This is a genomic window from Streptomyces durocortorensis (assembly GCF_031760065.1).
In the GTDB taxonomy this organism is placed as follows: domain Bacteria; phylum Actinomycetota; class Actinomycetes; order Streptomycetales; family Streptomycetaceae; genus Streptomyces.
The window spans coordinates 799,179-914,521 of the sequence record NZ_CP134500.1; the positions used below are offsets into that span (position 1 = coordinate 799,179).

At 72.5% G+C, this 115,343-nt stretch carries 98 protein-coding genes and 1 riboswitch (2 of these 99 cut by a window edge); of the genes, 23 read left to right on the forward strand and 75 right to left on the reverse strand.

Going from position 1 to position 115,343, the window contains the following annotated elements:
* The 5 genes from RI138_RS03380 to RI138_RS03400 all read right to left on the reverse strand — a co-directional run.
* Positions 1–31 carry the beginning of a hypothetical protein gene (locus tag RI138_RS03380; protein WP_311118710.1) on the reverse strand. The gene continues 998 nt to the left of window position 1, outside the view, so the window shows 31 of its 1,029 coding nt (coding positions 1–31); its start codon is at positions 29–31; its stop codon lies beyond the left edge, outside the window.
* Positions 32–107: 76 nt separating this feature from the next.
* Entirely contained in the window at positions 108–1,637 is a 1,530-nt protein-coding gene (locus RI138_RS03385) for a hypothetical protein (protein WP_311118711.1), read from the reverse strand.
* Between the two features lie 44 nt (positions 1,638–1,681).
* Positions 1,682–5,407 carry a hydantoinase B/oxoprolinase family protein gene (locus RI138_RS03390; RefSeq protein ID WP_311118712.1) on the reverse strand — a complete coding sequence of 1,242 codons (3,726 nt, stop codon included), beginning with the start codon at positions 5,405–5,407 and terminating at the stop codon, positions 1,682–1,684.
* A gap of 90 nt (positions 5,408–5,497) precedes the next feature.
* Positions 5,498–6,916 carry a HEAT repeat domain-containing protein gene (locus RI138_RS03395; RefSeq protein WP_311118713.1) on the reverse strand — a complete coding sequence of 473 codons (1,419 nt, stop codon included), beginning with the start codon at positions 6,914–6,916 and terminating at the stop codon, positions 5,498–5,500.
* Between the two features lie 289 nt (positions 6,917–7,205).
* Entirely contained in the window at positions 7,206–7,598 is a 393-nt protein-coding gene (locus RI138_RS03400; RefSeq protein ID WP_096632421.1) for an ankyrin repeat domain-containing protein, read from the reverse strand.
* A gap of 326 nt (positions 7,599–7,924) precedes the next feature.
* On the opposite strand from RI138_RS03400, the gene RI138_RS03405 reads away from it, so the two are divergent.
* Together RI138_RS03405 and RI138_RS03410 are read left to right on the forward strand one after the other, a co-directional pair.
* Complete coding sequence (locus RI138_RS03405) at positions 7,925–8,119, forward strand: hypothetical protein (protein WP_006123109.1); 195 nt, start codon at positions 7,925–7,927, stop codon at positions 8,117–8,119.
* Positions 8,120–8,156: 37 nt separating this feature from the next.
* Entirely contained in the window at positions 8,157–9,794 is a 1,638-nt protein-coding gene (locus RI138_RS03410; protein WP_311118714.1) for a hypothetical protein, read from the forward strand.
* Positions 9,795–9,942: 148 nt separating this feature from the next.
* On the opposite strand, the gene RI138_RS03415 is transcribed toward RI138_RS03410, so the two are convergent.
* The gene (locus RI138_RS03415; protein ID WP_096632418.1) at positions 9,943–11,442 is read right to left on the reverse strand and encodes an SCO1417 family MocR-like transcription factor; all 1,500 of its coding nucleotides are present in this window, start codon (positions 11,440–11,442) and stop codon (positions 9,943–9,945) included.
* Between the two features lie 102 nt (positions 11,443–11,544).
* Between RI138_RS03415 and yczE the strand changes: the two genes are divergently transcribed.
* The 4 genes from yczE to RI138_RS03435 all read left to right on the forward strand — a co-directional run bounded on the left by yczE (position 11,545) and on the right by RI138_RS03435 (position 15,031).
* Positions 11,545–12,210, forward strand: coding sequence for a membrane protein YczE (yczE, locus tag RI138_RS03420; RefSeq protein ID WP_311118715.1), 666 nt, complete (start codon positions 11,545–11,547; stop codon positions 12,208–12,210).
* A complete protein-coding gene (locus RI138_RS03425) occupies positions 12,207–12,971 on the forward strand; it encodes a glycerophosphodiester phosphodiesterase family protein (RefSeq protein WP_311118716.1) in 765 nt (254 codons plus the stop codon). Before yczE ends, RI138_RS03425 begins: the two co-directional genes overlap by 4 nt.
* A gap of 46 nt (positions 12,972–13,017) precedes the next feature.
* Complete coding sequence (locus tag RI138_RS03430) at positions 13,018–14,391, forward strand: MFS transporter (protein WP_311118717.1); 1,374 nt, start codon at positions 13,018–13,020, stop codon at positions 14,389–14,391.
* A 265-nt stretch (positions 14,392–14,656) separates the two neighbouring features.
* Entirely contained in the window at positions 14,657–15,031 is a 375-nt protein-coding gene (locus RI138_RS03435) for an RNA polymerase-binding protein RbpA (protein ID WP_003959706.1), read from the forward strand.
* Between the two features lie 155 nt (positions 15,032–15,186).
* On the opposite strand, the gene fxsA is transcribed toward RI138_RS03435, so the two are convergent.
* From fxsA to RI138_RS03455, 4 genes are all read right to left on the reverse strand, one after another.
* Entirely contained in the window at positions 15,187–15,795 is a 609-nt protein-coding gene (gene fxsA, locus RI138_RS03440; protein ID WP_311118718.1) for an FxsA family membrane protein, read from the reverse strand.
* A gap of 81 nt (positions 15,796–15,876) precedes the next feature.
* A complete protein-coding gene (locus RI138_RS03445; protein WP_311118719.1) occupies positions 15,877–16,644 on the reverse strand; it encodes a polyprenol monophosphomannose synthase in 768 nt (255 codons plus the stop codon).
* Positions 16,645–17,127: 483 nt separating this feature from the next.
* Positions 17,128–18,777 carry an amidohydrolase gene (locus RI138_RS03450; RefSeq protein ID WP_311118720.1) on the reverse strand — a complete coding sequence of 550 codons (1,650 nt, stop codon included), beginning with the start codon at positions 18,775–18,777 and terminating at the stop codon, positions 17,128–17,130.
* A 69-nt stretch (positions 18,778–18,846) separates the two neighbouring features.
* On the reverse strand, positions 18,847–19,287 hold the full coding sequence (locus tag RI138_RS03455; protein WP_096632408.1) for an Lrp/AsnC family transcriptional regulator: 441 nt from the start codon (positions 19,285–19,287) through the stop codon (positions 18,847–18,849).
* Between the two features lie 202 nt (positions 19,288–19,489).
* Here RI138_RS03455 and RI138_RS03460 point away from each other — a divergent pair, with 202 nt between their 5' ends.
* Both RI138_RS03460 and RI138_RS03465 read left to right on the forward strand, forming a co-directional pair.
* Positions 19,490–19,903, forward strand: a complete 414-nt coding sequence (locus RI138_RS03460; RefSeq protein ID WP_096632406.1) for a hypothetical protein — start codon at positions 19,490–19,492, stop codon at positions 19,901–19,903.
* 200 nt (positions 19,904–20,103) lie between these two features.
* Positions 20,104–20,556 carry a hypothetical protein gene (locus RI138_RS03465; RefSeq protein WP_311118721.1) on the forward strand — a complete coding sequence of 151 codons (453 nt, stop codon included), beginning with the start codon at positions 20,104–20,106 and terminating at the stop codon, positions 20,554–20,556.
* Here the strand turns inward: RI138_RS03465 and RI138_RS03470 are convergent.
* A complete protein-coding gene (locus RI138_RS03470) occupies positions 20,519–21,691 on the reverse strand; it encodes an acyl-CoA dehydrogenase family protein (protein ID WP_096632405.1) in 1,173 nt (390 codons plus the stop codon). The genes RI138_RS03465 and RI138_RS03470 overlap by 38 nt on opposite strands.
* 392 nt (positions 21,692–22,083) lie before the next feature.
* Here RI138_RS03470 and RI138_RS03475 point away from each other — a divergent pair, with 392 nt between their 5' ends.
* Complete coding sequence (locus tag RI138_RS03475) at positions 22,084–23,355, forward strand: glycoside hydrolase family 18 protein (RefSeq protein WP_311118722.1); 1,272 nt, start codon at positions 22,084–22,086, stop codon at positions 23,353–23,355.
* Positions 23,356–23,539: 184 nt separating this feature from the next.
* On the opposite strand, the gene RI138_RS03480 is transcribed toward RI138_RS03475, so the two are convergent.
* Positions 23,540–23,695: an SCO1431 family membrane protein gene (locus RI138_RS03480; RefSeq protein ID WP_107471004.1), complete on the reverse strand. Its 156-nt coding sequence runs from the start codon at positions 23,693–23,695 to the stop codon at positions 23,540–23,542.
* Between the two features lie 228 nt (positions 23,696–23,923).
* Complete coding sequence (locus RI138_RS03485) at positions 23,924–24,076, reverse strand: hypothetical protein (protein WP_398862272.1); 153 nt, start codon at positions 24,074–24,076, stop codon at positions 23,924–23,926.
* A gap of 120 nt (positions 24,077–24,196) precedes the next feature.
* On the opposite strand from RI138_RS03485, the gene RI138_RS03490 reads away from it, so the two are divergent.
* The 3 genes from RI138_RS03490 (at position 24,197) to RI138_RS03500 (ending at position 27,318) form a co-directional block, all read left to right on the forward strand.
* Entirely contained in the window at positions 24,197–24,796 is a 600-nt protein-coding gene (locus RI138_RS03490; protein ID WP_096632986.1) for a DinB family protein, read from the forward strand.
* 361 nt (positions 24,797–25,157) lie between these two features.
* A complete protein-coding gene (locus RI138_RS03495) occupies positions 25,158–25,652 on the forward strand; it encodes a hypothetical protein (RefSeq protein ID WP_311122798.1) in 495 nt (164 codons plus the stop codon).
* 109 nt (positions 25,653–25,761) lie between these two features.
* A complete protein-coding gene (locus RI138_RS03500; protein WP_311118723.1) occupies positions 25,762–27,318 on the forward strand; it encodes a PepSY-associated TM helix domain-containing protein in 1,557 nt (518 codons plus the stop codon).
* Between the two features lie 125 nt (positions 27,319–27,443).
* Here the strand turns inward: RI138_RS03500 and RI138_RS03505 are convergent, their stop codons facing one another.
* From RI138_RS03505 to RI138_RS03570, 14 genes are all read right to left on the reverse strand, one after another.
* Positions 27,444–28,166: a hypothetical protein gene (locus RI138_RS03505; protein WP_311118724.1), complete on the reverse strand. Its 723-nt coding sequence runs from the start codon at positions 28,164–28,166 to the stop codon at positions 27,444–27,446.
* Entirely contained in the window at positions 28,163–29,317 is a 1,155-nt protein-coding gene (locus RI138_RS03510; RefSeq protein WP_311118725.1) for a type VII secretion protein EccE, read from the reverse strand. The genes RI138_RS03505 and RI138_RS03510 overlap by 4 nt, the downstream gene beginning before the upstream one ends.
* The gene (eccB, locus tag RI138_RS03515; protein WP_311118726.1) at positions 29,314–30,810 is read right to left on the reverse strand and encodes a type VII secretion protein EccB; all 1,497 of its coding nucleotides are present in this window, start codon (positions 30,808–30,810) and stop codon (positions 29,314–29,316) included. The genes RI138_RS03510 and eccB overlap by 4 nt, the downstream gene beginning before the upstream one ends.
* Positions 30,811–30,831: 21 nt before the next feature.
* Positions 30,832–32,217: a S8 family serine peptidase gene (locus tag RI138_RS03520; protein ID WP_311118727.1), complete on the reverse strand. Its 1,386-nt coding sequence runs from the start codon at positions 32,215–32,217 to the stop codon at positions 30,832–30,834.
* A complete protein-coding gene (eccD, locus tag RI138_RS03525; protein ID WP_311118728.1) occupies positions 32,214–33,743 on the reverse strand; it encodes a type VII secretion integral membrane protein EccD in 1,530 nt (509 codons plus the stop codon). The genes RI138_RS03520 and eccD overlap by 4 nt, the downstream gene beginning before the upstream one ends.
* A 74-nt stretch (positions 33,744–33,817) precedes the next feature.
* Positions 33,818–37,837: a type VII secretion protein EccCa gene (gene eccCa, locus RI138_RS03530; protein WP_311118729.1), complete on the reverse strand. Its 4,020-nt coding sequence runs from the start codon at positions 37,835–37,837 to the stop codon at positions 33,818–33,820.
* Positions 37,838–37,840: 3 nt separating this feature from the next.
* Entirely contained in the window at positions 37,841–40,261 is a 2,421-nt protein-coding gene (locus RI138_RS03535) for a TPR repeat region-containing protein (protein WP_311118730.1), read from the reverse strand.
* A 57-nt stretch (positions 40,262–40,318) separates the two neighbouring features.
* On the reverse strand, positions 40,319–40,669 hold the full coding sequence (locus RI138_RS03540; RefSeq protein WP_096633056.1) for a hypothetical protein: 351 nt from the start codon (positions 40,667–40,669) through the stop codon (positions 40,319–40,321).
* 66 nt (positions 40,670–40,735) lie between these two features.
* Positions 40,736–42,088, reverse strand: a complete 1,353-nt coding sequence (locus RI138_RS03545; protein WP_311118731.1) for a hypothetical protein — start codon at positions 42,086–42,088, stop codon at positions 40,736–40,738.
* Positions 42,089–42,091: 3 nt separating this feature from the next.
* Complete coding sequence (locus RI138_RS03550; RefSeq protein WP_096631442.1) at positions 42,092–42,439, reverse strand: hypothetical protein; 348 nt, start codon at positions 42,437–42,439, stop codon at positions 42,092–42,094.
* A gap of 47 nt (positions 42,440–42,486) precedes the next feature.
* Positions 42,487–42,783 (reverse strand): hypothetical protein, encoded by a 297-nt coding sequence (locus tag RI138_RS03555; protein ID WP_096631441.1) that lies wholly within the window; start codon positions 42,781–42,783, stop codon positions 42,487–42,489.
* A gap of 43 nt (positions 42,784–42,826) precedes the next feature.
* The gene (locus RI138_RS03560; RefSeq protein WP_096631439.1) at positions 42,827–43,165 is read right to left on the reverse strand and encodes an aliphatic sulfonate ABC transporter substrate-binding protein; all 339 of its coding nucleotides are present in this window, start codon (positions 43,163–43,165) and stop codon (positions 42,827–42,829) included.
* Positions 43,166–43,239: 74 nt separating this feature from the next.
* Positions 43,240–46,062, reverse strand: a complete 2,823-nt coding sequence (locus RI138_RS03565) for an AfsR/SARP family transcriptional regulator (protein WP_311118732.1) — start codon at positions 46,060–46,062, stop codon at positions 43,240–43,242.
* A gap of 151 nt (positions 46,063–46,213) precedes the next feature.
* Entirely contained in the window at positions 46,214–47,578 is a 1,365-nt protein-coding gene (locus tag RI138_RS03570; protein WP_311118733.1) for a peptidase C39 family protein, read from the reverse strand.
* Between the two features lie 209 nt (positions 47,579–47,787).
* Between RI138_RS03570 and RI138_RS03575 the strand changes: the two genes are divergently transcribed.
* Positions 47,788–48,417, forward strand: coding sequence for a uridine kinase family protein (locus RI138_RS03575; RefSeq protein WP_311118734.1), 630 nt, complete (start codon positions 47,788–47,790; stop codon positions 48,415–48,417).
* Positions 48,418–48,776: 359 nt separating this feature from the next.
* Positions 48,777–50,681: an AAA family ATPase gene (locus tag RI138_RS03580; RefSeq protein ID WP_311122799.1), complete on the forward strand. Its 1,905-nt coding sequence runs from the start codon at positions 48,777–48,779 to the stop codon at positions 50,679–50,681.
* Between the two features lie 143 nt (positions 50,682–50,824).
* Here the strand turns inward: RI138_RS03580 and RI138_RS03585 are convergent, their stop codons facing one another.
* From RI138_RS03585 to ribD, 8 genes are all read right to left on the reverse strand, one after another.
* A complete protein-coding gene (locus RI138_RS03585) occupies positions 50,825–51,280 on the reverse strand; it encodes a PH domain-containing protein (protein WP_096631432.1) in 456 nt (151 codons plus the stop codon).
* A gap of 37 nt (positions 51,281–51,317) precedes the next feature.
* The gene (hisG, locus tag RI138_RS03590) at positions 51,318–52,166 is read right to left on the reverse strand and encodes an ATP phosphoribosyltransferase (RefSeq protein ID WP_096631430.1); all 849 of its coding nucleotides are present in this window, start codon (positions 52,164–52,166) and stop codon (positions 51,318–51,320) included.
* 65 nt (positions 52,167–52,231) lie between these two features.
* The gene (locus RI138_RS03595; protein WP_018490177.1) at positions 52,232–52,504 is read right to left on the reverse strand and encodes a phosphoribosyl-ATP diphosphatase; all 273 of its coding nucleotides are present in this window, start codon (positions 52,502–52,504) and stop codon (positions 52,232–52,234) included.
* 34 nt (positions 52,505–52,538) lie between these two features.
* Positions 52,539–53,024, reverse strand: coding sequence for a 6,7-dimethyl-8-ribityllumazine synthase (gene ribH, locus RI138_RS03600; protein ID WP_096631428.1), 486 nt, complete (start codon positions 53,022–53,024; stop codon positions 52,539–52,541).
* Positions 53,025–53,058: 34 nt separating this feature from the next.
* Complete coding sequence (locus RI138_RS03605) at positions 53,059–54,363, reverse strand: bifunctional 3,4-dihydroxy-2-butanone-4-phosphate synthase/GTP cyclohydrolase II (RefSeq protein WP_311118735.1); 1,305 nt, start codon at positions 54,361–54,363, stop codon at positions 53,059–53,061.
* Positions 54,360–55,004 carry a nicotinamide mononucleotide transporter family protein gene (locus RI138_RS03610; RefSeq protein WP_096631424.1) on the reverse strand — a complete coding sequence of 215 codons (645 nt, stop codon included), beginning with the start codon at positions 55,002–55,004 and terminating at the stop codon, positions 54,360–54,362. The genes RI138_RS03605 and RI138_RS03610 overlap by 4 nt, the downstream gene beginning before the upstream one ends.
* Entirely contained in the window at positions 55,001–55,609 is a 609-nt protein-coding gene (locus tag RI138_RS03615; protein WP_311118736.1) for a riboflavin synthase, read from the reverse strand. The genes RI138_RS03610 and RI138_RS03615 overlap by 4 nt, the downstream gene beginning before the upstream one ends.
* Positions 55,610–56,710: a bifunctional diaminohydroxyphosphoribosylaminopyrimidine deaminase/5-amino-6-(5-phosphoribosylamino)uracil reductase RibD gene (gene ribD, locus RI138_RS03620; protein WP_311118737.1), complete on the reverse strand. Its 1,101-nt coding sequence runs from the start codon at positions 56,708–56,710 to the stop codon at positions 55,610–55,612.
* 172 nt (positions 56,711–56,882) lie between these two features.
* Positions 56,883–57,013, reverse strand: a riboswitch (FMN riboswitch).
* 289 nt (positions 57,014–57,302) lie between these two features.
* Here ribD and RI138_RS03625 point away from each other — a divergent pair.
* A complete protein-coding gene (locus RI138_RS03625; protein ID WP_311118738.1) occupies positions 57,303–59,660 on the forward strand; it encodes a chitinase C-terminal domain-containing protein in 2,358 nt (785 codons plus the stop codon).
* Between the two features lie 180 nt (positions 59,661–59,840).
* Here the strand turns inward: RI138_RS03625 and RI138_RS03630 are convergent, their stop codons facing one another.
* Positions 59,841–61,034: an ROK family transcriptional regulator gene (locus RI138_RS03630; RefSeq protein ID WP_311118739.1), complete on the reverse strand. Its 1,194-nt coding sequence runs from the start codon at positions 61,032–61,034 to the stop codon at positions 59,841–59,843.
* A 158-nt stretch (positions 61,035–61,192) separates the two neighbouring features.
* On the opposite strand from RI138_RS03630, the gene RI138_RS03635 reads away from it, so the two are divergent.
* Both RI138_RS03635 and RI138_RS03640 read left to right on the forward strand, forming a co-directional pair.
* On the forward strand, positions 61,193–62,425 hold the full coding sequence (locus RI138_RS03635; RefSeq protein WP_096631416.1) for an MFS transporter: 1,233 nt from the start codon (positions 61,193–61,195) through the stop codon (positions 62,423–62,425).
* Positions 62,426–62,550: 125 nt separating this feature from the next.
* Positions 62,551–63,942: a uracil-xanthine permease family protein gene (locus RI138_RS03640; protein WP_096631414.1), complete on the forward strand. Its 1,392-nt coding sequence runs from the start codon at positions 62,551–62,553 to the stop codon at positions 63,940–63,942.
* A gap of 12 nt (positions 63,943–63,954) precedes the next feature.
* Here the strand turns inward: RI138_RS03640 and RI138_RS03645 are convergent, their stop codons facing one another.
* Positions 63,955–65,166 (reverse strand): glycoside hydrolase family 6 protein, encoded by a 1,212-nt coding sequence (locus tag RI138_RS03645; RefSeq protein WP_311118740.1) that lies wholly within the window; start codon positions 65,164–65,166, stop codon positions 63,955–63,957.
* Positions 65,167–65,263: 97 nt separating this feature from the next.
* Here RI138_RS03645 and RI138_RS03650 point away from each other — a divergent pair, with 97 nt between their 5' ends.
* A complete protein-coding gene (locus RI138_RS03650; protein ID WP_096631411.1) occupies positions 65,264–65,974 on the forward strand; it encodes a DUF5995 family protein in 711 nt (236 codons plus the stop codon).
* A 43-nt stretch (positions 65,975–66,017) separates the two neighbouring features.
* On the opposite strand, the gene RI138_RS03655 is transcribed toward RI138_RS03650, so the two are convergent.
* The 5 genes from RI138_RS03655 to RI138_RS03675 all read right to left on the reverse strand — a co-directional run bounded on the left by RI138_RS03655 (position 66,018) and on the right by RI138_RS03675 (position 72,434).
* On the reverse strand, positions 66,018–67,712 hold the full coding sequence (locus tag RI138_RS03655) for a flavin monoamine oxidase family protein (protein WP_311118741.1): 1,695 nt from the start codon (positions 67,710–67,712) through the stop codon (positions 66,018–66,020).
* Between the two features lie 53 nt (positions 67,713–67,765).
* Complete coding sequence (locus RI138_RS03660; protein ID WP_096631407.1) at positions 67,766–68,563, reverse strand: carbon-nitrogen hydrolase family protein; 798 nt, start codon at positions 68,561–68,563, stop codon at positions 67,766–67,768.
* A 192-nt stretch (positions 68,564–68,755) separates the two neighbouring features.
* Positions 68,756–69,214 (reverse strand): Lrp/AsnC family transcriptional regulator, encoded by a 459-nt coding sequence (locus RI138_RS03665; RefSeq protein WP_084744881.1) that lies wholly within the window; start codon positions 69,212–69,214, stop codon positions 68,756–68,758.
* A 115-nt stretch (positions 69,215–69,329) separates the two neighbouring features.
* The gene (locus tag RI138_RS03670; protein ID WP_096631404.1) at positions 69,330–70,787 is read right to left on the reverse strand and encodes an aldehyde dehydrogenase family protein; all 1,458 of its coding nucleotides are present in this window, start codon (positions 70,785–70,787) and stop codon (positions 69,330–69,332) included.
* A 180-nt stretch (positions 70,788–70,967) separates the two neighbouring features.
* On the reverse strand, positions 70,968–72,434 hold the full coding sequence (locus RI138_RS03675) for a GuaB1 family IMP dehydrogenase-related protein (RefSeq protein ID WP_096631402.1): 1,467 nt from the start codon (positions 72,432–72,434) through the stop codon (positions 70,968–70,970).
* A 309-nt stretch (positions 72,435–72,743) separates the two neighbouring features.
* Between RI138_RS03675 and RI138_RS03680 the strand changes: the two genes are divergently transcribed.
* Entirely contained in the window at positions 72,744–73,826 is a 1,083-nt protein-coding gene (locus RI138_RS03680; RefSeq protein ID WP_096631400.1) for a terpene synthase family protein, read from the forward strand.
* A gap of 74 nt (positions 73,827–73,900) precedes the next feature.
* Here the strand turns inward: RI138_RS03680 and RI138_RS03685 are convergent, their stop codons facing one another.
* From RI138_RS03685 to fmt, 4 genes are all read right to left on the reverse strand, one after another.
* A complete protein-coding gene (locus RI138_RS03685; protein WP_096631444.1) occupies positions 73,901–74,896 on the reverse strand; it encodes a sugar-binding transcriptional regulator in 996 nt (331 codons plus the stop codon).
* Positions 74,897–75,029: 133 nt separating this feature from the next.
* Positions 75,030–75,713, reverse strand: a complete 684-nt coding sequence (gene rpe, locus RI138_RS03690) for a ribulose-phosphate 3-epimerase (RefSeq protein ID WP_096631398.1) — start codon at positions 75,711–75,713, stop codon at positions 75,030–75,032.
* 148 nt (positions 75,714–75,861) lie between these two features.
* Positions 75,862–77,295 (reverse strand): RsmB/NOP family class I SAM-dependent RNA methyltransferase, encoded by a 1,434-nt coding sequence (locus RI138_RS03695; RefSeq protein ID WP_311118742.1) that lies wholly within the window; start codon positions 77,293–77,295, stop codon positions 75,862–75,864.
* An 81-nt stretch (positions 77,296–77,376) separates the two neighbouring features.
* Positions 77,377–78,309 carry a methionyl-tRNA formyltransferase gene (gene fmt / locus RI138_RS03700; protein WP_311118743.1) on the reverse strand — a complete coding sequence of 311 codons (933 nt, stop codon included), beginning with the start codon at positions 78,307–78,309 and terminating at the stop codon, positions 77,377–77,379.
* A 445-nt stretch (positions 78,310–78,754) separates the two neighbouring features.
* On the opposite strand from fmt, the gene RI138_RS03705 reads away from it, so the two are divergent.
* Entirely contained in the window at positions 78,755–79,330 is a 576-nt protein-coding gene (locus RI138_RS03705) for a hypothetical protein (RefSeq protein WP_311118744.1), read from the forward strand.
* Positions 79,331–79,454: 124 nt separating this feature from the next.
* On the opposite strand, the gene RI138_RS03710 is transcribed toward RI138_RS03705, so the two are convergent.
* The 14 genes from RI138_RS03710 to pyrR all read right to left on the reverse strand — a co-directional run bounded on the left by RI138_RS03710 (position 79,455) and on the right by pyrR (position 96,124).
* On the reverse strand, positions 79,455–81,620 hold the full coding sequence (locus RI138_RS03710) for a primosomal protein N' (protein WP_311118745.1): 2,166 nt from the start codon (positions 81,618–81,620) through the stop codon (positions 79,455–79,457).
* Between the two features lie 169 nt (positions 81,621–81,789).
* The gene (gene metK / locus RI138_RS03715; protein ID WP_096630919.1) at positions 81,790–82,998 is read right to left on the reverse strand and encodes a methionine adenosyltransferase; all 1,209 of its coding nucleotides are present in this window, start codon (positions 82,996–82,998) and stop codon (positions 81,790–81,792) included.
* Between the two features lie 232 nt (positions 82,999–83,230).
* Positions 83,231–84,442, reverse strand: a complete 1,212-nt coding sequence (gene coaBC, locus RI138_RS03720; protein WP_311118746.1) for a bifunctional phosphopantothenoylcysteine decarboxylase/phosphopantothenate--cysteine ligase CoaBC — start codon at positions 84,440–84,442, stop codon at positions 83,231–83,233.
* Positions 84,443–84,585: 143 nt separating this feature from the next.
* A complete protein-coding gene (gene rpoZ / locus RI138_RS03725) occupies positions 84,586–84,858 on the reverse strand; it encodes a DNA-directed RNA polymerase subunit omega (RefSeq protein WP_003970369.1) in 273 nt (90 codons plus the stop codon).
* Between the two features lie 44 nt (positions 84,859–84,902).
* Complete coding sequence (gmk, locus tag RI138_RS03730; RefSeq protein WP_311118747.1) at positions 84,903–85,496, reverse strand: guanylate kinase; 594 nt, start codon at positions 85,494–85,496, stop codon at positions 84,903–84,905.
* A 38-nt stretch (positions 85,497–85,534) separates the two neighbouring features.
* Entirely contained in the window at positions 85,535–85,858 is a 324-nt protein-coding gene (locus tag RI138_RS03735; protein ID WP_311118748.1) for an integration host factor, read from the reverse strand.
* Positions 85,859–86,113: 255 nt separating this feature from the next.
* A complete protein-coding gene (gene pyrF, locus RI138_RS03740) occupies positions 86,114–86,953 on the reverse strand; it encodes an orotidine-5'-phosphate decarboxylase (protein WP_311118749.1) in 840 nt (279 codons plus the stop codon).
* Positions 86,950–88,062 (reverse strand): quinone-dependent dihydroorotate dehydrogenase, encoded by a 1,113-nt coding sequence (locus tag RI138_RS03745; protein WP_096630913.1) that lies wholly within the window; start codon positions 88,060–88,062, stop codon positions 86,950–86,952. Before RI138_RS03745 ends, pyrF begins: the two co-directional genes overlap by 4 nt.
* Before the next feature lie 84 nt (positions 88,063–88,146).
* Positions 88,147–91,455 carry a carbamoyl-phosphate synthase large subunit gene (carB, locus tag RI138_RS03750; RefSeq protein ID WP_311118750.1) on the reverse strand — a complete coding sequence of 1,103 codons (3,309 nt, stop codon included), beginning with the start codon at positions 91,453–91,455 and terminating at the stop codon, positions 88,147–88,149.
* Complete coding sequence (gene carA / locus RI138_RS03755; protein WP_096630910.1) at positions 91,448–92,587, reverse strand: glutamine-hydrolyzing carbamoyl-phosphate synthase small subunit; 1,140 nt, start codon at positions 92,585–92,587, stop codon at positions 91,448–91,450. The genes carB and carA overlap by 8 nt, the downstream gene beginning before the upstream one ends.
* Positions 92,584–93,165, reverse strand: a complete 582-nt coding sequence (locus RI138_RS03760) for a PH-like domain-containing protein (RefSeq protein WP_311118751.1) — start codon at positions 93,163–93,165, stop codon at positions 92,584–92,586. Before RI138_RS03760 ends, carA begins: the two co-directional genes overlap by 4 nt.
* Positions 93,162–94,448, reverse strand: a complete 1,287-nt coding sequence (locus RI138_RS03765; RefSeq protein WP_311118752.1) for a dihydroorotase — start codon at positions 94,446–94,448, stop codon at positions 93,162–93,164. Before RI138_RS03765 ends, RI138_RS03760 begins: the two co-directional genes overlap by 4 nt.
* Before the next feature lie 2 nt (positions 94,449–94,450).
* Entirely contained in the window at positions 94,451–95,437 is a 987-nt protein-coding gene (locus RI138_RS03770) for an aspartate carbamoyltransferase catalytic subunit (protein WP_047175695.1), read from the reverse strand.
* Between the two features lie 102 nt (positions 95,438–95,539).
* On the reverse strand, positions 95,540–96,124 hold the full coding sequence (gene pyrR, locus RI138_RS03775; RefSeq protein WP_096630906.1) for a bifunctional pyr operon transcriptional regulator/uracil phosphoribosyltransferase PyrR: 585 nt from the start codon (positions 96,122–96,124) through the stop codon (positions 95,540–95,542).
* A 221-nt stretch (positions 96,125–96,345) separates the two neighbouring features.
* Between pyrR and bldD the strand changes: the two genes are divergently transcribed.
* Complete coding sequence (gene bldD, locus RI138_RS03780) at positions 96,346–96,846, forward strand: transcriptional regulator BldD (RefSeq protein ID WP_003970358.1); 501 nt, start codon at positions 96,346–96,348, stop codon at positions 96,844–96,846.
* 232 nt (positions 96,847–97,078) lie between these two features.
* On the opposite strand, the gene nusB is transcribed toward bldD, so the two are convergent.
* The 13 genes from nusB to RI138_RS03845 all read right to left on the reverse strand — a co-directional run bounded on the left by nusB (position 97,079) and on the right by RI138_RS03845 (position 110,607).
* Positions 97,079–97,510, reverse strand: coding sequence for a transcription antitermination factor NusB (nusB, locus tag RI138_RS03785; RefSeq protein ID WP_032768166.1), 432 nt, complete (start codon positions 97,508–97,510; stop codon positions 97,079–97,081).
* A gap of 2 nt (positions 97,511–97,512) precedes the next feature.
* Positions 97,513–98,079, reverse strand: a complete 567-nt coding sequence (gene efp / locus RI138_RS03790) for an elongation factor P (protein ID WP_311118753.1) — start codon at positions 98,077–98,079, stop codon at positions 97,513–97,515.
* Between the two features lie 50 nt (positions 98,080–98,129).
* Positions 98,130–99,236, reverse strand: a complete 1,107-nt coding sequence (locus RI138_RS03795) for a M24 family metallopeptidase (RefSeq protein WP_311118754.1) — start codon at positions 99,234–99,236, stop codon at positions 98,130–98,132.
* Between the two features lie 208 nt (positions 99,237–99,444).
* Positions 99,445–100,404, reverse strand: a complete 960-nt coding sequence (locus RI138_RS03800) for a Pro-rich N-terminal domain-containing protein (RefSeq protein WP_311118755.1) — start codon at positions 100,402–100,404, stop codon at positions 99,445–99,447.
* 143 nt (positions 100,405–100,547) lie between these two features.
* Positions 100,548–100,988 (reverse strand): type II 3-dehydroquinate dehydratase, encoded by a 441-nt coding sequence (gene aroQ, locus RI138_RS03805; protein WP_096630900.1) that lies wholly within the window; start codon positions 100,986–100,988, stop codon positions 100,548–100,550.
* Positions 100,985–102,622: a 3-dehydroquinate synthase gene (gene aroB / locus RI138_RS03810; RefSeq protein ID WP_311118756.1), complete on the reverse strand. Its 1,638-nt coding sequence runs from the start codon at positions 102,620–102,622 to the stop codon at positions 100,985–100,987. Before aroB ends, aroQ begins: the two co-directional genes overlap by 4 nt.
* Complete coding sequence (gene aroC, locus RI138_RS03815; protein ID WP_096630897.1) at positions 102,619–103,803, reverse strand: chorismate synthase; 1,185 nt, start codon at positions 103,801–103,803, stop codon at positions 102,619–102,621. Before aroC ends, aroB begins: the two co-directional genes overlap by 4 nt.
* A gap of 144 nt (positions 103,804–103,947) precedes the next feature.
* Positions 103,948–104,775 carry a shikimate dehydrogenase gene (locus tag RI138_RS03820; protein ID WP_311118757.1) on the reverse strand — a complete coding sequence of 276 codons (828 nt, stop codon included), beginning with the start codon at positions 104,773–104,775 and terminating at the stop codon, positions 103,948–103,950.
* The gene (mltG, locus tag RI138_RS03825) at positions 104,772–106,544 is read right to left on the reverse strand and encodes an endolytic transglycosylase MltG (RefSeq protein WP_311118758.1); all 1,773 of its coding nucleotides are present in this window, start codon (positions 106,542–106,544) and stop codon (positions 104,772–104,774) included. The genes RI138_RS03820 and mltG overlap by 4 nt, the downstream gene beginning before the upstream one ends.
* 101 nt (positions 106,545–106,645) lie before the next feature.
* A complete protein-coding gene (gene ruvX / locus RI138_RS03830; protein WP_179500277.1) occupies positions 106,646–107,119 on the reverse strand; it encodes a Holliday junction resolvase RuvX in 474 nt (157 codons plus the stop codon).
* Between the two features lie 8 nt (positions 107,120–107,127).
* Positions 107,128–109,797 (reverse strand): alanine--tRNA ligase, encoded by a 2,670-nt coding sequence (gene alaS, locus RI138_RS03835; protein WP_096630890.1) that lies wholly within the window; start codon positions 109,795–109,797, stop codon positions 107,128–107,130.
* Entirely contained in the window at positions 109,797–110,138 is a 342-nt protein-coding gene (locus RI138_RS03840) for a DUF6167 family protein (protein WP_311118759.1), read from the reverse strand. Before RI138_RS03840 ends, alaS begins: the two co-directional genes overlap by 1 nt.
* Positions 110,139–110,145: 7 nt before the next feature.
* Positions 110,146–110,607, reverse strand: coding sequence for a DUF948 domain-containing protein (locus RI138_RS03845; RefSeq protein WP_096630887.1), 462 nt, complete (start codon positions 110,605–110,607; stop codon positions 110,146–110,148).
* 228 nt (positions 110,608–110,835) lie between these two features.
* On the opposite strand from RI138_RS03845, the gene RI138_RS03850 reads away from it, so the two are divergent.
* A complete protein-coding gene (locus RI138_RS03850; RefSeq protein ID WP_311118760.1) occupies positions 110,836–113,040 on the forward strand; it encodes an ATP-binding protein in 2,205 nt (734 codons plus the stop codon).
* 17 nt (positions 113,041–113,057) lie between these two features.
* On the opposite strand, the gene rpsD is transcribed toward RI138_RS03850, so the two are convergent.
* Positions 113,058–113,672 (reverse strand): 30S ribosomal protein S4, encoded by a 615-nt coding sequence (gene rpsD / locus RI138_RS03855; protein ID WP_003970343.1) that lies wholly within the window; start codon positions 113,670–113,672, stop codon positions 113,058–113,060.
* A 191-nt stretch (positions 113,673–113,863) separates the two neighbouring features.
* Between rpsD and RI138_RS03860 the strand changes: the two genes are divergently transcribed.
* Positions 113,864–114,565, forward strand: coding sequence for a DUF2470 domain-containing protein (locus tag RI138_RS03860; RefSeq protein WP_311118761.1), 702 nt, complete (start codon positions 113,864–113,866; stop codon positions 114,563–114,565).
* 28 nt (positions 114,566–114,593) lie between these two features.
* On the opposite strand, the gene RI138_RS03865 is transcribed toward RI138_RS03860, so the two are convergent.
* Positions 114,594–115,343, reverse strand: partial view of a replication-associated recombination protein A gene (locus RI138_RS03865; RefSeq protein ID WP_096630882.1) — the 3' portion only. Its footprint extends 630 nt past the window's final position; the window shows 750 of its 1,380 coding nt (coding positions 631–1,380); its start codon lies beyond the right edge, outside the window — the gene reads right to left on this strand; the stop codon is at positions 114,594–114,596.

A 115,343-nucleotide genomic window follows, 5' to 3' on the forward strand; every position in this document is an offset into this window, starting at 1 on the left:
CCTCGGGGTGCTCGGCCTCGTGGTCGCTCACGGCTGGGGCTCCTCGGTACGGAAAGGGTGCGGGTGCGGGGACGGTGGAGAAAGGTGCGGGCAAGGTACCGGGCCGGTCATGACGCCTCCTTGCGGTCGGCGGCCATCCCGACCGCGTCCAGCAGGGCGGTGCCGACTATCAGGTCGGCGCCGCCGAACTCCGGGTCGTCCAGCTCGGTGCCGTCGTCGACGGCGAACAGCAGGCGCCGCTCGCCCTGGCGGTAGGCGGTGCCGACCGGGGGGCTGGCGGCGTGGACGGCAAGGAGGGCGACCAGGTAGGGCAGGTCGGCGTCGCCGCCGCGGCGGGCTTCCGCGAGCAGTCCGGAGAGGCGGCGCGGGGCGTCGTGCTCCAGGTCGAGGAGGGTCATCGCGCGGGCGAGCTGCTCCTCGCTGAAGCGGCTGTCGTCCGGGGTGGCGATCAGATCGGGCTCGGGCATCTCCGCGCCCAGGTGCTCGCGCTCCAGCGGCGGGGTGAGGAGCATCTCGACCAGGTCACCGACCCGGACGGAGGCGGGGGTGCGCAGTCCGGTGCCGTGGGCGAAGAAGGCGTCGGTGGCCCGGGTGGACTGCTCGACGGGGAGCGGGAGGAGCGGGGCGAGGAGCTGACCGTACAGATCGAGGCCCGCGTGGGCGGTGGGGGGCGCGAACGCCTGGCGGTCCTGTTCCGCGCGGAACAGGGGGCCCGCCTCCAGAAGGCGGGACTGGAGCTGGGTGTGGCGGCGAATGCAGTCCTTGACGATGTCGACGAGCTCGGCGGCCCGGCGCTTGTGCTCGGGGTCCTCGGCCTCGTCGCGCGCCTTGCGGATGTTGGTGAGGATCGCGTTCTCGTGGCGATAGCGGTCGGCCACGTGGTCCAGGGCCTCGGCGATCATGTCCGGGACGGTGTGGAGCCAGTCGACGGCGCGGACGTTGCGCCGGGTGGCCTCCAGGGTGCGGCGCAGGGTCTCGGCGTACTGCACGGTGCGGTAGCGGGCCTGTTCGGCGGCGAGTTGGGCATCGGCGAGGCGGCCCCGGCTGATCAGGACCTCCAGCTTGACCTCGGCGGCGATCTGGGCGCTGGTGACATCGGTGTCCAACGCGCCGACCAGGACGTTCACCGCTTCGTCGGTGGCGCGGAGGTAGACCGTGCCGCCGTAACCCGGGACCTCCTCGATCAGCTTGAAGTCGTAGTCCCTGCGGACGTAGACGCCGTCGGGGCCGAAGGTGCCGTAGACCGCGCGGAAACCGCGGTCGACGCTGCCGACGTTGATCAGGTTCTCCAGAACCCAGCGGGCGACCCGTTCGTGCTCGGCGACGGGCCGGTCCGGTGCCTGGGCGCCGACGCGGGGCAGCAGCCTGGCCACTATCTGGTCGTGGTCGGCCCCGGTGTCGAAGTCCATGTTGAGCGTGACGTGGTCGATCGCGGCGAGGGCGACCTCCGCCATGGCGTAGACCGTGTACTCACCGGCCAGATTCGCCTTGCGCACGTCGAGGTCGTGCAGCGGCGCCGTGCATGCGAGCGCGCGCAGCCGCCGCGAGAGCCCCTCGTCGGCGGCCGGGCCCGGGGCGGGCCGCGGCCCCGCGCTGAGCTGCGGCGCAGCGGTGTCCGTGTTGGCAGGCGATGTCACGTGGGACAGATTAGGTCCTCGCACTGACAACGGTCGAAACGGCGCTAATGCGACCGGCTCCGGGCAGCGGTCCGGCCCGCCGCGGGCCCGTATCCGCCGCCGCCCGGTGTGCGCACCACGAGCACGTCTCCGGCCTCCAGTTCGGCGGTGTCGCAGCCCTCCAGCGGGACCCTCCCGCCGCTCGCCCGCTCGATGTGCTGGCTGCCGAGCGCCCCGGGTTCCCCGCCGCCCGCTCCGTACGGCGGGACCCGGCGGTGTCCGGAGAGCAGCGCCACGGTGACGGGCTCCAGAAAGCGGATGCGGCGCTCGACCCCGTGTCCGCCGTGCCACCGCCCCGCTCCCCCGCTGTCCTCCCGGACCGCGAAGGACTCCAGGCGGACCGGCAGCCGCCACTCCAGGATCTCGGGGTCGGTGAGCCGGGAGTTGGTCATATGCGTCTGTACGGCATCGGCGCCGTCGAAGCCGTCGCCCGCTCCGGAGCCGCTGGCCACCGTCTCGTAGTACTGGACGTGATCGTTGCCGAAGGTGAGGTTGTTCATGGTGCCGGAGCCCTCGGCCTGTCCGCCGATCGCTCCGTAGAGGGCTCCGGTGACGGCCTGGGAGGTCTCCACGTTGCCCGCCACGGTCGCCGCCGGGTAGGCGGGGTCGAGCATCGAGCCGGGCGGAATGGTCACCTCCAGGGGCTTGAGGCAGCCGCTGTTGAGCGGGATGTCCTCGCCGACGAGGGTGCGGAAGACGTAGAGGACGGCGGCCATCACGACCGAGCGGGGGGCGTTGGCGTTGCCGGGCTGCTGGGGCGAGGTCCCGGTGAAGTCGAGGCGGGCGCCGCGCGCGTCCCGGTCCACGCTCAGCCGTACCTGGATCACGGCCCCGCTGTCCGTCTCGTAGCGGCAGGCTCCGTCGTGCAGCCGGGCGACGATACGGCGTACGGACTCCTCCGCGTTGTCCTGGACGTGGCCCATGTAGGCGTCCACGACGTCCGCCCCGAACTGGTCGGTCATGCGCCGCAGCTCGGCGATGCCCTTCTCGTTGGCGGCGATCTGGGCGCGCAGGTCGGCGAGGTTGGTGTCCGGGTTGCGGGAGGGGTGCGGGGCGGAGGTGAGCAGTTCGCGGGTCTCGGCCTCGCGCAGACGGCCGTCGCGGACGAGGAGCCAGTTGTCGAAGAGCACGCCCTCCTCGTGGATCGTCCGGCTGAAGGCGGGCATGGAGCCGGGGGTGATGCCGCCGATCTCGGCGTGGTGGCCGCGCGAGGCGACCAGGAAGCGCAGCCTGCGACCGTGGTCCCCGTCGGGAGCCCGCTGCCCGTCTCCCTCGTCGAACACGGGCGTCACCACGGTGACATCGGGCAGGTGGGTGCCCCCGTGGTACGGGTCGTTGACGGCGTAGACGTCGCCGGGCCGCAGGGTGCCCTCGTTGCGCCGCAGGACCTCCTTGATGGACTCGCCCATCGAGCCGAGGTGCACCGGGATGTGCGGCGCGTTGGCGATCAGGTTGCCCTCGGCGTCGAACAGGGCGCAGGAGAAGTCGAGACGCTCCTTGATGTTGACGGAGTGGGCGGTGTTCTGCAGGCGGACGCCCATCTGCTCGGCAATCGACATGAAGAGGTTGTTGAAGACCTCCAGCATCACCGGGTCGACCCGAGTACCGACGGCGGTGCGTTCGGGGCGGGGGCGGCTCCGGGTGAGGACGAGGTGTCCGGTGGCGCGTGCTTCGGCCTGCCAGCCGGGGTCGACGACCGTGGTGGCGTCGTCCTCGGCGACGACGGCGGGGCCGCTGACGGTGTCGGCGGTGCGCAGGTCCGTGCGGCGGTACAGGGGCGTCTGCCGCCACTCACCACCGGCGTACATGGGCACGGTGTCTGCCGGGCGCGGCGAGGCGTCGCGGGGACCGGTGCCGGCCGGAAGCGCCGGTGTGTCGCGCGGCCCGGGGTCCGTGGCGGCTCCGGGCCCTGGCTCGTCCGCGGACCCGGAGCCGGCGGCCGCCCCCGCCGCCCCCGTCGCCTCCACTGACACCGTCTCCACCACCACCGGCTTGTCCATCGTGAAGCCGAACCGGGCGCGGTGGGCCGCGCCGAACTCCTCCGCCATGGCCGCCGTCGTGCCCAGGGCCACGTCGAGCGCCGCGTCCGTGCCCGCGTACCGCAGCAGCACCCGGGCCCGCGTGGTGATCGCGGAGTCCGGCACTCCGTCGGCGCGCAGCGCCTCGCGGGTGCGGTCGGCCAGCTCCGCGCAGAGCCGTTCCACGTGCTCCCAAGCGGCTTCGTCGAGCTCCTCCTCCACCGATTGTTCGCGCATCGCGGTGGCGTCGGCCAGGCCGATGCCGTACGCGGAGAGGACCCCGGCGAACGGGGGGACGAGGACGGTGTCGATGCCCAGGGCGTCGGCGACCGCGCACACGTGCTGGCCGCCCGCGCCGCCGAAGCCGGTCAGCGCGTAGCGGGTGATGTCGTGGCCGCGCTGTACGGAGATCTTCTTGACGGCGTTGGCCATGTTGAGCACGGCGATCTCCAGGAAGCCCGCCGCCACCTCCGCCTCGTCCGGTCGCCGTCCTGTGGCGCGCCCCACCTCGTCGGCCAGCGCCCCGAATCGTTCACGCACCAGGTCGGCGTCGAGCGGAAGGCCGCCGTCCGGACCGAAGACCGCGGGGAAGTGACCGGGCTGGACACGGCCGAGCATCACGTTGGCGTCGGTCACGGTGAGCGGGCCGCCCCGGCGGTAGCAGGCGGGGCCGGGATCGGCTCCGGCCGAGTCGGGGCCGACGCGGTAGCGGCTGCCGTCGAAGTGGAGTACGGAGCCGCCGCCCGCCGCGACGGTGTGGATGCTCATCATCGGGGCGCGCATCCGGACCCCGGCCACCTCGGTGCCCAGCTCCCGTTCGAACGCGCCGGCGTAGTGGGACACGTCGGTGGAGGTGCCGCCCATGTCGAACCCGATGACCCGGTCGTACCCGGCCCGCTGCGACGTACGGACCATGCCGACGACGCCGCCGGCGGGTCCGGAGAGGACGGCGTCCTTGCCGCGGAACCGGGCGGCCTCGCGCAGACCGCCGTTGGACTGGAGGAACATCAGCCGGATGCCGTCGAGTCGGGCGGCGACCTCGTCGACGTACCGGCGCAGGACGGGTGAGAGGTAGGCGTCCACCACGGTGGTGTCGCCACGCGGGACGAGCCTGATGAGGGGGCTGACCTCGTGGGAGGTGCTCACCTGCGTGAACCCGGCCTCGCGGGCGGCCTCGGCGAGGGCCTGTTCGTGGGCGGGGTGGCGGTAGCCGTGCATCAGGACGACGGCGGCGCTGCGCAGGCCGTCGGCGTACGCGGTGCGCAACCGCTGTCGTACGGGGCCGAGTTCGAGGGGCCGCACGGTGTGCCCCTCGGCGTCGATGCGTTCCGGGACCTCGATCACCCGCTCGTGGACGGCCTCCGGCAGGACGATGTGCCGGTCGAAGAGCCGGGGGCGGTTCTGGTACGCGATCCGCAGCGCGTCCCGGAAGCCTTCGGTGATCAGCAGGACGGTCGGCTCGCCGCGCCGCTCCAGCAGGGCGTTGGTGGCGACGGTGGTGCCCATCCGGACGGCGGCGACCCGGTCGGCGGGCACCGGTTCACCGGGCTCCAGGCCGAGCAGGAGGCGGATTCCGGCGACGGCCGCGTCGTCGTAGCGTTCCGGGTCGTGGGAGAGGAGCTTGCGGGTGACCAGGCGGCCGTCGGGGCGGCGGCCCACCACATCGGTGAACGTGCCGCCCCGGTCGATCCAGAACTCCCAGCGTCCGGTCATGGCGCCATTCTGTGCCCGTGGGCGGGAGACCGCAGGCACAGAAGGCGCCCGCCGGTCCCCACGCCCGCGGGCGCCGGTGCGTTCCCGGTGTCAGACCGCTGGTGCGTCCGGCCCGATGCGGCTGCGTACCGCCGTCTGGACCTCGGCCTCCTCGGCCGGGTCGGCGGCGAGGCGGCGCAGCCGTTCGGCGACGCGGATGTCTCCGGTCTCGGCGTGGAGGGCGGCCACCTCGCGGGTGGTCTCCTCGCAGTCCCAGAGGCACTCCACAGCGAACCCGGTCGCGAAGGACGGGTCGGTGGCGGCCAGGGCGCGGGCGGCCCGGCCCCGCAGGTGCGAGGAGGACGTCTCGCGGTAGACGTGGCGCAGCACGGGGGCGGCGCAGGCGATGCCGAGGCGTCCGGCGCCGTCGACGAGGGTCCAGAGCCTGGGGGCGTCGGGGCCGTCGCCTCGTACGGCCTCCCGCAGGGCGCCGAGGACTTGGGGAGCGTCCTGGGCGGTGCCGCGGCAGGCGAGGACTCCGGCGGCACTGGAGCCGAGGGCGTCGGGCCTGCGGGCCCAGCGCCGGGCGCGCTCCACGGCGGCGTCGCAGGTCATCCGCTCGAAGGCGGCGATGGCCGCGTCGGCGACGGTCCGGGCGGGGCTGATCGCGGCGGCCTCGATGAGGTCGAGGACGGTGGGGTCGCCCGCCTCCGCGAGGTAGTGCAGGGCGGCGCAGCGGGCGCCTTCGGGGCCGCTGTCGGCGGCTTCGACGATCAGGTGCAGGTCGTCGGGTCCGGCGACGGCGGAGAGACAGCGGGCTGCGGGGACGTGCAGTTCGCTGCCGCGTTCCAGGGCCTGCTGGGCCCAGTCGAAGACGGCCTGGACGCTCCAGCCGGGGCGGGGACCCCCGGGACGCATCTGCCGCTGCCATCGGTCGAAGGAGCCCTGTTCGGTGGCGGCCCGGACCCGGGCGCCGACCTCGTCGCGGGGGTCGTCGGCCCACAGCCGCCAGGGCCGCGGCTCGAAGGAGTCCCGTACGGCGACGGCGAGGTCGGCGGCGCCCTGCTCGGTGGCCGGGAAGCGGCCGAGGACCGGAGCCGCGAGGGAGCGCAGGCCCGCGTCGTCGTCGCGCAGGGCGAGCTCGTCCAGGGCCCAGGCCCAGTTGGCTCCGGTCGCGGCGTAGCGGCGGAGCAGGGCCAGGGCGTCGTCGCGTCCGTAGGAGGCGAGGTGGCCGAGGACGGAGAGCGCGAGCCCGGTGCGGGAGTCGTCGGTGTCGGCGTGGTCGTCGGGATCGGCGAGGTGCCGCTCGATCTCCTCGATGCCGCCGTCGAGGTCGAGGTAGAGACGGGCGTAGTAGAGGGAGCGGTTCTCCACCTGCCAGTCGTGACGGGGGTCGCTCACGACGCAGTGGTTGAGAGCCGCGAGGGCCTCGGGGCGCGGTGCGGCGAGCGCGTGGAGCGTGCCGTCGCCGCGGCCCCTCTGCAACAGGCCGAGCAGGGTGCCGCTCGGCGCTATGAACGGATCGAACATGGAAGAAAGCCTCACATCAAGCTGTCGACGCAACCGGGACTGTGCAGGGCCCCGTGCCTCCCGGCACGAGGGGGTGTCCGGGGGACACCGCTACGCCGCGCAGCAACATGATCGGCCGACCGCCGTCTTCCGCCTGGTGTAGAGCATCTTCCTCTGCCTCTCGTCGGTGGCCCTGAGCGGGCCCGCGACGTCATGATGACCCAGCCATTTCGCCACCGCGACCACATTTACGACGGACCGGTCAGCGGACCTCTCGGCGGACACGCCCGCAGGCGGGGCCGCCGGCGCCTCAGCGGGCACCGAAGCGTTCCACCAGCTCGGACTTGCCGAACATCCGGGCCGTCTCCAGCGCGGACGGGGTCCCGGCTGCGGGGTCGGCGCCCGCGGTGAGCAGGGCGTCGATGACGGTGGGCTCGCCCTTGAAGACCGCTCCGGCCAGCGGGGTCTGGCCGCGGTCGTTGGCCCGGTCCGGGTCGGCGCCGCGGGCGACGAGGGCGGTGACCGCCCCGGCGTGCCCGTGGTAGGCGGCGAGCATCAGCAGCGTGTCGCCCCGGTCGTTGGTGAGGTTGGCGGGGACGCCTGCGTCGACGTACGCGAGGAGCGCCTCGGTCTCGCCGGTGCGGGCGAGGTCGAAGACCTTGGTCGCCAGCTCGACCACCTCGGGATCGGGGGTTTCGCTCATCGGACGGGACCGCCTTCCTTGACTGCTGCGGCGGCTTTCACCGCCGCGTTGACCTGGTGGGGAGTACGACAGGGCCGTACGAGTGAATCGACAGGGTACTGCTCCCGGGGCGACATGACCCGGCCCGGATGCGGCAAGGGATCACCGCGGATGTCTCCTGCCCGGCACGGACCCGGCGATACCGCTCTGCGGGGACCGACTTCTGTGGGCCAGTCAAGTGAAAGCGCAGGATATTCACTCGATTGCACCTTTTGTCGTATAGATACTTCCCGTGATCCTGGAAGGACTCATGGTGACTGTCCCCCTCAACCAGGAGAGAACCGCTCATGATCCTTTCCATCTCGGGCGTGGTACTGCTCGCCATCATCGTCTTCCTGTTCTTCAAGAAGGACGGGCTCAAGGCATCCCACGCCATCGTCTGCGCCCTGTTCGGCTTCTACCTGGCCGGCACCGCCATCGCCCCGAGCATCACCGCGGGCGGGGCGAGCCTCGCCGGGCTGCTGGGCGGGATCAAGTTCTGACGCTCCGCAACCGCTCCCACCCCTTCAGGAGACCGACGTGGCCCGGCGACCACTCCCCCGCATTCTGAGCAGCGGCAGCGCTTCGATCACTCGCAGCAGAGAGATCGCGCGCACGGCCGCCGACAACGCCACCGACGTGCTCCACCCGCTGATCACGGTCGTCCGCGGTCTGCGGCTGCTGGCCGTGTCCGGGCGGCAGAAGTGGGCCGCGACCCCCAAGGAACGGCGTGGTCCCAAGCTGTTCCTCGCCGCGGCCTGCGTGCTCGTGGTGGCGCTCATCCCGTACGGGCCGATCCTGGCTCTCATCGCGGTGATGGGCGCCGCCGCCTGGAAGGGGCGGGAGCGGGTCCCCGTGAAGACCGGCCCGGACGAGGCGGAGACCGCCCGCCTGCGCGCCCTGTACGAGGCGCTCGTGCCGTACTTCTCGGTGCCGGAGGACCCCAGTCCGCTGTTCGCCCACGGCGGCGACTGGGAGAAGGCCTTCGAGGGCTACGCCTTCGACGAGGACGGGCGGATCACCCGCCTCCAGGTCTCCTACCCCGCGTACTTCACCGACGGCGAGGCCGCCGCCCGGACCCGGATCGAGCAGGTGCTCCACGCCAAGTCGGGCCGGGGCCGCGAGTACCGCTTCAGCTGGGACGAGGAGGCCAACCGCCTCGTCATGACCGTGCTGGACGCACTCCCCACCTCGATCGTCGCCCAGCGCTTCGTCACCGCACCCGGCGAGACGGTCCTCGGGTTCACCGACCCGGACGCGGTCTCGCGTACGGTCCCGGTGCGCGACGGCGACATGACGGTGGACGCCTCCCCCGTTGTCTGGCGGACCGGCGGCCGTTCCACCGAACCGCATCTGCTGGCCGTCGGGCAGCCCGGCGGCGGCACCACGACCCTGGTCCGCTCGATCGCCCTCCAGGCCCTCCAGCACGGCGACGTCCTGCTCGTCGACGGCAGCGGGACCGGTGAGTACGGCGCGCTGGCCGGGCGCACCGGTGTGCTCGCCGTGGAGTCCGGGCTCAGCGGGGCGCTGGCCACGTTGGAGTGGGCGGCGCACGAGACGGAACGGCGTCTGATCACCGCCAACCTGGCCCGCCAGACCGGCCACCCGGCGCCGGACGACATCCGGCGACCGCTGTGGATCCTGCTGGACCGCCCCAGCGTCCTCGGCCATCTCGCGGCGGCCGACGGCAGGCCTGACCCGCAGGACCTGCTCCGGATCCCACTGCGCCACGGGCGGGCGGTCCAGGTCGTCGTCGTCCTGGCCGAGCAGTTCGACGCGCTGGACGGCCTCACCGAGACCGTACGGACGCACACCCGCGCCCGGGCGGTCCTCGGCCCGGCCTCCCCCGAGCAGATCGCCGCCGTCCTGGGTGCCGGGCCGAACACCACACCGCCGCCCGAGGTCCCCGCGGGCCGCGGCTACGCCCGCCTGGGCACCGGCCCGGTCCTGCGGCTCCAGGTCCCGGCGACGCCCGACCCGTACGACGACGCCACCAGCGACGCGCACCGGCAGGCGGTCCTCGACCTGCTGCCCGACCGGCCCGTCCCGATGGAGGCCGCGCCCGCCGACGAGGGTCCGGCGACGGAGCAGGTGCCCGTGGCGGTGGAGGCGGCCGTCGCCGAGGCCAGGCCGTCCGAACCGCTCGCGAAGGCACGGTCGGCGGGCGCCGAGAGCTGAACCGAACGCACCTGACGGGGGCTTGCCGGCCGGGCCGGATCAGGCCCGGCACCAGGGCGCGCGAGCCCGGCCTCACCTGCGAGACACCCCCAGGGCGGGGAGCGGATCACCAGGTCCGCTCCCCGCCCTCGGTCGTGCCGCCCGTTCCTCAGGCCACGAAGCTGCGCGGGGCATCGGCGCCCACGCCCGCACCGGAACGGACCAGCTCCACGGCCGCCGCCAGCCGCACGGCCGCCTCGTCGGCCACCGGCCCGGCCACCGTGAACGGCAGGCGTACGTAACCCTCGAAGGCACCGTCGACCCCGAACCGGGGGCCCGAGGGCACCCGGACGCCGACCCGTTCGCCCGCCACGGCCAGCCGCGACCCGGAGAGGCCGCCGGTGCGCACCCACAGGGTCAGGCCGCCGCGCGGCACCGTGAACTCCCAGTCCGGCAGCTCCCGGCGGACCGCGGCGACCAGCGCGTCGCGGTTCTCCCGCGCCTGGCTCCGCCGGACGTCGACGGCCTGCTCCCAGCCGCCCGTGCCCATGAGCCAGTTGATCGCGAGCTGTTCCAGGACCGGGGTGCCCATGTCGGCGTAGGCGCGGGCCGCGACCAGGCTGCGGATGACGTCGGGAGCGGCCCGCACCCAGCCGATCCGCATCCCGGCCCAGAACGCCTTGCTGGCCGAGCCGACGGTGAGCACCGTGCTGCCCGCCGGGTCGAAGGCGCAGACCCGGCGGGGCATGTCCAGGTCCGGGTCCAGGAGGAGTTCGTTCATCGTCTCGTCGACGACCAGGACCGTGCCGGCGGACCGGGCGGCGTCCACCAGCTCCCGGCGCTGCTGCTCGTCGGCGAGCGCCCCGGTCGGGTTGTGGAAGTCGGCCACCACATAGGCGAGCCGGGGGGCCGCGTCGCGCAGCACCTGGCGCCAGCGGTTCATGTCCCAGCCCGCAAGGCCGTCCCCCATCGCGACGGGGACGAGGCGGGCGCCGGCCTCGCGCATCAGCTGGAGGATGTTGGCGTACGAGGGGGACTCGACCGCGATCCGTTCGCCCCGGCCCGCGAAGAGGTGGCAGATGGCGTCGATGGCGCCCATCGCGCCGGTGGTGACCATGATCTGTTCCGGCATGGTCGGGATGCCGAGCGCGGTGTAGCGGTCGGCGATCATCTGCCGCAGCGCGGGCAGCCCGGCCGGATAGTCGCCGTGCGTATGGGCGTACGGCGGAAGCTCCTCCAGCGCCCCCTGGACCGCGCGGGTCAGCCAGGGCTCGGGGGCGGGCAGGGCCGCACAGCCCAGGTCGATCATCGAGCCGAGCGACTCCGGGGGCAGCGGTTCGAGGCCGCGGGCGGGCAGCGGGTTGCCGGCCGGGACGGCGGTCCAGCTGCCCGCGCCGCGCCGCGACTCCAGGAACCCTTCGGCGCGCAGGGCCTCGTAGGCGGCGGCGACGGTGGTACGGCTGACGGAGAGGGCGAGGGCCAGCTCGCGTTCGGCGGGCAGCCGGGCGGCGACCGGGACCCGGCCCTCCAGCACGAGGAGCCGTACGCCGTCGGCGAGCGCACGGTAGGCGGGCGGTTTCCGTCCGCCCGGCCCGGTGGGCCGGGGCTGCTGGGACTGGAGCTGCCGGGCGAGCTGAGCCGCCCCCACGGTCGAAGTCCACTGCGCCATCGAAATCAGTCCACCTTCCTCGAATTGGCCATAGTTGGTGGCCTGCCCCCTGCCACAGAGTGCCATGAAGCAGTCCACCATCACCACATCAGGGGGCAGAACATGGCCAGGACCACCGGCCGGAGCACGGCCCGGCTCACCCGGCGGCTGGTCCAGCTGTACGTCGGGCTGGCGCTGTACGGGACGAGTTCGGCGCTCCTGGTGCGGGCCGGGCTCGGCCTGGAGCCGTGGGGCGTACTCCATCAGGGACTCGCGGAGCTGACCGGCGGATCGATCGGCGTGGTCTCGATCGTCGTCGGCGCGGTCGTCCTGCTGCTGTGGATCCCGCTGCGCCAGCGCCCGGGGCTCGGCACGGTATCCAACGTGTTCGTCGTCGGCCTGGCCATGGACGGGACGCTCGCCCTGGTCGGCGAGCTCGACGGTCTCGCTCTCCGCGTCCCCGTGATGGTCCTGGGGGTGGTGCTGAACGGGGCGGCGACCGGGCTCTACATCAGCGCCCGGTTCGGTCCGGGGCCTCGCGACGGGCTGATGACCGGGCTGCACCAGGTCACCGGCCGCTCCATCCGGCTGGTCCGTACGGCGATCGAGGTGGCCGTCGTGGTGACCGGCTTCGCGCTGGGCGGCTCGCTGGGAGCGGGCACGGTGCTGTACGCCCTGACGATCGGCCCGTCGGCCCAGTTCTTCCTGCGGATGTTCGCCCTCCCCGCACCCGCCGGTTCCAGCCCCGTTGCCGCCCCGGCACCCGGGCAGGCCATACTGCCGCAGTGAACCCGAGCCGCCACCCCTATCTGGACCACCCGGCGCCGATCGCCTTCGCCCATCGCGGCGGGGCGGCGGACGGTGTGGAGAACACCGCGACCGCCTTCCGCAGGGCGGCCGCCGCGGGCTACCGCTACTTCGAAACCGATGTGCACACCACGGCGGACGGCCGGCTGGTCGCCTTCCACGACGCGACGCTCGACCGGGTCACCGACGCGCGGGGGCGGATCTCCGCACTGCCCTGGAGCGAGGTACGCCGGGCCCGGGTCGGGGGCAGCGAACCGCTCCCGCTCTTCGAGGAGCTGCTGGAGGAGTTCCCCCAGGCCCGCTGGAACGTGGACCTCAAGGCGGAATCCGCGCTGGAGCCGCTCCTCGGCCTGATCCGCCGGACCGACGCCTGGGACCGGGTCTGCGTCGGCTCGTTCTCGGAGGCCCGGGTGGCCCGCGCGCACCGCCTGGCGGGCCCGCGCCTGGCCACCTCGTACGGGGTGCGCGGCGTCCTGGGGCTGCGCCTGCGCTCACTGGGCCTTCCGGCGGCGCTGCGCGCGGGCGCGGTCTGCGCCCAGGTCCCGGAGCGGCAGAGCGGCATCCCGGTGGTCGACGCCCGTTTCGTGCGTACGGCGCACGCGCTCGGGCTTCAGGTGCACGTGTGGACGGTGAACGAGCCGGAGCGGATGGCGGCGCTCCTGGACCTCGGCGTGGATGGCATCATGACCGATCACATCGAGACGCTGCGTACGGTGCTGAGCGAGCGGGGGGTCTGGTCCTGACGCCCGGTCCGTCCGCGTCCACAGGGGACGATCGAGGGAGCGCGGGTTGAGCACCGGGACCACAGGACGGGCAGATCCGGCCGGGCAGCCGCCGCGCGACGGGTCCGCGACGGCCCGCAGGCGCGAACAGCACGGCTGGTACTTCTACGACTTCGCCTGTTCCGTCTACTCCACCAGCGTGGTGACCGTCTTCCTCGGTCCGTACCTGACGTCGATCGCCAAAGCCGCGGCCGATCCCGACGGTTACGTGCACCCTCTGGGCATACCCGTGCGCGCGGGCTCGCTGTTCGCGTACTCCGTCTCGGCCTCCATCGTGGTGGCCGTGCTCCTGATGCCGATCGTGGGCGCGGCCGCGGACCGTACGGGGCGCAAGAAGCCGTTGCTGGCGGCGGCCGCCTATACAGGGGCCGCGGCGACGGCCGGGATGTTCTTCCTGGACGGCCACCGCTATCTGCTGGGCGCGTTCCTGCTGATCGTGGCGAACGCGTCGATCTCCGTGTCGATGGTCCTGTACAACGCCTACCTGCCGCAGATCGCCGAGCCCGAGGAGCGCGACGCGGTCTCCTCGCGCGGCTGGGCCTTCGGCTACACCTCGGGCGCCCTGGTCCTCGTGCTGAACCTGATCCTGTACACCGGCCACGAGTCCTTCGGGCTCGCGGAGTCGGACGCGGTGCGGATCTGTCTCGCCTCGGCCGGTGTGTGGTGGGGCGCGTTCACACTCGTACCGCTGCGGCGGCTGCGGGACCGCCGGGTCCCGCCGGGCGGCGAGGGGGCGGTCGGCTCCGGCTGGAAGCAGCTGAGGGCGACCCTGCGCGACATGCGGCGCCACCCGTTGACGCTGTCCTTCCTGCTCGCCTATCTCGTCTACAACGACGGCATCCAGACGGTGATCTCGCAGGCCTCCCTGTACGGCTCCGAGGAACTGGGCCTCGACCAGACGACGCTGATCATCGCCGTCCTGCTGGTGCAGATCCTGGCGGTGGCCGGGGCGCTCGGGATGGGACGACTCGCCCGGACGTACGGCGCCAAGCGGACGATTCTGGGGTCCCTGGCCATCTGGACGGCGATCCTGGTCTGTGCCTATCTCCTGCCCGCCGACGCGCCCGTCTTCTTCTTCGTTCTCGCGGCGGCCATCGGCCTGGTGCTGGGCGGCAGCCAGGCGCTCTCACGGTCGCTGTTCTCGCATCTGGTGCCGCGCGGCAAGGAGGCCGAGTACTTCTCCGCGTACGAGATGAGCGACCGGGGACTGAGCTGGCTGGGCCCCCTGGTGTTCGGTCTGGCGTACCAGCTGACGGGCAGCTACCGGGAGGCGATCATCTCGCTGATCGTGTTCTTCGCCCTCGGTGCGGTGCTGCTCGCGCGGGTCCCGGTGAGGCGTGCGGTGGAGGCCGCGGGCAATCCCGTACCGGAACGGATTTAGACGTTGAAGTCAAAGGCCGGTAGTGTACGCCTTTGGCCTGCCCGGAGGACCGTTACTGCGAGTGAAAGCAGCTCGACCGGTGGGTGACAACATCCACCAGAGGTGACAAACCGGGCATGGGCGGGTACTCAACCCAGATAAAGCAGCGGCACGACGGGCGACGCATGACCGGCAACGGGAATCTTTACCGCCGACCGGACGTTGACCGGATGACGACGACAGCGACATTTTGTCCTGTGGGCGACAAGCCCGGGAGGCACGATTCATGAGTGAGCGAGCTCTCCGCGGCACGCGACTTGTGGTTACCAGCTACGAGACGGACCGCGGCATCGATCTGGCCCCGCGCCAGGCGGTGGAGTACGCATGCCAGAACGGACATCGATTCGAGATGCCGTTCTCGGTGGAGGCGGAAATTCCGCCGGAGTGGGAGTGCAAGGCGTGCGGCGCCCAGGCACTCCTGGTGGACGGGGACGGCCCCGAAGAGAAGAAGGGCAAGCCTGCGCGTACGCACTGGGACATGCTCATGGAGCGGCGCACCCGCGAGGAGCTGGAGGAGGTGCTGGCCGAGAGGCTGGCGGTTCTGCGCTCCGGAGCCATGAACATCGCCGTGCACCCGCGGGACAGCAGGAAGTCTGCCTGACCGCGTAACACCGCACAGCACAGAGCAGTACAGCGACACAGCAGTGAAGCACCAAGAGCCGCGGGCCGTGACACAGATCGTGTGTCACGGCCCGCGGCTCTTGTGCGTGGACTGTGCGGCCCGCGGCTCTTGTGCGCGCCGTCGGCCGGAGCGCCTCAGGGCGTGAGCGGCGGGCGGGGGTCCTGGGGGTCCTCGTCGGGGCGGGAAGGGGCCTGGGCGCCGTCCTCGCGGACGACCTCGCCCGGGACGACCTTGCCGTCCGGCCGGTACATCCTCGCCTGCTGGAAGGCGTCCGAGAGGCTGCCCGGCTGGGCGGCCCGCATCCGGCGTTCCAGGGAGCGTTCCGCGTACCGCCCGATCATGGTGCGCACCGGCGGCACGAGCAGAAGCAGTCCGGCCGCGTCCGAGATCAGGCCGGGGATGAGGAGCAGCAGCCCGCCCAGCATCAGCAGGCCGTTGCCCTTGGTGCCCTTGCCGCCCGCTGAGGCGATCGGCGGGGCGTCGGTCGCGCCGGGCTGTCCCGGCATCTGCTGGAGGGTCTCGGTGAGATTCTTGAAGGCCCGCCGGCCTGCGGCCTTGATGACGGCGGCGCCGAGCACGGCCCCGGCCACCAGGATCAGCAGGACGGTGAGGCCGCCCGCGGCCGATGCGACCACGGTGAGCAGCCAGATCTCCAGCACCAGCCAGGCGGCGAGGGCCAGCGGCAGGAATCTGCGGGCGCGCGAGCGCCGGGGACGGGTCGGGGGCGGAGTGCCGGTCGTCATGTCCCCAGTGTGCCCGTAGCGGCGGGGAAACGGGACAAGGGGGTGATCATGAACCGTGCCCGGCCCGCCGACGAGAGCCGGTCAGGGGTTCTTGCGGCCCAGAATCCTGTCCGCACGGGAGGTGATGCCCCAGCCGGTGACCCGCCACAGCGCCTCGACGAGGATGTCCTTGCTCATCTTGGAGTCGCCGACCTCGCGGTCCACGAAGGTGATGGGGACCTCGACCACGTGGTAGCCAGCCTCGATGGAGCGGCGGGCCAGATCCACCTGGAAGCAGTAGCCCTGGGAGGCGACCTGGTCGAGACCGAGGCCCTGGAGGGTCTCGGTGCGGAAGGCCCGGTAGCCGCCGGTGACGTCGCGGACCGAGAGGCCCAGGGCGAGACGGGAGTAGAGGCTGCCGCCCCGGGAGATCACCTCACGGCTCTTGGGCCAGTTCACCACCCGGCCGCCGGGCACCCAGCGCGATCCGAGGACCAGGTCGGCGCCCTTGAGCGCGGTGAGCAGCCGGGGCAGCTCCTCGGGCTGGTGGGAGCCGTCGGCGTCCATCTCGACGAGCACGCCGTAGCCGTGCTCGGAGCCCCAGGCGAAGCCCGCGAGGTAGGCGGCGCCGAGCCCTTCCTTGCCCTTGCGGTGCAGGACGTGCACCTGGTCGTCGGTCGCGGCGATCTCGTCGGCCGCCTTGCCGGTGCCGTCGGGGCTGTTGTCGTCGGCCACCAGGACGTCGGCATCCGGGACGGCGGTGCGCACCCGGTCGACGATCGGCCTGATGTTCTCGACCTCGTTGTAGGTCGGGATGATCACCAGAACCTTGCCGAGCGGGCCGAACTGCCTCTGACCGCCGTCGTTCACTACTGCCCCTTAGAGTCCGTACACAGAGGGACACCATATCCAGCACATCGCCCCGTGGGACTCGCACCCACCGGCGGTCGGCGGATCGGGGCCCGGCGTCCTTCGGGCCGGCCTGGGACCCGCTGGCTGCGGGTCGACCGAATGCCGTTGTCTACTGAACGTCCGGGCCCCACCCGGGTCCCACCCTCCGTCCGGCTGAAACCTTCCCTCGCCCCCGAGGCGCGGGCGCTGAACCTGGCTGTCGGCGGTGGTGCGCCGGTGCGGCACACCACCTCATGACCCAGCGGCGTTCGACGACTGCGTGAAGTCCAACCGGCCGGACATCCTGTGGTGGACCCGGCCGAACCTACCGGCCCCTGGGCGCTTTCTGTCAACAGCCGTTCGACCTGCGACTTCTGACCAAACTGCCTGGTCAGTGCCGAGGGCGCCGCGGCGGCGGAGCGGACCGGCGGCCATCGATCGGCGGTACGAAATGTCCCGACGTCACTCGTTCGGTCGCACGTAGACCGTTTGTCCGAGGACCACCGTGCGCAGACAGACCGGGAGCTGCGCCCCGGGCGTGAGATCCGGCAGGCCCGGCGTGCCGGACCGGGGGTCGGTGGACCACCGGGCGACCCGGTCGTCGGGGGCCTGGACCAGCAGGTCGGCGGCGCGCCAGACGGCGTAGTCGGCCGGCGCCCCGGGCACCAGGAGCCCCGCGTCGTCCCGGCCCACGGCACGCCAGCCGCCCCGGGTGTGGGCGGTGAATCCGGCGCGGACCGAGATGCGGTGCTCCGGGGTGCGGTGGTGGGCGGCGGCCCGGACGGTCCCCCAGGGGTCCAGCGGGGTGACCGGGCTGTCGGAGCCGAAGGCGAGTGGCACTCCCGCGCGCAGCAGCGCGGCATACGGGTTGAGGGTGGCGGCCCGCTCCGCACCCAGGCGCTCGGCGTACATGCCCTCCGGTCCGCCCCAGGCGGCGTCGAAGGCGGGCTGGACGGAGGCGGTGAGGCCGAGCTCGGCGAAGGCGGCGACGGTTTCGGGGGTGAGCATCTCGGCGTGCTCGACCCGGTGGCGGGCGGCCCGGACGCGGGCGAGGCCCAGCGTTTCGGCGGCGGCCCCGACCCCGGCGACGACGGCGGAGAGCGCGGCGTCACCGATGGCGTGGAAGCCCGCCTGGAGGCCCGCCTCCGTGCAGGCGGTGACATGGGCGGCGATCCGGGCCGCGTCCAGGTGGCCGGTGCCGGTGGTGTGCGGGTGGTCGGCGTACGGCTCGCGCAGGCAGGCGGTGTGCGAGCCGAGCGAGCCGTCGACGAAGAGGTCACCCGCCGCACCGATCGCCCCGAGCTCCCGGATGCGCCGGGCGCCCTTCTCGTCGGCGATCTCCTCGGCCCAGAGGCCGAGGACCCGCGGTCCCGGCCGCTCGGCGGCGAGTGCGAGGAGGGAGGTGAAGTCCTCCTCGTCGGAGATGTCGGGCCCGGCGCACTCGTGCACGGTGCCGATACCGAGGGAGGCCGCGTGGTCGAGAGCGGCGCGCTGGGCGGCGGCCCGCTGCCGCGGGGTGACCGCGCCGTGGGCGGCGGCCCGTACCGCGTGGTGGGCGTCGCCGGTGAGCGGCGCGTCCGGGTGATAGCCGGTCATCGCGGTGACGCCGGGGACCAGGTCGAGGAGGGCGGTGGTGACGACGGCGGAGTGCACGTCGATCCGCGGCAGGTACAGCGCCCGCCCGCCCGCCGCCTCGTCCAGCTCGGCGCGCGAGGGGTGACGCCGCTCCGGCCAGCGCGCGGCGTCCCAGCCGTGGCCGAGCAGGACGTCTCCGGCGGCGCGGCCGTTCGCGAACGCGCGGACGAGGCCGAGGGCCTCGGAGAGCGTACGGGCGCCGGAGAGGTCGAGCCCCGTCAGCGCGAGGCCGGTCGCGGTGGTGTGCACATGGGCGTCGGTGAACGCCGGGGTGACCAGGGCCCCTTCGAGGTCGACCACCTCGTCCACGCCGCTCGCGAAGGCGTCGGCGGCCCCTTCGGATCCCACCCAGGCGACATGTCCGCGTTCGACGACCATCGCGGTGGCGAAGGGGTCGGCGGGGCTGTGGACGTCGCCGCCGCGCAGCAGCACGGTGCGGTGTTCGGGGGCGCTCTGGGGGGCGGTGCTCTCGCTCATGGGACCAGTCTCGCGCCTGCGGGCCGCCGCCCTGTCCGCGGCCCCCTCGGAGCGCGCGAACGGGGGCTCTCAGATGCTCGGGGGCCGGGCCTCGTAAGGGGTGGAAAGGACGACGGTGGTCCGGGTGGACACGCCGGCGAGCGAGCGGATGCGGGTGAGCAGGTGCTCCAGCTCCAGCGGGGTCGCCACGCGCACCTTGAGGATGTAGTTCTCGTCCCCGGCGACGCTGTGACAGGCCTCCAGCTCCGGCACCCCGGCGAGCCGTTCGGCGATGTCGTCGGGGGCGCTCGGGTCGAACGGCTTCACCGAGATGAACGCGGTGAGGGGCAGCCCGACGGCCTCGGGGTCGACGACCGCGGCATAGCCGCGGATCACCCCGCGCTGCTCCAGCCGGCGGACGCGCTGATGAACCGCCGAGGTGGACAGGCCCGTGGCCTTGCCCAGGTCGGTGTAGCTCATCCGCCCGTCCTTGACGAGCAACTCCACAATCTGACGGTCCAGCTCCTCCATGCGGATCAACCTATGGCCCCGGGCGCCTGTCGGCACAGTCGCGCGGGGTCACGGATCGGCACCTGCGGGCAGCATGTGACGAATGCCACAGGTTTACGGGTCGGTAGCGGGCCGCCTCGCGGTTATCGGCCACGTACGGCGGGAAGTGCTTGCTGTGGTCGAGGCCGTGCGCCTTGTCGGCCCACCCGAGGGGGGAATTCCCATGCAGAGCCTGAAGCTCACCGGACGTACCGAACCGGAGCCTGTCGATCCGGAGCCTGTCGATCAGGACGAGGACGGTACCGCCGACGTGTACGACATGTTCGAGATGGTCCGGGTGGTCTGCCCGGACTGCGCCCAGCCGATCGCGCTGCTGGCCGACGAGGATGTTCTGCCGGAGCACGCCCGCTGCCCCACGCCGTGGAACCCGTTCGTCCTGACCGTCTGCGCCGGGACCGGCCGCGGTGCGGCGGAGGCCCGCCCCGCGGACGAGACGCTGGAGCTCCAGGAGCAGGAGACGGGGCTGCTGCTGACGCTCCCCCAGGGACTGGACTGGCGGATGCAGCCCTTCTCGCACGCCGGAGGACCCGGCTCCCGCCCGCTGCGCGTGCCGCGGATGCGGCGCGAGGCCGCCTGATCCGGGCGCCCGGGCCCGTCCGCCTCGCGTCGCGGGCCCGGGCGCCCGCCCCGTACGGCGGGCCGCCGCGCCCGGCACGTACGTCTTCGCACGTCACAGACCTCGTACGCCTGCCGGAGCATGTCTCCCGGGCCCCCGGCGAACGGGCTCTCGAATCGGCCGGGCAGTGACTCCGGCGCGCCCCGGCGCGTTGGCCGCGTATGACCACGCTGCATTCAACAGCCGGAACGGGTCGTCGGCGCCTCGCCGCACCCGCCGCCGAAGAATCGGTTCCGCAGCCGGGTGCGCACGCCCCGCAGCCGGGCGCCGCGACCGACCGGCAGCCGGTGCCGCACCCCACTCCGCACTCCGCACCCCCGCCCGCACCCGCACCCGCACCCGCACCTCAGCCTGTGGCGCGGCCGGTGACCGGCGACCGCACCTACGCCGGCGCCCCCGACCGGCCGCTGCCCCGTTCGACCGGGACCTCGGGCATGAGCTCGCCCGCCGATCCACCGATCTACAGCGCACTGCTGCGGCACTGGGAGAGCACCGGCCGGACCCTGCCGGGCCGCCGCGACCCGGAGTGGAACCAGGCCGCGGCGCCGCCCGTCCGGTCCGACCGGCCGCTGCGGTTCAGCGGGTCTCAGGACCCGCGAGGTGGCGCGCGATGACCATGCGCTGGATCTGATTGGTGCCCTCCACGATCTGGAGCACCTTCGCCTCGCGCATCAGCCGCTCGACCGGGAAGTCGAGCGTGTAGCCGTATCCGCCGAGGACCTGGACGGCGTCGGTGGTGACCCGCATGGCCGCGTCCGTGCAGAACAGCTTCGCCATGGCCGCCTGCCGCGAGAAGGGCTGCCCCGCGTCGCGCAGCCGTGCCGCCTCCAGGTAGAGCGCCCGGCCCGCCTCGATCTGGGTGGCCATGTCGGCGAGCATGAACCGCAGCCCCTGGAAGTCCGCGATGGGGCGGCCGAACTGCCGCCGGTCGGTGGCGTACCGGACAGCCTCGTCCAGGGCGGCCTGGGCAACCCCGATCGCGCAGGCCGCGATGCCGAGGCGGCCGGAGTCGAGTGCGGACAGGGCGATGGCGAAGCCCTGGCCCTCCTCGCCGATGCGGCGGTCGTCGCCGACCCGTACGCCGTCGAAGTTGAGCTGGGCGGTGGGCGAGCCCTTCATGCCCATCTTCTTCTCGGGGAGGGCCGCGTTCAGGCCTTCCGCGTCGCCGGGGACGAGGAAGGCCGTGATGCCACGGGGGCCGTCGACGCCGGTCCGGGCCAGCACGGTACAGAAGTCGGCGACGCCGCCGTGCGTGATCCAGGCCTTGGTCCCGGTGATGACCCAGTCGTTCCCGTCCCGTACCGCCCTGGTGCGCAGGGATGCGGCGTCGGAGCCGGAGGCGGGCTCGGAGAGGCAGTACGCCCCGAGCAGGCCGCCGGAGAGCATGGCCGGGAGGTGCGCGGCGCGCTGCTCGTCGGTGCCGTATCCGGCGAGCGCGTGGCAGGAGAGGGAGTGGACGCTGACGCCGAGGCCCACCGTGAGCCGGGCGGCGGCCAGCTCCTCCAGGACCTGGAGGTAGACCTCGTAGGGCTGGTCGCCGCCGCCGAGGGCGGAGTCGTACGGAAGTCCGAGGAGTCCGGCCTCGGAGAGGAGGGTGAAGACCTCGCGCGGGAAGACGCCCGCTTCCTCTTCCTCGGCCGCCCGGGGAGCGATCTCCTTCGAAACGATGTCGCGGACGAGCGCGACGAGCTGCCGGGACTCCTCGGTGGGCAGACGGCGTTCCACCGGCTGCGGGGCACGGTCGGACATGACGGCGCTCTCCTCCCTGTCGGGCGTTGCGGCGGTCGCGCACTCGGGGTGGGAGAGGCGCCGCCGGGTGATCTCCCGGACGGACCCGGGAAAAGCAGACTGCTCAGCCGATCCTGCCCTCCCGGGTCACGGGGGGCGCGGGACAGCGGCTGTGGCGGGTTGAGTATGCCCGATCGGGTGCTTTCCGTCACGGGGTAACGGCCGGTCAACAGCTGGTCGGAGGGCTGGAGCGGCCGTTCGGTGATCGCCGGGTCGGCCCGGACCATTGACCCGACTGGTCTAGTCCTTCTACGGTTCCACCGAACGCATTGCCGCGTTCATGCCAACGGGCACCGTCGCCCGGAGTTCGACCCGCACCCCCACGCACCAGCCCTCCCCCACGAGGAGCCACAATGATCGGACCGAACCGTTCCCGCGCCCGGCTCCGGGCTCTCGCCGCGGCCGCCTGCACGGCGGCCCTCGGCGCCACCCTGCTCGGCACCGCGGGCATGTCCCCGGCCGGCGCCGCCCCCGCCGCACAGCCGGCCGCGGCCCCCGCCGCCGAGGCCGCCCCCACGGCGGCGGGCGACAAGGTGATCGGATACTTCACCAACTGGGGTGTCTACGACCGCGATTACCACGTCAAGGACATCGAGACGTCGGGTTCGGCCGACAGGCTCACCCACATCAACTACGCCTTCGGCAATGTCACCGGCGGCAAGTGCGTGATCGGCGACTCCTACGCCGACTACGAGAAGGCCTACACGGCCGAGGAGTCGGTCGACGGGGTCGCCGACACCTGGGACCAGGAACTGCGCGGCAACTTCAACCAGTTGCGCAAGCTCAAGGAGCGCCACCCCGGCCTGAAGGTCCTCTGGTCGTTCGGCGGCTGGAGCTGGTCGGGCGGGTTCGGTGAGGCCGCGCGGAACCCGGCCGCGTTCGCGGAATCCTGCTACGACCTGGTGGAGGACCCGCGGTGGGCCGATGTCTTCGACGGCATCGACATCGACTGGGAGTACCCCAACGCCTGCGGCCTCACCTGCGACACCAGCGGCCGCGACGCGTACGGCGAACTGCTGGGCGAGCTCCGCAAGGCCTTCGGGGACAACAACCTGATCACCTCGGCCATCACCGCGGACGGCTCCGACGGCGGCAAGATCGACGCGGTGGACTACGCGGGGGCGGCCAGGCACCTCGACTGGTACCTGCCGATGACGTACGACTTCTTCGGCGCGTTCGCGGCCCAGGGGCCGACGGCCCCGCACTCCCCGCTCACCTCCTACCCGGGCATCCCGACGGAGGGCTTCAACTCCGACGCCGCGATCTCCAAGCTGAAGGCCCTCGGCATCCCGTCCGAGAAGCTGCTGCTGGGCATCGGCTTCTACGGCCGGGGCTGGTCCGGCGTCACGCGGTCCGAGCCGGGCGGCAGCGCGACGGGGGCGGCGCCGGGCACGTACGAGGCGGGCATCGAGGACTACAAGGTCCTCAAGAGCACCTGCCCCGCCACGGGCACGGTCGCCGGTACGGCCTACGCCCACTGCGGCAGCAACTGGTGGAGCTACGACACCCCGGAGACCATCGGCACCAAGATGAACTACAAGGACGAGCAGGGCCTGGGAGGCACCTTCTTCTGGGAGCTGAGCGGTGACACGGCGAACGGCGAGCTGATCAAGGCCATCGACTAGCCGTCACGGGCTGCGGAGCGGAGCGGGCGGGGTGCCGGGCGGGCGCCCCGCCCGTTTCCGTACGCGCCCCGCCCTCTCCCGTACGCGCCTCACCGTTTCCGTACGCGCCTCACTGTCTCCGTACCTGCCCCGCCCGTTTGCGTACGTGCTGCCAGGCTTCCCGTGCGCACCCCCGCTCCAGGCGCTACAGCAGGCCGAGCTGGGTGACGAGCATCGCGAAGACGACCACGAACGCCCAGCCCGCGAGGTGCTCCAGCAGCTTCGAGCCGTCGTCGGGGCCACCGGTGCGGGCGCGACGGGCGTGGTGAACGGTGGCTGCTGCTGCGGTGGTCGCGGTCATGGCGTCTCGCTGTTCGTCCGGCTTCGACTGGGGGTCCCCGTAATCCGGTTCAGACTGCCAGGGGGCCGGGCTGACCGGAACGAGATCCCGGTCACGGCAGGGCGGCCGCCGACGGCGGGGGATCTTCCCGCTCCCCCGGTACGAAGCGGAATATCGATCTCCGGGACGGTCGCGGGGAGGGCTCGGGAGCGGGGTTCGCTGTGGGCGACGCCACACCGCTCCCGGGGCTCAAGGGGCGTCCGCGCCCCAGACGAAGGCCTCGGTGCTCGGGCCGTGCTCGGAGAACCGGCCCGCTGGGGAGGGGTCCGCGAGGAGCCGCCGGAGGTCCGCCTCGAAGGCGTCGAGGCGGCCGGGGCCCCGGAATCCTGCCGCGGCCGGCACCGCCGCCTCGCCGCCGCGCGTGCCGTGCGGAAGGACGCCGCGACCTGCCCGCTCTCGGGGGGGGGCGCAGACGGCGAAATGCCGGTGAGCACCGCTCCGATGATCGCCAGACTGGGTCCCATGAATGAATCAGACCCCAAGGACATTCTCCGCTTCTATCTGCAGAACGCCCGTGACGCCCTCCTGTGGAAGCTCGACGGGCTCCCGGAATACGACATCCGCCGCCCCCTCACACCGACCGGCACCAATCTGCTGGGGCTCGTCAAGCACGTGGCGAGCGTGGAGCTGGGCTACCTCGGCGACACCTTCGGACGGCCGTCCGGCGAGGCGCTGCCCTGGGTGGCGGAGGGCGCGGAGGCGAACGCGGACATGTGGGCGACCGCCGACGAGCCGCGCGAGGAGATCGTGGGCCTCTACCGCCGGGCGTGGGCGCACGCGGACGCGACGATCGACGCGCTGCCGCTGGACACGGTCGGCACGGTGCCGTGGTGGCCGAAGGGCCGGGACGACGTGACGTTGCACCATGCCGCGGTGCGCGTGATCGCCGATACGCACCGGCACGCCGGGCACGCGGACATCCTCCGGGAGCTCATGGACGGCGCCGTGGGGATGAACCAGGGCAACGACAGCATGCCGCCGGGCGGCACGGCGTACTGGACGGGGCACCGGGACCGGCTGGAGCGTGCGGCCCGGGACGCCGGGGAGAAGTACGGGGGCTGAGCCACCGGCCCGGGGCGGGGGCGGGGACGGGTGATCCTCCGGCTCCGGGTGGGGACTGAAGCGGGCGGGAGGAGGAGCGGGGTGGATCGGGCTCGCGGCCGGAGTGGCCGGACATGCATACCCAGCGCCTGAATTCGCGCGGGAGTGCTTTGGCCATGCGGCCGACTACCGCCCATGGGAAGGAGACCGTAGCGCGGGACCCGGGGTCGGGCTCCTCGACTGCGCTGGCTACCTTGTGTCCATGCGTGCACGGGGCGGCTGGCCGACGCGAGCGGCCAGGGGCCTGCTCTGCGCTTCGGCCTGCCTGCTGCTCGGCGCCGTCAGCCATGTCGCGGCGGGCGGGCAGCTTCCCGGCACGGGAGTGCTCACTCTCCTGTTCCTCGCCCTGACCGTGCAGGGGGCCCTGCTCTTCGGGGGGCGGCGGCGCCGCTTCGACGTCGTGACACTGGTGCTGGGCGGAACGCAGTTCGGCCTGCACAACGCGTTCCACTTCCTCGCCGCACCGCAGCCGGTCACCCACGGACACCACTTGGCCGGGGCGTCCGGCGGCCACGCCATGCACGCGGACTCCGGGCATGCCATGGACGGGGGCTCCGGGCATGTCATGGACACCGGGATGACCCTGGCGCACGCGGCGGCCACGCTCGGAACCGCCCTCTGCGTGATCCACGGGGAGCGGGTGCTGCGACGCCTCGCGGCTCTGCTCGCCCCTCTCCTCGCCCTCCGGCCCGCTCCACCGCTCCCCTGCCTCCCCCGGCTGCGCCGGGTGCCGCCGGTGGTCACGCGGATCCGGTTCGGGGCGCTCCTCGCCCGCTCCCGGCACCGGCGCGGCCCGCCGTCGGCGGCCCTGGCCTGACAGCCGCCCCACTCAGCCGCGGACGCCGGATACGACCGGCGTCCATGAGGCATGCCTGCGGGGCTGTCCGGTCGCGCGTCCGCCATCGCCCGCCCTTCGAGGAGCATCCATGTCTCGCAGAACCGACGAACTACCGCAGAACGACCATGATCCCACCGACGCCGCCCCGGACGGGCGGGCGACGGACGAACCGACGACGGACGGACCGCCCGCGGCGGGGCCTTCGCCCGACGCACCGGCACCCGGCGGGCCGGACCGCCCCGCGAAAACCGAGTCCGGGCAGCCCCGGTCCGCCCGCTCCTGGGAAGCCGTACGCCACCTCCTGGTGCGCCTGCACTTCTACGCCGGTGTGCTCGTCGCACCTTTCCTGCTGGTGGCCGCGCTGACCGGGCTGGCCTACACCTTCACGCCCCAGCTCGACCAGCTCGTCTACGGCGATCAGCTGCGGGTCGAGAAGGTCGGGGACGAGCCGCTCCCGCTGGCGGAGCAGATAGCCGCCGCGCGGGCCGCGTACCCCGAGGGCACCACGGCGTCGGTGATCACCCCGCCGGACCCCGAGGACACCACCCGGGTGGTGCTCTCCGTCCCGGAGCTGGACGACAAGCAGCGCACGGTGTTCGTGGACCCGTACACCGCCGAGGTCCGGGGCGAGCTGACGACCTGGTCCGGGTCGACGCCGCTGACCACGTGGCTCGACGACCTCCACCGCAATCTCCACCTCGGCGACACGGGGCGCCTGTACTCCGAAGTCGCCGCGAGCTGGCTGTGGGTGGCCGTCGCGGGCGGCCTGGTGCTGTGGCTCGGGCGCAGCCGCGGGCGGCGCGCGAGGTCGGCCCGGGGCGTGCTGCTTCCGGACCGTGCGGCCCGGGGGGTGCGCCGGACCCGCAGCCGGCACGCGGCCGCCGGGGTGTGGCTGGCGCTCGGGCTGCTGTTCCTCAGCGCCACCGGCCTCACCTGGTCGAACTACGCCGGTGAGCGGTTCGGACGACTCCTGGACGCGGCGAACGGCAACGCCCCGGCCCTCGACACCGCGCTCCCGGGTGCCGAGGCCCCCGCCGAGGACCACTCGGAGCACGCCGAGCACGGCGGTTCCGGCCAAGCGAAGGCCGACGCCTACCCGGCCGACTTCGAGGCGGCCCTCGCGGCGGCCCGGGACGCGGGCCTCGGCGGCACCGTGGTGATCACTCCTCCGGCGGACGCGGCGAGCGCGTGGGTCGTGGCGCAGAACGACAACGTCTGGCCGGTGCACTACGACCGGGTCGCCGTGGACACGAGCAGCGGCGAGATCACCTCGCGCACCCGCTGGGCAGACCACCCGGTCCTGAACAAGCTCAGCAAGCTCGGAGTCCAGGGGCACATGGGCGTGCTGTTCGGCGTGGTCAACCAGATCGTGCTGGCCGCCGTCGCGATCGGCCTGACCGCGGTGATCGTCTGGGGCTACCGCATGTGGTGGCAGCGGCGTCCCACCCGGGCCGACCGTCCGGCGCTCGCCGGGAAGGCCCCGGAGCGCGGGGCGTGGCGGCGGCTTCCGCTGCCGGTCCTGATCCTGGGCATCCCGGCCGTGGCCGCCCTGGGCTGGGCGCTCCCGGTCCTGGGAGTGACCCTGGCCGGGTTCCTCGTGGTCGACGTGGTGGCGGGGGCGCTGCGCCGGCGGCGTAGCGCCTGAGGCCCTGGCGGGGGCCGTCCGGCCGGCGGGGCCGCCGGACGGCCCCTGGGGGGGATGTCCGGGCGCCCCCTGGACAGTCCCAGGAGGGACGCCTGGACGTCCAGGCGGGGTGTAGCTCCGGACGTCTAACCGGGGCGCAGTAGCGACGTCTCAGCCGGGGCGATGTCCGGCCGCAGCACATCCGCCCCGCCCGGCCGGAACAGTGCGATCTCGCCGTGGGCCAGGGACGCCGCCAGCCGTCCGGCCTCCGGCCCGAGGACCGGGGTGACGGCGTCGGCGTAGGAGGCGCCCAACACCAGTACCGCGTCCGGCTGTTGCCAGTGAGCGGAGCGGGCGGGCGCCCTCCTGACGACGTGCACGACGGTCGTCCAGGCCCCTTGGCCCACCGCTCTCCCCGGCGGCTTGGGCAGATCCGTCACCAGGGCCTGGGGCCCCGTGCCGGAGCCGGGAGCCGCGCCGGGGCGCGGGGGCCAGGCGCCCGCGTCGTCGGTGACCGTCAGCCGCGTCCCGCAGGCCGCCCCGAGCGGCGTCCACAGCGACGGGCCCCGGGTCAGCGCCGTCACCGCGGCCCCGGTGGCGACGAGTCGGCAGGCCAGCAGCCGGCCGAACAGCGACTCGCCGAGCACACCGATCCGGGTGCCGGCCGGCCCGTACGGTGCGAGCGTGACCGGCGCGCCCGTCCGGCCGGTGCCGAGGTGGATACCGGTGGGCACCGGGAACAGCGCGAAGTCCGCGCTCCGGCCCGCGGACCCGGCCGACCCGCCCGGACCGGGGCTGACCGGAAGGGCCGTCAGGTCCGGGCGGACGGGGGTGGCCGGGCGTGCCCGGGTCGTCCGTCGGAGGTTCATCGGGCTCCCGTCGTCAGGGGGCGGCGGCGGTCGACCTCCGGGGCGAAGCCGGTGGCGGCCTCCAGCGGCCGGGCGGGGCGGGCCAGCGGCAGTGTCGCCACCAGCCCCGCGGGTTGTGCTCCGGTGAGCGGAAGCGCCGCGCCGCCGGAGACGAGCCGGTCGCGGCCCTCGGCGGCGCGCTGGGCCGCGCCGCTCACCAGCCGTACGGCGGCCCGGGTCTCGGTGCCCCGGGCTGTCCGGGCGACCGTCACGGCGGCCACGGTGCGGTCCATTCCGGTGCCCGTCAGCGCGGCGAGCAGCCGGTTCCAGTCCTCGGGGCCCTCCAGCCGGGCGGCGAGCGCGCAGTGGGTGCGGTGCGCGCCCGCCCAGCTGTCCGGCAGGGCCCGCCCCTCGCCATCCGCGTCACCGGCCTCCCGCAGCAACTCCCGTACCTGCTCGGCGTCCAGCGGCCGGGCGGGGACGCCGAGCCTCTCCAGCCGGGCGGCCAGCCGTGCCGTCGCGGCGGCCAGTGCCGTTCGGGCGCCGGCCGCGCCGCCGCCCCGGGCCTCGGCCACCTCGGGGGCGTCCCAGGGCTCGTAGCGCACGACGAGGTACGACCGCACCGCCACGGGCCTTGCAAGGGCCGGAAGCTGGCGGTAGGCCATGGTCGGCTCGAAGCGCTGGTGGAAGTCCCAGCTCGGCAGGCCGAACTGCTCCACCAGCAGCTGGACGGCCGCCGGGCGGGCGGCGTCCCGCGTCATCCAGTCCTCCAGGAAGCCGACGGCGGCCGACGGCAGGACGCCGGTGGGCAGGCCGAGGACGGCGGCATGGCCCCTGCCGTCGGCGAGGACGCCAACGGCCCGGCCGTTGCGGTCGCCGACCTCGGCCACCTCCAGCGGCGGCAGCAGCGTCGCGGCCAGGCCGAGTGCGGCGTCCGGCGTCCGGCGCCCGTCCCCGGCGAGCGCTCCGCGCCACAGCCGGTCCAGCAGCCGTGCGTCCAGCCACTGGCCACGGCGGCGCAGCAGGGCGAGGACGCCTGCCGCCGTCCCCGCCCCGGCGAGCGTCCAGCCGGTGGGGCCGCCGAACGCGACGCCGGTGAGGAGGGCGGCCACGGCCGCCTGGAGTGTGACGGCGCGCGCCCGTCCGAACGCTCCGGTGATCGGCTTCCTCATGCGTCGTCCCCCTGTTCGCCCTTGCCCTGCTCCTCGTTGCGGCCCTTCTTCGCGTCTTGGTCGGCGGCTTCCTCCGCCGGGGCCTTCGACGCGCCGCCCTCGCCCCGGTGCTCGACGGCCGCCGCGCGCGGATCGAGCACCGGCCCGCGCGGCAGCAGGTCGACGAACGGGGCGGGCAGGGCGGGCGCCTCGTCCGGGGTGAACCGCAGCCGTTCGACCGCCTCCGCCGTGGCGAAGGGATAGGCGGTTCCCGCGTCGGTGACCAGGGTGTACGTACCGCCCGCGCCGGCCGACGCGGTGGACCGGACGACCGCGCCCCGGCCCGGCCGGACGTAGACGCCGCTCACCGCACCGAGCCCGGTGCCGTCGGCGGGGGAAACGGCGGCGAGGCCCTTCGGCTCGGGGAGCGTGGCGGGCAGATGGACGACGGCCTCCCAGGCGGCGTTGCCGGGGGCGGAGCCGGCGGGCGTGCTCACGCACAGCGGGCGGCCCCGGTCCAGCCGGTCGGCCTTGGGCAGCCGTTCGGGCCAGGCCGGGTCGCCGGGCGCGGCGGCCGTGGAGCGGGGGGCCTTCACCGCCTGCACCGGGGTGAGCGTGTGCTCGGTCACGTCGGTGGCGCGCAGCAGTGCGTAGACGAGTTCGGAGACGGCGACCAGGCCGTCCGTACGCACGGTGTAGAACTGCGGGTTGACGCCGTCGAGGTCGCTGTGGACGACATCCCCGACCGCCGCGTCCACCGGGAGCCGGGCCGTCGTCGCACCGCCGTTCGCGGTCTTCGGCAGGATGATCGCCGGGGCCTCGGGGACGGTGGCCAGGAGGGCGTCGGGCAGGGGCACCCGCGCCGTGCGCTGGAGGCCCAGCGTGGCCGCGACGCCTTCGGAGAGCCGGTAGCGGCGGCCCTCGGCGAGCAGCCACAGCCCGCCGCCGGGCGCCTCCACGAGCACGGTGGCGGAGCGGGCGGCGGACAGGTCGCGGGCCGGGGCCGCCTGCGCGACGGAGACGTACACGTGGGTCCGCGCCTCGCCCTCGGTGTCGGTGGCGGGAACCGTGCACACCGTCCAGGGGTCCTTGGCGAGGTCCCCCCGCTCCGGCAGCGCGTCGGGCGCGGCGGGGATGCCGACGGGCAGCCCCCGGGGTGCCTTGTCCAGGGCCGCCCGCCGGACCTCGGTGACCTTGCCGCCGCCCACGAGCAGAGCCGACGTGAGGTTCAGGGCGGGGTGCACGGTCCCTTCGCTGACGACGTACCGGTCGCCGCTGCCGCTGACGACCACGGCCCCGTTCTGCGGCAGCGACGGGCCCCGGCCGCCGCCGAGCCACCCGGCGATACCGAATCCGGCCATGATGAGGATGCCCACGGCGACTCCCCCGGCCAGCGAACGGTTGAGCCGCCGCCGGGGGTCGCGCAGCGCCTCGTCGGCCCCCCGGAAGAGGCCGGTCGCCTGACGTTTGTTCTCGTAGGCGTGGGCTTCGGCGAATTCACGTGTCGTGGCCATGGCGGTCCTTACGGAGATCCTTCACGATCGAGGGTGTGCGGGGGTGCGTACGGTCGTCCGGCCCGGGCCCGGCTCGGGTCGTCGCACCGGCGGAACGAGCTGCTCCGTGGTGCTCGGGGGCGGCGGCACCCGGCCCGCACGCCCCGATGGACCGGCGCTCCCCTCCCTCGCCGGGCCCGCCCGCCAGCCGCGTGCGGCGGCCCGGCGCAGCACGGGCGCGCCCAGCAGGGCGAGGACGACGGCGAACAGGAGCCCGCCGCTCCAGGCCAGGGCGGTGACCGAACGGGACGTCAGCCCGGGCTCGTTCGCGGGAAGCGCCTGCACCGGGATGGCCCCGTTCAGCGCCGGGTCCCGGCCCGCGTCGCCGGTGCCCAGGTGGGTCAGCGCGGCGAACGGGTCGACGAGCCCCGCCCCCGTACGCGGGTCCCCGCCGCCGACGCCGACCGGGGCGGCCGACGCGGTGAGCCGGTCCGCCGTCTCCCGTGCCGTGAGGCCGGGGAAGCGGGCGCGGACGAGTGCGGCGGCCCCGGCGACCTGCGGGGCGGCGAAGCTCGTACCGCTGACCTGCTGGTATCCCGATCCGCCGGAGGCCGGGACGATCTCGTTCTCGCCGTAGGCCGCGATGTCGACCCAGCTTCCCTGGTTGGACTGCTCCATGGGTTCACCCGCCGCGTCCACCGCGCCGACCGCGAGCACACCGTCGTAGGCGGCCGGGTACATGGGCGCGTCGGTGGTCCCCTCGTTGCCCGCCGCGGCGACCACGACGACGTCGGCGGCCACCGCTCTCGCGATGGCCCTGCGGACCGGGGCGCGGTCCACGGGCAGGGCGAAGGACAGGTTGAGCACGCGGGCTCCGGCGGCCACGGCCTCGTCGATCCCGGCGGCCAGCGTGTTCGCCGTCGTCCGGTCCACGCCGTCCACCATCCGTACGGGGTGGATGCGGGCGCCCGGCGCCACCCCGCTGATCCGGGGTTCGCCGGCCCGGGAGGCGGCGATGATCCCGGCGACCCCGGTGCCGTGGCCCTCGCAGTCCAGGTGCGGGGCGCGCGGGACCTGGCGGCGGAACTCCTCGGCCGAGCGCACGGTGACCAGCTCCGCGCCCGCGCCGACGGCACCCGCCAGCTCGGGATGGCGGCCGTCGACCCCGGAGTCGACGACGGCGACCGTGACTCCGGTGCCGTCGGCGAGGTCCCAGGCCTGGGCGAGGCCCAGCCGGTCGGCGAGGGTGCGGCCCGTGGGGGTGTCCGGCAGCGGGGCGCCCGCCTTCGGGGGCCGGGAGCACGACGTGTCCACGGGCTTCGGCGCGGCCACGGCCTGCCCGTCGAGGCCCCACGGGCCGGGGACGGCCAGGAGCAGCAGGGCGAGCGCCCCGAGTGCCCTGGCGGCCCCGGCCGTGCGCAGCCTCATGCGCGCAGCTCCAGGAGCGCCGTGTAGACGTTCCACACGGCGAGTACAAGAGGCACGACGGCGAGCAGCAGGAGCGTCTCGATGCTGTCCAGTGCGCGGGCGAGCCGGGGGTTGAGGCCGCGACGGCCGCTGAACACGGCTACGGCACAGGCGACCACGGCGACGACGAAGCACAGCGGGAGCAGGACGGCCAGCAGGGGCACCGGGCCGCCCGCGAACCGCAGCACCACGCAGACCACCGCGCCGCACAGAACGGCCAGGCCTGCCGCGACGGCGGCGCCGACCTGGGCGGTGGCCCGGAAGAGGCGGGACCGCAGCAGGGCCAGGAGCCCGAGCGTCCCGGCGAGGGCCGAGGGCCACAGCCCGCCGGAGGCCAGCAGGACCAGTGCACCGCCCCCGGTGACGAGGCAGGCCCCGGCCAGCAGCCCCGACAGCAGGCGACGGGCGGCCGCAACCCGCTTCGCCAGCGCCTCGTGCTCCGGCGGCTCGGGCAGGTCCTCCAGCTCCTCCGCCGTGGCGGCGAGCCGGGGGCCCGGCAGGTGGGCCAGGCGCAGCGCCAGCGGGGGCAGCAGCGGGGTCACGGCGAGGGCGAGCGCGGCGGTGACCGAGGCGGCCCGCACCGGGCCGGTGGACCAGACGAGGGCTATGAGGGCTCCGGGCGCGGCCAGCACCCCCGCCGTGACGAGTGCGGCGAACGTGCCGTCTCCGCCGCCCACCAGCAGCGGGCAGCCCGCGCCGAGCACCGCCACGACGGCGCAGACGAGCAGCAGATGGCCCGCGCCGAAGCCGCCGCCCAGCAGGACGACGGCGCCCACGGCCGCGAACGGCGCGGCCAGCACCGCCGCGTAGGTACCGGCCGTGACATCCGCGAAAGCACGCGAGACGAGTGCGGCGAGGCCCAGCGTGAGGGCGGCCGCGACCAGGGCGAGCACGCCCGCGAGCACGCCCGGTGTCACGGCGAGCGCGGCGGCTCCGCCGAGAGCCGCCGCCGTACCGAAGGCCGCCGCCCCACGGCGTACGCCGGTGGCGGACCACGGCGCCCGGGCGCCGCCCTCCGCGATGACCTCGACGACGTCGTCGTACAGGGGGCCCGTGGTGTCCTCGGTGCCGTGCGCGAGGAAGAGCAGGTCGCCCTCGTGGACGTTCTGCGCGGACAGCGGGCGTGCGGCGTCGAGGCGGGTGCCGTCGTCCCGCCGCAGGACCCAGCCGCCGTGCTCCACGCCGCCGTCGGGGCCGATCTCCTCGCCCGCGTGACGTACGAGCGAGGGCATCAGCCGGGCCAGGGGGACGCCGAAGGGCACGGCGAGGTCGGCGCGACCGCGCGGCCCGGCGAGGGCGACCCGGCAGAAGCCGCCCGCGCCCCGCTCGGGCGCCCCGCCCTCGGCCCCGCCGACGGCGTGCGCGGGCGCGGTACCCGGCTGCGCGGGCGCGACAGACGCGGGCCCGGAAGCCGCAGGTCCCGGATGTACGGGCCCCGAGCGTGCGGGCCCGGTGCCGGGCGGGCCGGGGACGGGCGTCGGTGCCACTGCCGGTGACGGTGACGGGCGTCGCGGGGCAGCGGTGTGCTGGGGGCCGCCCGCGCCGGGGTTGGTTGCTGTGTTCATCGTTGCGTGTCCCCTTCGGGGGAGGACGGGAGCGGGGCGGTGAGGTTCGGGGTGTCCAGCCGGGTGAGCTGGACGGGGGTAGTGCCGAGCCTGCGGTGCAGCAACAGGCCCCGGCCCTTCTTGCGTTTGGCCGAACGGTGGCCCCAGATGGCCGGTTCGTCCTTGGGGATGCTCATCAGCACTCCGGGCACGTTGAGTTCACGGGCGCGGCTGATCACGGGGTCGCCGCTGCCCCGGGCGCCCCCGCCCGCCTGCCGTGCGGCGTACAGGTGCAGCCCGACGGCGCGGGCCTGGGGCAGGAAGTCCACCAGGGGGCGCAGGGGGTTGCCCGCGGAGGTGGCCACGAGGTCGTAGTCGTCGACGATCAGATAGATCTCCGGGCCCGTCCACCAGGAGCGGGAGCGCAGTTCCTCGGGCGTCACCCCGGGACCGGGCAGCCGCTTCCGGAAGCCCTCGACGAGCCCGGTGACGATGTCCACGGACATCTCGTGCGTCGTGGAGTACCCGAGCAGGCTCGGCCCGTCGAACTCACTCAGCATCGTCATCCGGTAGTCGAACACGACGAGCTTGGCCTGCTCCGGGGTCCAGGTGTCGACGACCTGCCGGGCCACCGAGCGCAGCAGGCCGGTCTTCCCGGTCTCGCTGTCGCCGATCGCGATGAGGCCGTTGTCCTCACCGGGCCGGAAGACGACGGGCTCCAGCCGCGTGCCCTCGACGCCGATGACCACCCCCGCGGCCGACGATCCCGTTGCGGCCGGGCGCCCGGTGTAGGGGTAGGAGTCGGGCAGCATACGCACCCGGGGCGCGGGCGGGCCGTTCCACGCCTGGGCGACGCGGCGCACCAGGTCGGCGACGCCTTCGGCCAGTTCCTCGTCTCCGTGGCGGCCGTCCAGCCGGGGGACGGCGGCCAGGAAGTGCAGCTTGTCGGTGGTCAGCCCGCGGCCCGGGCGGTCGGCGGGGACGGCGCGCTGGAGCTTGCGGTCGACCTCCGAGTCCAGCGCGTCGCCCAGCTTCAGCTCGACCTTGGTGCCGATGAGGTCCCGCATGCCGAGGCGCAGGTCCATCCAGCGGTTGCCGGTCACCACGAGGTGGATGCCGAAGGTCAGCATCCGTCCGGCGACGCCCATCAGCGTCGTCTCCAGGTCGGGGAAGTGCTGCCGGAGCACCTGCCAGCCGTCGATGACGAGGAAGACGTCACCGAACGCGTCGTCGGCCCGGCCCTCGGCGCGCAGTCTGCGGTAGTCGGCCATGGCGTCCACGCCCAGTTCCCGGAAGCGCAGTTCGCGCTGTTCGAGGACCTCCAGCACCTCCGCGACCGTTCGGTTGACCGCCTCGGGGTCCAGTCGGCTCGCGACTCCGCCGATGTGCGGCAGGCCGCCGAGGGCAAAGAGGGTGCCGGAGAAGTCCAGGCAGAAGAACTGCGCCTCGACGGGGGTGTGGCGCAGGGCGAGCGAGGCGATGAGGCTGCGCACGACCGTGGACTTGCCGCTGCGGGGTCCGCCGACGACGGCGACGTGCCCGCCCGCGCCCGACAGGTCCAGCGCGTACGGTTCTCGGCGCTGGTGGTAGGGCTTGTCGACGGTGCCGATGACGGCCTCCATGACCGGCCTGCCGGGTGCCGTGCCCAGTCCCCGGCCCTCGCGGACGGCCAGGTCCGGGCAGAGGGCGTCCAGACTGTCGGGCTCGTCCAGCGGCGGCTGCCACACCTGGTGGGCCTGGGGGCCGCGGCCCACCATCTGCTCGGTCATCACCGCGAGCACGGTCGTCGACAGATCCTCCTCCTGCCCGAACTCGTCGTCCGCCAGGACCGGTTCGGGGGCGGCGGGCTCCCGCAGCTCCGCGGGCACGGGCAGATGTCCGGCGGGGAAGGGCCGGACGTCCACCGGGCCGCCCAGGACGAGCGGGCTGCCCTCGCCCGCCGTGCGGTAGGCGCCGGAGACGTAGGCGGCCCGGAACCGCTTGAGGCTCGTCATGTCGGTCCGCAGATAGCCGTGGCCCGGGGCGCTCGGCAGGTGGTGGGCGTCGGTGACGCCGATCGCGGCGCGGCTCTCCTGCTCGGAGAAGGTACGCAGACCGATCCGGTACGACAGATGCGCCTCCAGGCCGCGCAGCCGCCCCTCGTCCAACCGCTGCGAGGCGAGCAGGAGATGGAGTCCGAGCGACCGGCCGAGCCGGCCGATCTGCACGAACAGTTCGGCGAAATCCGGTTTCTGGGCGAGGAGTTCGGAGAACTCGTCGACGACGATGAACAGGCTGGGCAGGGGCGGAAGATCGGCTCCCCGCTGACGGGCCCGTTCGTAGTCGCGCACGGAAACCAGGTTTCCGGCGTCCCGCAGGACCTCCTGGCGCCGGTTCATCTCCCCCGCCATGACCTCCTGCATGCGGTCGACGAGGGTGAGGTCGTCCTCCAGGTTGGTGATGACGGCGGCCACATGCGGCAGCTCGGCCATCCCGGCGAAGGTAGCGCCGCCCTTGAAGTCGACCAGGACCAGGTTGAGCTGATCGGGCGAGTGGGTGGCCGCCATGGCGAGGACGAGGGTGCGCAGCAGCTCGGACTTGCCGGAACCGGTGGCGCCGACGAGGAGCCCGTGCGGCCCCATGCCGTTCTGCGCCGACTCCTTGATGTCCAGGTCGAGGACGCCCCCGTCGGCGGCCAGGCCGATGGGAACCCGCAGCCGGTCCCGCAGGGGCCGCGGCCGCCACAGCTCGGCCAGGTCGAGCCGGCCCGCGTCCCGTACGCCGATGAGGCCGGGCAGGGTGGTGTCGGCGGTGTCCAGGTCCTCGGTCTGTACGGTCTTGGCGTCCAGCCGGAACCCGGCGAGCTGCTGGGCCAGCGCCTCGGCCTCGGCGACGGAGAGCGCGTCCGCCGCGCCGAGTTCGTCGTACGCCTCACCGCTGCGCACCCGCAGGACGCCGTCCGCGGTCGTCAGGGCCAGTCCGTGGGCGTCCCCGAGCGGTGCGGCCCGCCCTGAGAGGTCCAGGACGGTGGTGCCGTGCAGGCCGTCCGGGTCGATCAGGGCCTCCGCCCCCAGGGCCAGTCCGCCGTCGAGCACGACGAGCAGGTGCGGCAGCTCCGGGTCGGGTTCGGCGTCGCGATGGAAGCGGGTGCGTCGGGCGAGTTCGGCGCCCAGCAGGTCCTCAAGACCGGCCAGCGAGGTGTGCACGAGCCGCACCGGCCCGGCGTGGTCCACGTCCTCCGGGTGGTGGGCGTGCGGCAGCCACTTGACCCAGCTCCAGTCCGCGCCCTCCGGGTCCGCGGTGCACACCAGGACCCGCAGGTCGCGCGGGGCGTGGAAGGTGACGGCCTGCGCGACGACGGCCCGCGCCAGGGCCCGGGCCTCCTCGGCCTCGCCCTCCAGGGACAGACAGGCGAAGCGGCGCAGCGCCAGTTGCACCGGCAGCTCCGGTACGACGGAGTGCGTGTTGACGAACCGCTTGAGCGCGACGGCCGCGACCGGGTCCAGGTCCTCGACCGGGGCGGACTCACCGGGCACGAGCGGGGTGGCCAGATAGCGGGCGCCGGTACCGATCCGGACGACCCCGAAGTCCTCGTCCCCCGCGCGCCGCTCCCACAGCCGTCGCCCTGCCACGATCCCCCACAGCGTGCCGGGGGCGGGAGCGCCCCACAGCAGAGCCGTGCGCTGGGCCAGCGCGGTGCGCCGCACCTCGGACCGGGTCCGCTCCAGATAGCGGAGGTAGTCCCGCCGCTGGTTCTGCGCCTGTCCCTTGGTCTGGCCGCGCTGCCGCATGAGCGAGCCGACGACCATGGCCACGGAGGAGACGAGGAACATCGTGCCGACGATGTACCCGATCGGCCCGCGCCCCATGGTCAGCATGTAGAGGACGGACCCGAGCCCGGACAGCGCGGGCAGGGCGGTGAGCCAGACGTTGTTGTTCTGGTCGGGCTGCGGGAGTTGCGGCGGCGCCTTGAGGACGACGTCGCCGGACGGCAGGCTGGGCTGCTGGGCGCGGGCGGGGCGGCGGAAGGCGGCGGTGGGGCCGGGGGTGGTGGTCATGGGTCAGGACGTCCCGGAGGCCCGGCGGTTGGACGAGTACGCCTCGCCGAGTTTCCCGGCGGAATCGGTGTAGGTCGCCTCGACGGTGTCGAGGACGTCCTGGAGATCCGAGTGGTCGATGTCCACCATGGCCGGGTTCCCTTCGCCGTCGGCCTCGTCGATGGACCGGCCGTCGTAGTAGTCGGCCAGTTCCTCGGAGCCGTACCCGGCTCCGATGGCCGCTTCGGCCACCGTCCTGCGCAGCGACCAGTCGCCGACGACGGCGCTGTCGTAGTTCAGGTCGGCCGCGAGCGCGGGGGCCTCGGGGTTGTTCTGGGCCAGCGATCCGGCGGCGCCCACCCCTGCGGCGGCGAGACCCCAACTGGTGGTCGCGGCACCCCCGGTGGCCACGGCGGCACCCACGCCGGTGATCGCCGTCGCCGCCGCGAGCCTCTGCTTCGCGCGCTGCTCGGCCGCCTTGTCCTCGTCGTCCTGGACGTCCACGACGATCTGGTCGTACGCACCGGCGACGGCACCGTCCAGGGCACCGAGGTCGCCGAGGATCCGTTGACGGTCGGACTCGCTCGACCCCTCGCCGAAGGCGTCCGCCGCCCGTACGGTGTAGTAGGTCTCCAGGCCCGTCTCCCACTGGTTGAGCACACTCTGTTCCGACTTGCCGAGGTACATGAAGAGTTCGTGCCGGTGGTCGGCGCTGAGCCGGAACTGGTTCCCCTCCTCGTCGAAGTAGCTGTAGGTCAGGGAGTTGTCGCCGTTCTGGCGGCCCGACACCTCGGTGAGGTAGTCGAGGTAGCCGAGCGACACGTCCTTGACGGCGGCCTGCATGTCCGCGGTGGCCGCCCCGTAGGGATTGCCCTCCAGGTCCGCCAGCGACGACAGGGTGTCCTGCCCCCGGGCGATGGAGTCGAGCAGGTTGAAGGCGGCACGCCGCTGGTCGCCCCTGGGGTCCTCGCCCTCGGCGGGCAGGGTCGCGGAGCGGATGAGGTCGCCCGCCGCGCCGGGGTCCTCCCAGCTGGCGCTCAGCATCCACTCGCGGAAGTAGTCGTCGTTGATGAGGGTCGCGGAGGCCACATCGTTCAGGGCCACCGAGCGCAGGGCCGCGCTCGCACCCGACATCTCCAGGTCCCCGGCCCCTGCCTGGCTGCTGACCAGGTCGACCCCGTTCTCGGCCCACAGGGCGGCGTACGCCAGGTCCTGACTGAAGCCGGTGCCCGCCCGTGCCGTGGCGTTCCCCATCAGGTCGCCGAAGCCGTCGAAGAGCCGGTAGTGCTCGATCTGCTCCTCGAACGGCCTGTTCACGATGTCGTCCGGATCCCGGACCATGGCGGCGATCGGCTCGGGAAGCCGGTCGAAGTGCGACGGCTGGTGGGTGTCGAGGCCGCCGACCTCGGGGTTGGTCATGACGTTGATGCCGTTGGCGGCGGCGCGCTGAGCCGTCCGGATGGCCTCGGCCGCGGCGGGGCCGTCGCGGTTCGGATCGGACTCCAGCTCGCCGAGCGCCGCCAGCCCCTCCGAACCCAGGGAGTCGTAGAAGCCGGTCAGGTAGGCGAGCTGCTCCTCCGTGAGCTGCTCGGGGTCGACGGCCATCTCGCCGTTCTCGTCCAGGACGCCGCCCATGGCGTCCTCCAGGCCCTGGGTGTAACGGGACACGGCGGCCGGATCGGGGTTCTCCCTCTCCAGCTCCAGCGCGAGCTGCTCCCCCTCGTACTCCGCCCTGCCCTCCGAGTACCACAGGTCCAGCGGTGTGCTGCCGGTGTCGTAGCCGTCCTCGGCCAACCGGTCCTCGCGGTTGCTCAGGAAGCCGTAGTAGTCGTCGAGTTCGTCCGTCATCCGGTCGTACACGTCGGCGCCGTACTTCCCGGCCCGATCGGTGTAGGCGTTCTCGATGATGGAGCGGACGTTGGCGCGGGGGAAGGCCTCCACCTCGCTGGTGTGGCTCTCGCCGTGCCCGGACCACGAGTAGCGGGATTCGGGGTCCAGGCTGTTCAGGTCGTCCTCAAGGGACTCGATCTCCTCGTTCGCCTGCCCCGCGTACCACTCCCGCCAGTACTCAAGACCCATCTCCCCGACGATGGAGTCGTCCACGTACGTGCGGGTGGCCTCCATCTCCTCCTTGATCTCGCCGAGAGTGGTGGAGACAACGCGCAGCCCGGCCTCGCCGAGGTCGTCGTAGGTCTGCTCCAGGTGGGCTGCGCCGTCCTCGTAGATGGCGTTGGAGCCCCGGGTGCCCGCCCGTTGCTCCAGGTCGGAGGCGTACTGGGACACCGAGCCGGTCTCGGCGGCCTCCTCGGCGCCGTTCTTGAAGATCGACGCGAGGGCGTCGACCGCCTCGGGGTCCGTGTCCTTCTTGAAATCCGTCCGCAGCTTGTAGGGGTCGCAGCCCGCCGCCTCGACGAGCATGGCGCGGGTGATGGTGAATCCAGACACGGCTTTTCCTGAGCGTGGGAGGAGAGTGGGAAGAGGAGGCGTGGGGGCCGGGGTCGGCTACATGCCGTCCGCGACCGCCCGCACCACAGCCGCGTCAGCGGGAGTCTGCAGCGCCGTACGGGCCCGGATGTCGGTGTCCTCGCCGAGGTCCGCCGTCGTCGCGCCGCCGTGGCCGATGACGTCGCGGTCCTCCTGGGCCCGGCGGGTGCGCCGGGTGCGGTCGGTGGTGCCTTGGTTGAGGCCCGCCGTGTAGGAGGCGGCGCGGGTACCGCCGAACTCGCCGGACGTGGCCGTGGTGTTGGCCAGGCGGCGGGACAGGCTGTCCGCGCCGTCGGCGGCCTCGCGGTTGTGCCGGGCGCTGGTCCGGAACTCTTCGGGCAGGTACTCCAGATCGCCTTCGTCGCTCACCGGTCTACTCCTGTCGGGCGTCGTCCGTCACGGGTCGAGACACCCCCCTGGGGGGGTGCTGTCAGCTCACTCGCCGAGCACACCGCCGGTGGCCCGGCCGCGCCGCCGCCAGACCTCGGGGTCCTCGGTCAGATCGGTGGGGGCGCCGGGACGGCCGGTGCGGTCCGGGCGGCCCAGCGTGCCCCGGGCCGCGGCGGCGGGCGGCGGGGCGGCGGGCGTACCGGTGAGCCGGTGGCGGGCGCCCGCGTCGGCGGTCCGGCCCCGCCAGGTGCCCGCCGACGCGGTCATCGCGGGTCGGCGGGCGGCTGCCGGGCCGCCGCCCCGGGCACCGGCCGCGCCGGAGCCGTGGGCGCCGGGCGGCGGCAGGTAGGGTCGCCCGCCCTGCGCCGCCTCTCGCATCGCCATCCGTCCGGCGACCCCGGCCCGCCGGTCGAGCTGGTGTGCGGCCTGGCGGGCCACCTGGCCCTGGGCCGGGCCCGCGTGGGCGATGCTGGGCGGCATGGCGCCCCCGTACATGCCGGCGAAGACGGCAGCGCCGGCGCCGCCCGCGAGGGCGGTGGGCGCCAGGCCGGGGCCGCCGACCAGGCCGGTCGGGCCGCCGGTCAGTCCCGCGAGACGGGTGGCGTACTCGGTGACCTCGCCGAAGGGCCGCCCGGTGACCGGGTCGATCCAACGTCCGGAGGACGGGTCGAACTCCCGCCCGGTGGCGGGGTCCACGAGGAACCCGGTGTTCGGTGAGCGCACCCAGCCCGCGAAGTCCCCGCCGTCCGGGCCGATGACGCCGGAGTAGGGGTAGTCGCCCATGCCGACCCGGCTGCCGTTGGGGGCGGTGGCGTAGGCGGCCTGCTGCGCACCGCCGCCCGCCTCCGCCCCCGGGCCGCCCGCCCCACCCCCGTAGGTGCGGGTCGGCCCTCCCCCGCCGGCCGAACCCACGTCCGGCGCGGCCGGGGCGTTGCCTCCGGTCACCCTGGCGTAGACGGCGTCCAGCGCCGCCAGCTCCTTGCGGGCGGCATCGGTCAGTTCGCCCATGCGATCCTGGTGCATGGACGCCGCGGTCATCACATCGGCTTGCGTCTTCTCGTTGCGCAGCCGCTCCTGCTCGTCGTAGCGGTCCTCCAGCTCCATGACGCGCTCGACGGTGGCGGACGTGGAGTCGGCGGCCGTCTGGAGCTGTCCGGCGATGGCGGCGGCCACGGCGCTCGCGCCGTCCCCCCAGCCTCCGACGGCGGTGAGCCGGTCGGCCAGCTCCAGCAGGCCCACACCCGGTTCGGCCTCGGCGTCCCCGGCGATCCCCCGCAGCGTGTCCTTGCTGCGGGTGGCGGCGCCGGCCAGCGCCAGCCAGGCCCCGGCCGCCGCCCGCATCCCGTACTCGCTGGGGCTGTAGACCGTTCGCGCGGTCTCCCGGAAGTCGTCAGCCATCGCTCACCGCACCTCCTGGAACTGGCCGCCGCCCGAGCTCTGGGCCAGCTTCTGCTGGAACGCCGCTTCCTCGTCCGTCATGTCGGCGATCTCCCCTGCCGTGCCGGCGTTCCCCGCGATGTTGTCCACCGAGATGCCCGCGCGTTCCAGCTCGGCGAGCATCGCGGAGGCGGCCCCGGCCAGCGCCGCTTCGGCCGCCGCGCCGTTGGCCACCGTGCCGAACACCCCGTCCACCGAGGCGATCTCGACGAAACGCGAGCGCATCTGCCCGAGTCCGTCCAGGTCGCCGGTGCGGTTCTGTACGTTGTAGAGCTCGTCGGAGTTGTGGTGCTCGGTGTCCCCCGCACCCATGTCCCGCTGTTCCTTCCTCTGTACCCGGTGCCCCTGCTCGGCCCGTCTCAGAGACTCGCGGCCCGGCGCATGGCCTCGCCACCGTCGGCCGCGATCTCCCGGGTCCGGCCGACCGCCGTGTTCTGGAGCCCGAGGTCGTCCACGTAACTCTGCACATCCCGCTGGTACTTCTCGTTGCGTTCGCTCAGGACGCCCGCGAGACCCGCGTCGATGTCCCCGTCCGGGAAGAGTGCGCCGATCTGCGTCATCACGTCGCTCCAGATCTCGTTGCACTCCTCGACCTGGAGTGTTCCGACGCGCTGGACATCCGCCATGCCCAGGTCCTGGAACCGGTAGTGCCCCATCTGACTTGTCCCCTCGTGGTGGTTGAGCTCGTCGCGGCGCGCGTCACATGCCGGCGGTCACGCCGCTGCTGACGCCGTTGGCCCCGCTCATGGTCTGCCGTGCCGCGTCGTCCGTGTCGTGGCCGACTTCGCCGGTGAGGCCGAGGTCGTCCTTGAGGCCCTCCAGGGCGTCGCTGAGCGCCGTGCCCGCCCCCGCGAGGTTCGCGTAGGTGTCCATCGCGGTCGCGGTGCCCGAGCCCTGATAGGCCAGGCCGATCTGCTCGCCCTGGCTGCCGACCGTCTTGGCGGACTGGGCCATGCGGTCGAAGGCGTCCATGACGATGCCCTCGATCTCCTTGAGCCGCCCGGTACTGACGTTGACGTCGAACTCGTTCCCGCTCATGCGGCCTCCCCTTGCCTGTCGTACTGATCGCACGCGGTACCGACAGCGTAGGAAAGGGGCGTATCAGCTGCGTATCAGCCGCCGTCCGGGGCGGGGGCGTGGGCCCTGGTCCGCATGGAGAGGGACGCGGCCTCCCGTTCGTTGAGCTCGTGCAGCAGGCGGCTCGCGCGGGCGTTCGCCGCCTGGGCCTCCTCGTGGCGGCCCAGGCGGAGCAGCGCGGTGCTGAGGGTGGTGTGCATCCCGGCCACCTGGTAGCTGTCGAAGAGTTCCTCCGCGGCGTGGGTGAGGCCGCGGCCGGCCCAGTGGACCGCTTCCTCCCACTCGCCGTTCTCCAGGTGGCACTCGCCGAGGACGGCGGCGATGGAACCGGCCAGGTGGTAGTCGATGGGCGAGGCGGTGTACGCCTCCTGGAGCAGTTCGATCGCCTCGCCCTGGCGGCCCTGCATCCGCAGACAGCGCGCCAGGTTGTTGGCGAGCGACGGCAGCATGCGGCCGGGGACCGGGCGGGCGTGGAGGTCGTCGTACAGCTCCCGTGCTTCCCGGATCGCCTCGTCCAGGCGGCCGCTCAGCGCGAGGCAGGGGACGAGGTTGTGCCGGGCGTTGGTCGCCTCGTCCCACGCGCCCAGCTTCGCGAACAGGGCCATGGCCTCGCGCAGGAGCACCTCGCCCCTGGCCCCGTCGTCGCGCTGGCCGGCGATCTTCCCGAGCTGGCCCAGCGCCACGGCCCGGGACCAGGTGTCGCCGCGGCGCTCCCCGATCCGCAGCAGGGCCTCGCACAGGTGCTCCTGGGGACGCCAGCGCAGCCGGAAGGTGAAGTAGGTCTCCAGGGCGCGGCAGGCTTCCAGCGTGAAGTCGGCCAGGGCGGGCGGCGCGTCGTCGAAGGCGGCGTCCGACAGCTGGTCGGTGAGGGCGACGACGTCCTCCATGGCGCCGTCCACCCAGGCCAGCGCCTCGTCGGCCCGCTCGAAGCGCAGTCCCCGGGGGAAGCGGGCGATGCCGTCCTCGGCGCGGTCGAACCTGACGACGCGCAGGGGTCCGTTCAGCTGGTAGAGGCTCCCGAGATACCAGGCCGCCAGGCCCTCCAGGGCGGCGCGGCCGCGGGCGCGCGGCAGCAGGGCCGCCTGGCCGACGGCGGCCGTCCGGACGAGGTCGTGCAGCTGGTAGGCGCCCGGCCGGGGGCTGGTGGCGATCTGGGCGTCGGTCAGCCGCTCCAGCGCGTCCCGGGCCTCCCCCGCGGTGTGGGCGCCGAGGGCGGCCGCGGTGTGTGCCCCGTAGCTCGTGATCGCGGCCGTGCCCAGCAGCGGGAAGAGTTCCGCGGCCCGTCGGTCGGCCTCGTCGCCCTTGGCTAGTTGCTCGATGCTGAGCAGCAGGCTGGCCCGGGCATCCAGGTCGCTGGTGACGAGTTCAGCCAACCTGCCGCGCTCGTCGCGGAGTTGGTCGGCCCAGTCGGCGGCCGACCAGCGCGGCCGGGAAGCCAGGCGGGTCGCGATGATCCGCAGGGCCAGCGGGAGCCGGCCGCAGAGCCGGGCCAGTTCCTCCCAGTGGGCCTGGTCGCCGGGTTCGGCGGGGGCCCCGGAGACGGTACGGATGAGGGTGACGGCGTCGGCGGCCGTCAGGACCTCCAGGTGGAGGTGGCGGGCCTGTTCGATGCCGGTGAGGAGGGTGCGGCTGGTCACCAGGACGGCGCTGCCCGGTTCGACGGGCAGCAGGGGCGCGACCTGGCCGGTGCCCACGGCGTTGTCGAGGACGAGCAGGAGGCGGCGCCCGGCCAGTTCGGCGTGGTAGCGCTCAAGCAGTGCCGCCGGGTCGTCGGGCAACTCCTCGGCGGTGGCGCCGAGTCCGCTCAGCAGCGCGTGTGCGGCGTCCTCGGTGGCGAGCGGCGACCGCTGGGGGTCGGCCCCGCGCAGGTCCACGTAGAGCAGTCCGTCGGGGAAGCGGGCGGAGACGTCGTGCGCGGCCCGCAGGGCGAGCGCCGACTTGCCGACGCCGCCGGGCCCGTCGATGAGGCAGACCGTGGGCGCAGCGGCGGAGTGCGACAACTGGCCGCGGAGCCGGGCCAGTTCGCCGTCCCGGCCGACGAAGACGGATGGGACGGGCGGGAAGGAGCTGTGGGTGCGTCCGGCGCGCGGCCGGACCGGTGCGGCGCCGCGGGAGGGCAGGGCGAGGGACGGGTCGTCGCGCAGGATGGCCTGCTCCAGCGCCCGGGTCTCCGCGCCGGGTTCGATGGCCAGTTCGGCGACCAGTTCCCGGCGCACCTCCTGGTAGACGGCGAGCGCCTCGGCCGTACGGCCGCAGCGGTGGAGGGCGAGCATGAGGAGCCGGGTCAGCCGCTCGCGCAGCCGGTGCCGCCGGGCGGCCGCGCTCAGCTCGTCGACCAGCGTCTCGTGGCGCCCCAGGGCCAGTTCGAGTTCGTAGCACTCCTCGGTGGCGCTGAGGTGCAGTTCCTCCAGGCGCGGCCGCTGAGCGGCGCGCAACGGCAGGTCGGGCAGGTCGGCCAGGGGTGCCCCGCGCCACAGGGACAGCGCCTCCCGGAGCAGGGTCACAGCCTCTTCGGTCTCCCGGGGCGCGAGCTCCCTCGCCCGCAGGACGAGGGAGCGGAAGCGGCCGAGGTCGGTCTCCTCGGGCTCGGCGACCAGCAGGTAGCCGCCCGGCACGGTACGGATACGCTCGCCGGGCAGCGCCCTGCGCAGCCGCATGACGTAATTGCGCAGGGTGGTACGGACGTTGGCGGGAAGCTGTTCCCCCCACAGCTGGTCGGCCAGCTCCTCGGCCGGGACCGGACGCCCGGCCCGCAGTATCAGGGCGGCCAGGAGCGCGCGCAGCATCGGGGCGGACACCGGCAGCGGTTCGCTCCGGTGGTCCACGGCCTCCACCGGCCCCAGAACGCGAAACTGCACGCTGCCCCCTCTGCCGTCACCGGTCGTCCGCGCACCCGCCCGAGCGGGCAGTGCGCTGCCCCCCCCCGCACCGGGTTCGTCAACTCTACGCAACTGTCGCGGTCGGCGAAAACCGCGGTTCCGGTTGGCGGGACGGCTCGCCCGGGTCAGCTCACAGGAGTCCGAGCGACCGCAGGACACGCCGCTGCCCCGGCATCGGCCGCTCGGGCCAGTAGACGTAACAGACTCCGCCCGTACCGCTTCTGACCTGCCCGTTCGCGTCGTACCTCTTCGTACGCAGCCAGATGTTCTCAAACTCGCGCCGCCGATAGACGCGGCGTACGGCGTCGTTGTCGGGGGACGCGGGGTCGTTGGCGATCACATCTCCGACGGCGGTGAAGCCGATCACCGTCATCAGATGTCCGGAGGTTCCGTATCCGGCGCCGGTCAGTTCCTCCTCAAGGAAGGACTGGGAGGTGATGACGGGGATTTTGGCGGCGATCAGCTTCTCGACGTCGGCGAGTGAGCCGAGCCGGGTGACGACGGCGTTCAGGTCGCGGTACGTGGCGGCGTAGGCGGCGTTGAAGGGCCAGTTGCCGCAGCCGCCGTACTCGTAGTCGTAGGTGTACCGGGCGGCGTGGCAGACCTGGGGGTCGGGGAGGCCCGGCCTCACCCACGCGAGGTCCTCGGCGGTGGGCCTCCGGCCCCAGTATTCGATGATCATCTGCGAGGAGGTGGGGCTGCACCAGGCCTCTCCGCCGTTGTCGTACTCCGGGTACTGCCCGATGTGGACGTTCTGGGAGTAGCGCGGGACGGCCAGTTCGCGGGCGAGCGAAGGGGTGGTGGCGGGCACCGTGAAGCGGTCGGGCACGTCGGAGGCCATCGCGCCGGCCCGCCAGACGGTCGGGGTGAGGCGGCTGCCCGGGGCGCGGTACAGGGTGAGCCGCAGCCGGTAGGAGACCAGGCGGATGCCGCTCGCGGGATCGTCAACCGAGAAGGTGTCCGTCCAGACGGAGCTGTACGGGTCCCCCTGGCCGCCGACCGACGTACGGCGGATGTCACCGTCTGAGCCCGCCCAGCGCCCCATCACGAACCAGGGGGTCGCGGTGCCGTCCGCGTAGGCGCCGCTCAGCTCGATCTGGAGCCAGGTGCCCGCAGGGGTGCGCGCGTTCCAGGAGGCGATCACTTCGGTGGCGGGGACGGAGGAGCGGTGGACGGGCGAGGTCCAGGTGGCGTAGTCCCAGGCGGCCGACTCCCCGGTGTGCGGGTCGGTGTAGTCGGTGCGGCCCGCCGGGGTGGCGATCACCAGGCCGGGGCGGGCGCCGGGGAGCACCCGGGTTCCGTCGCCCGCGCCGCAGCGCCAGTCGGTGTACGTGCGCCAGAAGCGGGTGTCCACGAGCGGCACCCGGGAGGGGGCGGGCCGGGCAGCGGGCCCGGCAGGGGCGGCGGCCCGGGCGGCCCCGGCCACCGCGCCGGTGGTGGCCGCTGCCGCGAGCGCGGCGCCGAGGACGGTTCTGCGGGACGTCGGACTGGTCATGGTCGTGACCCCCGGTCGTGGGTGGGAGTGGGGCTGCGGATGCCGTTCGGTGCGCCAACTATCCCGGTTCCGGACCGGGTCGGGCCAGCGGTTCGGCAGGGACCGCCGAACCGGCATGGGCCTGGACCACTGGCATGGTCCGGGTCCGGACCACGGTGTGACCTGCGGCGGGTCCCGGGCGCCTTCGAGCGGGACCGTACCCTGGAGCCATGGACGACCTGGCCCGCCACGCCGATGGCCTGCGCTCGCTGCCCCCTTCCTGCGGGCCCGTGCGGCTCGTCGCGGTCGACGGGCACGCCGGGTCGGGCAAGAGCACCTTCACGGCCCGTCTCGCGGCGGCGCTGGGCGGTGCACCCGTCCTCCATCTGGACGATCTCGCCACCCACGAGGAGCTGTTCGGCTGGACGGGGCGGCTGCGGGACCAGGTGCTGCTGCCGCTCGCGCGCGGCGAGAGCGCCCGGTACGCCCCGTACGACTGGAACCGCCGGCGCTTCGGCCCGGCGCGGACCCTGGAGCCGGCCCCGGTGGTGCTGATCGAGGGTGTCGGGGCGGGGCGCCGCGCGGTGCGCCCGTGGCTGGCGGCGCTGTACTGGATGGAGCTGGACCGGAAGACGTCCTGGGGGCGGGGGCGGCGGCGCGACGGCGCCGGGCTCACGGAGTTCTGGGACGGGTGGACGTCGGCCGAGGAGCGGCATTTCACCGACGACCCCTCACGCCCGTACGCCGATGCGCTGGTACGCCAGTTGTCCGAGGGATATGCGTGGCTGGAGGGGCCGGGCTCGACAGCAGCGGCGAACCATTCCGTCACCCGGAGTAGCCGCGACGCCCCGCCCTCCTGAGCCGTCGGAAAACGTCCCGGAAGTGCCCCAGCTCTGCTTGACCGGGGGCCCTTACTGGTCTTACGTTCTCAATGTGCGGCTTTTCGGAGCCCCCGCAGACGCGAAGCCCCCGGTTGTTCCCCCGTGATCGGGGGCTTCGTCCTGTGCTCGTGCCGCCGTTCCGGCGACCACGCAGAGCGATGCACTCACCCTCGGTCACCACCCTGGCAGGTCGGCCATCCAGCGGCCGCCTCCCCCGTGCGCAGGTACGATGCACCTCGGTGTGGTCAATTCCCTACCCTCGCGCAGTGATTCAGCACGCTTCGGTGGGCATGCTGTGCGGGCGGGACATCCTGGGGGCACGGTTTGTGGGGGACCTGATGGACATCGGCACACAGGGCGCACAGGCCCCCGCCGACCTCGCCTGGCTGCGCGGCATGGACGCCTACACGATGGGCGCGTATCCGCAGGCCGAGGAGGAGTTCAGGGCCGCGGTGCGGTTCGATCCGGGCATGGCGGACGGCTGGCTCGGCCTCCATGCGCTGCGCATCGACACCACCACGGCCCTCTTACGCATGTACCGGCACCGCGACCGCTTCGGCGAACAGCGCGCACGCCACCGCCGTACGCTCAACTCCTGGTACTGGCTGGGCTGGTGGGTGCAGCCGGTGCTGGAGAGCCCGCGCGACCTGCTGCTCGCCCACGCCTCGCACTGGCTGGACGGCCGCCATGTGCCGGAGCTGGACCGGGCGTTGGCCGGACTCCCGCCGGTGGACGCGGACCCGCAGGTGCGGTTCCTGCATGCCTGCCGCTCCTATCTGGTCAAGGACTGGGAGCAGTTGGTGCGCTGCACCGAGCCGCTCGTGGACGATCCGATGCTCGGCATCGAGGCGGGTCTCTTCGGCGGTATGGCCCGGGTGCGGCTGGAGATGTACGGGCAGGCGGAGCCGCTGCTGTCGGCGGCCCTGATGCGCTGCCGCAGCGAGCAGCCGCAGCGCAAGGAGCTGCGCTACTGGCTGGCGCGGGCCCACGAGGGCACCGGCCGCAGCGCGGCGGCCCTGCCGCTGTACCGGGCGGTGCACCGGGTGGACCCGGCCTTCATGGACACCTCCGCCCGGCTGGCCGCGATCTCCGAGGGAGACGGCTACGACGAATCGGCGGATCTGGCCGCCGTGACCCTGTCCGGCTTCGGTTCGGAGGGTTCGGGGGCGGAGGCTCAGCCGGAGGGCGACGCATTGCTCGGCACCGATCTGGTGGACGGGCGGGAGCCGTGGCCGGTCGGGGAGGCCGGGCTGCTCGACGACGAGCCGGCGCCCGCTGCGCCCGCGCGCGTCGAGAGCGTACGCCGCAAGGGGGCCGGTAAGCCGCCCGCCTTCCCGGCCCGCCCCAGCGATCCCGCCCTGCTGTCCGAGGCGCTGGCCCAACTGGAGCGCATGGTCGGGCTCGAACCGGTCAAGCGGCAGGTCAAGGCGTTGTCGGCGCAGTTGAACATGGCCCGGCGCCGGGCCGAGCAGGGGCTTCCCGTCCAGCCGCCGAAGCGCCATTTCGTCTTCTCCGGACCTTCCGGCACCGGCAAGACGACGGTGGCCCGCATCCTGGGCCGGGTCTTCTACGCTCTCGGGCTGCTCGGGGGCGATCATCTGGTCGAGGCCCAGCGCTCCGATCTGGTCGGGGAGTTCCTGGGGCAGACGGCGGTGAAGGCCAACGAATTGATCGACTCGGCCCTCGGCGGGGTGCTCTTCGTGGACGAGGCGTACAGCCTGGCCAACTCCGGTTACAGCAAGGGCGATGCGTACGGGGACGAGGCGCTTCAGGTCCTCCTCAAGCGGGCCGAGGACAACCGGGACCATCTCGTCGTCATCCTCGCGGGTTACCCGGAGGGCATGGACCGGCTGCTCGCCGCCAACCCGGGGCTGTCCTCGCGCTTCACCAGCCGGGTCGACTTCCCCAGCTACCGCCCGCTCGAACTCACCGCGATCGGGGGCGTTCTGGCCGCCGAGAACGACGACGTGTGGGACGAGGAGGCGGTGGACGAGCTGCGCTCCATCAGCGGCCATGTGGTGGACCAGGGGTGGATCGACGAGCTGGGCAACGGGCGCTTCCTGCGGACGCTGTACGAGAAGAGCTGCGCCTACCGCGATCTGCGGCTCTCCGGCTACCCGGGCGAGCTGTCCCGGGAGGATCTGTCGACGCTGCGGCTGCCGGACCTGATGCAGGCGTACGGCGAGGTGCTGTCGGGGCGCGGACCGGTGGGCCGCGGGCGGCAGGAGCCCGGCGGGGTGTGACGGTACGCGGGCCGGGGGCCGCGGGCGGCAGGGGTCGAGACGGGGTGTGACGGGGCGCGGACCGGGGCGCGCTCGCCCGGGTCCCGTACGCGAGCGGGGCGGGCCCGGAAGATCCCGGCCCGCCCCGACGGCGTACGGACTGCTCAGCCGTCGCTTCCCGTGCCCCGCGACTCGACCAGGGCGCGCAGGGCGCGGGCGTCGCGGATGGCCTGCTCCTTGGCCATGCCGGGCTGGATGCCGAGGGCGGGCATGCTGGTGCCGTCGCTGAGGTCGAGGAAGACCCACGGGTCGCCGGAACGCAGGTTGACGCGGAGGATCTCCTCCCACGCCAGCCTGCGGGTCCGGGTGAGGTTGACGACGGTGACCCCGGTGTCGTCGGCAGTGACCCTGGGCCTGCTGAGCAGGGCGAGGACACCGAAGAAGAGCGCGGCGACGAAGATGAAGCTGACCCGCTCCGCCGGGTTGAGCCGCTCCAGCATGAGCGCGATGACCGTGATGACGAGGAACATCGCCAGGCCCACGCTCAGCAGGACCACCCGGGTGAGGGTGGGCCGGAAGGTGACCGGCAGGGTGGGGAGTTCGGGCCTGGGCGCGGACATCGGGGTCTTCTCTCGGGGAGTGCGGTGGCCGGGGCCGTCAGAGGCGGCAGGCGTGGATGGCCGTGGTGAGGATGGCGCGGGCGCCGAGCTCGTACAGGTCGTCCATGATCCGCTGGGCCTCCTTGGCGGCGACCATGGAGCGGACGGCGACCCAGCCCTCGTGGTGCAGCGGCGAGATCGTCGGGGACTCCAGGCCGGGGGTGAGGGCTACGGCGCGCTCCAGGTGCTCGACGCGGCAGTCGTAGTCCATCATCACGTAGGACCGGGCGACCAGGACGCCCTGGAGGCGGCGGAGGAACTGCTGGACCTTGGGGTCGTCGGCGGGGGCGCCGTTGCGGCGGATGACGACGGCCTCGGAGGTCATGATCGGGTCGCCGATCACTTCGAGTCCGGCGTTGCGCATGCTGGTGCCGGTCTCGACGACATCCGCGATGATCTGGGCGACGCCCAGCTCGATGGCGGTCTCGACCGCGCCGTCGAGGTGGACGATGGACGCCTTGACGCCGGACTCCTTGAGGTGGGCGGCGACGATGCCCTCGTAGGAGGTGGCGATCGTCATTCCGTCGAAGTCCTGCGGGCCCGCGGCGGTGCCGGGCTTGGTGGCGTAGCGGAAGGTGGAGCGGGCGAAGCCGAGCTGGAGGATCTCCTCGGCGTCGGCGCCGGAGTCCAGGAGCAGGTCGCGGCCGGTGATGCCGATGTCGAGCTTGCCGGAGCTGACGTAGATGGCGATGTCCCGGGGGCGGAGGTAGAAGAACTCGACCTCGTTCGAGGGGTCGACCAGGACCAGCTCCTTGGACTCCTTGCGCTGCTGGTAGCCGGCCTCATGGAGCATGGCCATCGCAGAGCCGGAGAGTGCACCCTTGTTGGGGACGGCGATGCGCAGCATGAGGTCAGGTTCCTTTGTGCGGAGGGGGAAAGAAGGGGCTGTGACGTGCGGTGCTCGGGGCGGGCTCAGAGATGGGCGTAGACGTCGTCGAGGGAGATCCCGCGGGCGACCATCATCACCTGGACGTGGTACAGCAGCTGGGAGATCTCCTCGGCGGCGGCTTCCTTGCCCTCGTACTCGGCGGCCATCCAGACCTCGGCGGCCTCCTCGACGACCTTCTTGCCGATGGCATGCACGCCCTTGTCCACCAGTTCGGCGGTACGCGAGGTGGAGGGGTCGCCTTCGGCGGCCTTGAGCTGGAGCTCGGCGAAGAGCTCTTCGAAGGTTTTGTTCGCCATGATGTCCTCAGAATACGGGGTCGCCGGAGGGCCCTCAGCGCCAGGGTTCGCTGACGGTCCGCAGCGTGGCGGCCGTGGCGACGGCGGCGGTGACCGCTTCGTGCCCCTTGTCCTCCGCTGACCCTTCGAGTCCGGCCCGGTCGAGCGCCTGCTCCTCGGTGTCGCAGGTCAGTACGCCGAAGCCGACGGGAACTCCGGTGTCGACGGTGACCTGGGTGAGGCCGAGGGTGACGCCCTGGGACACGTACTCGAAGTGGGGGGTGCCGCCCCGGATGACCACGCCGAGGGCGACGATCGCGTCGTAGCCGCGTCCGGCGAGCACCTTGGCGACGACGGGCAGCTCGAAGCTGCCGGGGACCCGGAGCAGGGTCGGCTCGTCGATGCCCAGCTCGTGCAGGGCGCGCAGGGCGCCGTCGACGAGCCCGTCCATGACCTTCTCGTGCCACTGGGCCGCGATGACGGCCACCCGCAGGTCGGCGCAGTTGCGTACGGACAGTTCGGGTGCACCCTTGCCGCTCATGTTTCTCCTGAAGCTGGTGATGTGGGGATGGTCGTTACTGGTTGGCGCAGGTCGACGCGGGGGCGCCGTCGAGCCAGGGCAGGTCGTGGCCCATGCGGTCGCGCTTGGTGCGCAGGTAGCGCAGATTGTGCTCGCCGGCCTGGACGGGCATCGGTTCCCGGCCGGTGACGGTGAGGCCGTGGCGCAGGACGGCCGCCGTCTTGTCGGGGTTGTTGGTCATCAGCCGCAGGCTGCGTACGCCGAGGTCCTTGAGGATCTGGGCGCCCGCCGCGTAGTCCCGGGCGTCGGCGGGCAGACCGAGCTCCAGGTTGGCGTCGAGGGTGTCGACGCCGCGCTCCTGGAGTTCGTACGCGCGCAGCTTGGAGAGCAGACCGATGCCGCGCCCCTCGTGGCCCCGGAGGTAGACGACGACGCCCCGGCCCGCTTCGGTGATGCGCTGCATGGAGGCGTGCAGCTGGGGGCCGCAGTCGCAGCGCTGGGACTGGAAGATGTCGCCGGTCAGGCACTCGGAGTGAATGCGGACGAGGACGTCCTCGCCGTCGCCTTCCGCGAGGTCGCCGTGGACCAGGGCGACGTGCTCGACGCCGTCGACGGTGGAGCGGTAGCCGTACGCGGTGAAGTCGCCGAACGCGGTGGGCAGCCGGGTCTCGGCCTCCCGGCGGACGGTCGGCTCGGAGCCGCGGCGGTAGGCGATCAGGTCCTCGATGGAGATGATCGTCAGTCCGTGCTTGCGGGCGAAGGGGACCAGCTCGGGCAGCCGGAGCATGACGCCGTCCTCCCCCGCGATCTCCACGATGGCCCCGGCGGGGCGCAGTCCGGCGAGCCGGGCGAGGTCGACGGCGGCCTCGGTGTGGCCGTTGCGGACGAGGACACCCCCGGAGCGGGCGCGCAGCGGGAAGACGTGGCCGGGGCGGACGAAGTCGCCGGGGCCCGCGACGCCGCCCGCGAGCATCCTGAGGGTGGTGGCGCGGTCGGCGGCGGAGATGCCCGTGGTGACGCCGTGGGCGGCGGAGGCGTCGACAGAGACCGTGAAGGCGGTCTGCATCGACTCGGTGTTGACCTCGACCATCTGCGGGAGGTCGAGCCGCTCCAGCTCGTCGCTCTCCATGGGTGCGCAGATCAGGCCGCGGCACTCGCTCATCATGAAGGCGACGATCTCCGGGGTGGCCTTCTCGGCCGCGATGACGAGGTCGCCCTCGTTCTCGCGGTCCTCGTCGTCCACGACGACGACGGGCCGGCCGGCGGCGATGTCGCGGATGGCCTGCTCGACCGGGTCCAGGGAGAGGTCCTCGGCGAGCGGGTCGTGGCCGGGGTGCAGCCAGGTGGGCTGGGCTGTCATGCCGTGGCTCCTTCCAGAGCGGGTGTCCGCGTACGCAGCCACCAGTCACGCATCCCCCACAGGACGAGGGCGCCGTAGATGATGTAGACGAAGCCCGAGAAGGCGAAGCCGTTGGCGAAGTTCAGCGGGACGCCGACCAGGTCGACCAGCAGCCAGGCGAACCAGAACTCGACCATGCCGCGCGCCTGGGCGTACATCGCGACGACGGTCCCGACGAAGATGTACGCGTCCGGCCACGGGTCCCAGGACAGCGACGGGTAGGCGGTGAACAGGCCGCCGACGGCCAGGGTGCCGAGCGCTGCCGCGCCGATCAGCACGGCGCGCTCGCGCCAGGTGGCGAAGCGGACGGCGATGGAGCCGTCCTGGGCCTGCTGCCTGCCCCGGTTCCAGGACCACCAGCCCCACAACGCCACGACGATGACGACCAGTTGCTTGCCCGCGCTGCCGGAGAGGTGCGCGGAGGCGAAGGCGACCAGGAGGATGGCGCCGGAGAGCAGCTGGGCGGGCCAGGTCCAGATGGAGCGCCGCCAGCCGAGGGCGAGGGCGATCAGGCCGATGATGTTGCCGATCATGTCCGACCACTTGATGTGCTGGCCGAACACGGTGAAGGCCTCGGAGTTGAGCCAGGAGGCGGCGTTCATCGCGGGTCCTGCCCGGACCGGTCGCCGAGCATCCGCTCGACGTACTTGGCGATGACGTCCACCTCCAGGTTGACCGGGTCGCCGGGCTGCTTGTGGCCGAGCGTGGTCAGGTCGAGGGTGGTGGGGATGAGGCTGAGGGTGAAGTAGTCCGCGGCGGCCTCGACGACGGTGAGGCTGACGCCGTCGACGGTGATGGAGCCCTTCTCGACGACGTACCGGGTGAGCTCGGGCGGCAGGGAGACCTTGACGATCTCCCAGTGCTCCGAGGGGGTGCGCTCCAGGATGGTTCCGGTGCCGTCCACGTGCCCCTGGACAAGGTGTCCGCCGAGCCGCCCGCCGAGCGCCATCGGGCGCTCCAGGTTGACCCGGGAACCCGGGGTCAGCGCGCCGAGGCTGGAGCGCTTGAGGGTCTCGGCCATCACGTCGGCGGTGAACTCGCCGTCGGCGGTGTCCACGACGGTGAGGCAGACGCCGTTCACCGCGATGGAGTCGCCGTGCCTGGCGCCCTCGGTGACGAGGGGGCCGCGCAGCCGGAAGCGGGAGGCGTCCTCCAGCTGCTCGACGGCGGTGACCTCACCCAGTTCTTCGACAATTCCGGTGAACACTCAGATTCCCTTCCGGGCAGGCGTGGGGACGGCGGTGATGCGCAGATCGGGGCCGATGCGGACGGTCTCGGTCACTTCGAGGCGCAGCGCCTGGGAGATGGTGGAGATTCCGGCGTCGGCGAGGGCGGCGGGGCCCGCGCCGAGCAGGACCGGGGCGAGATAACCGACGACCTTGTCGACCGTTCCCGAGGCGACGAAGGCACCGGCCAGGGTGGGCCCGCCTTCGAGGAGTACGGAGCGGACGCCGCGGGTGTGCAGGGCGGCGAGGAGGGCCTCGATGTCCAGGCCGGGTCCGGTGGCGGCGCGGGGCAGCCGCAGGACGACGCCCTCGGGGAGGTGGCCGGCCGGGGCGTCCTCGGCCACGGCGACGAGGGTCGGCGCGGTGCCGTCCAGGACCCGGGCGCCGGGCTTCACGGCGGTGGCGTTCGTGTCGACGACGACCCGCAGCGGCTGGGTGGCGCCGTCGATGCCGCGTACGCCCAGCTGGGGGTCGTCGGTGCGGGCGGTGCCGGAGCCGACGATCACGGCGTCGGCCTCGGCGCGCAGCCGGTGGACGTCGGTGCGGGCCTCGGGCGAGGTGATCCAGCGGCTGGTGGCGTCGGCGGCGGCGATCCGGCCGTCGAGGGTGGCGGCGTACTTCCACAGGACGTACGGACGCCCCAGGCGCACCGAGGTCAGCCAGGACGCGTTACCCGCCTCGGCCTCCTCCGCGAGGAGGCCCTGCTCGACCTGGATCCCGGCCGCGCGCAGGGTGTCGGCACCGCCGGTGGCCTGCGGGTCCGGGTCGCCGACCGCGTACACGACCCGGCTGATCCCGGCGGCCGGTAGAGCCTCGGCGCAGGGGCCGGTGCGGCCGGTGTGGTTACACGGTTCGAGGGTGACGTAGGCGGTGCCGCCACGGGCCCGCTCGCCCGCCGCGCGCAGGGCGTGGACCTCGGCGTGCGGTCCTCCGGCGCGCTGGTGGAAGCCTTCGCCGGCCACGGCTCCGGTGGCGTCGGTGATCACGCATCCGACGACCGGATTGGGGCTGGTGGAGCCGAGACCGCGCGCTGCGAGCGTGATCGCTCGGCGCATGGCGGTGATGTCGGCTGCGGTGGCCACCGGGTCCTCCTGCCTCTTCGGGCACGGACTCCGGGGCCTGTCGATGACGACAGATAGAGCGGATCGTCAGGGGAACGCCGATACCCGAGGACGGGAAACGCCAGGAACGCACGGATTGCCGGGAGCTTCCCGGCCACGCGTCCGCCGACGGCGGCGTACCGATGACAAACCGCCGCGCACTGCCTCCCATCCGGACTTTAACCGTCGGTCCAGGAATTTCACCTGGTCAACCGGCCGCTGGCTGCGGACGGGTCGCGGACTGTAACCGCCGGTTCGGAATTGCACCGACCCCGGAGTGCGCTGCTACTGGTACGGAACCAGTCTGCCACGGACGTCTCTCGGCCATGCGGGTGAGCGCTGTGGGCTGGGTCACAAAGGGCTCGGGGGCGGCTGCCGCACACCCGTCGAGGAGGCGGCCGACAGCGAAGTTGACGTTTAAAGGTCCGGACCTATTGACGCACTGGTCTAGTCCTCTTAATCTCTGCGTCACCTCCGAGGTTCGGTTCGACGGTGTGCGCACACCAAGGACCCCGACACGACCCACCCCCTTTGCCAGTTGTGTTCTGCCGACCTCCCCAGGAGGAACGACCACATGCTGTCCCCCACCCGAGCGAGAGCCACCCTGCTCGCCGCCGGCGCCGCCGTCGCCGGACTGCTGATGACCTCCCTTGCCGCCACCCCGTCGGCGGCCGCCACCGACCACGAGTCCTGTCGCCCCGACGGCCTCTACCAGACCCCCGGTGTCAACACCCCCTACTGCACCGTCTACGACTCCGACGGACGCGAGAAGATGGGCGACGACCACCAGCGCCGCGTCATCGGATACTTCACCAACTGGCGTACCGGCAAGGACGGCAAGGACGCCTATCTGGTCCCGGACATCCCCTGGGACAAGGTCACGCACCTCAACTACGCCTTCGCACACGTCGACAGCGCCAACAAGCTCTCGGTCGGCCCCGACAGCGCGGACAACGCCTCCACCGGCATGACCTGGCCCGGCGTCGCAGGCGCCGAGATGGACCCGGCGCTCCCCTACAAGGGCCACTTCAACCTGCTGACCAAGTACAAGAAGCAGTACCCGGACGTGAAGACCCTGGTCTCCGTGGGCGGCTGGGCCGAGACCGGCGGCTACTTCGGCCCGGACGGCGAGCGCGTCGACTCCGGCGGCTTCTACTCGATGGCGACCAACGCCGACGGCTCGGTCAACCAGGCGGGCATCGACACCTTCTCCGACTCGGCGGTCGACTTCGTCCGGAAGTACGGCTTCAACGGCGTCGACATCGACTACGAGTACGCGACCTCGATGAAGGACGCGGGCAACCCGATGGACCACGCGCTGGCCAACGGCCGCCGCGCGGGCCTGGTCAAGGGCTACGACGCCCTGATGAAGACCCTGCGCGAGAAGCTGGACCACGCGGGCGCCGCCGACGGCAAGCACTACCTGCTGACCGTCGCCGCCCCCTCCTCCGGCTATCTGCTGCGGGGCATGGAGACGTACCAGATGCAGAAGTACCTGGACTACGTCAACATCATGTCCTACGACCTGCACGGCGCCTGGAACGAGTACGTCGGCCCGAACGCCTCGCTGTTCGACGACGGCAAGGACAACGAGCTGGCGCAGGCGGGTGTGTACACCACCTCGCAGTACGGCGGCCTCGGCTACCTCAACACCGACTGGGCCTACCACTACTTCCGCGGCTCGATGCCGGCCGGCCGGATCAACATCGGTCTGCCGTACTACACCCGCGGCTTCAAGAACGTCGAGGGCGGCACCGACGGCCTGTGGGGCAAGGCGCCCACGACCGACTGCCCGGCGGGCGCGGGCCTGACCAAGTGCGGTGACGGCGCGGTCGGCATCGACAACCTGTGGCACGACAAGGACACCAACGGCAAGGAATCGCCCGCCGGTTCCAACCCGATGTGGCACGCGAAGAACCTGGAGAAGGGCATCGTCGGCGATTACGTCACCGACTACGGCTTCCCCGCGGACACCCAGCTGACCGGCACGTACGCCCGTAAGTACGACTCCACGCTGGTCGCCCCGTGGCTGTGGAACGCGCAGAAGAAGGTCTTCCTGTCCACCGAGGACGAGCAGTCGGTGCAGGCCAAGGCCGACTACGTCGTCGACAAGGGCATCGGCGGCACGATGATCTGGGAGCTGGCGGGCGACTACCGGTGGAACGCGGCCAAGGGCCAGTACGAGACCGGCTCCACGCTGACGACCGCGATGTACGACGCGTTCAAGTCGGCCACCCCGTACGGCGCGAAGCGCTCCACGATCGACCTGCCCACCGAGGCGCTGGACATCGACGTCTCCTTCGGGCAGTTCCCGCTGGGCGACTCCAACTACCCGATCAGCCCCAAGCTGAAGATCACCAACCGCACCGGGGCCACGCTGCCCGGCGGCACGGAGTTCCAGTTCGACTACTCCACCTCCGCCCCGGCCAACGCCAAGGACCAGTCCGGCTTCGGTACGACGATCATCCGCAGCGACCACACGGCGACCGACAACATCGGCGGCCTGGGGGGCGACTACAACCGCGTGTCGCTGAAGCTCCCGGCCTGGCAGACGCTGGCCCCCGGCGATTCGGTGGAGCTGGACTTCGTCTACTACCTGCCGACCTCCACCCCGTCCAACTGGACCGTGACCTTCGACGGGAAGTCCTACTCCCTCGCCGGTGACCTGGCCCGCGGCACCACGCTGGTCGAGCCCGGCCCGGGACCCGACCCGACGCCGACCCCGGACCCGACCGGTCCCACGCCGACCCCGACCCCGACGGAGCCGGGCGGCGAGTGCTCGGCCCCGGCGTGGAACGCGACCACCGAGTACGGCGGCGGCTCCACCGTCAGCCACGACGGCCACGAGTGGAAGGCCTCGTGGTGGACGAAGGGCGAGACGCCCGGCTCCACCGGCGAGTGGGGCGTCTGGAAGGACCTCGGCGCCTGCTGAGTCCGCACGCACGCACGGCGACAGCCCCGGCCTCCACAGCCGGGGCTGCCGCCCGTTCCGGCGGCTGACCCCAGGACGACGGTCCTGGTGACCGGCGCCACCGGAACCCCGGACCACCGGTCAGCTGATCCGCCGACCGCTCGCGGAACCCCGGGACCGCCGGTCAGCTCTCCGGCCCTGTCAGCGCTCCGGGGCGAACAGCGCGTCCTGCGCCGCGTCCCGGGCGGCGATCAGGGCCCCGCGCAGGACCGCCCCGTCACCCAGTGAACCGGCGCGGACCTCGGTGCGCAGGGGGGACATCGCGGTCAGCCGCTCCTCGACACGGGAGGCCAGCGCGGCCCCGCCCGCATGGCCGACGGCCCCCGCCAGGAGCAGGCACCCGGGGTCGAGGACCGAGACGACGGCGGCGGCTCCGAGCGCGAGGCGGTCGGCCAGCTCGTCGAGGAACGGCCCGCCGCGCTGCCCCGGCTCCAGCGCGCGCCGCACCGCGTCGACGGCGGCCGCCTCGTCCGCGTAGCCCTCCGGGACCGCCCCGGCGGCCGCGAGACCGTGCCGGGCGGCGAGTCCGGCCACGGCGGCGGAGCCGGCCAGCGAGTGGAAGCCTCCGTCGCAATGGGCCGCCGAGGGCAGTCCGCCCGCTCCCGGGACCGGCAGGAACCCGATCTCCCCCGCTCCGCCGGACGCCCCCTGGCGCAGCTTGCCGTCCAGCATCACCGCGGCCCCGACGCCGTGACCCAGCCAGAGCAGGACGAAGGTTTCCCGGTCGCGGGCGGCGCCCGCCCGGTGCTCCGCCATGGCGGCCAGATTGGTCTCGTTCTCCACCAGGACGGTGGCGGGCAGCCGCTGCTGGAGTTCGCGGACCAGGGCCCGGTGCCAGGAGGGCAGTCCGGAGGTGTCGCGCAGTTCGCCGGTGGCGGGGTCGATCAGCCCGGGCGCGCCGACGCCGACGCTGTGCAGCGGTACGGACCCGGCCGCGCGGGCGGTGCGCTCCAGGAGGGCGGCGGCCTGCTCGACGGCGGGTCCGGTGCGGGTGCCGCTGCCGATGGGCAGGGACCCCTCGGCGAGGGTGGCGCCCAGCAGGTCGGCGACGACCACGCTGACGCTGCCGGTGCGTACGTCGAGCGCCGCGAGGTGGGCCCGGTCGGCGACGATCCCGTACAGCCGGGCGTTGGGGCCCCGGCGGACGGCCCCCGACTCGCCGACGACCTGGATCAGCCCGGCGCCCTGGAGCCGCTCGACGAGGTCGGCGACGGTGGGCCGGGAGAGTCCGGTCAGCGCCTTGAGCTGCGTGGCCGTCAACGGGCCGTCCCGCTGGAGCAGTTGCAGGGCCAGGCGGTCGTTGATGGCCCGAGCCGTGCTCGGTGATGCGGGCATACCGAGATCCTTCCAGATCGCCCTTGCGCCCCTCTTCCCCGGGCTGTCGCACAGTGACTATTTATCAGGCAGGGTTCCTGATAGTTTACGCCACGCATCGTCGCGCGGGAGCGTCGGGACAGCCGGCACCCCAGAATTCCCAGGGGAGGCAGGACGGCATGACGAACGATCCGACCGTCACGGTCCACGGCAAGGAACAGGTGGGACGGGCGCGGATCGCCGTCGCCGCTGTCTTCGCCGTGCACGGAGCGGTGACCGGCAGCTTCGCGACCCGGGTGCCCTGGATCCAGGACCACGCCGGGGTGAGCGCGGGCCAGCTCGGCCTGGCGCTGGCCTTCCCGGCGATCGGCGCGTCCATCACGATGCCGCTGGCGGGCCGGATCAGCCACCGGTTCGGGGCGCGGGCCGCGCTGCGGGGGCTGCTGGCGCTCTGGACGCTGGCGCTGGTCCTGCCCGCCCTCGCCCCGAACCTGCTCACGCTGTGCGCGGCGCTGTTCGTCTACGGGGCGACGGCCGGGATGTCCGATGTGGCGATGAACGCCCTGGGCGTCGAGGTGGAGAACCGCCTCGACAAGTCGATCATGTCGGGGCTGCACGGGATGTGGAGCGTGGGCGCGCTGATCGGTTCGGCGGCGGGCACGGTCGCCGCCCACATCGGGGCCGACGCACGCCTGCACCACACGCTCGCCGCGCTGGTCCTCACGGCACTGGGGCTGATCGCCTGCCAGGGCGTCCTGGATCTGCGCGGCGCGCCGGACGAGGAGCCGCCGCCGCGTTTCACACTGCCGCCGAGGTCGGCGCTGATCATCGGGGCCGTCGGGTTCTGCGCGGTGTTCGCCGAGGGGGCGAGCCTGGACTGGTCGGCGGTCTATCTGCGGGACGTCCTGGGCAGCTCGGACGGGATCGCGGCCGCCTCCACCACGGCGTTCGCCCTGACGATGGCCGTGGCGCGGCTCGCCGGGGACCGGATCGTGGACCGGTTCGGCGCGGTGCGGACCGTACGGGTGGGAGGGGCGCTGGCCACCGCGGGCGGGCTGCTCGTCGTGTTCTCGCCCGCTCCCGCGGCGGCGATGGGCGGCTTCGGGCTGCTGGGCCTCGGCGTGGCGGTCGTGGTACCGCTCGCCTTCGCGGCGGCCGGTCGCAGCGGACCGAACCCGAGCCAGGCGATCGCGGGGGTCGCGACCATCACGTACACCTCGGGGCTGATCGCCCCCTCCGCGATCGGGTCGCTGGCCGAGGCGACCTCGCTGGTGGTGTCGTTCGGCGTGGTGACGGTGCTGGCCTTCGGCCTGGTGCTGGGCGCCGGGGTGCTCCGGGCGGGCGACCGCAGGGTCACGGGCTCGGCGGTGGACGGCAGGGCGACGGCGAAGAGCCCCGCGGCCGGGGGCTGACCCGGACCTCCGCGCGGTCACCGCCTACCGCCCCACTACCATGGCGCTGATCTTTTCCGCAGGTGAACACCGAACACCGGATCGCAGACCGGCCGGCACACCGAGCAGACCTTCAGGGAGCAACCATGAGCCTCGGCGTGCGCTGGACCTTGCACGGCGACGGGAAGACCCCCGCGCCCGGGGCGGTGGTGCGCCCCGACGAGCGGCTCTCCTGGCCCCGTACGTTCGGACTGGGCGCGCAGCACGTGGTGGCGATGTTCGGGGCGTCGTTCGTCGCTCCGGTGCTGATGGGGCTCGACCCGAACCTCGCGATCATGATGTCCGGTGTCGCGACCGCGATCTTCCTGCTGGCGACCAAGGGCCGGGTGCCCAGCTATCTGGGCTGCTCGCTCTCCTTCGTCGGCGTCGCGGCCACGATCCGGGCGGGTGGCGGTGACAGCGCGACCGTCACGGGCGCGGTGCTGGTGGTCGGCGCGGCGCTGTTCCTGGTGGGCCTCGCGGTGCAGCGATTCGGCGCGCGGATCATTCACGCGGCGATGCCGCCGGTGGTGACCGGCGCGGTGGTGATGCTCATCGGCTTCAACCTGGCGCCGGTGACCGCGTCGACGTACTGGCCGCAGGACCAGTGGACGGCGCTGGCGGTGATGCTGTTCACCGGGCTCGCCGTGGTGTGCCTGCGCGGTTTCCTCTCCCGGATCGCGATCTTCCTGGGGCTGGTCTTCGGGTACGCGCTGTCCTGGGTGCTGGACCTGGCGTTCGGGAAGATCCACTCCCCGGCGGGCGGGGCGGAGGCCGTCGACCACTGGCGTCTGGACCTTTCGGCGGTCGGCTCGGCGGACTGGATCGGGCTGCCGTCCTTCCACGCACCGGCCTTCGAGTGGTCGGCGATCCTGGTGGCGCTGCCCGTGGTGATCGCGCTGGTCGCGGAGAACGCGGGCCATGTGAAGGCCGTGGGCGAGATGACGGGCGACCCGCTGGACGACAAGCTCGGCACCGCCATCGCGGCGGACGGCGCGGCGTCCATGCTGTCCACCGCCGTGGGCGGCCCGCCCAACACCACGTACTCCGAGAACATCGGCGTGATGGCCGCGACCCGCGTCTACTCCACGGCCGCGTACTGGGCGGCGGCCTGCTTCGCCCTCCTCTTCGGTCTGTGCCCCAAGTTCGGCGCGGTCGTCGCCGCGATCCCGGGCGGGGTGCTGGGCGGGATCACCGTGATCCTGTACGGGATGATCGGCCTGCTGGGTGCGCAGATCTGGCTCAACGGCCGGGTGGACCTGCGTAATCCGCTCAATCTGGTCCCGGCCGCCGCGGGCATCATCATCGGCGTCGGCGGGGTCACCCTGAAGATCACCGACAACTTCGAGCTGGGCGGTATCGCGCTCGGCACGCTCGTCGTGATCACCGGCTACCACGTCCTGCGGGCCTTCGCCCCGGCCCACCTCAAGTCCCAGGAACCGCTGCTGGACTCCGGCACGTCGGCGTACGACGAGGAGGCGGGGGCCGGGAAGCCCTGAGCCGGCCGGTGGTCAGCCGGTCGCCAGGGCGTAGGCGTACTCCGGGGTGAAGGAACCCGCCGCGCCCGAGCAGCCGTCGGACTCCCCCGGCAGCTTCACCCACAGATACGCGTCGATCCCGCTCTCCCCGGTCCGGGTCGTCGGGCTCTGCCCCAGCGCCCGGCCCGCCGGGTCGCACCACTGACCGGCGGCGGGCGCCCCGTTGCCGTTGCGGCTGGTGTCGATGACCGCGCCGAGTCCGGGCGGACCGCCGAGGGCCGCCAGGACCCGGCGGGCGTACGCGGTCTCGTCGGCGGTGCGGTGGAAGTTGGCCACATTGGTGAAGATGCCGTCGCCGCTGGTGGCCGCGCCCGCCGCCCGGAGCGCGGCGGCCTGTTTCTCGGGGGCGTGCCAGCCGGAGTGACCTCCGTCGAAGTAGACCCTGGCCCGGGGGTTCGCGGCGCGCAGGGTGTCTCCGGCGCGGGCCAGCGCGGCGAAGCGGGCGGCCCGTTCGGGGGCGGTGAGGCAGTCGGAGAGGGCGATGGCGTCCGGTTCCAGGATCACGATCGCCGGACCCGCGCCGAGCCCCTGGGCGAACTCCCCCATCCATGCGTCGTACGCCGCGAGATCCGGCGCTCCGCCCCGCGAGGCCCCGCCGCAGTCCCGGTCGGGTATCGCGTACGGCACGAGCACCGGAGTCCGGCCAGCGGCGGCCGCGCCCCGGGTGACCGTGCGGACCTGACCGGCGATCTCCCCGGGGTTGTGGGCGGCGAACCAGACGGCCGCGGGCCGCGTCGCGATCCGGGACTCGATCGCCGGGCGGCGCGGGTCGCCGGGGTTCGCCCGGACCCAGTCCAGGACCTGGGACCGAGGGTGGCGGAACAGCCGGGTGCGGGGCGGCGGGGCGGGAGCGGCGGCCGGGGCGGTGGGCGAGGCCGTGGGCGGAGCGCTCGCGCCGGGCGCGGTGCGCGACGGTTCCGGGGCGGGAGGCAGGGCCGTGGTGGACGACGGCGTACCGGGCCCGAGCGCGGTGGGCACCGGGACGGCGGGGAGCGGCGGGAGACGTTGCGAGGGCGCCGGCTCCGGGACGGCCGTGGTCCGCCGCTCCTCCTGCCCGGCCTCGACCAGCCCCGCGGTGGCGCCGATCGCCACCACTGCCGACGCGACGGCCAGCAGGGCCTGGCGCCGGGCGGCGCGTCGGCGTTCCCGGTGTGCGATACGGCGCTGTGCGCGTGAACCCGGCACTCCTCGACCCCCCTTTTCCGGCACCGTTGTTCGTCCGTTCCGATGAACCTCCGGCCGGTCGGCGCCGTGGCGAGCCTATGACTGGGACGCTCCGCGCATGACGCAGATCGAACAGTCCGCAGCCCCGGACGGCCTCGGCACCCTCAGGGCGGGTGATCCTCCGGTGATCGAACGGATGGCGGCATTCCGCTCCCGGTGGCCGTCGGGGGACGGCGTGGCGGTCTTCCACCGGGTGTATCTGGGGGTCGTCGAGACGGTCGAACCGGACCTGGGGAGGGGCGGCTTCGACGACCGGGAGGCCGCAGCCACGCTGGGCGTGCGCTGCGCCGAGCGCTATCTGTCGGCGCTCGACGCGGCGACGGCGGGCGGCCGGGTGCCGGAGTGCTGGCGTCCGCTCGTCCGGTACCGGCGGCATCCCGGCGTACGGCCGATGCAGTTCGCGCTGAGCGGCCTCCAGGCGCACGTGGGTCACGATCTGGTCCTGGCGCTGGTGGACACCTGTCGTACGCTCGGCTGCGCTCCGGCGGACCTGGAGGGGGAGTTCGAGCGCGTGGGCGATCTCCTCGTGTTGCTGGAGGAGCGCATCCGCGACGATCTGATGCCGGGGCCCGAGCTGCTGAGGATCGCGGACCCGCTGACGCACCTGGTGAGCTGCTGGAGCCTGGAACGGGCCCGCGAGGCCGCCTGGACGGCCGCCCGCACGCTGTGGCGGCTGCGCGGATTCCCGTCACTGGCCGAGGAGTTCAGGCAGCGCACCGACGCGGGCGCCGGCCTGGTGAGCCGCCTGCTGCTCACCCCGTGCCGCTGACGCCCGCGCCGGTGTCCTGCCGTCCGCGCCCCCGCCCTCCGGTTCAGTCCTCCGGAAGCTCCACCGGCGCGATCTCGTCGAAGAGGTCGCCGGGGCCGGGGTTGGTCGGGTCACTCGCCCCGCCGAACTGGTGCATGACGCCCCACACCGCGTTCAGCGCGGTCTGCACGGCGCCCTCGGCCCAGCCCGCCGTCCAGGAGATGTCGTCCCCGGCCAGGAAGATGCCGCGCTTGTCCTCCGGCAGCCGGTCCTGCATGAAGTGGGTGAACAGCCGCCGCTGGTAGCGGTAGTGGCCGGGCAGGTTGGCCTTGAACGCGCCCATGAACCAGGGCTCGTTCTCCCAGGAGACGGTGACCGGGTTGCCGATGATGTGGCTGCGGATGTCGACGTTCGGGTAGATCTCCCCGAGCGACTTCAGCATGACGTCCATGCGCTCCTTCGGGGAGAGCGGCAGCCACTTCAGGCTGTCGTCGCACCACGTGTAGGAGAGGCAGATGACGGCGGGCTTGTCCGGGCCGTCGTCCAGGAGGTAGGTCCCCCGGGTCATCCGGTCGGTGAGCGTCATCGACATGGTGTCGCGGCCGGTGATCTCGTCCTTGTCGAGCCAGAACGGCCGGTCGACCGGGACGAACAGCTTGGAGGACTCCATGTAGTGGGTGCGCTCCATCGCCGTCCAGTGGTCGATCGGGAAGAGCGCGTCATCGCAGTCGATCTTGGAGAGCAGCAGCCAGGACTGGCCGGTGAAGACCGCGGCCCGGAAGGTGCGGATGTCGCCGGTGGCGTCGGTGACGGTGATGCGGTTGCCCGCGGTGCGGGTCAGCCGGGTCACGGCGGGGCGCGGCTCGCCCTCGTGCAGGGAGGACAGCGAGGTGCCGAGCGGCCAGTGGACGATCTTCTGCGGCTCGCGGTCCCACAGGCGCAGCGGGAGCTGCTGGCTGCCGCCGACGATGCCGCGGTGGTGGTCGTCGGCCTCGGTGTAGACGACGCGCAGGATCTCCAGGATGGAGTTGGGGAAGTCGGTGTCCCAGCCGCCGGTGCCGAAGCCGACCTGGCCGAAGATCTCGCGGTGCCGGAACGACTTGAAGGCCTCGGACTCGCAGAGGAAGCCGTAGAAGGTCTGGTTGTCGAGCCGCTCGACGAGCTGCGACCAGATCTCCCGGATGCGCGGGACGTCGCGCTCGCGCAGCGCCCGGTTCATGTCGGAGAAGTCGGCACCCTCCTCCAGACAGGCGTTCCATGCCTCGGCCACATCACGGTAGACCTGCGGCAGGTCGTCGATGGTCTCGGCGTAGTGCGACTCGCCCTTGAGGTCCACGACGGTGGAGGGGGTGGCCGGCGAGAGCGGGTTGGGGAAGGACCGGGTCTCAAGGCCCACCAGGTCGATGTAGTGCTGGAGCGCCGTGGAGGAGGGCGGGAAGCGCATCGCGCCCATCTCGGCGGTGAGCGAGGGGTCGCAGCCGTCGAAGCCGACGGTGCGCAGCCGTCCGCCGATCTGGTCGGCCTCGTAGACGACGGGCTTGAGGCCCATCTTCATCAGCTCGTACGCGGCGATGATGCCGGAGAGCCCGCCGCCGATGACGGCGACCTCGCTGCCGTGCTCGGTCGCCGGTATCTGGCCGAGGCCCGCCGCGTGGGCGAGGAAGTCGTCGTACGCGTACGGGAAGTCCGGCCCGAACATGGTGATCGGCGGGGCGGCCGCGTCGGTGTGCTGGACGGCGTTGGGCACCGTGGACGTCATGGGGTACGGACTCCTTGCGCGAAGACTGAAGGGGGAAGCGGTGGGGGGAGGGCTCAGCCGAGGGAGCCGTACAGACCGGGGCGGCGGTCCTGCAGATACGGGTTGGCTGCGCGCGAGGCGGCCAGGAACTCCGGGTCCACCTCGCCGGTCACGAGCTCCTCGCCGCGCCCGGCGCGGGTGCGCACCACGCCGTCGGGTCCGGCCAGGCAGCTGAGTCCGACGAACTCGAACTCCCCTTCCGGACCGGTGCGGTTGACGTAGGCCACGTACATCTGGCTCTCGAAGGCCCGTACGGGGACGACGGATTCGGCGACGAACTGGAAGGGGTGCATCTGCGCGGTGGGGACCAGCAGCAGGTCGGTGCCCGCCAGTGCGTGCGCCCGTACGTTCTCCGGGAACTCGACGTCGTAGCAGATCAGCAGGCCGATGCGGATACCGTCCAGATCGGCCTGGACGACGGTCTGCTCGCCGGGGGTGAACCACTCCTGCTCGAAGCAGCCGAAGAGGTGGGTCTTGCGGTAGTTCGCGAGCCGCGCGCCGTCGGGGCCGATGAGCTGGGAGGCGTTGAAGATCCGCTCCCCGTCGCGCTCCGGGTAGCCGTACAGGACGGCGAGGCCGTGGCGTACGGCGATCTCGGCGACGGCCCGGGCGCCGGGGCCGTCGGCGGGCTCGGCGAGCGTGGGGACGGCGTCGCCGATGGCGTAGCCGGTCAGGAACAGCTCGGGGGCGACGAGCAGCCGGGCCCCCGTCGCGGCGGCCCGGGCGGCGGCCTCGTCCAGCACCTTGAGGTTCTCGGCGACGGCACCGGGCCGTCCGGAGCTCTGGAGCAGGGCGGTGCGCAACGGCGGCATGGCTGACCTCGGGCGGTACGGGCGGGGTGGGGAGACGTATCGACGGTACGTGCCACGGATCCGCCCGGACAAGGCGCGACTGTTGCGCACCGACCGCTGATTCGTTGCGCGGGAAAGGCTGGGGACGGCGAAACGTTGCGTGGGGCATCACCGCAGGTCAGCGGGGTGATATGTGCCACTGGTCGGCGGGCCCTAGGCCGGCGGTGCCTCCGCCGAGTAGCGGCGCAGCAGCGGCGAGAGCACCAGCACGGACTTCGTCCGCTCCACGTACGGCTCCCCCGCGATCCGCTCCAGTACCTGCTCGAAGTGGCGCATGTCGGCGGCGAAGACCTGGACCACCGCGTCTGCGTCCCCGGTCACCGTGGAGGCCGAGGCGATCTCCGGGTAGCGGGCGAGGCCCTGCTTGATGGCATCCGGAGAGGTGTTGCGGCTGCAGTAGATCTCGATGAACCCCTCGGTCTCCCAGCCGAGCGCGGCCGGGTCCACGCGCACGGTGAAGCCGGTGATCGCGCCCTCGGCGCGGAGCCGGTCGACACGGCGCTTCACGGCGGGGGCGGAGAGGCCGACGATCGCGCCGATGTCGGCGTAGGAGCGCCGGGCGTCTTCGGCGAGGGCGTGGACGATGCGTTCGTCGAGGTCGTTCAGGCGCACGTCGGGCGGTTCACTTCTCTGCGGTGGGTCGGCTGCGGGTGGCGGGCGGTGCCGCCACCCGCAGTAGACCACGGGCCGCCGCCCGGGGCGCGCCCGGTGCGGCGGGGGCAGGCCGTCAGAAGGGGAACTGCGAGCGGCCGTGCTGGATGGAGATCCACTTCTGGGTGGTGAAGGCATCGATCATCGAGTCGCCGTTCAGCCGGCCGAGGCCCGAGCTCTTCTCGCCGCCGAAGGGGACGATGGGCTCGTCGTGGACGGTGCCGTCGTTGATGTGGATCATGCCGGTGTGGATGCGCTGCCCGATCCGCACGCCGCGCTCGGTGTTGCCGGTGTGGACGGCGCCGCTGAGCCCGTAGGGGGTGTCGTTGGCGATGCGGACGGCCTCGTCCTCGCCGTCGAAGGGGACGATCAGGGCGACGGGGCCGAAGATCTCCTGCTGGAGGACGGGCGAGTCGGCGGCGAGGCCGGTGAGCACGGAGGGGCTGACGAGGTTGCCGTCGGCGGCGCCGTGCAGGAGGGCCGTCGCACCGGCCGCCACGGTCTGGTCGACGAGCTTGGAGACGGACTCGGCCTGCGAGGAGTTGATCAGGGGGCCGATCTGGGTGGCCGGGTCCGCCGGGTCACCGACGGTGAGCGAGGCGACCTTCGCGACGAACTTCTCGGTGAACTCCTGCTCCACGGCACGGTCGACCAGGATGCGGTTGGCCGCCATGCAGACCTGGCCCTGGTGGACGTAGCGGCTGAAGACGGCCGCGTCGACGGCGTAGTCCACGTCGGCGTCGTCGAGCACGATCAGGGCGCTGTTGCCGCCGAGTTCGAGGACGGCCCGCTTGAGGTTGGCGGCACAGACGGTGGCGACGTGGCGGCCGACCTTGTCCGAGCCGGTGAAGGAGATGACCTGCGGCACCGGGTGCTCCAGCAGGGTGTCGCCGATCTCCGCGATGTCGGTGATCACGACGTTCAGCAGCCCGGCGGGGAGCCCCGCGTCCTCGAAGACCTTGGCCAGCAGGGTGCCGCCGCAGATCGGGGTGTTCTGGTGCGGCTTGAGGACGACGGCGTTGCCGAGGGCCAGGGCGGGGGCGACGGACTTGAGGGAGAGCAGGAAGGGGAAGTTGAAGGGGCTGATCACCCCGACGACGCCGACGGGCACACGGTAGACGCGGTTCTCCTTGCCCTCGGTCGGCGAGGGCAGGATCTGTCCGGCGGGGCGCAGGGCGAGCTGGATGGCTTCGCGGAGGAACTCCTTGGCCAGGTGCAGTTCGAAACCGGCCTTCAGCCGGGTGCCGCCGAGCTCGGCGACGATCGCCTCGCCGATCTCCGCCTCGCGCTCCTCGACGATCCGCAGGGCCTTCTCCAGGACGGCCCGCCTGCTGTACGGGTTGGTGTCCGCCCACGCCTGCTGGGCGCGCTCGGCGGCGCGGTAGGCCTGGTCGACCTCTTCGGCGGTGGCCACGGGGATGGAGGCGAGCTTCTCGCCGTCGAAGGGATTGAAGTCGATGATGTCCCAGGACCCCTTCCCCGGCCTCCACTCGCCGTCGATGTACTGATGGGCCAGGTCAGTGAAGAAGGACATGAGATCCCTTACCGCAGAGAGGCAGGCAGCTGAGTGCGCTTCATATTACTTAAGTTTCAACCGAGTTGAAGCGCACTCCCGGCCACCTCACCGGGCTCCGGGGTCCGGGGTCCGAAAACGCCCCCGCCCCTCCCGGCGCGAACGGCTGGGAGGGGCGGGGGCGTTGCGGTGGGAGCGGGATCAACTCCAGCTGGCGTGCAGCGGCTTGCCCTCGGCGTATCCGGCGGCGCTCTGGATGCCGACGACCGCCTTGTCGGCGAACTCCTCCAGGGAGCCCGCGCCCGCGTAGGTGCAGGAGGAGCGGACGCCCGCGATGATCGAGTCGATCAGGTCCTCGACGCCCGGGCGGGTCGGGTCGAGGAACATCCGAGAGGTGGAGATGCCCTCCTCGAAGAGCGCCTTGCGGGCCCGGTCGTACGCGGACTCCTCCGAGGTGCGGTTCTTGACGGCGCGGGCCGAGGCCATCCCGAAGGACTCCTTGTAGAAACGGCCGTCGGCGGACTGCTGGAGGTCGCCGGGCGACTCGTACGTCCCCGCGAACCAGGAGCCGATCATCACGTTGGACGCACCGGCGGCGAGCGCCATGGCGACGTCGCGCGGGTGGCGGACACCGCCGTCGGCCCAGACGTGCTTGCCGTGCTTCCTGGCCTCGGCGGCGCACTCCAGGACGGCGGAGAACTGCGGGCGGCCGACGCCGGTCATCATCCGGGTGGTGCACATGGCACCGGGGCCGACGCCGACCTTGATGATGTCCGCGCCCGCCTCGATCAGGTCCCGTACGCCCTCGGCGGCGACGATGTTGCCCGCGACGATCGGGACCTGCGGGTCGAGCGCGCGGACTGCCTTCACCGCGCTGATCATGGACTCCTGGTGGCCGTGGGCGGTGTCCACGACGAGCACGTCGGCGCCCGCGTCCAGGAGCTGCTTGGCCTTGCCCGCGACGTCGCCGTTGATGCCGACGGCGGCCGCGATGCGCAGCTTGCCCTGTGCGTCGGTGGCGGGGGTGTAGAGCGTGGCACGCAGGGCGGCCTTGCGGGTGAGGATGCCGACGAGGCGGCCGTCCGCGTCGACCGCGGGGGCGAGCTTGCGGTTGGCGCCGTCGAGCTTGTTGAAGGCGTCGCGCGGGTCGATGCCGGCGTCCAGCAGGACCAGGTCCTTGGACATGACCTCGGAGAGCTGGGTGAAGCGGTCGACGCCGGTGAGGTCGTGGTCGGTGACGACGCCGACGGGGCGCCGGTCGGCGTCCACGACGACGCCCGCGCCGTGGGCGCGCTTGGGCAGCAGCGACAGGGCGTCGGCGACGGTCTGGCCGGGGGCCAGCTCGATCGGGGTGTCGAGGACGAGGTGGCGCGTCTTGACCCAGGAGATGACGTCGGTGACGACGTCGATCGGGATGTCCTGGGGGATGACGACGAGACCGCCGCGGCGGGCGACAGTTTCGGCCATGCGGCGGCCCGCGATGGCGGTCATGTTGGCGACCACGAGCGGGATGGTGGTACCGGTGCCGTCGGGCGACGAGAGGTCCACCCCCTGCCGGGAGCCGACCGCGGAGCGGCCCGGGACCATGAAGACGTCGTCGTACGTGAGGTCGTACGGGACCGCGGGGGACTCTGTGTAGCGACCGGTGCCCGGCTCAAGAAAGCGCATAACACTCATTTTTTCATACGAAACGGTGCAGGTCGTTTCCACGAAGACACAGCAAAAGACCCCCGCGTTCGTCCGTTCCTCCAAGGAGTGCTCCAAGGGGTGGCCGGGGGCCCCGGGCAAGTGGAACCTGCCTTACCCACGGACTGTACCCGAACGGGATTCGAATCATTCGTGATCACCATCCCTGGACCGGGTGACAAAGGGTCAGGTAGCTTCAAACCCGCAGGTCTCGGGGGTGTCCGAAGCGCCGCTCCGGCACATCGGCAGTCCTGGGCACACCGTTTGACCGGAGAGGATCCAGATCCGCCTGTGGACAGCGAACTGCCGGACATCTACTGCCCGTTCCCGCAGCGGACCAACCCGCACGTGGCGCACACCCGGGGGCATCTGGACGCCTGGACCAGACAGACGGGTCTGGTCCACCGCGAGTCCGCGAGGAACCGCTTCGAACAAGCCGATTTCGGGGCGTTCGTCGGCATGGTCTATCCGACGGCCGACGGTGAACACCTCGATCTGGTGGCCGATTGGTTCGTCTGGCTCTTCCTGGTCGACGACCAGCTCGACGACGGCCATCTCGGCCGTTCCCCCGATCGGGTGAGGGATGTCGTCGACCGGATGCGCGCGGTGGTCGACGGCTCCGCCCCCGAGCCGCTGCCGGGCGAGGAGCTCCCGGCCGCCGTGATCGCCCTGGCCGATCTGTGGAAACGTACGACGCCGAACGCGGCCCCCCACTGGCGGACCCGGTTCGCCTGGCATCTGGTGACCTACCTCACGACCGCCACGACCTGGGAGGCGGGGAACCGGGCCGAGGACGTGGTGCCGTCGGAGGAGACGTACATCGCGAAGCGGCGGCACACCGGGGCCATCCACGTCTGCATGGACCTCATAGAGATCGTGGCGGGCATCGAGGCCCCGGAGTCGCTCCACAACGACCCCCGGTTCATCACCGCCCTGGAAGCCTCGTGCAACCACGTGTGCTGGGCCAACGACGTGTACTCCTTCGAGAAGGAGCAGATGCTCGGCGAGATCCACAACCTCGTCCACCTGGCCCGCCACCACCGGGGCATGGGCGAGCAGCAGGCGCTGGATCATGTCGCGGAGCGGATAGCCAAGGAGACCGAGCGCTTCCTAACGGCCGAGGACGAGCTGCTGGAGCTGTATCCCGAGCTGTCCGCGCTGCTGGTGCCCTACCTCGACGGGATGCGCAGCTGGATGCGCGGCAACCTGGACTGGTCGCGTCAGACACCGCGCTACAACCCGGCCGACGTGGGCCAGTACGAGGAGCCCGAGGAGTATCTGGAGGAGACCGTGCTGGGTATCCCGCCCGCCCGGCCCGAGGCCGTCCGCACCGAAGCCGCACCGTGCGCGGCCAAGGCGCCGCCGACGGGCTGAGTCCGGGCCCCGGAGAAGCGCTGAGGGGGCGTGCACCACGTGGTGCACGCCCCCTCAGTACATAGCGCCCGTTGTCACTCCCCGTCGGGATCGGCCCGCTCCAGCGCCGGACGCACCCCGGCGGCGGACTCCGTGAGCAGAAAGTCCGCGGCGGCTGTGTCCGTCACGAGGCTGGTCACCAGGCCGGAGCGCAGCACCGCGCCGATCGCCGCCGCCTTGCGCTGGCCGCCCGCGATCGCCACCACCTCGGGGATCCGGCGCAGCCGGTCCGCCTCCACGGTGATACAGCGCTCGCCGAGGTCCCGGCCGACCCTGCGGCCGTCGGCGTCGAAGAGGTGCGCGGACATCTCGGCCGCGACGCCGAGCGAGGCGTAGTGCGCGCGCTCCTCGTCGGAGAGCATGTCGTGGACAGTGGAGATGCCCGGCTCCCAGGAGCCGATGGAGACCGCGGCGACCGTGACCTTGTCGAAGTACTCGAAGGCACGGGCGATGCCCGTCTGCTCGCGCAGCGCGGCGGCCGTCGCCGGGTCGGGCAGCAGCATCGGCGCGTAGATGGGGTGCGCCTCACCGCCGGAGACCTGGGCGGCCCGGCGGACCGCCTCGACCGAGCCGCGCTCGGCGGTGCCCGCGTCGTAGACCCCGGTCAGCTGGACGACGGTGCAGGGCGGGAGCCGGTCGAGGGCGGCCGCCATGTGGATGGTGGAGCGGCCCCAGGCCAGGCCGAGCACATCGCCCTCGGCCACCAGCTCGCCGAGCAGATCGGCCGCGACCTCGCCCAGGTTCTCCGGGTCGGGGGCGTCCTCCTGCTCCTCGGCCGGGGACTCGACGACCACCGCGTGCCGCAGCCCGTAGCGGGCTCGCAGCGCGTCGGAGCGTTCGGCGTCCAGCTCGGCCGGGACCCGGATCTCGATCCGTACGAGATCACGTTCGAGGGCGGTCTCCAGGACCCGGGCCACCTTGAAGCGGCTGACGCCGAACTCCTCGGCGATCTGGATCTTGGACTTGCCCTCCAGATAGAACCGGCGGGCCATGGCCGCCGCCTGCACCAGCTCCGCGGGTCCCATCCGCATGGCTGACCGACCCGCCGAGATGCCAGACACCGCGATCTCCTCACTGCTGTTCACACGCCCGATACGCCGTTCATCCTGTCAGATCCGGCGATCCTTGATCGGCCCTGTCGGGCCGCGTTCATCTGTCCTTGGTTCAGTGGTCGCACGCCCAGGGGGCCGCGGCCGTCGCCACGTCCGCCTGCGCCCGCAGGTCCCGCACCGCCGCCGCCGGGTCCTTCGCCCCGTACACCGCGGATCCGGCCACGAAGACGTCGGCGCCCGCCTCGGCGCACCGCTCGATGGTGGTGGCCGAGACCCCGCCGTCGACCTGGAGCCACAGTTCGAGGCCGTGCTTGCTGATCAGCTCCCGGGTGCGGCGGATCTTCGGCAGCATGATGTCCAGGAACGCCTGGCCGCCGAAGCCCGGCTCGACGGTCATGATCAGCAGCATGTCGAGCTCGGGGAGCAGGTCCTCGTACGGCTCGATGGGCGTCGCGGGCTTGAGCGCCATCGAGGCGCGCGCCCCCTTGGCCCGGATCTCCCGCGCGAGGCGCACCGGCGCGGCGGCGGCCTCCGCGTGGAAGGTGACGGAACCGGCCCCGGCCTCCACGTACTGCGGGGCCCAGCGGTCCGCGTCCTCGATCATGAGGTGGCAGTCCAGCGGGGTGTCCGTGGCCTTGCTGAGCGCTTCGACGATCGGCACGCCGAGGGTCAGGTTGGGCACGAAGTGGTTGTCCATCACATCGACGTGGAGCCAGTCCGCGCCTTCGACGGCCTTCGCCTCCTCGGCGAGACGTGCGAAATCCGCGGACAGGATGCTGGGATTGATCTGCGCCATGACCCAAGCCTGCCACGTTCCGCGCCGGTTCCCCGCCTCGATGCCCTCCGAGGCCTCACACGACCATCACAGTCCGCGCATTCAGGGCATTTTGCCAGCGCTTTACCGCTCTTTCGCCGGCCGGGGAGGCCTGCTGACGCGGTGATATTCAGCCGGTCCGGCGCAGCAGAGCCAGATACATCGCGTCCGTGCCGTGCAGATGCGGCCAGAGCTGGACGTCCGGTCCCTCGCCGAGGGCGGGTACGCCGGGCATCAGCGGCCGGGCGTCGATCCACTCCGCCTGGACCGGTTCCCCGCCCCGGCCCTTCAGCACGTCCTCGACGACCACCCGGGTCTCGGCGAGATGCGGCGAGCAGGTCGCGTAACCGACCACGCCGCCGATCCGTACGGCCTTCAACGCCTCGCGCAGCAGACCGCGTTGGAGCGGGGCGAAGGCCTCCAGGTCCTCGGCCCGACGCCGCCAGCGGGACTCCGGGCGGCGGCGCAGCGCCCCCAGGCCCGAGCACGGCACGTCCATCAGGACGCGGTCGAAGGCGCCGGGCCGCCACGGCGGTCGGGTGCCGTCGGCGGTGATCACCTGATACGGACCCGGGTTACCGGCGAGCGCCCGCTCGACCAGCCGGGCGCGGTGCGGCTGCTTCTCGGCGGCGAGCAGGGCCGCCCCCCGCCCGGCGGCGAGGGCGGCCAGCAGGGCGGCCTTGCCCCCGGGGCCCGCGCAACCGTCCAGCCAGCGGGTGTCGCTCCCGTCGAGGGGGGCGGCGGCCAGGGCGGCGGCGACGAGCTGGCTGCCCTCGTCCTGGACGCCCGCCCGGCCCTCCCGGACGGCTTCCAGCGCTCCGGGCTCGCCGCCCTCGGCCATCCGCACGGCGTACGGGGACCAGCGGCCCGGGAGGGAGTTGTCCTCGCCCAGCGCCGTGGTCAGCTCGTCGGTGGTGGAGCGGCCGGGGCGGGCCGCCAACGTCACCTCGGGCCGCTCGTTGTCGGCTTCGAGAAGGTCCTCGATGCCCGCACGGCCGCCGCCCAGCGCGTCCCAGAGCGCGGAGACGATCCAGCGCGGGTGGGAGTGCACGACGGAGAGGTGGTCCTCGGCGTCCTCCTCGTACGGCGGGGCGACCTTCTCCACCCAGCCGTCGAGGTCGTGCGCGGTGACCTTGCGCAGCACCGCGTTGACGAACTTCGCGCGCCCCTCCCCCAGCACCACCCGGGCCAGCTCCACGCTGGCGGAGACGGCCGCGTGGGTGGGGATGCGGGTGCCGAGCAGCTGGTGGACGCCCATGTTGAGGACGTCCAGGACCGGCGGGTCGACCTCGCGCAGCGGCCGGTCGATGCAGGCCGCCACGATCGCGTCGTAGGTCCCCTGGCGGCGCAGCGTCCCGTAGACCAGCTCGGTCGCCAGCGCCGCGTCCCGGCCGTCGAAGTCGCCCTTGGCGCGGGCCTTCTTCAGCAGCGGGGGCAGCACGAGGTTGGCGTACGCGTCACGCTCGTCGACGGCCCTGAGCGCCTCGAAGGCGAGAAAGCGGACCGGGTCCTTCTGGGGGCGGCGATGGGGCCTGGCGGGACGGCGACGCGGCTGGTCGTTCACGTGAAAGGTGCTCCGCTGATGGTGAGAGAGGCGAACCCTCCCAGCGTACGTCGCCGCTCCCGGCCCCTCGAACGAGAGGTTCTACGACCCCAGCAGCTCGCCGTGGACGATGCGGACACCGCGTGCCCAGTCGGCGGCCTTCATCGGCTTCTTGCCCTGCGGCTGGACCCACAGCAGCTCGACGGCGTGCGAACCGGTGCCCGCGTACACGTTGTTCTTGGCGGCGGAGAGCTCGCCGGGAGCCAGGTCGGTCCGGTCCAAGACGGGCGTGGCCTGGATCAGCTTCAGCCGCTCGCCGCGGAACAGGGTCCAGGCGCCGGGGGCCGGGGTGCAGCCCCGCACGACCCGGTCGACCCGCAGGGCGGGGGCCGACCACTGGACCTGGGCGTCCTCGACGGTGATCTTCGGGGCCTGGGTGACGCCCTCGTGCGGCTGGGGCACGGCGTGCAGGGTGCCGTCCTCGATGCCGTCCATGGTCGCGGCGAGCAGCCCGGCCCCCGCGAAGGCGAGCCGGGTGAGCAGGTCGCCGCTGGTGTCGGTGGGGCGGATCTCCTCGGTGAGGACGCCGTAGACCGGGCCGGAGTCCAGCCCCTCCTCGATCAGGAAGGTGGACGCGCCGGTCACCTCGTCCCCGGCCATCAGGGAGTGCTGCACGGGCGCGGCCCCGCGCCAGGCGGGAAGCAGCGAGAAGTGCAGGTTGACCCAGCCGCGCGCGGGCACGTCCAGGGCGACCTTGGGCAGCAGCGCCCCGTAGGCGACGACCGGGCAGCAGTCCGGGGCGATCTCGCGCAGCCGGGCGAGGAACGCCTCGTCCCGGGGTTTGGCGGGCTTGAGCACCTCGATCCCCGCCTCCTCGCCCCGTTCGGCCACCGGGCTCGCGACGAGCCGTCGGCCCCGGCCGGCGGGGGCGTCGGGACGGGTCACGACGGCGGCGACCTCGTGGCGGTCGGAGGCGATCAGGGCGTCCAGGGCGGGGACGGCGACCTCGGGGGTGCCGGCGAAGACGAGCTTCATGGGTGGCTGACTGCCTCTCGGGCCAAGACGTACGGTGACGAGCAGCACACCAGTCTAGGGCCTGTCGTCAAACCGCCGTCGCTGCCCGAAGGGCGGGCGGGCGGCGTCCGGTGCATGCGGTCGCAAGACGCCGCAACGGCCTCGCGGCGGAGCTACCCGGCTCTCTGGGCGACGCCGCGAGCGAGCCTGCCGGACGCCGCCCGGCAGGCGGCAGCCTGACGACAGGCCCCAGGGGGTGGCCGGGGGAAGCATGCCGGGTCCGTCCGCGCCGGCCGTGCGCCGACCGAGGGGGCGTACGCGCGCCGCGCACGCCCCGTGCATATGCACATACGCCCCGATAGCGTGACCACATACCCGGCTCGGGCGTTGGTCAAAGGAGATTGACCGAAGCGGGCCGCCCCGATGCGGCCCGATCCCTTTCAACGCCGGTTCGAGAGGCTTCTTCATGGCCGACCACGCAACCCACGACGCCCAAGCGCGGGCCAGTCTGCACCTTCTGGTGCGGGACATCGAGCGGGTCCGGCGGCAGGTGGACGCGCTGCGCACCCTCACCGCCCAGCTGGGCAACGTCTACCGTCCGCGCCGCTCCGGCCCCTCCGCGGGCTTCGTCGTCTACGGCAGGGCCCCGGCCCCCACCGTCCGCCTCGCGCAGGAGCTGCGGGACAGCGTCGAGACCCTGGTCACGGCCGCCGTGGACTTCGACCGCTCGCTGGGCTTCTCCTGGGACGCGGTGGGCTCCGCCCTCGGCGTCACCAAGCAGGCCGTGCACCGCCGTTACGGCGCGCGTCGGGCCACCCCGCAGCCCGCAGCCGAGACAGGCGCGGAGACGACGGCCGCGCCGCGCGCAGTCTCCGTCGGCGCCGGCCTGTCCGGTGGCCCCGCCGCCGGGTCCGGCGCCCCGGTGCCCGCGGTGCCCGCGGTGCCCGCGGCCCGGTCGAGGCCGCCGCAGCCGCCGACGGCCCAGCCTCCGGCCCGCGAGGAGCTCCGCCCCGGAGCATTCCCGGGCCCCCGCAACGGCTGACACCGGGCCGCTCCTCTGCCCCACCGTGCATGCCGCGCGGCGGGGCAGTGTCACATGGGGGGGGAGCGAGGCAGCGCCGTCATCGGAGCAGGGATCGCTGAGGTCCTGGGGCGGACGGGTGGCCTCAGCCGATGTCCGGCGGGTCGATCCGGATGCGCACCTGGTCGCCGACGCCCTTGGCCGTGCGCGCCGCCTGTGCCGCCTTCAGGGCGCTTGCGAGGGCCGCGCCGCGGCCCGGGACCACCCGGATGAGGGCGCGCTCCCAAGTCTCGCCCGGTGGGGCCTCTCCCGGCCTGCGGGGCCTTCCCGGCCCGGCCGGCGGAACCGGCACCGGGCCCAGGATCTCGGCCTCAGGCGGCAGGCCGGCGGTCTGGAGGAACGAGCCCAGGGAATCGGCCGGGCCGGTCACCGAGGCCATTCGGGAGACCGGCGGGAAGCCCAGCTCGGCCCGCTCCGCCAGCTCGCGGCGGGCGAAACCGGCCGGGTCCCAGCGGACCAGGGCCTGCACCGCCCGTTCCGTCGGCTCGGCCACGATGACCACCGTGCCGCCCTCCTCCTGCCCCCGCACCAGCGCGCCCGCGGCCGTCCAGCGGCGCAGCGCCTCCTCGCCCGCCCGCAGGTCCGGCCTGCCGAGCATGGCCCAGCCGTCCAGGAGCAGCGCGGCGGCGTAACCGCCCTCGGCCACGGGCTCCGCGCCGGGGGTGCTGACGACCAGCGCGGGCGCGTCCGGCACCGCGTCCAGGATGTGGTCGCGCCCCGAGGTACGGACCGGCACGGCGGGGAAGGCCCGGCCCAGCTCCTCGGCGGTGCGGCGGGCGCCGACGATCTGGGCGCGGAGCCGGGGGGAGCCGCACTCCGCGCAGTGCCAGGACCGCTCGGCCCGCCCGCACCAGGCGCAGTTCAGATCCTGCTGGTCCGGGGCCTGGAGCGGGCCCGCGCAGTGGCGGCAGCGGGCGGGGGTGCGACAGCGTTCGCAGGCGAGGCGGGGGGCGTAACCCCTCCGGGGAACCTGGACCAGCACCGGGCCGCTGCGCAGGCCGTCGCGCACGGTCTGCCAGGCGAGGCTGGGCAGCCGGGCGGAGCGGGCAGCGCCGTCCCGGGCCAGCTCGCCGTCCCCGACCGTACGGATCAGGGGCGCGGCCCGGCGCAGCTGCTCCCGGTCCGCGAGGAGCGGCAGCGCCCAGCCGCTCTCCACCAGCTGGGCCGCCTCCACCGTGCAGCTGGTGCCGCCGAGCAGGAAGCCGCAGCGGCCCTGCGCGGCCCGCAGCTCCAGGACCTCGCGGACATGCGGGAAGGGGGCGTTGTCGTCGCTGTGGCTGGAGTCCCCGTCATCCCAGATGACCACCAGGCCGAGGTGCTGGACGGGGGCGAACATCGCGGCCCGGGTCCCCACGACCGCCCGCACGGAGCCCCGGCGCACCGCGAGCCACTGGCGGTAGCGCTTCTCCGGGCCGGAGTCGGCGGTGAGCAGCGCGTGCCGGCCCGCGCCGAGCAGCTCGGTCAGCGCCGCGTCGACCCGTCCGGCGGCCCGCCCGTCGGGGACCACGACGAGGGCGCCCCGCCCCGAGGAGAGCGTCGCCGCGACGGCCCCCGCGATCTCGGCGGGCCAGTGCGGCCCGGGCAGGGCGGTCCACACCGCGCGCGGGGCGCCGCCCTCGGCCAGGGCGCGCAGAAAGGCCGGGCCCTGGGCATACCGCTCCCAGGTGCCCGGCTGCGGAGGCGGGGGCGGCGGCAGCGGCTCCGGGGAGGGCTTGGACTCGGCGCGGCCGTTGCGGGGCGGGACGGCGAGCTGGAGGACGTCGGCAAGGCTGCCCGCATACCGGTCGGCGACCGCGCGGGAGAGGGCGAGCAGCTCGGGCCCGAGGACCGGCTCCGGGGAGACCACGTAGGCCAGGGCGGCCAGCGCGCCCTGGTAGTCGGAGTCGGCGCGGCGCTCGATGATGAAGCCGTCGATCAGGCCGCCGCCCTCGCGCCGCCCGCCCTGGACATTGCGCCCGCCCGCCCCGAACCGCACCCGCACCCGCACACCCGGCTGGGCGTCGGCGTCCAGCTCCTCGGGGACCGCGTAGTCGAAATACTGGTCGAGATGGAGGACGCCCTTGTTGACCAGGACGCGGGCGACGGGCAGCTCCCCGGCGAGCGCGGCGCCGCGCCAGGTCCGCGGCTTGGCGCGCGGCACCTTCGCCCGGCGCACCGTCTCCCGGATCAGCGCAAGCTGCTCCGGCGCCCCGGTCCCGGGCTCGGCCGCCCCGGTCCCGGGCTCGGCGGACTGCTCGTTCTCGCTGCTCACAGCCAAATTCCTACCAGACGGCACTGACAGCGGCGGCCGCGCGCAGAGCGGCGGGGCCCGGCCACCGTGTTCGGTGTCCGGGCCCCGCTGTCGTCACTGTGCGGTACTGCTGGTGCCGCGACCGGCAAGGCCGGCCCGACGGGGCGAAGCCCGCCGGGAGGGGCACTGACTAGAGACCGGCTGCCGCGCGCAGGGCGTCCACGCGGTCCGTGCGCTCCCAGGTGAAGTCCGGCAGCTCACGGCCGAAGTGGCCGTACGCGGCGGTCTGGGCGTAGATCGGGCGGAGCAGGTCGAGGTCCCGGATGATCGCGGCCGGGCGGAGGTCGAAGACCTCACCGATGGCGTTCTCGATCTTCTCGGTGTCCACGGCCGCGGTGCCGAAGGTCTCGACGAAGAGACCGACCGGCTCGGCCTTGCCGATCGCGTACGCGACCTGGACCTCGCAGCGGGTGGCGAGCCCGGCGGCCACCACGTTCTTGGCGACCCAGCGCATCGCGTACGCCGCGGAACGGTCGACCTTGGACGGGTCCTTGCCCGAGAAGGCACCGCCGCCGTGGCGGGCCATGCCGCCGTAGGTGTCGATGATGATCTTGCGCCCGGTCAGACCCGCGTCCCCCATCGGGCCGCCGATCTCGAAACGGCCGGTGGGGTTCACCAGGAGGCGGTAGCCCTCGGTGTCCAGCTTGATGCCGTCCTCGACGAGCTGCGCGAGCACGTGCTCGACGACGAACTCACGGATGTCGGGCGCGAGCAGCGAGTCCAGGTCGATGTCGGAGGCGTGCTGCGAGGAGACCACCACGGTGTCCAGGCGGACCGCCTTGTCACCGTCGTACTCGATGGTGACCTGGGTCTTGCCGTCGGGACGGAGGTAGGGGATGGTCCCGTTCTTCCGCACCTCGGACAGCCGCCGGGAGAGGCGGTGGGCGAGGTGGATCGGGAGCGGCATCAGCTCCGGGGTCTCGTCGCAGGCGTAGCCGAACATCAGGCCCTGGTCGCCCGCGCCCTGCTTGTCGAGCTCGTCCTCATCGCCCTCGACCCGCTTCTCGTAAGCGGTGTCGACGCCCTGTGCGATGTCCGGCGACTGCGCTCCGATGGAGACCGAGACGCCACAGGAAGCACCGTCGAAGCCCTTTTTGGAGGAGTCGTAGCCGATCTCCAGCACCTTGTTGCGCACGAGGTTGGGGATGTCGGCGTAGGCCTTGGTGGTGACCTCGCCCGCGACATGCACCAGACCAGTGGTGATCAAGGTCTCGACGGCGACGCGCGAGGCGGGGTCCTCGCGCAGGAGCGCGTCGAGAATCGTGTCGCTGATCTGGTCAGCGATCTTGTCGGGGTGACCCTCGGTGACGGATTCCGAGGTGAAGAGACGGCGGGACACATCGCTCCCTGGGGTTGCAGCGGCTGCTGGCTGATCATGGGTGGTACGTCCGAGAGCTGCGCTCGGAGCGTGCCGTCGACCAGTTTATCGGTCGTATCCGGCGGCCGGGCCAGGTGTCTCGCCCTTTGGAAGTCCCGTGACCTGCGCCACAGGGGGTTCCAGTAGGACAATCCACCCTTCCCGGCGACCTGTTTACACCCTATAGGGCCTTTCCAGTCGCCCGGAGGGTTGATTATGAAATCGGCTGGAACCTTCCCGAAACCAGGTCCCAGACCGTGTCGGCGAGCGCTTCCTTGGGACCGTACGGAACCGGTGTCTCCTGGCCGTCGGCCGCGAGGACGACCGCTTCGTTCTCCTCGGAGCCGAAGGTCTTGCGCTCCCCCACCTCGTTGACCACGAGCAGGTCGCAGCCCTTGCGGCGGAGCTTCTCACGGCCGTTGGCCAGTACATCATCGGTCTCGGCGGCGAAGCCCACGACGATCTGGTCCGGCCGAGCCCGCTCGGCGGCGACCTCGGCGAGGATGTCGGGGTTACGGACCAGCGGGACGGCGGGGGCCTCCTCGCCGTCCTTCTTCTTGATCTTGCCCGGGGCGTAGTCGGCGGGACGGAAGTCGGCCACCGCGGCCGCCATCACCACGGCGTCCGCGTCGGCGGCCGCCTTCAGCACGGCCTCCCGCAGCTGTACGGCGGTGCCGACCCGCAGGACGTCGGCCCCGGCCGGGTCGGGCAGCCCGGTGTTGGCCTCGATCAGGGTGACCCGGGCGCCGCGGGCGACCGCCGTGCGCGCCAGCGCGTACCCCTGCTTGCCGGAGGAGCGGTTGCCGAGGAAGCGCACCGGGTCCAGCGGCTCGCGCGTGCCGCCCGCACTGATCACCACATGGCGGCCCGCGAGGTCGGGCTCGGTGACCCCGCGCGCCAGCACCCGGCGGCAGACCTCGAAGATCTCGCCCGGGTCGGGCAGCCGGCCCTTGCCGGTGTCGACGCCGGTGAGCCGCCCGACGGCGGGCTCGATGACGACGGCGCCCCGGCGTCGCAGCGTCGCGACGTTCTCCCGGGTGGCCGGGTGCTCCCACATCTCGGTGTGCATGGCGGGCGCGAAGACCACCGGACAGCGGGCGGTCAGCAGGGTGTTGGTGAGCAGATCGTCGGCGAGCCCGTGGGCCGCCCTGGCCAGCATGTCGGCGGTCGCCGGGGCGACCACCACGAGGTCGGCCTCCTGCCCGATCCGTACGTGCGGGACTTCGTGCACGTCGTCCCAGACCTGGTCGGAGACGGGGTGCCCGGAGAGCGCCGACCAGGTCGCGGCGCCCACGAAGTGCAGCGAGGAGGCGGTCGGGACGACCCGTACGTCATGGCCGGACTCGGTCAGCCGGCGCAGCAGCTCGCACGCCTTGTAGGCGGCGATGCCCCCGCTGACCCCCAGGACCACCTTCGGCTTGTCCACTGCGTCTCCCCGCACTCGGCAACGTAACGGCTATGTGTGCGGTCCCATGCTGCCTCACCGCGCGGAACGCGTTCACCCGGCCCCGGACACACCTCAGGCCCGGCGTACGGGCCGCCGGGCCTGAGGACGAGGTGCTGTTCTGCCTACTGCGCGGGGCCCTCGATGGCCTCGGAGGTCAGCAGACCCGCGTTGATCTCGCGGAGCGCGATCGACAGCGGCTTCTCGTGCACGTGGGTGTCGACGAGCGGACCGACGTACTCAAGGAGACCCTCGCCGAGCTGCGAGTAGTACGCGTTGATCTGGCGGGCGCGCTTGGCCGCGTAGATCACCAGGCTGTACTTCGAGTCGGTGGCCTCAAGGAGCTCATCAATCGGCGGGTTGATGATGCCCTCGGGCGTGGTGATGGAAGAGGACACTCTCTGCCTTCCGAAGGGGGTAAAGATCAAAGATCACAGTAGATCTAAGTCTGAAGCATCAAGGCTAGCAGCTCGCGGGCCACGTCCTCGACGGAGGTGTTGACCAGCGTCGTATCGAACTCGGCCTCGGCGGCCAGCTCGACCTTCGCGGCGGCGAGCCTGCGCTCGATGACCTCGGGCGCCTCGGTGCCCCGGCCGGTGAGCCGACGCACCAGCTCCTCCCAGCTCGGCGGCGCCAGGAAGACCAGGCGCGCGTCGGCCATCGACTCGCGGACCAGCCGGGCGCCCTGGAGGTCGATCTCCAGCAGGACCGGTTCCCCGGCCTCCAGGCGGTCCAGCACGGCGCGGCGCGGCGTGCCGTAGCGGTTGCCCGCGAACTCGGCCCACTCCAGCAGCTCGCCGTTGGCGACGAGCTTGTCGAACTCCTCGTCGTCCACGAAGAAGTAGTGCACGCCGTTGCGCTCCCCGGGACGCGGCTTGCGTGTCGTCGCCGACACGGAGAGCCAGACCTCGGGGTGCACTGTGCGCATATGAGCGACGACCGTGCTCTTGCCGACCCCCGAGGGGCCGGAGAGCACGGTCAGCCGCGGACGTACGTCCGGGGGTACGGGGGACGTCCCCCGGGATGTTGCAGCCATGGGGCGATTATCCAGGTTCTCAGGAGTGCCTGAGAACGTCAGGCGCCGCTGACGCCGAACTCACGCTCCAGGGATGCGATCTGGTTGGAGCCAAGACCCCTGACCCGGCGGCTCTCGGAGATGCCGAGACGCTCCATGATCTGCTTGGCGCGGACCTTGCCGACGCCCGGCAGGGATTCCAGCAGTGCGGAGACCTTCATCTTCCCGATGACGTCGTTCTCCTGGCCCTGCTTGATGACCTCGTGGAGGGAGGCGCCGGAGTGCTTGAGTCGATTCTTGACCTCGGCCCGCTCCCGGCGAGCCGCGGCGGCCTTTTCGAGCGCGGCTGCGCGCTGTTCAGGGGTAAGGGGCGGAAGAGCCACGCCTACGTCACCTCGGATGTCGATCTGTCGGATACGGACCGGCGGGGAAGCTGGACGCCACCCACCAGGTGAGCGACGAACACACTGTGCTCGGCCGCTCTCGACGGAGACTAGCGGCCTGGGCCGCCGTAGTCAGCGAGAACAGACGAAAAGTCCTGGTCAGCTGTGCCTGACCAGGACTTTCCAGACATATCGACCAGGTTTCTGGTCAGTAACTCGTCAGTGATTCGTCAACACGCTGTAAACGTGTCAGGGTCAACTGCCGGATACGGCACGACGGACTTCGTCCGCGAACCGTTCGGCCGCTTCGCGCAGCCCGGACGCGTCCGGACCGTGGCGCAGCACGCCCCGGCTCACGCTGGGAACCACGTTGCCGACGGCGTCGCCGAACACCGTCGGCAGGTCCGCCGGGGTCGCCCCCTGGGCGCCGATGCCGGGCGCGAGGAGCGGCCCGTTGATCGCCAGGTTCACCCCCGCGTCGCCGAGCGTCGCGCCGACCACCGCGCCGACCGAGCCGAGCGGGGCCGCCCCCGCGTTCTCGGCGGCCATGTGGTCGAGCATCAGCTGGGCGAGCGAACGGCCGTCGGCGGCCGTGGCGCGCTGGACCTCGGCGCCCTCCGGGTTGGAGGTGAGGGCGAGGACGAAGACGCCCGCGCCGGAGACGGCGGCCGCGTCGAGCGCCGGTCGCAGCGAGCCGAAGCCGAGGTACGGGGAGACGGTCACCGCGTCGGAGAAGAGCGGGGAGTCCTTGTCCAGGTAGGTCGCCGCGTAGGCGGCCATGGTGGAGCCGATGTCGCCGCGCTTGGCGTCCATCAGGACGAGCGCCCCGGCGGCCCGTGCCTCTTCGACGGCTTTCTCCAGGACGGCGACGCCACGCGAGCCGAAGCGCTCGAAGAAGGCGGACTGCGGCTTGAGGACGGCGACCCGGTCGGCCAGCGCCTCGACCACGGTGCGGGTGAAGCGCTCCAGGCCCGCGATGTCGTCGTTCAGGCCCCAGGAGGTGAGCAGCGAGGCGTGCGGGTCGATGCCGACGCAGAGCGGCCCCCGGGTGTCCATGGCGTGGCGCAGGCGGGCGCCGAAGGGTTCGGGGGTCACAGGGCGGCCTTCTTCCGGGTCTCGGCGCCGACGGCCTCGGCGAGGGTGGCGTACGGGGACGCGGCGAGCCGGGCGGCGAGGCCCTTGTGGATGCCGCGGGCGTAGAAGGGGCCCTCGTAGATGAAGGCGCTGTAGCCCTGGACGAGGGTGGCCCCGGCCAGGATGCGCTGCCAGGCGTCCTCGGCGTTCTCGACGCCCCCGACGCCCACCAGGGTGATCCGGTCCCCCACGCGGGCGTACAGACGGCTCAGGACCTCCAACGAGCGCTCCTTGAGGGGCGCGCCGGAGAGTCCGCCTGTCTCTCCCACCAGGGCGGGGTCGGATTTCAGGCCCAGGCCCTCGCGGGCGATGGTGGTGTTGGTGGCGATGATGCCGTCCAGGCCCAGTTCCACGGCGAGGTCGGCGACGGCGTCGACGTCCTCGTCGGCGAGGTCCGGGGCGATCTTGACGAGGAGCGGGACCCGCCGGGTGGTGACGGTGCGGTCGGCGGCCTCGCGTACGGCGGTGAGCAGCGGGCGCAGCGACTCGGTGGCCTGGAGGTTGCGCAGGCCGGGGGTGTTGGGCGAGGAGACGTTGACGACCAGGTAGTCGGCGTGGGCGGCGAGGGCCTCGGTGGACTTCACGTAGTCGGCGGCGGCCTCGGCCTCGGGCACGACCTTGGTCTTGCCGATGTTGACGCCGACGGTGGTGCGGAAGACCGGGTTGCGGGCGGCCAGGCGGGCGGCGACGGCGGCGGAGCCCTCGTTGTTGAAGCCCATGCGGTTGATCAGCGCGCGGTCGGCGACGAGCCGGAAGAGCCGCTTCTTGGGGTTGCCGGGCTGGGCTTCGCCGGTGACGGTGCCGATCTCGATGTGGTCGAAACCGAGCATGGCCATGCCGTCGATGGCGACCGCGTTCTTGTCGAAGCCTGCGGCGAGCCCGAAGGGGCCGTGCATCCGCAGGCCGAGGGCCTCAGTGCGCAGCTCCTTGAAGCGGGGGGCGAGGGCGGCGGCGAGGAAGGTACGCAGGACGGGGATACGGGCGGCGAGGCGGATCCAGCGGAAGGCGGCGTAGTGGGCCTGCTCGGGGTCCATCCGCTTGAAGACCAGCCGGAAGAAGAACTTGTACATGAGGAGGTGTCCTTGGTGCTCGGTGTGCTCGACGGGGCTCGCAAAGAGGGGGACACCGTTTCCGGTGTCCCCCTCTCCGGGCGGCTAGTCGCGGGCCGCTGTCAGATGCTCGGCGTGTTCCTGGAGGGAACGGACGCCCACGTCGCCGTGGTTGAGGGCGTCGATGCCCTGGACGGCGGCGGCGAGCGCCTGGACCGTGGTCAGACAGGGGACCGAGCGGGCGACGGCCGCGGTGCGGATGTCGTAGCCGTCGAGCCGGCCGCCGGTGCCGTACGGCGTGTTGACGATGAGGTCGACCTCGCCGTCGTGAATGAGCTGGACGATGGTCCTCTCGCCGTTCGGTCCGGTGCCCTCGGACTGCTTGCGCACCACGGTGGCGTTGATGCCGTTGCGCTTGAGGACCTCGGCGGTGCCGGAGGTGGCCATCAGCTCGAAACCGTGGGCGACCAGCTCGCGGGCCGGGAAGATCATCGAGCGCTTGTCGCGGTTGGCGACCGAGATGAACGCGCGGCCCTTGGTGGGCAGCGGGCCGTAGGCGCCGGCCTGCGACTTGGCGTACGCCGTGCCGAAGACCGAGTCGATGCCCATGACCTCGCCGGTGGAGCGCATCTCCGGGCCGAGGACGGTGTCGACGCCGCGGCCGTGGATGTCGCGGAAGCGCGACCACGGCATCACGGCCTCCTTGACGGAGATCGGCGCGTCCAGCGGCAGGGTGCCGCCGTCGCCGGTCTTCGGCAGCAGGCCCTCCTCGCGCAGCTCGGCGATGGTCGCGCCGAGCGAGATGCGCGCGGCGGCCTTGGCGAGCGGCACCGCGGTCGCCTTCGAGGTGAAGGGGACCGTGCGGGAGGCGCGCGGGTTGGCTTCGAGGACGTAGAGGATGTCGCCGGAGAGCGCGAACTGGATGTTGATCAGTCCGCGGACGCCGACGCCCTTGGCGATGCCCTCGGTGGAGGCGCGCAGCCGCTTGACGTCGAACCCGCCGAGGGTGATCGGGGGCAGGGCGCAGGCCGAGTCGCCGGAGTGGATACCGGCCTCCTCGATGTGCTCCATGACGCCGCCGAGGTACAGCTCGGTGCCGTCGTAGAGGGCGTCCACGTCGATCTCGATGGCGTCGTCGAGGAAGCGGTCGACCAGGACTGGCCGGGTGGGGCTGATCTCGGTGGACTCGGCGATGTACGCGGCGAGGCGCGTCTCGTCGTACACGATCTCCATGCCGCGCCCGCCGAGGACGTAGGACGGCCGCACGAGGACGGGGTAGCCGATCTCGTCGGCGATGGCCTTGGCCTCGCCGAAGGTGGTGGCGGTGCCGTGCTTGGGCGCGGGCAGTCCGGCCTCGGCCAGCACCCGGCCGAAGGCGCCGCGGTCCTCGGCGGCGTGGATGGCCTCCGGGGAGGTGCCGACGACGGGCACGCCGTTGTCCTTGAGCGCCTGGGAGAGGCCCAGCGGGGTCTGGCCGCCGAGCTGGACGATGACTCCGGCGATCGGGCCCGCCAGCGACTCGGCGTGCACGATCTCCAGGACGTCCTCCAGGGTGAGCGGCTCGAAGTAGAGCCGGTCGGAGGTGTCGTAGTCGGTGGAGACGGTCTCCGGGTTGCAGTTGACCATGACGGTCTCGTAGCCCGCGTCGCTGAGCGCGAAGGAGGCGTGCACACAGGAGTAGTCGAACTCGATGCCCTGGCCGATGCGGTTGGGGCCCGAGCCGAGGATGATCACGGCGGGCTTGGTGCGGCTCGCGACCTCGCTCTCCTCGTCGTACGAGGAGTAGAAGTACGGGGTCTTCGCGGCGAACTCGGCGGCACACGTGTCGACGGTCTTGTAGACCGGGCGGATGCCCAGCGCGTGCCGGACCTCGCGGACGACGTCCTCGCGCAGCCCGCGGATCTCACCGATCTGGGCGTCGGAGAAGCCGTGCCGCTTGGCCTCGGCGATCAGGTCGGCGTCCAGGCGTTCGGCGGAGGCCAGCTCGTCGGCGATCTCCTTGATCAGGAACAGCTGGTCGACGAACCAGGGATCGATCTTCGTGGCGTCGAAGACCTCCTCCTGGGTGGCTCCGGCCCGGATCGCCCGCATGACGGTGTTGATGCGGCCGTCGGTGGGCCGGACCGCCTCGGCCAGCAGCTCGGCCTTGTCACCGGCCGGGCCGGTGAAGGCGAACTGCGAGCCCTTCTTCTCCAGCGAGCGCAGGGCCTTCTGGAGGGCCTCGGTGAAGTTCCGGCCGATCGCCATGGCCTCGCCCACCGACTTCATGGTGGTGGTGAGGGTGGAGTCGGCGGAGGGGAACTTCTCGAAGGCGAAGCGCGGGGCCTTGACGACGACGTAGTCGAGGGTCGGCTCGAAGGAGGCCGGGGTCTTCTCGGTGATGTCGTTGGGGATCTCGTCCAGCGTGTAGCCGACGGCCAGCTTGGCGGCGATCTTGGCGATCGGGAAGCCGGTGGCCTTGGAAGCGAGCGCCGAGGAGCGGGAGACGCGGGGGTTCATCTCGATGACGATGACCCGGCCGTCGGTGGGGTCGATGGCGAACTGGATGTTGCAGCCGCCGGTGTCGACGCCGACCTCGCGGATGATCGCGATGCCGATGTCGCGCAGCCGCTGGTACTCACGGTCGGTGAGCGTCATCGCGGGGGCGACGGTGATGGAGTCGCCGGTGTGGACGCCCATCGGGTCGAAGTTCTCGATGGAGCAGACGACCACGACATTGTCGTTCCTGTCGCGCATCAGCTCCAGCTCGTACTCCTTCCAGCCGAGGATGGACTCCTCAAGGAGCACCTCGGTGGTCGGCGAGAGCGTGAGGCCCTGTCCGGCGATACGGCGCAGCTCCTCCTCGTCGTGGGCGAAGCCGGAGCCGGCACCGCCCATGGTGAAGGAGGGGCGGACGACGACGGGGTAGCCGCCCAGGGTGTCGACACCCGCGAGGACGTCGTCCATGGAGTGGCAGATGACCGAACGGGCGGACTCGCCGTAGCCGGTCTTCGCCTTGACGGCTTCCACGACGCCCTTGAAGAGGTCGCGGTCCTCGCCCTTGTTGATCGCCTCGACGTTGGCGCCGATGAGCTCGACGCCGTACTTCTCCAGGACACCGTTCTCGTGCATGGAGATCGCGGTGTTCAGCGCGGTCTGGCCGCCGAGGGTGGGCAGGAGCGCGTCGGGGCGCTCCTTGGCGATGATCTTCTCGACGAACTCGGGGGTGATCGGCTCCACGTAGGTGGCGTCGGCGATCTCCGGGTCGGTCATGATCGTCGCCGGGTTGGAGTTCACCAGGATGACGCGCAGGCCCTCGGCCTTGAGGACGCGGCAGGCCTGGGTGCCGGAGTAGTCGAACTCGGCTGCCTGGCCGATGACGATCGGGCCGGAGCCGATGACCAGGACGGACTGGATATCGGAGCGCTTAGGCACGCTGGCCCTCCATCAGGGATACGAAACGGTCGAAGAGGTACGCGGCGTCGTGCGGGCCCGCGGCCGCCTCGGGGTGGTACTGGACGCTGAAGGCGGGCCGGTCCAGGAGCTGGAGGCCCTCGACCACCTGGTCGTTCAGGCAGACGTGGGAGACCTTGGCCCGCCCGTAGGGGGTCTCGGAGTCCTGGTCGAGGGGCGCGTCGACGGCGAAGCCGTGGTTGTGCGCGGTGACCTCGACCTTGCCGGTGGTGCGGTCCTGCACCGGCTGGTTGATTCCGCGGTGGCCGTACTTCAGCTTGTAGGTCCCGAAGCCGAGCGCGCGGCCGAGGATCTGGTTGCCGAAGCAGATGCCGAAGAGCGGGGTGGACCGCTCAAGGACGCCCTGCATGAGGGCGACCGGGTGGTCGGCGGTGGACGGGTCACCGGGGCCGTTGGAGAAGAAGACGCCGTCGGGCTGGACCGCGTACACCTCCTCCAGGGTGGCGGTGGCGGGCAGCACGTGGACCTCGATGCCGCGCTCGGCCATCCGGTGCGGGGTCATGCCCTTGATGCCGAGGTCGATCGCGGCGACGGTGAACTTCTTCGTGCCGATCGCGGGGACGACGTAGGCCTCCTTGGTGGCGACCTCGGCGGAGAGGTCGGCACCGGCCATCTCGGGGGCCTGGCGGACCTTGGCGAGGAGCGTGCCCTCGTCGGCGATCGCGTTGCCGGAGAAGATCCCGACGCGCATCGCGCCGCGCTCGCGCAGATGGCGGGTGAGGGCGCGGGTGTCGACGCCGCTGATGCCCACGACGCCCTGCGCGACCAGCTCCTCGTCCAGCGAGCGCTGCGAGCGCCAGTTGGAGGGCTTGCGGGCGGGGTCGCGGACGACGTAGCCGGAGACCCAGATGCGGCCCGACTCGGGGTCCTCGTCGTTGACGCCGGTGTTGCCGACGTGCGGGGCCGTCATGACGACGACCTGGCGGTGGTACGAGGGGTCGGTGAGGGTTTCCTGGTAGCCGGACATGCCGGTGGAGAACACCGCCTCGCCGAAGGTCTCCCCCACGGCCCCGTAGGCGCGGCCGCGGAAGGCGCGGCCGTCCTCCAGGACGAGTACGGCGGGGGTCTGGGCCCCCCGGGTGGAGATCGTCATCGTGCGGTGCCTTCCGTAGTGGTGCTGGTGAGGTGGTTGACGGCGTCGACCCAGGCCTGGTGCTCGGCGGCGTGGTCGGAGCGGAAGCCGGAGTCGATCAGCGTCCCGCCGTGCGCCCAGGTGATGATCAGCAGGCCGCCCTCGGGGAGGACCTTGCCCGCGAGCGCCTTGTCGAGGCGGGCCTCGCGCAGGGCCTCGGCCGGGACGAAGAAGTCGGCCGCCCCGGGGCGTACGACCTCCAGGCCGCGGGCGGTGAGCGTGAGCTCGGTACGGCTGCGGGTGCCGAGGCCGTGCGCGACGATCCGGTCGAGCCACTGCCCGGCGGTGGTGGAGGCGTGGTAGCGCCCCTGAAGCGTCAGGAGCACCTCGTCGGCGGCGAAGCCCTCGGGCGTGGCCGGGAGCTCGGGCAGGCCGGACTGGAGGCTGGCGCGCCACTTCCAGCCCTGGCGCATCAGCCAGTAGACGAGGGCGATGAAGACGAACAGGCCGACCACCCAGGCGATGCGGGCGGCCCAGTCCGTCACTTCCGCCGACTTCTGCTCGGCGGCCAGGTGGTACAGGGGGGTCAGAGTTGTCACGCGAGCTTCCCGTCGACGACCGTGGCACGGCCCCGCAGGAAGGTATGGGTGACGCGGCCCGGCAGCTCACGGCCCTCGTAGGGGGTGTTGCGGCTGCGGGACGCGAAGCCCGCGGGGTCCACGGCTCCACGGTATGCCGGATCGACCAGGGTGAGGTTGGCGGGCTCACCCGCCGAGACGGGACGGCCGTGTCCGACGAGTCGGCCGATGGCCGCGGGGCGGAAGGACATGCGGTCGGCGACGCCCGCCCAGTCGAGCAGACCGGTGTCCACCATCGTCTGCTGGACGACGGAGAGCGCGGTCTCCAGGCCCACCATGCCCATGGCGGCCGCGGCCCACTCGCAGTCCTTGTCCTCGTGCGGGTGCGGGGCGTGGTCGGTGGCGACGCAGTCGATCGTGCCGTCGGCGAGCGCCTCGCGCAGGGCCATCACGTCGGCCTCGGTGCGCAGCGGCGGGTTCACCTTGTAGACCGGGTTGTAGGTGCGGACCAGCTCGTCGGTGAGGAGGAGGTGGTGCGGGGTGACCTCGGCGGTGACGTTCCAGCCCTTGGACTTGGCCCAGCGCACGATCTCCACGGACCCGGCGGTGGAGAGGTGGCAGATGTGGACGCGGGAGCCGACGTGGGCGGCGAGGAGGACATCGCGGGCGATGATCGACTCCTCCGCGACGGCGGGCCAGCCGCCGAGACCCAGCTCGGCCGAGACGATGCCCTCGTTCATCTGGGCGCCCTCGGTGAGGCGGGGCTCCTGGGCGTGCTGGGCGACGACGCCGTCGAAGGCCTTCACGTACTCCAGGGCGCGGCGCATGATCACCGCGTCGTCGACGCACTTGCCGTCGTCGGAGAAGACCTTCACTCCGGCGGCCGAGTCGTGCATGGCGCCGAGCTCGGCGAGCTTCTTGCCCTCCAGGCCGACGGTGACGGCACCCACGGGCTGCACGTCGCAGTAGCCGGACTCCTTGCCGAGCCGCCAGACCTGCTCGACGACGCCCGCGGTGTCGGCGACGGGGAAGGTGTTGGCCATGGCGTGGACGGCGGTGAAGCCGCCGACGGCCGCGGCCCTGGTGCCGGTGAGGACGGTCTCGGAGTCCTCGCGGCCGGGCTCGCGCAGATGGGTGTGCAGGTCGACCAGGCCGGGCAGCAGGATCTGGCCCTCGGCCTCGATCACGGTGGCGCCGGCGGCGTCGAGGCCGGTGCCCACCTCGGTGACGGTCTCGCCGTCGATGAGTACGTCCTGCGGCTCGCCGCCGAGGATCCGCGCACCGCGAATGATGATCTTGCTCATGGTTACTTGTTCTCCTCGGTACGGGCGGGGGCGGCGGACAGCGCGGTGTCGGAGCCGCCGAGCAGCAGGTAGAGCACGGCCATGCGGATGGAGACGCCGTTGGCGACCTGCTCGACGACGGTGCAGCGGTCGGAGTCGGCGACCTCGGCGGTGATCTCCATGCCGCGGACCATCGGGCCGGGGTGCATGACGATGGCGTGTTCGGGCATCTTCGCCATCCGCTCGCCGTCCAGGCCGTAGCGGCGGGAGTATTCGCGCTCGGTCGGGAAGTACGCGGCGTTCATCCGTTCGCGCTGCACACGCAGCATCATCACCGCATCGGACTTCGCCAGCACGTCGTCGAGGCTGTAGCTGACGTCACAGGGCCACTTCTCGACGCCCACGGGGACGAGGGTGGGCGGGGCCACCAGGGTGACGTGCGCGCCGAGCGTGGTCAGCAGGTGGACGTTGGAGCGGGCGACGCGGCTGTGCAGGATGTCGCCGACGATCGTGATGCGGCGGCCGTCCAGGTCCCGGCCGAGCCCGGCGTCGGCTCCGACGAGGCGGCGGCGCATCGTGAAGGCGTCCAGCAGGGCCTGGGTGGGGTGCTCGTGGGTGCCGTCCCCCGCGTTGACGACGGCCCCGTCGATCCAGCCGGACGTGGCGAGCCGGTAAGGAGCACCGGAGGCGCCGTGGCGGATGACGACGGCGTCGGCGCCCATCGCCTCCAGGGTCAGGGCGGTGTCCTTGAGGGACTCGCCCTTGGAGACCGAGGAGCCCTTGGCGGAGAAGTTGATGACGTCGGCGGACAGCCGCTTGGCGGCCGCCTCGAAGGAGATACGGGTCCGGGTCGAGTCCTCGAAGAAGAGGTTGACGACGGTTCGGCCGCGCAGGGTGGGGAGCTTCTTGATCGGCCGGTCCGCGACCCGGGCCATCTCCTCGGCGGTGTCGAGGATCAGGACGGCGTCGTCGCGGGTGAGGTCGGCGGCCGAGATGAGGTGACGCTTCATCTGGGGGTTCTCCGGGTGGCTGGAGGGAGTTTCAGGCGTGCGGGCGCGCGGGAGTCGCCGTACGGCCCTTCAGCGGCGCAGGGGCGTACGGAAGGGCTCGGGCTACTGCGCGTCCGCCGGGGCGGCCTGCTGGACACCGAGCAGCACGGCGTCGCGGCCGTCCTCCTCGGCGAGCTGGACCTTGACCGTCTCCCGCAGCGACGTGGGGAGGTTCTTGCCGACGTAGTCCGCGCGGATCGGGAGTTCCCGGTGACCGCGGTCGACGAGGACCGCGAGCTGTACGGCGCGGGGGCGGCCGATGTCGCCGAGCGCGTCGAGCGCGGCGCGGATCGTGCGGCCGGAGAAGAGCACGTCGTCGACCAGGACGACCAGGCTGCCCTCGATCCCCTCGCCGGGGATCTCGGTGCGGGCCAGGGCGCGCGCCGGGCGCAGCCGCAGGTCGTCTCGGTACATGGTGATGTCGAGGGAGCCGACCGGCATCTTCCGGCCGGTGATCTCTTCGAGCTTGTCGGCGAGCCTGCGGGCGAGGAAGACGCCTCGCGTCGGGATGCCGAGCAGCACCACGTCGTCGGCGCCCTTGGCGCGTTCGACGATCTCGTGGGCGATACGGGTCAGAACACGGGCGATGTCGGGGGCCTCCAGAACGGGGCGTGCCGCGTTGCCAGTGTCGTCGTGCTGTGCGTCCATAAGAAACGGACCTCCTTCTCCGCCTCACGGGACGGACCTTAAAGGACGTCGAAATTGCGTCATCCACGTTACCAGGGCTTGCACGGCGCCCTGGTACCGCCCCCGGGAGGTGCCGGTCCGGATCATTCGGCTTGACGCATCCAAGTAACGCTGCGTAACCTCACAGTGAGTTACCAGCCACGCGGCGCAGCCGCACACTGTTCCAGCGTCCGGGGAGCCATATGTCCAGCGAATACGCAAAACAGCTCGGGGCCAAACTCCGTGCCATCCGCACCCAGCAGGGCCTTTCCCTCCACGGCGTGGAGGAGAAGTCCCAGGGTCGCTGGAAGGCGGTCGTGGTCGGTTCGTACGAGCGCGGCGACCGTGCCGTGACCGTGCAGCGCCTCGCCGAGCTGGCGGACTTCTACGGGGTCCCGGTGCAGGAGCTGCTGCCCGGCACGACGCCGGGCGGGGCCGCCGAGCCGCCGCCGAAGCTTGTCCTGGACCTGGAGCGCCTCGCCCACGTCCCGCCGGAGAAGGCCGGTCCGCTCCAGCGCTACGCGGCCACCATCCAGAGCCAGCGCGGTGACTACAACGGCAAGGTGCTCTCGATCCGCCAGGACGACCTGCGCACGCTGGCCGTGATCTACGACCAGTCGCCGTCCGTGCTCACGGAGCAGCTGATCAGCTGGGGCGTGCTGGACGCGGACGCGCGGCGCGCGGTCTCCCACGACGAGGGCTGAGCGAGCGGAAGCGGGGCCGGAGGGCCTCAGCAGACTCCCCAGCAGAAACGTACCGCCGGGCCGGCGGGGACCTGAACGGGTCCCCGCCGGCCCGGCGTTCTTCGCCTCTCCTTCGTCACGGTCTCGCCTCCGTCGCGCTTTCGTCCCTCCCGCCCGGGGACGCCGAAGGGGCCCACGGTCGACCGTGGGCCCCTTCGATGCGAGGTGCGCGACCGAACCGTCGCGGCCGGGGCTACTGCTCCCGGCGGAGGTTCGGCTTGAGGTCCTTGAAACGGGCCAGCAGGCCGTTCACGAAGGACGGGGAGTCATCGGTGGAGAACTCCTTGGCGAGCTGGACGGCCTCGTCGATCACCACGGCGTCCGGGGTCTCGTCCAGCCAGATCAGCTCGTATGCACCGAGCCGCAGGATGTTCCGGTCGACGACCGGCATGCGGTCGATCTCCCAGTCCACGGCGTAGGTGACGATGAGGTCGTCGATGCGGTCCGCGTACTGCGCGTACCCCTCGACGAGCTCCATCGTGAATTCGCCGACCGGCGGCTGACGGTCGTCGGTCCGCGAGTGCCGAACCCAGTCCGCGAGGACGCTCTGCACGGACTCACCGCGCTGGTCGGCCTCGAAGAGGATCTGGAAGGCGCGCTTGCGGGCCTTGTTCCGGGCAGCCACGGTTAGCTGTTCACCCGGCCGAGGTAGTCGCCCGTACGGGTGTCGACCTTGATCTTCTCGCCGGTGGTGATGAAGAGCGGCACGCCGATCTCGTAGCCGGTCTCCAGGGTGGCGGGCTTGGTGCCACCGGTGGAACGGTCGCCCTGGACGCCCGGGTCGGTGTGCTGGATCGTCAGCTCGACGGCGGCGGGCAGCTCGACGTAGAGCACCTCGCCCTCGTACTGGGCGACGGAGGCGGTGAAGCCCTCGATCAGGAAGTTGGCGGCGTCACCGACGGCCTTGCGGTCGACCATGAGCTGGTCGTAGGTGTCCATGTCCATGAAGACGAAGTACTCGCCGTCCATGTACGAGAACTGCATGTCGCGGCGGTCAATGGTGGCCGTCTCGACCTTCACGCCGGCGTTGAACGTCTTGTCGACGACCTTGCCGGAGAGCACGTTCTTGAGCTTGGTGCGCACGAAGGCAGGGCCCTTGCCGGGCTTGACGTGCTGGAACTCGACGACGGACCAGAGCTGGCCTCCGTCGAGCTTGAGCACCATGCCGTTCTTGAGGTCGTTCGTGGAAGCCACGGTTGCGGAATCTCCTGGGCTGAAGCTGGTGGAACGACCGAGGATCCGCGCTAGAGCGCGAGCAGCTCCTTGGTCGTCATGGTGAGTAGCTCGGGTCCGCCGTCCGCCTCGGGGCGCACGACGAGCGTGTCATCGATCCGGACACCGCCCCGGCCCGGGAGGTGGACCCCCGGTTCGACGGTGACCGGCACACAAGCGTCCAGTTTACCCATGGCTGTCGGTGCCAGTTGCGGGTCCTCCTCGATTTCGAGCCCCACACCGTGCCCGGTCCGGGGTACGAGGCCCTCCCCGTGCCCGGCGGAGTCCAGCAGATGGCGAGCCGCGTGGTCCACGTCCCGGTAGGCGGCCCCCGGTGTCAGCGCCTCCCGCCCGGCCCGCTGAGCGGCGAAAACAAGGTCGTAGAGCTCGATCTGCCACTCGGCCGGGGCGGTGCCGATGACGAAGGTACGGCCGATCTCGCACCGGTAGCCGTGGTAGCTCGCGCCCAGGCTGACGGAGAGGAAATCTCCCTCCTCCACCCTGCGGTCGGACGGGCGGTGCCTGCCCTGGCCGGAGTTGGGGCCGGTGGCTACGGAGGTGGCGAAGGCGGGGCCGTCCGCCCCGTGGTCGACGAGGCGGCGTTCCAGTTCGAGCGCGAGGTGCCGCTCGGTGCGGCCGACCAGGATCGATTCCAGGAGCTCACCCAGGGCCTGGTCGGTGATCTCGGCGGCGATCCGGAGGCAGCCGATCTCCTCCTCGTCCTTGACGATCCGCTGCTGCTCCACGGTGAAGCCCAGATCGGCGAGTTGGAGGCGGGGGGCGGCCTGTCCCATAGCGCGGTGGCGGGCCACGGTCAGATCGTGTTCCTCGACGGCGAGCGAAGCGGCGCCCGACGAGGCGGCGAGGGCCGCGGCGGCCACCACCGGGTCCCCGTCCGGGGCGGGCAGGAGCTCGATGCGGAGCGCCTCGTCGGGCCGCCCGTGACCGGGCTCCCCCGTCGGAGCGCGGGGGCAGAGCAGGACGTCCTCGCCGGGGCCGAGCAGCAGCACGGCGCCGGGAGGCGCTCCGCCCGCGAGATAGCGGACGTTGGCGGGGCGGGAGACCAGGGCGGCCGCGGAGCCCGCGGCGGCGCACCGGTCGCGGAGCAGCCCGCGTCGGACGGCGTGCACCTCTGACATGCTCCGAGCGTACGAGCGGGGGCGCCGCACCGCCCGGTCAGCGCATCCGACCGGGGGCCGGAAGGCCGGGGAGCACGGACGGACAGCACCGACGGCAGGGACGACGCGGCGCGGGACGGGCCGGCATGCAGGCCTGTACACCTGGCCCCGCGTGGGGCCAGCGGCCGTGCGGGCATGTCTGTCGGACAAGCGGCTGTCGGGCAGGCGGCTACCAGGTGGGCGGGCTCGCGATGGAGCGGGCGAGGACGTCGTCCAGGACGCGGGCCGTGGTCTCGACGTCGTACGTGGAGTTGTCGATGATCGGAAGGCCGGAGCCGTACCAGCCCGCCATCCGGCCGTGGATGCGGGCGACCTCCTCGTCGGAGAGGCGGCGGTTGCCGCTGCGCGCCGCGTTGCGCTCCAGGACGATCTCCAGGCCGGGCAGCAGCACGACGGGCAGCAGGCCGGGGCCCACATGCCGCTTCCAGCCGCCGAGGCCGACGACCGGGCGGTCGGGGAAGACCGCGTCGTCGAGGATGCAGGAGATGCCGTTGGCGAGGAAGTTGCGTGCGGCGAAGCCGCAGGTGCGGCGGGCCAGGCGGTACTGGGCTTCGGAGTGGTCGTTCCAGCCTGCCTGCGGGTCGGCGAAGCCGGAGCAGACCCACTCGCGGACGTCGTCGAGGGAGACATGGGCGGTGGGCACCCGGCGGCGGGCCGCCCAGAGCCTGGCGACGGTGGTCTTGCCCGCGCCCGCGGGGCCGATCAGAAGCACGGCGAGGGTCGCGCTGCCGGTGCCGGGCTCGGCGGGGGGCGCGGGCAGCCCGACGGGGCCGCCGGGGGGCAGCTGGACGTACCCGGTCGCCTGGCCGCCGGAGGGCGGCGGCGTGGGCCCGGTGCCGCTCCAGCCGTGCTGGGGGGCCTGTCCGGGGGCTGGAGGCTGCGGCCCCTGGCCATGGGCCGGGGGCTGGGGGGCCTGGCCCGGGGCCGGAGGCTGGGAGGCCTGGCCCGGGGCAGGAGGCTGCGGAGCCTGGCCGTGAGCCGAGGGCCGGGGGGCCTGGCCCGGGGCCGGAAACCGGGGTATCGGGGGCGGGCCGGGGTGACCGGGGTGCTGGGCCTGGTGCGACCAGCCGACAGGCCCGTTCCCGGGGCCGTGGGGCGGCGGCAGCGGGGCCCCCACTGCGTGCTGCATCCGGTGCCACTCCGTCTCGTCACTGCAACTGGCGCTGATGGGACGGCTACCGTACCTTCCCGGGCCGCCCTGGGGTGAACGGCCCGGGAGGGCACGAAGTGCCCGCCGCCCGGAGGGAGATCCGGACGGGAATCGCGTGGGTGTCAGCCCGGCAGTTCGTCGGCCAGAGCCCGCAGCGCGAGCCGGTAGGAGCCGATGCCGAACCCGGCGACCGTGCCGCTGGCCACCGAGGCGATCACCGAGGTGTGCCGGAACTCCTCCCGGGTGTACGGGTTGGAGATGTGCACCTCGATCAGCGGAGCGGTGCGCTGGGCGGCCGCGTCCCGCATCCCGTACGAGTAGTGCGTGAAGGCACCCGGGTTGAGAACGACCGGAATCGAACCGTCCGCTGCCTCGTGGAGCCAGCGGATCAGCTCGCCCTCGTCGTTGGTCTCCCGCACCTCGACGTCGAAGCCGAGCTCCTTGCCGAGGGTGGTGCAGACCTCGACGAGTCCGGCGTAGGAGGTGGCTCCGTAGACGTCGGGCTCGCGGGAACCGAGTCGGCCGAGGTTGGGGCCGTTCAGGACGAAGACCGTGCGGGTCACGCGGAGACCTCCCCGTAGGCGGCGAGCAGGACGGCCGGGTCGGGGCCCTCCAGGACCGTGGGCTTGCCGATACCGTCCAGGACGATGAAACGCAGCAGGTCGCCACGGGACTTCTTGTCGACCTTCATGTTCTCCAGCAGCTTGGGCCACTGGTCGCCGCGGTAGGCCAGCGGCAGGCCCACCGACTCCAGGACGGTCCGGTGCCGGTCGGCGGTGGCGTCGTCCAGGCGTCCGGCGAGCCGGCCCAGCTCGGCGGCGAAGACCATGCCGATGGAGACGGCCGCACCGTGGCGCCACTTGTAGCGCTCGTTCTTCTCGATGGCGTGGCCCAGGGTGTGACCGTAGTTGAGGATCTCGCGGAGTCCGGACTCCTTGAGGTCGCTGGAGACGACCTCGGCCTTGACCCGGATGGAGCGCTCGATCAACTCGGCGGTGTGCGGTCCGGCGGGCGTACGAGCACCCTCGGGGTCGGCCTCGATCAGGTCGAGGATGACCGGGTCGGCGATGAAACCGGCCTTGATGATCTCGGCCATGCCGGAGACGTAGTCGTGGACCGGCAGCGAGTCGAGCGCGGCGAGGTCGCAGAGCACGCCGGCCGGAGGGTGGAAGGCGCCGACGAGGTTCTTGCCCTCGGCGGTGTTGATGCCGGTCTTGCCGCCGACGGCCGCGTCGACCATGCCGAGGACGGTGGTGGGCACCGCGATCCACCGCACCCCGCGCAGCCAGCTGGCCGCGACGAAACCGGCCACGTCCGTGGTCGCGCCGCCGCCGACACCGACGATCACATCGCTGCGGGTGAAACCGGTCTGGCCGAGCGCCTTCCAGCAGTAGGCGGCGACCTCGACGGTCTTGGCCTCCTCGGCGTTCGGCAGCTGGATGGCGATCGCCTCGTAGCCCTGGTCGGCGAGGTCCTGGCGAACCGCCTCACCGGTCTCGGCGAGCGCCTCGGGGTGCAGCACGGCGACCCGCTTGGCGCGGTCGCCGATGAGCTGGGGCAGCTCGCCGAGGAGCTGGTGGCCGACGAGGACCTCGTACGGGTCGGAACCCGCCGTGCCGGCGACCTGGATACGGGTGGTGCCCTGCTGCGTCATGCCGGTGTTCTCCACGCCGGGGGCCGCTGGGCCCTCCGGCAGTTCCAGTGCGTCGATGATCGCCTGGGCGACCTCTTCGGGGGTGCGGCCGTCGGTGGGGACGACCGTACGGGCGACCTCTTCGTACAGGTGGCGGCGGGCGTCCATCAGCTCGCGCCACTGCTTGCGCGGGTTGACCGCGAGGAGCGGGCGGGCCGCGCCCAGCCCGACGCGGCGGACGGCCTCGTCCACGTTCATGGAGAGGTAGACGACCGGGCGGTCCGCCAGCAGTTCCCTGGTCGTCCCTTCCAGGACGGCCCCGCCGCCGAGGGAGAGGACGCCCGAGTGTTCGGCGACGGCCGCGGCGACGGCCCGGCGCTCCAGGGCGCGGAAGTGCTCCTCGCCCTCGTCGTAGAAGATCTCCGCGATCGGTTTGCCCGCCTCGGCGACGACGTCCGCGTCGGTGTCCCGGTAGGTGGTGCCGAGCCGGGCGGCGAGCAGTTCGCCGACACTGGACTTGCCGACGCCCATCGGGCCGACGAGGACGACCAGGGGGCCGCTCATCGGATCTGGAGGTGGTCGAGGTACGAGCGGACGTTGCGGTGGGTCTCGGCCACGCTGTCGCCGCCGAACTTCTCCGCCACCGCGTCGGCGAGGACCAGGGCGACCATCGCCTCGGCGACGATGCCCGCGGCCGGAACGGCGCAGACGTCGGAGCGCTGGTGGTGGGCCTTGGCGGCCTCGCCGGTGACGACGTCCACGGTGGCCAGGGCGCGCGGAACGGTCGCGATGGGCTTCATCGCGGCACGGACCCGCAGCAGCTCGCCGGTGGTGAGCCCGCCCTCGGTGCCGCCGGAGCGGCCGGAGGTGCGCTTGATGCCGTCGTCGGTGGCGACGATCTCGTCGTGCGCCTTGGAGCCGGGGACCCGGGCCAGCTCGAACCCGTCACCGACCTCGACGCCCTTGATGGCCTGGATGCCCATGAGCGCGGCGGCGAGCCGGGCGTCCAGGCGGCGGTCCCAGTGCACGTGCGAGCCGAGCCCGACGGGCACGCCGTACGCCAGCACCTCGACGACGCCGCCGAGGGTGTCGCCGTCCTTGTGGGCCTGGTCGATCTCGGCCACCATCGCCTTGGAGGCGTCGGCGTCGAGGCAGCGGACGGGGTCCGCGTCCAGCTGGTCCACGTCGGCGGGAACCGGGTAGACGCCGTACGGCGCCTTCGCGGCGGCCAGTTCGACGACATGGCTGACGATCTCGATGCCCGCGGTCTCCTTGAGGTAGGAGCGGGCGACGGCCCCGAGGGCGACGCGCGCGGCGGTCTCCCGGGCGCTGGCGCGCTCCAGGACCGGCCGGGCCTCGTCGAATCCGTACTTCTGCATCCCCGCCAGATCGGCGTGGCCGGGGCGGGGCCGGGTCAGCGGGGCGTTACGGGCCAGCTGGGCCAGCTCGTCGGGGTCGACCGGGTCGGCCGACATGACCTGCTCCCACTTGGGCCACTCGGTGTTGCCGACCATGACGGCGACCGGGGAGCCCATGGTGAGGCCGTGGCGGACGCCACCGAGGAAGGTCACCTCGTCCTGCTCGAACTTCATCCGAGCGCCGCGGCCGTATCCGAGCCGCCGCCGGGCGAGCGCCTCCGCCACCATCTCCGTCGTGACGGGGACGCCGGCGGGAAGCCCCTCCAGCGTCGCGACGAGTGCGGGGCCGTGCGACTCCCCCGCGGTCAGCCAGCGCAACCTGCTCAACGGGTCTCCTCATGCTCGCGCCTGGAATCCAGCGGCGCGACCGGGTGCGCGGCCCTGGCCCGCCGCCTTTGATCCTCCCATGACCGGGGGCGCGGTCCGGCCGCCGGTCCAGCAGACGGACGGCCGGGGCCGCCGTGCGGTGCGTCAGCGGGCCGCGAGCGCGGCTTCCCCGGCCTGCCGCATGGCGACCAGCGGGCCCGGAACCCTGCCGGTCATCTGCTCCACCTGCAACAGGGCCTGGTGCACGAGGAGGTCGAGCCCCCCGACCACCGCCCCGCCGCGCGCCGACCAGGCTGCGGCGAGCGCGGTGGGCCACGGCTCGTAGAGCACGTCGAAGAGGATTCCCGGGGCGTCCGGCACGCCTTCCCCCAGGGCGTCGGTGCTGCCCGCCGGGGTGGTGGCGATCACCAGCGGCGCGTCCAGCGCCTGCGCCGCGTCCGCCCAGTCGGCGATCACGACGTCGGCCCCGAGCCGCTCCCCCCAGGCCCGCATCTCCGCCGCGCGCTCGGGGCTGCGCACGTAGGCCGTGACCGGTCCGGCGCAGATCACGGCGAGTGCGGCGAGTGCGGAGGAGGCGGTGGCCCCGGCGCCGAGGACGGCGGCGGATTCCACTTTGTCGACGCCGCGTTCACGCAGTGCGGCGATCATGCCGGGGATGTCCGTGTTGTCGCCGACCCGTCGGCCGTCGGCCGTGAACACGACCGTGTTGACGGCCTCCACCGCGGCGGCCGTCGCGCTGATCTCGTCCAGCAGCGGGATGATCGCCCGCTTGAGCGGCATGGTCAGGGACAGCCCCGCCCAGGAGGAGTCCAGTCCTTCGACGAAGCCGGGCAGCGCAGCCTCGTCGATCTCGAACCGGTCGTAGGACCAGTCGTCGAGGCCGAGCTCGGCGTAGGCGGCGCGGTGCAGGACCGGGGAGAGCGAATGGGCGATGGGCGAGCCGAGAACGGCGGCCCTGCGCGTCGGGGTCACTGGCTGGCCTTCTCCTCTTCGTACCTACGCCGGTTCTTCTCGTGCTCCTCGTTGGTCACCGCGAAGACCGTCTTGTCCTCGTTGATCGAGACGAAGTAGTACCAGGGACCCGGCGTGGGGTTCATCGCCGAGTGCAGGGCGTCCGCACCCGGGTTGCTGATCGGGCCCGAAGGCAGGCCAACGATCTTGTACGTGTTGTAGGGGTCGTCGATCTTCCGCAGGTCGTCGACGGCGCCGATGTCCAGGGTGCTCTGACCCTTTATGTAGTTGATCGTGGAGTCGAACTCCAGTCGGCCGACCGTCTCCATGTTGCCCGGCTTGAGGCGGTTGTAGACCACCCGCGCGACCTTGTCGAAGTCGTGCTTGTACTTGCCTTCGACCTGCACGAGGCTCGCCACGGTGACGAGCTCCCACGGGTTCTTCAGGCCGAGTTTCGTCGCCGTGGCTTCCAGGTCGAGCTTCTTGTACTCCTTGTTCGCCCGCTCCACCATCCGCTTCAGCGCGGTCTCCGGCTTCGTCCCCTTGGCCACCGGATACGCCGCCGGGTACAGGAAGCCCTCCAGCGGATCCTTGACGTCCGGGTTGTTGTCGGCCCAGTCGGGCAGGCCCAGAGACTCCGCCTTGGTCTTGGCGACCTTCGCCGTGGTGCCCTTCTCCAGCCCGAGCCGCTTGTCGAGGTTGGCGTAGACCGTGACGTTACGGGTGCCCTCGGGGATCACGAAGATGTTCTGGCTCTTGGGGTCGAGCATCGTCTTGACCGCGTTGGCCGCCGACATCTCCTGGTTCAGGAGGTAGACACCCGCCTGGATCGACTTGCCCTTGGGGTTCGCGTTCTGCGCCGAGACGAAGGCGTCGACGGACTTGATGACGCCCTTCTTCTGGAGGGTGTTCGCGATGTCGTAGCCGAGCGCGCCCTCGGGGATCTCGACCTCGACCTGAGGGCCGGTGCCCGTGCCCGCGTAGTCGGCCGGGGCGCCGAACTGCTTCTTCCAGAAGGTGTAGCCGACGTACGACACGCCCCCGAGGCCGCCGATCAGGACGGCGGAGACCACCAGGCAGGCGCAGCCGCTGCGGTTCTTTCTCTTCTTCTTGCCCTTGCCGCCACGGCGGTCACTGCCGTCCCGGTCGCGGCGCGAGGCGCGCGATCCGTCGTCGTCCGGGTCGTCGTCGCCGTCACGCGGCTCGCGGCTCGCGGGCTCGTCGGCACCCGTGAAGAAGGGGTGCGTCTCCTCCTGCGGCTTGTCCGGGTCCCAGTCCGTCGACGGCTGTTGCTGTTGCTCCTGCTGGTGCTGTTGTTCGGAGTCGCGGCGGCCCGGGGGCTGCGGGGGCGGATAGGCCTCCGGCGTGCCGTAGTAGTCGTGCGACGCTTCGTAGCCGGCGGGCTGCTGCGCGTACGGGTCCTGGGGCTCGGCCCCGTACGGCATGGCGGTCTGCGGGCCGGTGTCCCAGCCGCCGTTGTACTGCGGCTGGGACACCGGCTGCTGCGCGTACGGGTCCTGGTGGGGCGTCCCGTACTGCTGCTGGTACTGCTGATCCTGCTGCGGCTGCTGCGCGTACTGCTGCTGGTGCTGGTCGTACGGCTGCTGCTGCGGGTACTGCTGGTGGTTCTGGTGCTGCTGCGCGTACGGGTCCTGCGGATAGGACTGCTGCTGGTCGCCGTACTGGCTCTGGCCGTGGGCAGCCTGCTGGCCTCCCCATCCCTGGTCCCCGTACAAGGGGTCCTCGGGATGCCACGGTTCGGAGCCGGGGCCCCGGCCATACTCAGTCATCGATCCCCTAGAGCCGCGAGACGACGTTCCGTCTCTTCGCTTCGCTGTGCGGTGTTTGTTCGAACCACCGACGCATCGCGCGGAACGTTACCGTATCGCGATCAGACAACCACTTCGACGCCCTCGCCCGGGGGATTGCCTGACGCCCGTTCGGACTCCAGAGCGTTCTGGAGAATCACCACAGCGGCAGCCTGGTCGATGACAGACCGGCCCTTCTTGGACTTCACGCCCGAGGCGCGCAGTCCTTGACTGGCCGTCACTGTGGTCATCCTCTCGTCCACGAGTCGCACCGGAACGGGTGCGATCGAACGGGCGAGCACCTGGGCGAAGTCGCGGACCTTGGCGGCAGCGGGGCCCTCGCCCCCGCCGAGGGAGCGGGGCAGGCCGACGATGACCTCGATCGGCTCGTACTCCTCGACGATGGCCGCCAGTCGCCGGTGGGCGGCCGGGACATCGCGTCCCGGCACGGTCTCCACCGGCGTGGCCAGGATCCCGTCGGGGTCGCACGAGGCGACCCCGATCCGGGCGTCCCCGACGTCGACGGCGAGCCGTCGGCCGCGGCGCATCCGCGTCATCGCGCTCGTCACGCCGTCTCGGTGACGAGGCGCTCGACCGCGGCGACGGCGTCGCCGATGGCGGCCGGGTTCGTGCCGCCGCCCTGGGCGACGTCCGGCTTGCCGCCGCCACCGCCGCCGAGCGTCTTGGCGGCGGTGCGGACGAGGTCACCGGCCTTGAGGCCGCGCTCGCGGGCGGCCTCGTTGGTGGCGATGACCGTGAGCGGGCGGCCGTTGGCCGTGGTGAACAGGGCCACGACGGCCGGGCGGCCGCCCTGGATGCGCCCGCGCACGTCCAGGACCAGCTTGCGCAGGTCGTCGGCGGAGGTGCCGTCGGGGACCTGGCCGGTGACCAGGGCGACGCCCCGGACGTCCTTGGCGGAGTCGACGAGCCCGGCGGCGGCCGCGAGGACCTTCTCCGCGCGGTACTTCTCGATCTCCTTCTCGGCGTCCTTGAGCTTGCCGAGCATGCCCGCGATCTTCTCCGGCAGCTCCTCGGGACGGCCCTTGACCAGCTCCTGGAGCTGGGCGACGACCGTGTGCTCCCTGGCGAGGAAGTTGTAGGCGTCCACGCCGACGAGGGCCTCGATGCGGCGCACGCCGGAGCCGATGGAGGACTCGCCGAGCAGCTTGACCAGGCCGAGCTGGGCGGTGTTGTGGACGTGGGTGCCGCCGCACAGCTCCTTGGAGAAGTCCCCGATGGTGACGACGCGGACCCGCTCGCCGTACTTCTCGCCGAACTCGGCGATGGCACCCTGCTTCTTGGCCTCGTCGATCGACATGACCTCGGCCTGGACGTCGAGTTCGCGCGAGAGGACCTCGTTGATCCGCTGCTCGACATCGGTGAGGACCGTGCCGGGGACGGCGGCGGGAGAACCGAAGTCGAAGCGGAAGCGGCCGGGCGAGTTCTCCGAACCGGCCTGGGCGGCCGTCGGGCCGAGCGCGTCGCGCAGCGCCTGGTGGGTGAGGTGCGTGGCGCTGTGGGCGCGGGCGATGGCCCGGCGGCGGGTGGCGTCGATGGAGGCGAAGACGGGGGCCCCGACCGTGACCTCTCCGACCTGGACCACGCCCTTGTGGACGTGAACCCCCGGAACCGGCTTCTGGACGTCGCGGACCTCGATCACCGCGCCGGTGTCGAGCCGGATGCGGCCGGTGTCGGCGAGCTGGCCGCCGCCCTCGGCGTAGAAGGGGGTGCGGTCGAGGACGACCTCGATCTCATCGCCCTCGGTGGCGGCGGGCGAGGGCACACCGTCGACCAGGAGCCCGACGATGGTGGACTCGCCGGCGATCGAGGTGTAGCCGGTGAACTCGGTGGCACCGGAGGTGTCGGCGACCTCGCGGTAGGCGGACAGGTCGGCGTGACCGGTCTTCTTGGCGCGGGCGTCGGCCTTGGCCTTGTCGCGCTGCTCCTGCATGAGGCGGCGGAAGCCGTCCTCGTCCACGGAGAGCCCCTGCTCGGCGGCCATCTCCAGGGTCAGGTCGATCGGGAAGCCCCAGGTGTCGTGGAGCAGGAACGCCTTGTCCCCGGCGAGGACCTTGCCGCCGGCGGCCTTGGTCTCGGTGACCGCGGTCTCCAGGATGTTGGTGCCGCCCTTGAGGGCCTTGAGGAAGGCGGCTTCCTCGGCGAGCGCGACCGTCTCGATGCGCTTGCGGTCGGTGATCAGCTCGGGGTACTGGAGCCCCATCGTGTCGATCACGACGTCGACCAGGGCCTTGACGACCGATCCGGTGGCGCCCATGAGGCGCATGTTGCGGATGGCTCGGCGCATGATGCGGCGCAGGACGTAGCCGCGGCCCTCGTTGCCCGGGGTGACCCCGTCGCCGATGAGCATCACCGACGTACGGATGTGGTCGGCGACGACACGGAGCGAGACGTCGGTGGACTGCTCGGCGCCGTAGCGGACGCCGGTCAGCTCGGTGGCCTTGTCCATGACGACGCGCAGGGTGTCGGTCTCGTACATGTTCTGTACGCCCTGGAGGATCATGGCGAGGCGTTCGAGGCCGAGACCGGTGTCGATGTTCTTCGACGGCAGCTCCCCAAGGATCGGGAAGTCCTCCTTGCCGTCACCGGCACCGCGCTCGTACTGCATGAAGACCAGGTTCCAGATCTCCACGTAGCGCTCGTCGTTGACGGCCGGGCCGCCCTCGACGCCGAACTCGGGGCCGCGGTCGTAGTTGATCTCGGAGCAGGGGCCGCAGGGTCCGGGGACGCCCATGGACCAGAAGTTGTCCTTCTTGCCCAGGCGCTGGATGCGTTCGGCCGGCACGCCGATCTTGTCGCGCCAGATGGCCTCGGCCTCGTCGTCGTCGAGGTAGACCGTGATCCAGAGCTTCTCCGGCTCCAGGCCGAATCCGCCGTCCTCGACGGAGTTGGTCAGGGCCTCCCAGGCGAGCTGGATGGCCCCTTCCTTGAAGTAGTCCCCGAAGGAGAAGTTGCCGCACATCTGGAAGAAGGTGCCGTGGCGGGTGGTCTTGCCGACCTCTTCGATGTCCGGCGTACGCACGCACTTCTGCACGCTGGTGACGCGCGGGGCGGGCGGCTTGACCTCGCCGAGGAAGTACGGCTTGAAGGGAACCATGCCCGCGGGGACCAGCAGCAGAGTCGGGTCGTCCGCGATGAGCGACGCCGAAGGCACGACGGTGTGACCGCGCTCCTCGAAGAAGCTCAGCCAGCGGCGGCGGATTTCAGCCGACTCCATTAGTGGTCCTCATTCCGGTTGTTCGACTTGTAGGGGAGCTTGCGGTACGTGGTGACGGCGGGCTCGGACGCCTCGACGGCGTAGAGCCGCTGTACGGGGAGTTCGGGGTCGGCCGGTGCCTGAAGGCCCAGGGCGCCGCCCAGTTCGGCTTCGCGCCGGACCATGCCCGCACGGACGTCGAGGGCGAAGTCCTTGAGCTTGTGGCCGGTCTCGATCGCCTTGTCCGCGGCCTGCGCGGCGAGGCTCTCGGGGGTCAGCTGCCTGAGCTTGCGGTTGACCTTGGTGGTGGCCCAGACGCCGGCGGCTGCGCCGGCGGTGAACCAGAACGTGCGGCGGAACATCGCTCGATCAGTCCTTCTGTCCGCGGGGGTTTCGGCGGTCGCGCCTGCGTCCGCGCGCGGACGGCACGGTCCGGCCGACGATCACCGTACGGCGGGCGGAGGAGCGGCCACGCGCCGGTTCCGGTTCGGGCTCGGGAGCGGTGCGGCGGCCGAGGGCCTGCCGCACGCCGTAGCCGAACGCGGCGACCTTGACGAGCGGCCCGCCGAAGGTGGAGGCGACGGTGGTGGAGAGCGCGGAGGCGTTGGAGGTGACCTCCTGGACGTCGCTCGCGATCGCGTCGACCTTGTCGAGCTGGGTCTGCGCGGAGCGCACCGTCGCCGAGGCGTCGGCGAGCAGCGGGACGGCCTGGTCGGTCACGTCCGCCACCAGCTTGGTGGTCGCCCTGAGCGTCTGGGCGAGCCTCACCAGCACCACGGCGAGGAACGAGACCAGGATCGCCCAGAAGACGGCCACGAGGATCCCGGCCACCTCTCCACCGGACACTGTGCACCGCTCTCTGCTCGTCGATCGGCCCCGGGAGCCGGGGCCTGTCTCCGTCGGTACGGCCGGGTTCCTGCTCCCGCGCGCGCCCGATCGTCGTCCCACGAGCCTATCGCGCCGTGCATCACCTCCCCTACCGCATTCTCGGCGGCCAGGGCGGGAGTTGCCATAACGAGATTGTACGGAGAGCTTTCAAGCAAGTACCCTCCGTGTTCCATGCGACGCCTGCAGGGCCCCTGCCCCCAGCCCGACGATCCTGGTGACAACACCTCCGCCGCCTCCGGCCGCCTCCCGGCCGAACTGAACCGGTTCGTGGGACGCGAGTACGAACTGGCCGAGGTGGCCGGGCTCCTGGAGGAGTCCCGGCTCGTCACGGTCGCCGGAGTGGCGGGCGTGGGCAAGACCCGGTGCGTCACCCGGGTCGCCGCGCTTGTGGAGAAACGGTACTGCGACGGGGTCCGGCTGGCCGAGCTGTCCACCGTCCACCACCCCGAGCTGCTGGAACACGCTCTGATCGACACACTGGGGCTGACCGATCACACGAGCAGGCCGCCCCGAGCCACCCTCATCGAGCATCTGTCCGGCCGCCGGATGCTGCTGGTCATCGACGGCTTCGAGCACCTCGTGGACGGCTGCGCCGACCTCGTACGCGAACTGCTGCGCCGGGCCCCGGACCTCCAGGTGCTCACAGCCGGGCGCTGCCCCCTCCGGGTGGACGGGGAGCGGACGTTCCCGCTCGCCCCGATGTCCGACGAGGACGCGCTGGAGCTGTTCACGGAACGGGCGCGCGCGGTGCGGCCGGGCTGGGCGCCCTCACCGGGCGAGCAGGCGGCCTCGCTGGAGCTGTGCCGCCGCCTCGACGGGATTCCGCTGGCGCTCGAACTGGCCGCCGGGCGACTGCGGGCCCTGTCGGTGGATCAGGTACTGCTGCGGCTGGACGACCGGTTCCGACTGCTGGCCGGCGGCCGTCGCGGTGCGCCGCCCCGACACCAGACCCTGCGTACGGCCATCGGCTGGAGCCATGAGCTGTGCACGCCCGAGCAGCGGCTGCTGTGGGCGCGGCTCTCCGTGTTCGCCGGGCAGTTCGACCTGGAGGCCGCCGAGTACATCTGCGGCGGGGTGGATCTGCCCGCCGAATCGGTGCTGGACGTGCTGGACGAGCTGCTTGCCCAGTCGGTGGTGGAGCGCGAGGACGGGGCGACCGGGACCCGTTACCGGCTGCTGGACACGGTCCGTGAGTACGGGGCGGAGTGGCTGGCGGCCACCGGGGACGCCCAGCGGCTGCGGCGGCGCCACCGGGACTGGTTCCTGGGGCTCGCGACCTGGTGCGAGCTGGACTGGTTCAGCCCCCGGCAGGCCGAGGTGGCGGCGCGGATCGACAGCGAGCTGCCCAATCTTCGCCGGGCGATGGAATGTTCGATGGAAAGCCCCGACGAGGTGCATCTGGCCCAGTACCTTGCGGGCACTCTGTGGTTCTACTGGGCCGGCTGCGGGCGGCTGTCCGAAGGCCGGCACTGGCTGGACCACGTACTGGAGGAGCCGTCCCCGCACGATGCCGCCCGGCTCAAGGTGCTGTGGGTGCTGGGCTATGTCGCGGTCCTCCAGGGCGATGCGGTGGGCGCGATCTCGGCGCTCCAGGAGTGCCGGGAGGAGGCCGAGCGCTCCGGTGACGCGACGGCGCTGGCGTACGCGGTGCACCGCACGGGCTGCCTGGCGATCGTGACGGACGACATGCCGCGCGCCGAGGAACTGCTGCGCGACGCGCTCGGCCGGTACCGCGAGATCGGCGAGCTGAACAGCAATGTGCTGATGGCGCAGGTCGAACTGGCCATGGCGGTGGCGTTCCTGGGCGATCTGGACGCGGCGGCGGTGATCTGCGACGAGGTCCGGGAGATCTGCGAGGACCACGGGGAGCGGTGGGCGCTGGCGTACGCGCTGTACGTCCTGGCGTTCGCGGCCCTCCAGCGGGGACGGCCCGCGCGGGCCCGGCAGATGCTCGGGGAGTGCCTGACGATCGGCCGGACGTTCAACGATCTGCTGGGCACCGTGCTCTCGCTGGAGCTGCTGGCGCTGGTGACGGCGGTGGAGGGCGACGCCGGTGAGGCGGCGGTGCTCCAGGGTGCCGCGGAGCGCATCTGGCCCTCGGTGGGACTCCAGCTGTTCGGCTCGGTCCACTACGGGCGGCCACGGGTCGAGTGCGAGCAGCAGGCACGCAGGGAGCTGGGGAACGCCGCGTACGAGGAGGGGCTGCGGGCGGGCCGGCGCCTGGATCCGGACGCCGCGGTCGACCGGGCGCTGGCCGGCGGCGGGGCGTCCGAGGCGCGGGGCGGGGGCGGGGTGCCCGCAGCGGGCGAGTCCGGGGGAACGCGAAGGCCCGCCGCCTCCCGGATGAGCGGAAGGGGCGGGCCGGAGCGCTGGTGAGAGCGACTACGCCTGGATCAGCGGGCGTAGTACTCGACGACGAGCTGCTCGTCGCAGATCACCGGGATCTCCTTGCGGTTCGGGTCCCGGTCCAGGCGGAAGGCCAGGGCCTTCAGGTTCACCTGGAGGTAGCGCGGGGTCTCACCGTCGGTGTCGTAACCACCCTCGCGGGCCACCTGGAAGGGGACCTTGGAGCGGCTGCGCTCGCGGACCTGGACGATGTCGTCGGGGCGCACGCGGAAGGACGGCTTGTCGACCTTGCCGCCGTTGACCTCGATGTGGCCGTGGACGACCATCTGACGGGCCTGGTAGATGGTGCGGGCGATGCCCGAACGCAGGACCAGGGCGTCGAGGCGGCGCTCCAGCTCGACGACCAGCGCCTCGCCCGTCTTGCCCTCGGCCTTCTTGGCACGGTCGTAGGCGCGCGCCATCTGGCGCTCGCTGATGTCGTACTGCGCACGCAGGCGCTGCTTCTCCAGCAGACGGACCTTGTAGTCCGAGTTCTGCTTGCGGCCACGGCCGTGCTCACCCGGCGGGTACGGACGAGCTTCGAAGTACTTGACAGCCTTGGGCGTCAGGGCGATGCCGAGGGCACGCGACTTCTTGACCTTGGGACGCGACTGGTTAGGCACGTTCTCCAGACCTCCGTTGTAGGTTAGGTTAGGCTTACCTTACTCAAGGAGATCGCATGTCTCGCCCTGGGAACACCACTCACGTCACGGACAGCACAGACAGCGGCAGCACCTCTTCTGAGGGTGCTGCTACGACGGAAGGCCGATCTGATCGTGGTCAGCCGCGTCCCAGCGGGCTTGATACCACTCGGATGCCGTCAGCAGCCGAGCGCACACGAACTCTCGTACAGAGTACCTGCTCCGCGCTGCTGGTCGTACCGGGGCTCGATCTGGCCCACGCCGAACCCCTGGTCCCGGACAGCAGGAGCGTGGGGCCGGAGGGGGATCTGTTCCTCGAATTCCCCGCGGATTCCCCGGCAGTACGGGCCGCGACGCACGCCCAGGGCGACGAGCTGACAGCTGTGCTGGAGCTCACGGACGTCGCCCCCGTCTCCGTCCCGCACCGGATTCGGGGCCGCGCCTGGGTCTCCGGCTGGCTCACCTCCGTACCCGGCATCGCCGAGCCGGGCCGGATGATGCTGCGCCTGGAGTTCGGCGAGGCGTACGTGGACGATCTCTGGGGCGCCGAGGACATCGAGCCGGAGGACTTCCGGGACGCGGCCCCCGACCCCCTGGTCCCCCACGAGGCGGAGCTGCTCCAGCATCTGCACTCCGCCCACGACGAGCAGATGCGCACCCTGTGCGGACTGCTCGGCGAGCGGACCGCCCGGGCCTGCTCCTCCCACCAGCCGAGCGCCGTACCCGTGGCGCTGGACCGCTTCGGGCTGCGGGTCCGCTTCGTCGAGGACAAGGGCTCGTCCTTCGACGCCCGCTTCGAGTTCCCCGAGCCCGTGCGGGACGTCACCGAACTGCGCCGCGCGATGCACACCCTCTTCGAAGCGGCCTCCCACTGAACCGCGCCCGGAAGCGGGGCGGGTCCGGTCAGGACGCGCCCTCGGCCGGCTCCTCGCCGCCCGCGCGGCCCAGCCGCTCGCGGACCCGCTCGACCACGTCCGCGTACCGCGCCTCGGCGCCGTAGCGGGTGGGGGTGTAGTAGTGCCGGTCGCGGACCGCGTCGGGGGCGTACTGCTGGGCGGCGATGCCGCCCTGGACGTCGTGCGGATAGACATAGCCCTGGGCGTGGCCGAGCTTGGCGGCGCCCTTGTAGTGCCCGTCGCGCAGATGCGCCGGGACGGGTCCGGCGAGCCCCTTGCGTACGTCCTCCTGGGCGGCGGAGATCGCGAGCGTCGCCGCGTTGGACTTGGGCGCGAGCGCCAGGGCGATGGTGGCGTGGCTGAGGGTGAGCGCCGCCTCCGGGAAGCCGATCATGGCGACGGCCTGGGCCGCGGCCACCGCGGTCGGCAGGGCGGTGGGATCGGCCAGGCCGATGTCCTCGCTGGCGGAGATCATCAGCCGCCGCGCGATGAACCGCGGGTCCTCGCCCGCCTCGATCATCCGGGCCAGATAGTGCAGCGCGGCGTCGACGTCGGAGCCGCGGATGGACTTGATGAGCGCGCTGGCCACGTCGTAGTGCTGGTCGCCGTCGCGGTCGTACTTCACGGCGGCCCGGTCGACGGTCTCCTCGACCGTCTCCAGGGTGATGTCCGCCTCATGCTTCGCCAGCGCCGCGCCCGCCGCCGCCTCCAGCGCGGTCAGCGCCCGGCGCGCGTCGCCGCCCGCGATGCGCAGCAG

Coding starts and splice junctions, on each gene's coding strand:
- RI138_RS03390 (WP_311118712.1), bottom strand. CDS start 5,407: ATGACCGGACGCTGGGAGTTCTGGATCGACCGGGGCGGCACGTTCACC.
- RI138_RS03395 (WP_311118713.1), bottom strand. CDS start 6,916: ATGTTCGATCCGTTCATAGCGCCGAGCGGCACCCTGCTCGGCCTGTTG.
- RI138_RS03400 (WP_096632421.1), bottom strand. CDS start 7,598: ATGAGCGAAACCCCCGATCCCGAGGTGGTCGAGCTGGCGACCAAGGTC.
- RI138_RS03405 (WP_006123109.1), top strand. CDS start 7,925: ATGATCCTTTCCATCTCGGGCGTGGTACTGCTCGCCATCATCGTCTTC.
- RI138_RS03415 (WP_096632418.1), bottom strand. CDS start 11,442: ATGGCGCAGTGGACTTCGACCGTGGGGGCGGCTCAGCTCGCCCGGCAG.
- yczE (WP_311118715.1), top strand. CDS start 11,545: ATGGCCAGGACCACCGGCCGGAGCACGGCCCGGCTCACCCGGCGGCTG.
- RI138_RS03435 (WP_003959706.1), top strand. CDS start 14,657: ATGAGTGAGCGAGCTCTCCGCGGCACGCGACTTGTGGTTACCAGCTAC.
- fxsA (WP_311118718.1), bottom strand. CDS start 15,795: ATGACGACCGGCACTCCGCCCCCGACCCGTCCCCGGCGCTCGCGCGCC.
- RI138_RS03450 (WP_311118720.1), bottom strand. CDS start 18,777: ATGAGCGAGAGCACCGCCCCCCAGAGCGCCCCCGAACACCGCACCGTG.
- RI138_RS03455 (WP_096632408.1), bottom strand. CDS start 19,287: ATGGAGGAGCTGGACCGTCAGATTGTGGAGTTGCTCGTCAAGGACGGG.
- RI138_RS03460 (WP_096632406.1), top strand. CDS start 19,490: ATGCAGAGCCTGAAGCTCACCGGACGTACCGAACCGGAGCCTGTCGAT.
- RI138_RS03465 (WP_311118721.1), top strand. CDS start 20,104: ATGACCACGCTGCATTCAACAGCCGGAACGGGTCGTCGGCGCCTCGCC.
- RI138_RS03470 (WP_096632405.1), bottom strand. CDS start 21,691: ATGTCCGACCGTGCCCCGCAGCCGGTGGAACGCCGTCTGCCCACCGAG.
- RI138_RS03475 (WP_311118722.1), top strand. CDS start 22,084: ATGATCGGACCGAACCGTTCCCGCGCCCGGCTCCGGGCTCTCGCCGCG.
- RI138_RS03480 (WP_107471004.1), bottom strand. CDS start 23,695: ATGACCGCGACCACCGCAGCAGCAGCCACCGTTCACCACGCCCGTCGC.
- RI138_RS03490 (WP_096632986.1), top strand. CDS start 24,197: ATGAATGAATCAGACCCCAAGGACATTCTCCGCTTCTATCTGCAGAAC.
- RI138_RS03500 (WP_311118723.1), top strand. CDS start 25,762: ATGTCTCGCAGAACCGACGAACTACCGCAGAACGACCATGATCCCACC.
- RI138_RS03505 (WP_311118724.1), bottom strand. CDS start 28,166: ATGAACCTCCGACGGACGACCCGGGCACGCCCGGCCACCCCCGTCCGC.
- RI138_RS03510 (WP_311118725.1), bottom strand. CDS start 29,317: ATGAGGAAGCCGATCACCGGAGCGTTCGGACGGGCGCGCGCCGTCACA.
- eccB (WP_311118726.1), bottom strand. CDS start 30,810: ATGGCCACGACACGTGAATTCGCCGAAGCCCACGCCTACGAGAACAAA.
- RI138_RS03520 (WP_311118727.1), bottom strand. CDS start 32,217: ATGAGGCTGCGCACGGCCGGGGCCGCCAGGGCACTCGGGGCGCTCGCC.
- eccCa (WP_311118729.1), bottom strand. CDS start 37,837: ATGACCACCACCCCCGGCCCCACCGCCGCCTTCCGCCGCCCCGCCCGC.
- RI138_RS03545 (WP_311118731.1), bottom strand. CDS start 42,088: ATGGCTGACGACTTCCGGGAGACCGCGCGAACGGTCTACAGCCCCAGC.
- RI138_RS03550 (WP_096631442.1), bottom strand. CDS start 42,439: ATGGGTGCGGGGGACACCGAGCACCACAACTCCGACGAGCTCTACAAC.
- RI138_RS03555 (WP_096631441.1), bottom strand. CDS start 42,783: ATGGGGCACTACCGGTTCCAGGACCTGGGCATGGCGGATGTCCAGCGC.
- RI138_RS03560 (WP_096631439.1), bottom strand. CDS start 43,165: ATGAGCGGGAACGAGTTCGACGTCAACGTCAGTACCGGGCGGCTCAAG.
- RI138_RS03570 (WP_311118733.1), bottom strand. CDS start 47,578: ATGACCAGTCCGACGTCCCGCAGAACCGTCCTCGGCGCCGCGCTCGCG.
- RI138_RS03575 (WP_311118734.1), top strand. CDS start 47,788: ATGGACGACCTGGCCCGCCACGCCGATGGCCTGCGCTCGCTGCCCCCT.
- RI138_RS03580 (WP_311122799.1), top strand. CDS start 48,777: ATGGACATCGGCACACAGGGCGCACAGGCCCCCGCCGACCTCGCCTGG.
- RI138_RS03585 (WP_096631432.1), bottom strand. CDS start 51,280: ATGTCCGCGCCCAGGCCCGAACTCCCCACCCTGCCGGTCACCTTCCGG.
- hisG (WP_096631430.1), bottom strand. CDS start 52,166: ATGCTGCGCATCGCCGTCCCCAACAAGGGTGCACTCTCCGGCTCTGCG.
- RI138_RS03595 (WP_018490177.1), bottom strand. CDS start 52,504: ATGGCGAACAAAACCTTCGAAGAGCTCTTCGCCGAGCTCCAGCTCAAG.
- ribH (WP_096631428.1), bottom strand. CDS start 53,024: ATGAGCGGCAAGGGTGCACCCGAACTGTCCGTACGCAACTGCGCCGAC.
- RI138_RS03605 (WP_311118735.1), bottom strand. CDS start 54,363: ATGACAGCCCAGCCCACCTGGCTGCACCCCGGCCACGACCCGCTCGCC.
- RI138_RS03610 (WP_096631424.1), bottom strand. CDS start 55,004: ATGAACGCCGCCTCCTGGCTCAACTCCGAGGCCTTCACCGTGTTCGGC.
- RI138_RS03625 (WP_311118738.1), top strand. CDS start 57,303: ATGCTGTCCCCCACCCGAGCGAGAGCCACCCTGCTCGCCGCCGGCGCC.
- RI138_RS03630 (WP_311118739.1), bottom strand. CDS start 61,034: ATGCCCGCATCACCGAGCACGGCTCGGGCCATCAACGACCGCCTGGCC.
- RI138_RS03635 (WP_096631416.1), top strand. CDS start 61,193: ATGACGAACGATCCGACCGTCACGGTCCACGGCAAGGAACAGGTGGGA.
- RI138_RS03640 (WP_096631414.1), top strand. CDS start 62,551: ATGAGCCTCGGCGTGCGCTGGACCTTGCACGGCGACGGGAAGACCCCC.
- RI138_RS03650 (WP_096631411.1), top strand. CDS start 65,264: ATGACGCAGATCGAACAGTCCGCAGCCCCGGACGGCCTCGGCACCCTC.
- RI138_RS03655 (WP_311118741.1), bottom strand. CDS start 67,712: ATGACGTCCACGGTGCCCAACGCCGTCCAGCACACCGACGCGGCCGCC.
- RI138_RS03660 (WP_096631407.1), bottom strand. CDS start 68,563: ATGCCGCCGTTGCGCACCGCCCTGCTCCAGAGCTCCGGACGGCCCGGT.
- RI138_RS03670 (WP_096631404.1), bottom strand. CDS start 70,787: ATGTCCTTCTTCACTGACCTGGCCCATCAGTACATCGACGGCGAGTGG.
- RI138_RS03675 (WP_096631402.1), bottom strand. CDS start 72,434: ATGCGCTTTCTTGAGCCGGGCACCGGTCGCTACACAGAGTCCCCCGCG.
- RI138_RS03685 (WP_096631444.1), bottom strand. CDS start 74,896: ATGCGGATGGGACCCGCGGAGCTGGTGCAGGCGGCGGCCATGGCCCGC.
- rpe (WP_096631398.1), bottom strand. CDS start 75,713: ATGGCGCAGATCAATCCCAGCATCCTGTCCGCGGATTTCGCACGTCTC.
- fmt (WP_311118743.1), bottom strand. CDS start 78,309: ATGAAGCTCGTCTTCGCCGGCACCCCCGAGGTCGCCGTCCCCGCCCTG.
- RI138_RS03705 (WP_311118744.1), top strand. CDS start 78,755: ATGGCCGACCACGCAACCCACGACGCCCAAGCGCGGGCCAGTCTGCAC.
- gmk (WP_311118747.1), bottom strand. CDS start 85,496: ATGGCTGCAACATCCCGGGGGACGTCCCCCGTACCCCCGGACGTACGT.
- RI138_RS03745 (WP_096630913.1), bottom strand. CDS start 88,062: ATGTACAAGTTCTTCTTCCGGCTGGTCTTCAAGCGGATGGACCCCGAG.
- carA (WP_096630910.1), bottom strand. CDS start 92,587: ATGACGATCTCCACCCGGGGGGCCCAGACCCCCGCCGTACTCGTCCTG.
- RI138_RS03765 (WP_311118752.1), bottom strand. CDS start 94,448: ATGAGCAAGATCATCATTCGCGGTGCGCGGATCCTCGGCGGCGAGCCG.
- RI138_RS03770 (WP_047175695.1), bottom strand. CDS start 95,437: ATGAAGCGTCACCTCATCTCGGCCGCCGACCTCACCCGCGACGACGCC.
- pyrR (WP_096630906.1), bottom strand. CDS start 96,124: ATGGACGCACAGCACGACGACACTGGCAACGCGGCACGCCCCGTTCTG.
- bldD (WP_003970358.1), top strand. CDS start 96,346: ATGTCCAGCGAATACGCAAAACAGCTCGGGGCCAAACTCCGTGCCATC.
- RI138_RS03795 (WP_311118754.1), bottom strand. CDS start 99,236: ATGTCAGAGGTGCACGCCGTCCGACGCGGGCTGCTCCGCGACCGGTGC.
- RI138_RS03800 (WP_311118755.1), bottom strand. CDS start 100,404: ATGCAGCACGCAGTGGGGGCCCCGCTGCCGCCGCCCCACGGCCCCGGG.
- aroB (WP_311118756.1), bottom strand. CDS start 102,622: ATGAGCGGCCCCCTGGTCGTCCTCGTCGGCCCGATGGGCGTCGGCAAG.
- mltG (WP_311118758.1), bottom strand. CDS start 106,544: ATGACTGAGTATGGCCGGGGCCCCGGCTCCGAACCGTGGCATCCCGAG.
- ruvX (WP_179500277.1), bottom strand. CDS start 107,119: ATGACGCGGATGCGCCGCGGCCGACGGCTCGCCGTCGACGTCGGGGAC.
- alaS (WP_096630890.1), bottom strand. CDS start 109,797: ATGGAGTCGGCTGAAATCCGCCGCCGCTGGCTGAGCTTCTTCGAGGAG.
- RI138_RS03840 (WP_311118759.1), bottom strand. CDS start 110,138: ATGTTCCGCCGCACGTTCTGGTTCACCGCCGGCGCAGCCGCCGGCGTC.
- RI138_RS03850 (WP_311118760.1), top strand. CDS start 110,836: ATGCGACGCCTGCAGGGCCCCTGCCCCCAGCCCGACGATCCTGGTGAC.
- RI138_RS03860 (WP_311118761.1), top strand. CDS start 113,864: ATGCCGTCAGCAGCCGAGCGCACACGAACTCTCGTACAGAGTACCTGC.